The sequence below is a fragment of the Delftia tsuruhatensis NBRC 16741 genome, from assembly GCF_001571325.1.
GTDB classification, from domain to species: domain Bacteria; phylum Pseudomonadota; class Gammaproteobacteria; order Burkholderiales; family Burkholderiaceae_C; genus Comamonas; species Comamonas tsuruhatensis.
The window spans coordinates 56,421-171,338 of sequence record NZ_BCTO01000019.1 but is presented as its reverse complement, the minus strand read 5'-3'; the positions used below and the strand labels follow the sequence as shown (position 1 = coordinate 171,338).

Below are 114,918 nucleotides of genomic sequence, written 5' to 3'. Positions count from 1 at the left end.
CCGTGGCACTGAGCGTGGCCAACCTGTTCGACAAGACCTACTACCAGACCATAGGCGCGCCGGCCTGGGGCAATGTCTACGGCGCACCGCGCAGCGCGACGCTCACCCTGCGCGGCAAGTTCTGAAACACGGCCAGGAGGAACGGACTGCAGCAGCGGGCGGTAGAGCAGGGCCGCAAGAGGGTTGCAGTTGCCTATAATTGAGAATTATTCTCAATCTCGGGTCGCCGCGTGTCCAGCCCATCGCCCTCCTTGTCCGCCCATGTCGAATCCCTGTACCTGGCCCACCACGGCTGGCTGCAGGGCTGGCTGCGCAAGAAGGTGGACAATGCCTTCGACGCGGCCGATCTGGCGCAGAGCACCTTCCTCAAGGTGCTGGGCGCCAAGGGGCTGGACCAGCTCCAGGAGCCGCGCGCCTACCTGACCACCATTGCCCGCAACCTGCTGATCAACCAGGTGCGCCGCCGCGCCATCGAGCAGGCCTATCTCGATGCCCTGGCCGCCATGCCCGAGCCCGTGGCGCCGCCGCCCGAGGTCCGGCTCATGGTGCTGGAGACCCTGGTGGAGATAGACCGCCGCCTGGGCCGCCTGCCCGCGCTGGCCAAGCAGGCCTTCCTGCTGGCCCAGCTCGAAGGGCTCGGCCATGGCGAGATCGCGGCCGAGCTGGGCATCTCCATCTCCACCGTCAAGCGGCATCTGGCCAAGGCGGCCATGCGCTGCTTCTTCCCGGAGTAGGCGGCATGCAGGCGTTCCCTTCCGCTTCTTCCCCCATTTCTGCCGAAGTGGCCCGCCAGGCCGTGCAATGGTGGCTGCAACTGAACTCCGGCCAGGCCCAGGCCCGGCAGCACGATGGCCTGCAGCGCTGGCGTGCGGCCAGCCCCGAGCATGAGGCCGCCTGGCAGCGCATCGAATCCATGGGCAGCCAGATGGCCGGCATCCCCATGCCGCTGGCGCGGGCCGCATTGGCCGCACCCGGCTCGGCCGGCAGGCGCCGTGCGGTGCAGGCGCTGGCCGTGCTGCTGGTCTCGGGCGCAGGCTCCGCAGCCGTCGTGCGCTCGCAGGCCTGGCGCGGCTGGACGGCCGACCAGGTGGCTGCCGTGGGAGAGCAGCGCCGGCTGCCGCTGCCCGATGGCGGCAGCGTGTTGCTCAACACCGGCAGCGCCCTCAACCTGCGCTACGGCGCAGCCGAGCGCGTGCTGGAGCTGGTGCGTGGCGAAATCCTCGTGCAGACCGCGCCGGACAGCCTGCACCGGCCCTTCATCGTGCAGACCGCCATGGGCGCCGTCCAGGCCCTGGGCACGCGCTTCACGGTGCGCGAGCGCGAGCCCGGCATCGAAGTGGGCGTGCTGCAAGGCGCCGTGCAACTGCGGCCCGCGCATGCCCCGCATGCCGCGCAGCGCGTCGATGCGGGAGAGCAGGGCACGTTCACGGCCCAGCAGGCCGTGCACTCCGGCGCGCTGGACACGGCGGCCAGCGCCTGGGCCGAAGGCATGCTGGTGGCCTCGCGCATGCGGCTGGAGGATTTCCTGGCCGAGCTGGGCCGCTACCGGCGCGGGCGCCTGGGCTGCGACCCGGCCGTGGCCGGCCTGCACGTCTCCGGCGCCTATCCGCTGGCCGACACCGACCGCGTGCTGGCCGCGCTGACTTCCTCGCTGCCCGTGGAAATCCATTCCTTCTCGCGCTACTGGGTGATGGTGCGGCCTGCCGGGGCGGGCAAGGCATGAGCGGCACGGCCTGCATGAAGGCCTTCGCCTCTCTTTTGAAAAAAATTTGAGCTGATTTGCCGGCGATGGCTGTCAACAGAGACAGGAGCGCACCGCAGCGTGCGCCAACGCTTCTCTACAACCATTGCAACAAGGCCTTTCCATGCGCCCTCAGACCATGCGCCAGAACTCCATGCGGCAGACTGCCGCCCCCACTGTCCGCCCATCCCAGGCGGCCCCGGCGTTGCGGCCCGTGGCGCTGGCGCTGCAGGTGCTGTGCGCGGGCACGCTGGCGGGGCTGGCTGCCGCAGGCGCCCTGGCTCCGGCACAGGCCTGGGCGCAGCCGGCTGCCGGTGCTTCGCAGCAACGCCAGTACGACATTGCCGCCGGCCCGCTGGAAAGCGTGCTCAACCAGCTCGGGCGCGAGGCCGGCGTGCTGGTCACCTTCGGCTCGGCCGTCACCGAAGGGCTGCGCAGCGGCGGCGTGAGCGGGCGCTTCACCGTGGAGCAGGCACTGGACCGCGCCTTGCTGGGCACGCCGCTGGCGGCCGTGCGCTCGGCCGGCGGCGGCTACACCCTGCGCGAGATGCCCGTGGTGTCGGCCACCTCCGGCGCGGCGGGTGCTGCGGGTGCGGCAGGCGCGCCGTCCTCCCAGACACTCAGGACCGTGCTGGTCACGGCCTCGGCCCAGGCCAGCCCCACTACCGAAGGCTCGGGCTCCTACACCACGCCGGCCACGGCGGCGGCCACGGGCCTGAGCCTGTCGCTGCGCGACACGCCGCAGTCCGTCAGCGTGCTCACGCGCCAGCAGATCGAGGACCAGGGCCTGCTATCGCTCAACGACGCCATGCGCAGCGTCACCGGCATCCATGTCGTCAGCTCGGACAGCGACCGCTCGGACTTCTACTCGCGCGGCTTCTACGTGGACAACCTGCAGTACGACGGCGTGCCCACCTCCATCGGCCTGTCGTTCTACGGCGAATCGGGCAACGACACCACCATCTATGACCGCGTCGAAGTGGTGCGCGGCGCCACGGGCCTGCTCACGGGCGCGGGCAATCCGTCGGCCTCCATCAACATGGTGCGCAAGCATGCCAACAGCAAGGTGTTCACGGGCTCGGCCTCGGCCAGCGTGGGCTCGTGGAACCACCATCGCGGCACGGTGGACCTGTCCATGCCGCTGACGCAGGACGGCCGCATCCGCGCACGCGTCGCCGGCATGGCCGAAGAGCGCGACTCCCATGTGGATCTCTACCACGCGCGCAAGCAGGTCTTCTACGGCGTGATCGATGCCGACCTCACGCCCGACACCACGCTCAGCGTGGGCGCCGACTACCAGGCCAACCGGCCCACCGGCTCGACCTGGGGCGGCCTGCCGCTGGTCTTCACGAACGGCATGCCGGCCGACTGGAGCACCTCCAAGACCACGGCCGCGAACTGGACGCGCTGGAACAGCACCAACAAAAGCATCTTCGCCAACCTGCAGCACCGCTTCGGCAACGACTGGAAGCTCAAGGCCAACTTCGTGCACCGCGACAGCGCCTACGACGCCAAGCTGCTGTACCTCATGCGCCAGCCCGACATCACCACCGGCCTGGGCATGGCGGCCCTGCCCAACTACTCCGAATACAGCTTCCAGCAAAACAGCGCCGACCTGCAGGTGACGGGCGGCTGGGAACTGGGCGGGCGCCGCCATGAGGCCGTGGTGGGCCTGACCAGCAGCCGTGCCCGCGAGCACAAGGCCGGCCATGCGCGCACCAGCCCCCTGCAGGACGTGGGCAACTACTACCAATGGGACGGCTCCTATGCCGAGCCCGCCTGGGGGCCGCTGACCACCAGCAGCCTGGACCACACGCGCCAGGACGCGCTGTACGGCGCGCTGCGCCTGTCGCTGGCCGATCCGGTCAAGCTCATCGTGGGCGGGCGCCAGAGCAGCTGGAAGGTGCGCAGCCTCAGCGAGGTGCGCGACCACAACGTCTTCATCCCCTACGCAGGCCTGGTGCTGGACCTGAGCGAAGGCTTCTCGGCCTATGCCAGCTACACCGACATCTTCCAGCCCCAGAACTACCGCGACCGCGGCGGCAGCTACCTGGACCCCGTGGCGGGCAAGAGCTTCGAGATCGGCATCAAGGGCGAGCACCTCAACGGCAGGCTCAACAGCTCCCTGTCCGTCTTCCGCATCCAGCAGGACAACGTGGCCCAGCTGGACGAAGGCCAGGTCGTGCCCGGCACCACCGACTTCGCCTACTACGGCGCCAAGGGCGTGACCAGCAAGGGCTTCGAGGCCCAGGTCTCGGGCGAGCTGGCCACGGGCTGGAACCTGTCGGCCGGCATTGCCCACACCGTCGCGCGTGACGCCCAGGGCCTGTCCATCAACGCCTGGGCGCCCAAGACCCAGGCCCAGCTGTTCACTTCCTACCGCCTGCCCGGTGGATGGAATCAGCTCACCGTGGGCGGCGGCCTGCAATGGCAAAGCCGCACCCGCGCCAGCGTCTTCGTGGCGGGCAATGACCTGGTCTTCGAGCAGAAATCCTTCGCCACCGCCAGCCTCATGGCGCGCTATGCCTTCAGCCCCAGGCTCTCGCTGCAGCTGAACCTGAACAACCTCTTCAACAAGAAGTACTACGTCAACATCGACGGCCAGGGCCAGTTCGGCACGCCGCGCCAGGCCATGGCGGTGCTGAACTACAAGTGGTGAAGCTTTCCCTGTGAGGATGGGGTGGAGTTGGCGCGGCAGCAGCCGAGGACGGCGGTGCAGGCCGCTGGCGCCCATTGCGGAGCCAGCAGCCCTTGCAGAGCCATTGCGGGGTAGGCGGCGGATGGGGGCTACACCACGCGCCGGGCCTCCACCTTCACATGGCCGGCCAGCAGGTCGGCGCTGTCGCGGATGGCACGCAGCGCATGGGCCAGTGCCTGCTGGTTGTGGTGCTCCTGCGGTGCATGCACTGCCGCCAGGGCCAGTTGCGCCAGGGCCGAGATCTCGGTGCAGTTTTCCTGCACGCTGCTGTGGATCTCGGTAATGGCGCTGGTCAACTGGTGCAGGCTGGGGGGCTGTGTCCTGGTGGTGCCCTTGTCCTTCTCCTTGTCCATGGCCATGCCTCAGCCCTGCGGGCGCACCGGCTCATGGGTGCGGCAGTCGAGCAGTTGCGCCATGGCCTTGGCGGCTGCCTCGGCCGCTTCGGCGCGGCGCATCTCGGCCGCGTCTTCGAACCCGCAGCCCATGGCCTGGGCCTCGGTGCCGGCGTAGTCGGCCAGCGTCTCGGCGCTGTCGCGGATGCTTTGCAGGGCGCGGGCCACCACGTCCAGGTGGCGATGGCCCTTGGGCGTCTCCAGCCATGCCAGGGCGAGCTGGGCGATGGAGGAAATCTCTGCACAGCCTTGCTGCACGAGATGGTCCACCTGGGTGAGGGCATTGGACAGCTGCCGGGTGCTGTGGCTGTCCGTGGCGGATTTGGGCTGGGCGGGGGTCATGCCTGGGCCCTCCGTGTGGAAAGGGCGGCGCCAAAAGAGGGCGTGCAGGCGAGTGCGAGAGAAACGGCGTTCATGGTTCCGTACTCCTGTGTGAGATTTGAAACCGCCAATTCCGCGTTTTGAAGCACGGAAAAGGTGGACGGGATGTTCAAAACACGCACACAGACGTGCGGGCAGCCTTGCGGACAGCCCCATCCCGCCCGTAACCGTTGGGACGAGCGGGCGGGAGCCCACTTGCCAGGTGTTCAGACGTGACGAGGCCTTCTTTCGGGAAGGCTCAGCCGCTGTGTGGTGAAGGTGTTTTGAAGCACCGGCCCCGTGACAGGGGGCCGGTGCGGATGATAGCGCGTGCGGCGTGCGCAAAGTCGCTTGGCGGCCCGTTGCACCTTGCGATCGCGCCCTTTCAGGGATGGCCCAGGAACCGCTGAAAGAGCCCGGCATGCATTGCTTTTATTGAGAATGATTCTTCTTTGCGCGGTTATGATCCAGCCCCATGGATTTGTCCGCCTCCTTCACCGCACTCCGCGTGCAGGGTGAGCGCCAGCCCCATGCCGGCCTGCGGGCGGGCACAGCAACACCGGGCGTAGGCCGGCAACCACCCAGGCCGCTGTCCATTGCGGCTGGCCCTTTTTTCAATCTCGTTTGTCATGTATCAGGAGGGCCGTCACGGCCATTGCTTTCGGCATTTGCATTGCCGCTTTTCTGAACAACCCACTACATGTCCCTTTCGCATTCCGGCCAATCCGGCCAATCCGGCCATTCCGCCAAACCCACCCATCCGGGCCTGCTTGTGCTGTCCCGCCTGCTGGCCGCCGTCTTCGGCGGCTATGCGCTGGCCAGTGCGCTGGCGGCCTTCCTGGCCGCTGCGTTGCCCGGCGCGCGTGTCGATGCCGTGATCGCCGGCATGCAGTGGAGCTTTGCGCTGCACGCGCTGGCGGTGATCTGGGCGTTCTCGCCGGTTTCGGCGGGCCGGGTCTGGCTGGGGTTGCTGGTGCCTGCGTCCCTGATGGGCGGCGCCGCGCTGCTGCTGGCGCGCAATGGCGGGGGAGGCTGAGATGGCAAAGGAGCAGATCAGCAAGGTCCCCGGCAGCGGCGCTGCCACGGGCGGTTTCCGCCAGGCCCAGGCCTGGCTGCATACCTGGTGCGGGCTGTGGTTTTCGTGGCTGCTGTTCGCGGTGTTCCTCACGGGTTCGCTGGCCGTGTTCCAGGAAGCCATCACGCACTGGATGACGCCCGAGCACCATGCCGAGGAGGCGGCCGAGGCGGCAGCGCGCGCCGCCGCGCCGGCCGGGCAGGGTGCGGACCTGGGCCAGCGCCTGGCCTGGGGCGCGGCCTACATGCAAAAGCACCACCAGGGCGCGCAGATGTGGGAGATCTGGCCGTCCGACGACAAGGGCGGCGGCGACCTGCGTGTCTACTGGTTCGACGCCAACCGCCAGTACGCCGATGCCGAGCTGGACACCGCCACGGGCGAGGAAATGGGGGCCGGCCACGGCCACGGTGCCGCGCGCGCCACCATGGGCGGCAACCATTTCGTGGACTTCCACTATGAACTGCATGCAGGGCAGGTGGGGCTGTGGGTGATAGGCATTGCCGCCATGGCCATGCTGGTGGCCCTGGTCAGCGGCGTGATCACGCACAAGCGCATCTTCAAGGACTTCTTCACCTTTCGCGCACGCAAGGGCCAGCGCAGCTGGCTGGACGCGCACAACGCCGTGGCGGTGCTGACGCTGCCCTTCCAGTTCATGATTGCCTATACCGGCATCGCCATCTCCAGCCTGAGCTTCATGCCCGTTGGCGTCTGGACGGTCTATGGCACGGACCAGGCCGCCCGCACGGCCTTCATCGCCGACATGAACGAGGCCGGGCCGCCCGCGCTGTCCGGCAAGCCCCTGGCGGTGCCCGATCTGGAGCCCTTTGCACGGCGCGGCCAGGAGCTGATGGGCCAGGCGGTGCGCGCGGTGGTCATCGACCATCCCGGCGATGCCTCGGCACGCATCGGCGTCTACGGCTGGAACAGCGATGACCGTGCACATCAGCGCCTGAGCCCCAATTCGGGCATGGCCATGTTCTCGGCCGCCACGGGCGAGGTGCTGCAGGTACGCCTGCCCGGCGGTGCCGACGGCGGCGCCCCCTCGCTGGCCCAGGCGGTCATGGGCGGGCTGCACATGGTCAAGTTCGGCGGGCTGGCCATGAAGTGGCTGTACTTCCTGTGCGGCCTGGCGGGCGCGGCCATGATGGCCACGGGCGCCATCCTCTTCATGGTCAAGCGCCGCAGCCGCCACCAGGGCGAGTTCGGCAGCGCCACGGCGCGCGTGTACCGGCTGATCGAGGGCCTGAACGTGGCGGCCATCGCCGGGCTGGGCCTGGGCTGCATCGGCTACCTGTGGGCCAACCGCCTGGTGCCCGTCGGCCTGGCGCACCGCGATGACTGGGAGCTGGCCGTGTTCTTCGGGCTGTGGGGCCTGGCGCTGGTCCATGCGCTGGCCTGCGCGCCAGCCACGGCCTGGCGCCAGCAGATGGGCCTGCTGGCCATGCTGTGCCTGCTGCTGCCGCTGCTCAACTGGATCACCGTGGGCGAGCCGCTGTCGGCCCACATGCTGGAGGGCGACTGGGAAAGCGCCGGGGTGGAGCTGTTGTGCCTGGCCACGGGGCTGGCGGCCGCCTGGGCCTGGCGCTGGCTGGTGCGGCGTGGCGCGGGTGCCGCCGCCAAGGCAAGGACGGCCAAGGGGCAGGCCGCCGTGGCCGGCCCCTCGGAGGTGCAGGCATGAGCACGTTGCACGCATCCCTGGCCGCACTGGCCCTGGCCTTTGCAGGCATGGCGGCCCTGGCCTTTGCCATGGACCGCCACTACGAACAATTGACCGGCGCGCGCGAGCTGCCGGCCCGCCGTGGCCCGCAGTTGCGCGGCCTGGGCACGGCGCTGCTGGCGCTGGCCCTTGTGCCCGTTGTCTCGGGCTGGGGCGGCACGGTGGGCACGGTGGCCTGGCTGGGCTTTGTGTCCGCCGGCGCGCTGATGGCCGTGGCCCTGATCAGCGCCCATGCGCGCTGGGCGGCGCGGCTGGCCTGGTTGGCTGGCGTGCTTGCCGTGGCGGATTTGGCGTGGATTGTTTTCAGTTTCGGCATTACGGGGTTTTTCAGATGAGTTTCCTGCTTTCGTTCCAGTTCGGGGTGTGTGTGGTCGGGAGGCAAGCATGACGCGCACGCAGCAACGCTGGAAAGCCATCGCCGTGGCGGTGGTCCTGTTGGCGGCGGCCGGGGGCGCGGCCGCCTGGTGGTCCAGCCGGCCTGCCGTGGCCTATCAGACCGAGACCGTGGCACGCACCGATATCGAGTCCACCGTCACGGCCATCGGCACGCTGCAGCCACGCCGCTATGTGGACGTGGGCGCCCAGGTGTCGGGCCAGGTCACCCGGCTGCGCGTGGAGCCCGGCGCCCAGGTGGAAAAGGGCGCACTGCTGGTGGAGATCGACCCCAGCGTGCAGCGCGCCACGGTGGATGCGGGGCGTGCCTCGCTGGCCGGCCTGCGCGCCCAGCTGGCCGAGCAGCAGGCGCTGCGCAAGCTGGCCGAGCAGCAGCTCACGCGCCAGCGCCAGCTGGCCCGCGACGGGGCCACGCGCGAGGAAGACCTGCAGACCGCAGAAGCCAACCTGGCCGCCGCCGGTGCCCGCATGGAGCACCTGAAGGCCCAGATCGACCAGACCCAGGCCACGCTCAAGGCCGACGAGGCGCGCCTGGGCTATACGCGCATCTACGCGCCCATGGCGGGCACCGTGGTGTCGGTGGAGGCGCGCGAGGGCCAGACGCTGAACGCCACCTACCAGACGCCCAACATCCTGCGCATTGCCGACCTGTCGGCCATGACGGTGTGGACCGAAGTGTCCGAGGCCGACGTGCGCCGCGTGCGCGACGACATGCCGGTGTACTTCACCACGCTGGGCGGCGCCGACCAGGCCAGGCCCCGGCGCTGGTCCAGCAAGGTGCGCCAGGTGCTGCCTTCGCCCTCTACCAGCCAGGCGCCGGCCGGCGGCAATGCGGGCCAGGCGCCTGCGCCCGCCACCAAGGCCGTGGCCTATACCGTGCTGTTCGATGTGGACAACGAGGACGCCGAGCTGATGCCCCAGATGACGGCCCAGGTGGTCTTCGTCACCGGCCAGGCCGCGCAGGCACTCACCGTGCCGCTGATGGCCGTGGCCGACAAGGCGGGAACGACTGGCAAGGCGGAAAAGGCAGAGAAGGCAGAGACGGCCGAGAAGGCAGGCAGCACGCAGACCGTGCGCGTGCTGGACGCCAAGGGTCAGCCCGAGCAGCGCACCGTGCGCCTGGGCGTGCGCAGCCGCCACCAGGCCGAGGTGCTGGAGGGCCTGAAGGAAGGCGAGCGCGTCATCGTCGGCGAGACGCCTCTGGACCGTGGCCCGCGGTGGCTGCAATGGTGATGGCGCAGGGCATGCAGGCCGGCGCGCCGCTGACCGCACCGCTGATAGAGCTGCGCGGCATCACCAAGCACTACGGCGGCGGCGACAGCGGCCAGCCCGCCGTCACCGTGCTGCACGGCATCGACCTGGAGATACGCGCGGGCGAGTTCGTGGCCGTGGTGGGCAGCTCGGGCTCGGGCAAGTCCACGCTGATGAACATCCTGGGCTGCCTGGACCGGCCCAGCGAGGGCAGCTACCACTTCCAGGGCCAGGACGTGGCCACGCTGGACTCGGACGCGCTGGCCTGGCTGCGGCGCGAGGCCTTCGGCTTCGTCTTCCAGGGCTACCACCTGATCGCCAGCGAAAGCGCCAGCGAGAACGTGGAAATGCCCGCCATCTACGCCGGCCTGCCCAAGGAAGAGCGCGTGCGGCGCGCCCGTGCGCTGCTGGAGCGCCTGGGCCTGGGCTCGCGCCTGGGCAACCGGCCCAACCAGCTGTCGGGCGGGCAGCAGCAGCGCGTGTCGATTGCGCGTGCGCTGATGAACGGCGGCCAGATCATCCTGGCCGACGAACCCACGGGCGCGCTGGACTCGCACAGCGGCGCCGAGGTCATGGCCCTGCTGCGAGAGCTGGCCGACGCGGGCCACACCATCATCCTCATCACCCACGACCGCACTGTGGCCGCCCAGGCGCGCCGCGTGATCGAGATCAGCGACGGCCGCATCACCAGCGACAGCCGGCGCGACGATGCCGCCAACGCGGTGAATGCGGCGAATGCGGCGAATGCGGGCGCCGCTGCCCTGCCGCTCACGCCGCAGCGCTGCAGCGCCGGCGCGCCCTGGCTGGCCGAACTGTTCGAGGCCGCGCGCAGCGCCTGGCGCGGCATGCGCATGAACCGCGTGCGCACCAGCCTGACCTTGCTGGGCATCGTCATCGGCGTGGCCTCGGTGATTGTGATGCTGGCCATTGGCGAGGGCGCGCGGCGCAAGGTGGTCGAGCAGATGGGGACCATGGGCACGGCCATCCTCTACATGGGCAGCAAGCCGCCGGCCACGGGCGGGCCGGCCGGGCAGATGACCGAGGAAGACCTGGCCGCCGTGCGCGAACTGCCCGAGATACGGCGCGTCATGCCCGTGATCGGCGACCCCATCACCGTGCGCTACGGCAAGGCCGACAAGCAGATCTACGTGTTCGCCGCCAGCGAGGAGATGCCCCTGGTGCACCACTGGAAGGTGGCCCAGGGCCGCTACTACACCGAGGCCGAGGACCGCGACCTGGCGCCCCTGGTGGTCCTGGGCCACAAGGCGCACCAGCATTTCTTCCCCGACACGCCCAACCCGCTGGGGCGCCAGCTGATCATCGGAACATCGGCCTTCGAGGTCATCGGCGTGATGAGCGAGCGCGGCGCGGACTCGGGCGCGCAGAACTATGACGACATGGTCTTCATTCCCTACCGCTCGGGCCGGGCGCGCGTCTACCAGTCGCAGACCCAGCCCGACTATGTGGTGATCGAGGCCATGTCCTCCGACGTGGTGCACGAGGCGGAGGAGGCCATGCGCAAGCTGCTGCTGGCGCGCCACGGCGGGCGCGAGGACTTCGGCATCGGCAACGCGGCCGCGCGCATCCAGGCCGAGGCGGCCACGCGCCAGAGCATGGCGGTGATGCTGGGCCTGATTGCCGCCGTTTCCCTGGTGGTGGGCGGCATCGGCGTGATGAACGTGATGCTGATGACGGTGCGCGAGCGCACGCGCGAGATCGGCATCCGCATGGCCACGGGCGCGCGCCAGCGCGACATCCTGCGCCAGTTCCTGACCGAGGCCAGCCTGGTCACCTTCGTGGGCGGCACGGTGGGCCTGCTGGCCGGCCTGGCCGTGGGCGTGGTGCTCATCATGGCGGGCGTGCCCGTGGTGTTTTCGGTGCGCGCCATGCTGGGCGCCTTTGCCTGCGCCGTGGTGACGGGCCTGGTGTTCGGCTACATGCCGGCCAAGACGGCGGCGCGGCTGGACCCGGTGCGTGCGCTGGCGGGAGAGTGAGATGAAAGACATGAACGACAAGACGCTGGGAAATGCGAGCCTGGGCTGCATCGCTCTCGCGCTGCTTGCCCTGGGCGGCTGCGCCGCGCAGCAGACGGTGCCGGACAGGACAGCGCCTGCGCTGGCCGCTTCGTGGAAGCAGCAGGGCGAAGCCGTCCCTGCCTCTGTTTCACCGCAGTGGTGGCAGGCCTTTGGCAGCGCGGAGCTGGGCGGCATGGTGCAGGCCGCCCAGGACCAGAGCCTGGACATGGCTGCCGCCATGGCCCGCGTGCGCCAGGCCGAGGCGGCCACGCGCCAGGCGGGCGCGGCGCTGCTGCCCTCGCTCAATGGCGAGCTGCGCGCCCAGCGCATGAACCATGCACAGGTGGCGGGCGGGCAGGCCAGCGTCTACGGCGCCGCGCTGACGGCCTCGTATGAGGTGGACTTCTGGGGCCGCAACCGCGCCACGCGCGATGCGGCGGCGGCGGCCTGGCAGGCCAGCCGGTTTGACCAGGACACGGTGCGCCTCACGGTCACCGCCCAGGTGGCCCATGGCTGGCTGCAGGCCGTGGCGCTGCGCGAGCGCCAGGCCATTGCGGCGCGCAACGTGGCCAATGCCGAGCGGCTGCTGGGCCTGGTGGAGTCCCGTGCGCGCGCAGGCGCCGCCACCCAGCTGGAGTTGGCCCAGCAGCGCGGCCTGGTGGCCAGCCAGCGCCAGGCCCTGGCCACGCTGCGCCGCCAGGGCGAGGATGCCGATGCCACGCTGGCCGTGCTGCTGGGCCAGGCCCGGCGCCCCGCGCTGGCCACGGATTCGCTGCAAGCCCTGCAGCTGCCCGAGATCGGCCCAGGCCTGCCCACGCAGCTGCTGCAGCGCCGCCCTGACATTGCCAGTGCTGAGGCGCAACTGACCGCCGCCAGCGCCAACCTGCAGGCCGCCCGTGCGGCGCTGTGGCCCCGGCTGACCCTCACGGGCAGCGCGGGCACCAGCGCGGGCCGCGCCAGCGACTGGCTGCGCGAGCCGGTCTATTCGCTGCTGGCCGGCCTCGCCGGCCCCATCTTCGATGGCGGTCGGCTGGCGGCCGAGCGCGATGGCGCCCAGGCCCGGCGCGAGGAGCTGCTGGCCGGCTATTACAAGTCCATCGTCGCGGCCTATGGCGATGTGGACCTGGCGCTCAACGCCGTCCACGGCCTCAAGGCCCAGGCCGAGGCCCAGGCCGAGGTGCTGGCCCAGGCCCGCCAGGCCGTGTCGCTGGCCGAGCTGCGCTACAAGGCCGGGGCGGAAAGCCTGCTGTCCCTGCTGCAGGCCCAGACCACGCTGTACGCGGCCCAGGACGATGCCGTGCTGCAGCGCCTGCTGCAGCTGCAGGCGCGCGTGGCGCTGTACCGGGCGCTGGGCGGGGGGTGGGAGGCGCCTGCCATGGGCGCTGAAATGCCGGAAAGACAGGCACAAAAAAGCCAGGGGGCATTGCCACCTGGCTGAGAGGGAAGGGCCAGGGCCGCCACCCGGTCCTGCCGGGTGTGCGGCCTGAGGCCTCAGGCTTGAAGCCTGCTCAGCTGCCGCGCGTGATGGGCACGCCGGCATCCTTGCCGTAGGCGCCGTACTTGCCCAGCTCCCACTTGGCGATGGCGTTGCGGTGCACCTCGTCCGGGCCGTCGGCAAAGCGCAGCGTGCGCGCGTGGGCGTAGGCGCTGGCCAGCGGGAAGTCGTCGCTCATGCCGCCGCCGCCGTGCACCTGCATGGCCCAGTCGATGACCTGGCAGGCCATGCTGGGGGCCACGACCTTGATCATGGCGATCTCGCTGCGTGCCACCTTGTTGCCGGCGATGTCCATCAGCCAGGCGGCCTTGAGCGTGAGCAGGCGCGCCATGTCGATGCGGCAGCGTGCCTCGGCGATGCGTTCCTGCGTCACGGTCTGCTGGGCCACGCTCTTGCCGAAGGCGATGCGCGAGCTGGCGCGCTTGCACATCAGCTCCAGCGCGCGCTCGGCCAGGCCGATCAGGCGCATGCAGTGGTGGATGCGGCCGGGGCCAAGGCGGCCCTGGGCGATCTCGAAGCCACGGCCCTCGCCCAGCAGGATGTTGCCCACGGGCACGCGCACGTTCTCGAAGTACATCTCCATGTGGCCGTGCGGCGCGTCGTCATAGCCCATGACGTTGAGCGGGCGCACGATGCGGATGCCGGGCGCGTCGCCGGGCACGATGATCATGCTTTGCTGCGAGTGCTTGGGCGCATCAGGGTCGGTCTTGCCCATGGTGATGAAGACCTGGCAGCGCGGATCGCCGGCACCCGAGATCCACCACTTGTGGCCGTTGATCACGTACTCGTCGCCCTGGCGCTCGATGCGGGTGCAGATGTTGGTGGCGTCGGAGGAGGCCACCTCGGGCTCGGTCATGGCGAAGGCCGAGCGGATCTTGCCGTCCAGCAGCGGCTTGAGCCAGCGCTCCTTGAGTTCGGTGCTGCCGTAGCGCGCAATGGTCTCCATGTTGCCGGTGTCGGGCGCAGAGCAGTTGAACACCTCGCTGGACCATGGCACGCGGCCCATGATCTCGGCCAGCGGCGCGTATTCCTGGTTGGTCAGGCCGCCGCCCTTGTAGCCTGCGGCCTCGGCGCTGTCCACGGGCAGGAACAGGTTCCACAGGCCTTGCTCCCGGGCCTTGACCTTGAGCTTCTCGATGGTCTGCAGCGGCGTCCAGCGCTTGCCTGCGGCGGTGTTGGCTTCCATCTCGGCGGCATAGTCCTTTTCGCCGGGATAGATGTGCTCGTCCATGAACTTCAGCAGGCGTTCCTGCAGGTCCTTGGTCTTGGGCGAATATTCAAAGTCCATGGATGCGCTCCTTCTCTTGGCTTGTCGCTTGTGGTGGAAACGGGGTGATCGGTGAGTGTTGGGGGCTGGTCTGGATGGCTCAGCTGCGCTGGGCGAAGGACCAGGCCAGCTCGGCCATGGGCCGGGCCGTGTCGCCCGAGGCCTTGGCCTGGGCGCTGGAGGCCGTGCCGGCCTCCACGCGCTTGGCAATGCCCTGCAGGATGGCCGCGATGCGGAACATGTTGTAGGCCATGTAGAAGTTCCAGTCGGCGCGCAGCGTGTCCACGTCCTTGAGGCCCGTGCGCTCGCAGTAGCGGCGGATGTATTCCTCTTCGTCCGGAATGCCCAGGGCCGCCAGGTCCTTGCCTGCGATGCCCCGGCCCAGCGTGGCGGGGATGTGCCAGCTCATGCAGTGGTAGCTGAAGTCGGCCAGCGGGTGGCCCAGGGTGGACAGCTCCCAGTCCAGCACGGCGATGACGCGCGGCTCGGTGGGGTGGAACATGAGGTTGTCCAGGCGGAAGTCGCCGTGCACGATGGACACGCGCGAGGCATCCAGCGCGCTGGCCGGCATGTGGGCGGGCAGCCACTGCATGAGCTGGTCCATCTCGGGGATGGGCTGGGTGACCGAGGCCACGTACTGCTTGCTCCAGCGGCCGATCTGGCGCTCGAAGTAGTTGCCGCTCTTGCCGTAGTCGGCCAGGCCCTGGGCCGCGAAGTCCACGGTGTGCAGGGCCGAGATCACGCGGTTCATCTCGTCGTAGATGGCGGCGCGCTGGGCCGGCTCCATGCCGGGCAGGGACTGGTCCCAGAGCACGCGGCCTTCCATGCACTCCATGATGTAGAAGGCGCGGCCGATGATGGACTCGTCCTCGCACAGCGCATACATGTGGGGCACGGGCACGTCGGTGCCGGCCAGGCCCTTCATCACGCGGAACTCGCGCTCGATGGCATGGGCCGAGGGCAGCAGCTTGGCCACGGGGCCGGGCTTGGAGCGCATCACGTAGCTGCGTCCCGGGGTGATCAGCTTGTAGGTGGGGTTGGACTGGCCGCCCTTGAACATCTCCACCTGCAGCGGGCCGGCAAAGCCCTGCACATGGCCCTGCATCCAGGCGGTGAGCGCGGGCACGTCGAATGCGTGCTGGTCGGAGACGGCGCGTGTGCCTACGAAATGGTCGAAAGTGCTCATGGGGCAGTCAGTCCTGTGATCGGTTCGAGAATCGGTTCAACAAACGGGAACAGCCGCGCAGCACGGGCGCGGCAAGGCACCGGCCGGCGCGAACGTCCGGTCGGTGCAAGAAAAGGGGAGGGGGCGCGGCGCGGGCCGCGCAGGTTCAGGCGTCGGGCGCGGCGATGCGCAGCAGTGTGTCGCGGTCGCAGACCACCAGGCCGCCCGGCTCGATGCGGATGGCGTTCTCGCGTTCCATGGCCTTGAGTTCCTGGTTCACGCGCTGGCGCGAGGCGCCCAGCAACTGGGCCAGTTCCTCCTGCGCCAGGTGCAGGCCGATGCGGATCTCGCTGCCATCCGACAGGCTGGTCACGCCATAGCTGCGCACCAGGTGCAGCAGCTGCTTGGCCAGGCGCGCGCGCAGCGGCAGGGTGTTGAGGTCCTCGACCAGGCCGTAGAGCTGGCGGATGCGCCGTGCATGCAGGCGCAGCATGGCTTCCGAGAACTCCACATGCATGGACAGGATTTTCTTGAAGTCGGTCTTGGACACGCACAGCAGCGTGGTCTCGCCATGCGCATAGGCATCGTGCGTGCGCTTGTCCCCGTCCAGGATGGCCACGTCGCCGAACCAGATGCCCGGCTCCACGTAGTCCAGCGTGATCTGCTTGCCCGTGATCGAGGTCGAGCTTACGCGCACCGCACCCCGGGCGCAGGCGATCCATTCCTCGGGCGGTTCTCCGCGTGCGCAGATGAGCGTGCCATCTTTGAACCGTTTGACGTAAGCGCATCGAAGAATGTCGTGCCGAAGCGATGGAGAAAGTGATGAAAACCAGCGACCGGAATTGATCGCTTCACGTTCTTCGATGGTAAGAATCGGGTCGTCCATGGCCTGTCTTTTGCGTGACTGATGACGGTCACATTGTCGCGTGTGGGACCGCCGCGGCGCAGCATGCCGCCGGCGGGCCTGTCACTTCGGTGTCTGGGCCTGCCGAAAACGGGGCAGGGCGGCGAAAAAAAAGGCGACCCGTCGTGCATCGGGTCGCCGGCTTTGCAGGGCTTATGGCTCCTCGTGCGTGAGGCTCAGCCCCAGCGCGCCACGGCGGCGCAGCCAGGGGCTGGGGCGGTAGCGCGGATCGCCGTAGACGGTCTGCAGGTTGAACAGGACCTCCAGCATGTTGGTGGGCCCCCAGCGGTCGCCCATGGCCAGCGGGCCCATGGGATAGCCCAGGCCCAGGGTCACGGCCTTTTCCAGGTCGGCCGGGCTGCCGATGCCCTGCTGGCAGATGTCGCTGGCGATGTTGACGATGGAGCCCACCACGCGCTGCGTGACGAAGCCGCCGCTGTCGCGGATCACGCTCACGGCCTTGCCGTCGCTCGCAAAAAGCGCATGGGCGGCGTCGCACATGTCGGTGCGCGTGGCCGGCGTGGTGGCCAGCACGCGGCGGCGCGTGTCGGCGTCGGCGATCAGCATGTCGATGCCCATGGTGCGCGTGCAGTCCAGCCGCTCCACGGCAGCCACCGTGGTCACGTCCAGGCCCAGCGGCGCCACCAGGATCAAGGCCTGCTCGGTCGGTGCCTGCGCGGTTTCAATGCGCGCGCCCAGGCTCTTGAGCAACTGGTAGATCTCGTTGCGCCGGGCCGCGCGTGCCGACACCCAGACCGGTGGCAGCGTCTGCACCTGCGGCACGGCAGGCTCGGCAGGCTGCTCGGCGCGGCCTTCGGCATAGCGGTAAAAGCCCTGGCCGGTCTTGCGCCCCAGCAGGCCGGCCGCCACGCGCTGCGCGGCAATGGGGCTGGGGCGGTAGCGCGGCTCCTGGTAGTACTGGTGGTAGATGTGCTCCATCACGGCATGGGTGACATCCAGGCCGGTGAGATCCATCAGCTCGAACGGGCCGAGCTTGAATCCCACCTGCTCGCGCAGGATGCGGTCGATGGTGGCGAAGTCGGCAATGCCTTCCTGCACGATGCGCAGCGCCTCGGTCACATAGCCGCGGCCCAGGTGGTTGACCAGGAAGCCCGGCGTGTCCTGCGCACGCACGGGCGTGTGGCCGAAGCTGCGCGCGAACTGCGCCAGCGTGGCGCAGGTGGCCTCGTCCGTGGCCAGGCCGCGCACGATCTCCACCACCTTCATCAGCGGCGCCGGGTTGAAGAAGTGAAAGCCGGCAAAGCGCTGCGGGTGCTCGAGCGCCGTGGCCAGCGTGGTGATGGACAGGGCCGAGGTATTGCTGGCGATGAGGGTCCCGGGCGCAACGATGGCCTCCAGCTCGCGCAGCAGCGCCTGCTTGGCATCCATGCGCTCGACGATGGCCTCGATCACCAGGTCGCAGTTCCTGAACGCATCGAGACCGTCCGCCACCGTCACCCGGGCCTTGCAATCTGCGGCCTGCTCACTTGTTATTTTTTGTTTCTTCTCAAGCAGGTCCCACAGCGCAAACAGCTGTTGCTGCGCTTGCGCGGCAGCGCCCGGGCGAGCGTCCTGCAGCAGCACGCCGGCGCCTGCCTGGGCGGCCAGCTGGGCAATGCCTTGCCCCATGATGCCTGCGCCTATCAATCCGACGTTCCTGATAGGAGAAATGTTGTTTTGGATCATGTACATAGAGGAGGTGTCCTACAGGTGTCTATGCAAAAATGCAAGCGTTCAAAGAAAGGCTGATGTGAGAATTTGTAGCACCATTCTCGGCGTCGCCCTGTCCTCCATGGCCTGGAACGCGTCCGCATTGTCGTTGGGCAGTCCCCGGGGCAACGTGGTGCTGGGCGCTCCGTTCGACCTGGTGGTGGGCTTGCAGCCCGATAGCGGAAATGACGCCGGCAGCTCCTGCGTGCGCGCCGAGCTGCTGGCCGGTGACAGGCCCATCGAATCCTCGCGTGTGCGCGTCAGCCCGACCACATCGGGCAAGGCCGTTCGTGTGCAGGCCAGCTACACGGTGGACGAGCCCGTGGTGACGCTCAAGCTCTGGGCCGGCTGCGAAGGCGGCGGCATCAGCCGCAGCTACACGCTGCTGGCGCAGCTGCCCGAGTCGGTGGATGCCACGGGCAATCAGCCCATCAATGTGCGGGAGCTGGCGGCAGCCCAGCCGGCGCTGGCGGCCGCGGGCTCCGGTGCTGCAGGTGCAGCGGGGGCAGCGGGTGCCGCTTCCGATCCATCTTCGACTTCCTCCCGCCCGGCCGCTGGCCGCAGCGCCCGGGCCGATTCCAGGCCCGCAGCGGTGCCCGTTGCCAAGGAACCGAAACCCCAGTCCAAGCCAAAGGCACAGCCAAGGCCCCAGGCCAAACCCAAGGCGGCGGCCGAGAAATCGAGGCCGCCCGTGGGCGTGACCGCCCAGGCCCAGGCCGGGCAGTTGCAGGCGGGCCTGCGCATAGAACCGCGCCTGCGCATGGAGCCGGTGGAGGAATGGCTGGGCACGGGCGGCACCCCGGGCGCCGCTGGCGCAGCCGGGACACCCGGGACACCCGAGGGCGCCGCCGCATCTGCGGCTCCCATGTTCGATGCGGGCAGCGAGCAGCTGGCCGAGGCCAACAAGCGCGTGCAGGCGCTGGAGGCCGAGATGGCGGCCTTCAAGAAGCGCGACACCGCCGACCGTGGGCAACTGGCCCAGCTACGGGCCGAACTGGAGGCCATGCGCCAGGAGTCGGGCGGCTCGTCGTGGCTGTTCAATGCGCTGCTGCTGGCGCTGATCGCCGCCGTGGCCGTGATCGCATGGATGGCCTGGAAAATGCGCTCGGGCGCCTCGCTGTTCTCGCGCGAGCCGGATGCCTGGCGGGAATCGGTGGAGCGTTCGTCGCAGGACCCCGTGCCGTCGAGCCCGCCGCATTCGCACGATGACGGGATCAACACCCTGCCGCATTCCCTGGACCCCCATCGGCCCACGCGGCCCATGGCACCCAGCCTGCGTGAACACCGGCCTGCGCCGTCGCCGGATGATCGCCGTGGCCCGGATACCCTGGCCTCGCCCTATGTGCAGCGCGGCGCGCAGATGCGCCCTGGCGTGACGTACGAGCTGCATGAGGACGTGGACCCCGGCGATTTCGGCCCGGCCACCATTCCCGTGCCTGTGTCCGTGCAGGCCGAGCTGCCCGAGCCGGAGGGCGAGAAGACCGCAGCGCGCTCGCCTGCGCCCGAGGCCATCAAGGCCCGGCGCATGGTGCAGCCCGGCGAAATGTTCGACGTGCAGCAGCAGGCGGAATTCTTCATCTCGGTGGGCGAGCACCAGCAGGCCATCGAGCTGCTGCGCTCGCACATCGCCACGCATGAGGATTCCTCGCCGCTGGCCTATCTGGAGCTGCTGCACCTGTACTACACGCTGAGCCGCCGAGACGACTTCGACCAGCTGCGCGCCCGCTTTGCCAAGCATTTCAACGCCCGCGTGCCGGCCATGCCGGGCTTCACCGACAAAGGCAGCAGCCTGCTGCAGGGCTATCCCGAGCAGCTGGCACGCATCGAGGCGCTGTGGCCTGTGGACGAAGTCGAGGACTGCCTGGCGCACTACCTGTTCAAGCAGGACGGTGCACCCGACCCCGATGCGCCAGCCCCCTTCGACCTGGCCGCTTTCGATGACCTGCTGCTGTTGCTGTCCATCGCGCGCACCTCGCCCGCCGGAACGCGCGGCGAGCCCGCCCCGCGCGAGCGCACCACGCCGCGCATGGTGGCGGGCACGGCCGCAGCCGGCGCAGCCACGGCCGGCGCAGCCGTCCTCGCATCGGCCGCGGAACCCGCTCCCGCACCGGCCGCCGCTGCCGCCTTCATGGATGTGGATTGGATGGCCGAGCTGCAACCGCCTCCGGTAGAGGCCGCACCGCAGCAGGCTGCCTCTTCCCTGTCGCCGCAGGATCCGGGCCTGGAGTTCACGCCCATGGACACGCAGGCGCTGTCCATGGTCTCCGGTACAGCCGGTGAGAAGGCTGCCGACAGCCGCGCGCCGGACTCCCTGTCCGCGCCGCTGCAGTTCGAAATGCAGCCGCTGGACTTCGACCTGGATCAGGCAGGCCAGCTGCCTGCCGGCCAGGTGCGTGCCGTTCCGCTGAGCGAGACGCCGTCCTTCATCCACGATGCGGCGGCACCGCTGCTGGACATAGACCTCACCGCGCTGGGCGAGGATGAACTGCCCACGGTGGACGTGCCTTCGCGCTTTCCGCCCGTGGTGCTGTCGGCGCCCGGCTCAGGCCCCGTGGGCTTCAGCGAGCACAATCTCAAGGCGCCGCTGAGCATGGATCTGGCGCTGGAGAACTGGGAACTGCAACCGCCCGAAACCCTTCGCGATCACCGCGGCCTGGACGAGCCCTTGAGCCGCTCGGTGGACATGCTGCTGTCGCGCGAGACCGACCCGGCCTTTCGGACCACGCCACAGGCTCCGTCGCCGCAGGGTGACGGCAAGGAGCCGTCCAAGGACTGAGCCAGGTGCACATGCAAAAAAGGGAGCAGATGCTCCCTTTTTTGATGTGTGGTCCCGCAAAGGCTCAGTTCGCAGCCTGCATGCTGGCAAGCAACTGCTGCGCCGCCGCTTCCGGGTCCTCGGCATTGACCAGTGCCCGCACCACGGCCACCGAGCCCACGCCAGTGGCGCGCACGGCCGGGAACTGGTCGGCCGAGATGCCGCCGATGGCCACCAGCGGATAGCGCTGCATCAGGCGCACATAGGCGCCCAGGCGCGCCAGGCCCTGCGGAGCCGTGGCCATTTTCTTGAGCGTGGTGGGAAAGACGGCGCCCAGCGCGATGTAGCTGGGCTGCACGGCATGGGCGCGCACCATTTCGGCGTAGCCATGCGTGCTCACGCCCAGGCGCAGGCCCGAGGCGTGGATGGCCTGCAGGTCGGCGCCGGCCAGCGCGTCCAGGTCCTCCTGGCCCACATGCACGCCATAGGCGCCGGCATCGATGGCCTCGCGCCAGTGGTCGTTGATGAAGAGCAGGGCGCCCGTGCCTTCCACGGCGGCCACGGCGGCGCGCACTTCGCGCGCGATGGCGTCGCGGTCCTCGGACTTGAAGCGCAGCTGCACGGTGGGCACACCGGCGCGGGCCATGCGGCCCACCCATTGCGCATCGGGCAGCACGCCGTAAAGGCCCAGGGACCTTGGGCACTCCGGGAAGGCCAGTGCGGGATCGGCGCCCTCCAGGCCGAAGTCGCGCGGATCGTCGGGCCATAGCGTGGCCTCGAAGCGGCCCCTGCGCAGCGTCTGCGCTTGCCAGGCGCAGGCCAGCGTCTCGGCGTCGATGGCGATGAAACCCAGGGCGCTGCAGGCCTGCAGCGCCGCAAGATAGGCCGGCTCCTGGCGCTGTGCCTGCGGCACGGGCTGCGAGGGCAGGGCGGAGCCTTCAGGGGCAAAGGTGGCGCCGTGCAGGCGCACGATGGCATCTGCCCAGGATTGGATGGAGTCGTTGCTCATGGCCGGTCTCCTCAGCCGTGGTGCCAGAACGGCGTGCCCAGCACGGGCGTGCTGGGCTGGGCGGCCGATTGCTCGGCCATGGCGCCGGCGCGGTGGGCGGCGTGGCCGGCGTTCACGGCGTCGGCAAAGGCGCCGGCCATGGCGACGGGATCTTCGGACAAGGCCACGGCCGTGTTCAGCAGCACGGCGTCATAGCCCCACTCCATGACCTGGCAGGCGTGCGAGGGGCGGCCCAGGCCCGCATCCACGATCAGAGGCACCTTCAGGCGCTCGCGCAGTGTCTGCATGGCATAGGGGTTGACGGGGCCGCGGCCCGTGCCGATGGGCGCCGCCCAGGGCATGACGGCCTGGCAGCCCACATCCACCAGGCGCTGGCACAGCACCAGGTCCTCGGTGGTGTAGGGCAGGACCTGGAAGCCGTCCTTGATGAGGATGGAGGCGGCCTCGACCAGGTTCAGCGTGTCGGGCTGCAGGGTGTAGTCGTCGCCGATCAGCTCCAGCTTGATCCAGGGGGTCTCGAAGACTTCGCGTGCCATCTGGGCCGTGGTCACGGCTTCCTGCACGGTCATGCAGCCGGCCGTGTTGGGCAGCACGGGCACGGCCAGCTTCTTGAGCAATTCCCAGAAGCTGGCACCGGTCTCGGCGGCATTGCTGCCCTGGCGGCGCAGCGAGGCCGTGACCATGGCCGGGCGGGCACGCTGCACGGCAGCTTCCAGCACGGCGGGCGAGGGGTAGCGGGAGGTGCCCAGCAGCAGGCGGCTGTCAAAGCGCTGGCCGTACAGGACCAGGCTGTCGTCGGAGGAAGGGGCGGAAGTCGTCATGGCGTGAGGCAATGGGAGAGTCGGATGGGGCATCAGCCGCCGGTCACCGGCGAGATCACTTCGAGGCGGTCGCCGTCGTTCAGTGCCTGCTCGGCATAGCGGGCCTTGGGCACGAAGACGGTGTTGATGGCCACGGCAAAGGGCGGGCGCGGCGCAAGCTGGGCCAGCGCGTCGGCCACGGTGGCTCCGTCGCTCAGTTCGGTCGCTTGCTGGTTGATGGTGATGTTCATGGCGGCTGAGGGGAAACGAAAGGCGGGTACGGGGGCTTGTTCGATCTTAGGCAGGGCCGGTCTTGTCGGCCCTGCATGCATGTCCGGTCTGTTGTGCGTGAAAGTGCCGTGCGTGCCGTTCAGGCGGCTGCCTTGTGCTGCGATGGCGCATGCTCGACGGCAACATCGAAGCGGCGGGCCAGTTCGGAATCACCGCCGTCGAGCAGCTCCAGCACCACGTCCAGCATGGCCGGCGCGATCATGAAGCCATGGCGGTACAGGCCGTTGACCTCCATCACGCGCGGCGCGCTCCAGCGCACGGCCGGCAGATTGTCGGGCAGGGTGGGGCGGCACTGGGTGGCGATCTCGACGATGCGGCCCTCGGCAAAACCCGGATGCACGGTGTAGGCGGCGCTCAGCAGCTCCAGCGTGGAGCGCACGCTGGCCGGCGACATGTCGTCGGACTCGATCTCGGTGGCGCCGATGACGAAGAGGTGGTCCTCCTTGGGCGCAATGTAGATCGGGTAGCGCGGATGGATCAGGCGCGTGGGCCGCTGCAGCGTGACCTCGGGCGCGTGGATGCGAACCACCTCGCCGCGCACGCCGCGCAGCGCAGGCCACTGGCCGCGTGCGCCCAGGCCCCGGCAGTCCAGCACCCAGTCGGGCTGGCCCGGCGTGCCGGGACGGAAGTCGGCCAGCTCGCGCGGCTGGTTCCAGTGCTGCTCCACGCCCAGGCGGGTCAGCGTGGCGTGGAGCGCGGCCAGCAGCTGGCGGTTGTCGAGCTGGCCTTCGCCCTGCAGGTACATGGCCTGGGCAAATCGCCGCTCAAGCGCGGGCTCGCAGTCGTGCAGGGCCTGGTCGGCCAGCGGCTGCAGCGCGGGAAGGCTGGGGTTGATGCGGCGGTTTTTCTCCAGCAGGCCGAAAAAGCGCTGGGCATCGCCCGCGTCCTGGCGGTGCCAGAGGATGAGGGTGCCGTTTTGCTGGAAGAACACGGGCGCATCGAGCTGGGCCAGCAGTTCGGGCCAGCGCGTCAGGCCGTGCTGGCCCATGCGCACCACGCCGGGCTCGGTGATGGCCGATTCGGCCAGGGGCGCGAGCATGGCGGCGGCCACGCGGGCCGCTGCGCCATCGCCTTCGGGGCCGTGGGCGTCGTATACGGCGATGCCGTGGCCGCGACGGGCCAGCACCAATGCCAGCAGCCGGCCCATGAGGCCGCCGCCCAGAATGGCGATGCGGGAAGAAGCTTGTAGAACGGACATGTGCATCTGGTGGTCAAGTGCGCCCATGCCCGTGGGACTGCCGGCCGGCTGTCCGCGCACAGGGCATGTGCTGGACAAAACGCGGCGTACCACCCCGATTGATTGAAACTCCCCACGCCAGCATGACCTGGATCGGGTGCAGGGGCGCTGCGCGGCAAGGTGCCTGTGGTGCAGGCTTGTGCGGCAGGGGGCTGGTCGCCCCGGGGCCCCAGGGTGTTTCTCAGTCACGCATCGGCGAGGCGGGCCAGGCCCTGTTTCACCGACGGGACACCCCTGTTTCGTCCGTCAGCAGGCATTACAGCACATCCCGCAGCTGCCGGTATTGACCATGCGCATGGGTGATAATTTTCGCCCATGACTGCCGACCACTCCCCTTCGACCGCCGCATCCACCGAACCGGCTCCCGCCGCGCGCAAGCGCTATGCCCGCGTGCTCATCATCGCGGGCTCCGACAGCGGCGGCGGCGCCGGCATACAGGCCGACCTCAAGACCTGCAGCGCCCTGGGCTGCTACGGCATGACGGCCATCACGGCCATCACCGTGCAGAACACGCTGGGCGTCAGCGGCATCCACGGCATTCCCGTGGACATACTGCGCGGCCAGATCGATGCGGTGGTCGAGGACATCGGCGCCGACGCCGTCAAGATCGGCATGCTGGCCACGCCCGAGGTGGTGCAGGTGGTGGCCGATGCCATCCGCCGCCACCAGCTGCGCAACGTGGTGCTCGACCCCGTGATGGTGGCCACCAGCGGCGACCGGCTGATTGCCCCGGAAACCGCCTCCGTGCTGGTGCGCGAACTGTTCCCCCTGGCCACCGTGGTCACGCCCAATCTGGACGAGGCAGCGCTGCTGCTGGGCCACTCCATTGATGGCATAGACGCACTGGACGGCGCCGTGCAGGAACTCCTGGCGCTGGGCGCGCGGGCCGCATTGCTCAAGGGCGGGCATCTGTCCGGCGATCTGGTGGTGGACCTGCTGGGCCATGGCAACGGCCAGCGGCTGCGCCTGCAGTCGCAGCGCATTGCCACGCACAACGGGCACGGCACGGGCTGCACGCTGTCTTCGGCGATTGCCTCGCACCTGGCGCTGGGCCTGCCGCTGGAGACGGCCGTGGCCCAGGCGCGCGAGTACATCCTGGGCGCGATTGCGGCCGGTGCCGATGTGTTCACGGGCGCCGGCCACGGTCCGCTGAACCACGGCTATGCGCCGCGCGCGCAGGTCGTGGTCAACGGCTGAACGTCCAGCCAGACGTCCAGGTAATCAGCCCAGGTCACCAGCCCCAGGTCAGGCTGCGCGCCACCCAGCCCTTTTGGCCGTTGTCGCGCTGGACATGGGCCCAGGAGCCCTGCTTCTTGAGCGTGCGCACCACCTCCAGCTCAGCCAGCTTGCCCACCACGCGGTGTTTCTGGCCCGGGCCTGCGCGCAGATTGGCGGTGCGCCCGGTCACCACCATGTGCGGGGTCTTGCCGGTCAGCGGCGCATGCACCCAGCCCAGCGTGCTCTCGTTGTCCCTGACGCGCAGCCACTGGCCCTTGCGCTGCACCACCTGCAGCGGATAGCCCTTGCCCAGTTCCCACAGCGTGGCCGAGCGCGTGGTGGGCTGCTGCCGCACATTGACGCTGGATCCCTTGACGCTGACGAACTCGCGCGCATGGGCGGCGGCCGGGGCCAGGGTGGTGGTGAGGACGGCGAGGGCGGTGGCGGCTGTGGCCAGCCAGCGGGCGGCACGGCTTTTGTTGCAAGACACGGGAACAGGTCTCCTTTCGTTTGAGAAAGGCTGGCGCGCGAAGACTTTCCGGCGCGAGCCCGGGGAAAGCGCGTGGGATCAGGCGATGTAGCTATAGTTCCTGAATGAAACTGACGTGCGACGCCCCGGCTTCATGCGCAACCGGGCAAGCTTGCCTTACGCTTGCCGCACAACCGTGTTTTCCAGGAGGGCTTGTATGCACCATGCTGTTTCCCGATCCGGCGCCCATGTCCGGCACGCTGCAATCCTGACGGCCTGTCTTGCCGCGGGACTGGCGGATGCGCAGGGACCAGAGACGCAGGCGCAGGAGGCGCAGGCTGTGGCCACAGCCGCCGAGGGCCGCGATGCGGCCAGGGCGCAGGAGGGTGCGGTGAATCGCCCAGAATTCGGTCCCGCGCTGCTGGCGGCCGCCCAGGCCGGCGAAGCGCTGCAGGTACGCGACTGGCTCAAGCGCGGCGCACCTGTCGATGTGCGTGACCGGCAGGGCAATACGCCGCTGCTGCTGGCCGTGCGCGGCAACCATGTCGAGGTCGCGCGCTCGCTGCTGGTCCATGGGGCCAACCCCAATCTCAAGAATGACCTGCAGGACAGTGCCTATCTGCTGGCCGGTGCCCTGGGCCGCCTGGAGATACTGCGCATGACGCTGTCGTACGGCGCCGATCTGCAAAGCACCAACCGCTACGGCGGCACGGCGCTGATCCCGGCCTGCGAGCGCGGCCATGTCGATACCGTGCAGGCCCTGCTGGCCGCCGGTGTACGGGCCGACCATGTGAACCGGCTGGGCTGGACCTGCCTGCTCGAAGCCGTTTTGCTGGGCGACGGAGGCCCGCGCTACCAGGACATCGTCCGCCAGCTGATCGCGGCCAGGGCCGATCTCAATCTGCCCGACAAGGATGGCGTGACCGCCGTCGTCCACGCCCGACAGCGCAGCCAGCATGAGGTGGAGCGCCTGCTGCAGGAGGCTGGAGCGCGCTGATCGGCGCAAGCGAAAACGCCTGAAACCAGGGGTGATGCGCCAGATTCAGACGGGTCTGATTGCTTTGGAAAGGCTGCGTTGCAAATGATTCCCATTTTCAACGTGGATCTTTGCCATGCGCACAGCACATTTGCTATCTCGACCCTTCGTCTCCGGCCCCCAGTCGTGCCTTTTTTCGGTGTTCGCTGCGGCGCTGGTCACGCCCGCTTATGCGCAGGACGCCACTGCCGATGAGCGTCAGGTGCAGTTGGCGCCCTTGACCGTCTCCGGGCAGCGCTCCACCGGCTCGCGCACCGAGGCATCCGAATCGGCCAAATACGCCAAGCCGCTGCTGGATGTGCCGCAGACCATCACCGTGGTGCCCGGGCAGGTGCTGCAGGAGCAAAACGCCCTGAGCCTGCAGCAGGCGCTGTCCAATGTGTCCGGCATTACCTTCAATGCGGGCGAGGGCGGTGCAGGCTCGGGCGACAGCATCAACATCCGCGGCTTCAGCGCCAACGCCAACCTGCAGGTCGACGGGCTGCGCGACAGCGGGCAGAAGAGCCGAAGCGATCTCTTCAACACGCAATCCGTCGAGGTCATCAAGGGACCCAACTCGGTCTTCGGCGGCGCGGGCACCTCGGGCGGCAGCATCAACATGATCAGCAAGCAGCCCAAGGCCCATGACTTCACCGAGGCCGACGCTGGCCTGGGCACGGCCAGCTACCGGCGCGTCACGCTCGACGCCAACAGGGTGCTGGCTGGCGGCAAGGCTGCCATGCGCCTGAACCTCATGGGCCATGACAGCGACGTGGCGGGGCGCAATGCCATCTTCAAGCGGCGCTGGGGCGTGGCGCCCTCGCTGGCCCTGGGGCTGAGTTCGCCCACGCGCCTGACCCTCGGCTTCTTCCATCAGAGCGATGACAATCTTCCCGACTATGGCGTGCCGGCCTTTCGCGGCAAGATGCTCGATGGCGTCTCGCGCAATGCCTATTTCGGCTGGCGCAACCTTGATCGGGAAAAGATCGGCCAGGATGCCCTGACCGCGAAGATCGAGCATGACTTCGCCTCGGGCGCCAAGCTGCAGAACCTCTCGCGCTACTCGCGGCTGAGCCGCGATACCGTGATCTCGGCCTCGCATGTCGATCTCCGGGGCATGCAGCCTGGCTACTACCGGCCCGCAGGTCCGCAGGCCTATGGCCGCGATGCGGCCACCACCCTGTGGATCAACCAGACCAACCTGACCCAGCGCTTCGACACAGGCGTGCTGGAGCATACGCTGGTCACAGGCTTCGAGATCGCGCGCGAGACCTATGACCGCACCACCTCTTCCTACAACATCAACCGGCAGTTCCCGGCCGGCGGCTATCCGCTGGCCCGCCCGCCCGGATACTGGACGGGCACCACGGACTTGCAAAACAGCGGAAGGAACGAAACCCGCCTGGACACCCGCGCGCTGTATGCCACCGACTCCATTGCGCTGGGTCCGCGCTGGGATCTGAACCTGGGCCTGCGCTATGACTGGATCGACGGGCGCTCCAACGCCACAACGGCCGCTGGCGTGCGCACCTCGGTGGACAGTTCCGACGGCCAGCTCAGCGGCCGCACGGCCCTGAGCTTCAAGCCCGCCGACAACGGCCGCATCTACCTGGCCTATGGCACGGCCTTCAACCCCTCCGCGGAATTCCTGGTCTCCAATGGTTCCGGCCTGGATGCGGCCACGGCCTCGCTGGCGCCCGAGAAGAACACCAGCCTGGAGCTGGGAACCAAGTGGGATGTGCGGGACCGCCAGCTGGCGCTGACAGCCGCGCTGTTCCAGGTGGACAAGACCAATGCCCGAGAGCAGATGGCCGATGGCAGCTATCTGCTGGCCGGTGAGCAGCGCGTGCGCGGGCTGGAACTCGGGGCTGCAGGCAAGGTGACTCCGCAATGGGACCTCTTCGCCAACTACACCTTCATGGCCAGCAAGACCCTCAAGTCATTGAACGAGCCTGCGCGTGTGGGCCAGGCGCTGGGCAATACGCCGCGCCATTCGCTGAACCTGTGGACCACCTATGCGCTGCCGCAGGGCTGGACGGTGGGCTATGGCGCGCGCTTCGTGGGCACGCGCAATGTTACCTCGGCCGGCGACGGCAAGCTGTCCGCTTACTGGGTGCACAGCGCCATGGTCGGCTATGAACTCAACCGGCAATGGAAGCTCAGGCTCAATCTCGACAACATCGGCAACAAGGCCTATGTGGCCGGCGTGCGCCAGCGCCTGGGCGAGCAGTCGCGTTCTTCGGCCGTGGAGTACGGAGAGGGTCGCACGGTCAGATTGACCGCGCTCTACCAGTTCTGAGAAGCACGATGGCCTGGTCTCCGGTGCCGTGGGCGCCTGGACGCCGGGACAGGATGAATCAGGCTTGAATCGGGCTGCCCCCAGGGGCAGCTTTTTTCTTTGGCGGCCACCTTGCCTGGGGCAAAAAAAGAGCCCGCACAAGGCGGGCTGGTGATGGTCAGGCCGACGGCAAAAACCGCCGACACGCAAGCATCTTACTGGATCTTGGCCTTTTCGCGCAGCGATTCCTGGAATTGCGCCAGCTTTTGCTGTTGCAGCTGCTGCACGATCTGGGGCTTGACTTCCTCGAACTTGGGCAGTTCTGCCTGGCGCACGTCGTCCTGGCGGATGATGTGGTAGCCGAACTGGCTCTTGACCGGCTCCTGGGTCATGCCGCCCTTTTCGAGCTTGATCAGGGCTTCGGAGAACTCGGGCACGTAGTTGCCGGGGTTGGCCCAGTCGAGGTCACCGCCACGGGCGCCGGATCCGGGGTCCTTGGACTCCTTCTTGGCGATGTCTTCGAACTTCTTGCCGGCCTTGATCTCGGCAATGATGGCCTTGGCGCGGTCTTCCGACTCGACCAGGATGTGGCTGGCCTTGTATTCCTTGCCGCTGTTGGCAGCGACGGCCTTGTCGTACTCGGCCTTGGCTTCGGCGTCGGTCACGGGGTTCTTCTTCTGGAAGTCTTCGAACAGCGAGCGGATCAGGATGGTCTGGCGGGCCAGTTCCATCTGCTGCTTGTAGGCTTCGCTGTTGGCCAGGCCGCGCTTGTTGGCTTCCTGCATGAAGATCTCGCGGGCGATGACTTCTTCCTTGATCTGCCCTTCCATCTCGGGCGTGACGGGGCGGCCGCTTTGCTCGATCTGCTGCTTGAGCACTTCGGCGCGTGCCTTGGGCACAGCCTTGCCGTTGACGACGGCGATGTTCTGGGCCGAGGCGGACAGGGCTGCGGTGCTCAGCACGGCGGCAGTCACCAGGCTGGTCAGAAGCTGTTTTTTCATGCGAATTCCAGAGATGAAGGAAAAATTGATTCTATAGCGTGGATACGCAACAGGCTCCGAATCTTCGGAGCCTGTAAAAGTTCAAAGAACCTCGATGGCGATGGCGTGAGCGCCCTGGTCAATGAATTCTTGCAGCGCATCATACACAAGGCGGTGGCGTGCCACGCGCGGCTTGCCTTGAAACAAAGGTGACGCAATGCGCACGCGGAAATGCGTGCCGAAGCCGGTGCCGTTGGCTCCCACATGGCCGGCGTGCTGGTGGCTTTCGTCGATCACTTCCAGGTGATCGGGGGCGAGGCGCTCGCGCAGCACGGCCTGCATGGCTTCGGCGGTGATGGGCAGTGGATGGGCGGGTGCGCTCATGGCTGCTTGTCCTGTTGCACGCCGGACGGGGGCAGGGCGTCGGGCGTGGCGGCGGCTGCCTCGCCCTTGTCTTCCTGCATGAAGCGGCTCATGTAGATGGCCTGTCCGATCAAGAAGACCAGCATCAGCCCCATGCCGCCGAACAGCTTGAAGTTGACCCAGGTGTCGGTGTCGAAGCGGTAGGCGATGACCAGGTTGAGCGCGCCCATCACCGCGAAGAAGGCTGCCCAGCTCCAGTTCATGGTGCGCCAGGCGTTGTCCGGCAGTTGCAGTTGCGCGCCCATGACGGAGCGCAGCAGGTTCTTGCGAAATACCAGCTGGCCAATCACCAGGGCGCCGCCCATGAGCCAGTACAGCACCGTGGGTTTCCACTTGATGAAGGTGTCGTTGTGGGCGAGCAAGGTGGCGCCGCCGAACAGCACGATCACGCCCAGGCTGACCCATTGCATGGGCTCGACCTTGCCATGGCGCACGCGCAGATAGGCAATCTGCGCGATGGTGGCGACGATGGCCACGGCCGTGGCCGTGTAGATGCCCCAGACCTTGAAGGCGACGAAGAACAGGATGATGGGGAAAAAGTCGATCAGTAACTTCATTGGAAGATTTCGATGGGCTTGGAGTCAGGCATGGTGCCTGAGCGCTTGGCAGGCGCATTGTGGCGCAGCCGGCGCGGCCCGGCATCGGTGCAGGGCCGCGCCGGCTGGGGTTTTTGCGGGCCTGGGGCCTAGGCCTTGGGCGGCTCGAATTCCAGCGACGCGGAATTCATGCAGTAGCGCAGCCCTGTGTCGGAGGGACCATCGGGGAACACATGGCCGAGGTGGGCGCCGCACTGGCTGCAGACAGTCTCGGTGCGCACCATGCCATGGCTGCGGTCCACGATTTCGGTGATAGCGCCTGGGATGGCGCGGTCGAAGCTGGGCCAGCCGCAGCCGGCGTCGAACTTGCTATCGGAGTCGAACAGCTTGGCGCCGCAGCAGATGCAGTGGTAGCTGCCATCGGCCCAGAACTGCTCATAGCGGCCTGTGAAGGGGCGCTCGGTGGCCGCGTGGCGCGTCACCTGGAAGGCGGCGGGCTCGGCGCCCTTGGCCTGCAGCTCGGCCTGCCATTCCTGCTCGGTCTTGTGGATGGGAAAGCTCATGATGAACAGCTGATCTCGATGGAGGAAGCCCAGTCGGGCGGGAAGCCTGCCCATTCGGCATGCTCGGCGTGGGGTGCGAACGGGGTCTGCAGCACGGCCAGCAGCTGGCGCACCGCGGTGAAGTCGCCCGCCTTGGCTGCGCGGATGGTGATTTCTCCCAGGTGGTTGCGCAGCACGAAGCGCGGATTCGATTCTTGCATCAGCGCGGCCGCTGCCGTGCCATCCACGGTCGCAAGCTGCCGTACGTAGCCTGCCGCCCAGGCGTCGAAGGCGGGCCGGTCCAGCACCAGGTCGCGCACGGGCGCCAGGTCGGGCTCGGTGCCGCCGGCAGTGGCCACGGCATCGGTCAGGCGGCTGAAGAAGATGGTGTAGTCCACGGCGTTGTCGGCCATGAGCTGCAGCAGCGGGTTCACCAGGGCGGCAAAGCGCGCCTCGGCAGGCGGCGTGCCGGGAGCATCTTCGGGCAGGCCCAGCTTGCGCAGCATGAGAGAGCCATAGGCCTGCGGAAACACCTGCTTGTACGACTCCAGCGCCGCAATGGTCAGCTCCTCTTCGCCGATCAGCGGCAGCAGGGCTTGGCCCAGGCAGTACAGGTTCCAGTACGCGACCTGGGGCTGGCGGTTGAAGGCGTAGCGGCCCTGGGTGTCGCTGTGGTTGCAGATATGGCCGGGGTCGAAGGCGTCGAGGAACTGGAAGGGACCGTAGTCGATGGTCAGGCCCAGGATGCTCATGTTGTCCGTGTTCATCACGCCATGGCAAAAGCCCACCGCCTGCCAGTGCGCCAGCAGCCGCGCCGTGCGCTCACTCACGGCCTGCAGGAAGTTGGCGTAGGCGTTGCCGGCCAGTGCCTCGGCCGTGCGGCATTCGGGGTAGTAGCGGTCGATCACGTAGTCGGCCAGCTGGCGCAGCGGCGCCATCTGGTCGCGCGCCGCAAAGTGCTCGAAGTGGCCAAAGCGTATGAAGCTGGGCGCCACGCGCGCCACCACGGCGGCGGTCTCGATCTCTTCGCGGCGAATGGGGGCGGGCGATCCGGTCACGCTCAGCGCGCGCGTGGTGGGAATGCCCAGGGCGTGCATGGCTTCGCTGCACAGGAATTCACGGATGGACGAACGCAGCACGGCGCGTCCGTCGCCCATGCGCGAGTAGGGCGTGCGGCCCGCGCCCTTGAGCTGGATTTCCTGGCCCGAGGCGGTCTCGCCCAGCAAGATGGCACGGCCGTCGCCGAGCTGGCCGGCCCAGACACCGAACTGGTGGCCGCTGTAGACGCTGGCCAGCGGATGGCTGCCGGGCAGCACGGTATTGCCGGTGAGCGCCTGCAGGGCCTCATCGGAGGCCAGCCATTGCGGGTCCAGGCCCAGCAGCTCGGCAGTGCCGGTGCTGGTGGCGATCCAGTGCGGCTCGGGCAGCGGCGTGGGGCGCAGATGGGTGAAGAAGTCGGGGCCCAGGGCGGCAAAGCCATCCTGCCAGGAGATGGGAAGGCGCGGGGAGGTCGCCGGAGCCCGGCCTTCGGCGGCAGCGTGCAGGTTCATGCGGGAATTGTCCCCCAGCGCCTATGCCCCGTGGGGCGCAAGGTTCATGCGCGCATTCACCGCATGCATTCACGCACGCAGTTGCTGCCGGTACTGGCCCGGCGGCATGCCGAACCATCGGCGGCAGGCGCGAAAGAGGTTGCTCTGGTCCACGAAGCCCAGCAGGTCGGCCACCTCGGCCAGGCTGTGGCGCGGCTCGCCCAGGTACTGCCGGGCCAGCTCGCGGCGGGTGTCATCCAGCAATTGCTGGTAGCTGGTGCTCTCGGCCTGCAGGCGGCGCTGCAAGGTACGGTCGGTCAGGCCCAGCACTGCGGCCACTTCCTCGCGGCGCGGCTCGCCCTGGGGCAGCAGGCGCGCAATCTCATGGCGCACGCGGGCGCCCACGCCGGCCTGGCCCAGCTGGTCCAGCTCGGACTCGACCAGTTTTTCGTGCAGGGCCAGCAGTTCGGGGTTGTGCGTCGGGATGGGCGCGAGCAGGTCGTCTTGCGACAGCAGGAAGCGGTTGGCGCGCTCGCCAAAGCGCGGCAGCAGGCCGAAGGCCTGTCGGTAGCGGGCCTCGTGCAGGGGCGAGGGCGCCTGGGCCATGAATTCCACGGCCAGCGGCTGGACTTCGCGCCGCGTCAGCCAGCTGCACAGCACCAGCAGCGTGAGCACGGCGAACTCCACGCGCTGGCGCGGCACGGCGCGCGTGGCGCCGATGTGGTGTATGGACAGCCAGTGGCCGCGCGCATCGCGCTCCAGCGTGAAGGCGGTGGCGTCCGAGATCACGGCCATGTGGCGCTCCAGGTCACGAAAGCCCGCCAGCAGGTGCGGGCTCGAAGCCAGCGAGTAGCCCACCAGGTCGATGTTGCCGTGGCGCGCGGCCAGCTGCCGGTCCAGGCCCAGCGTGGGATTGGCCGACTGCGCCACGGCCAGCTCCCACAGCCGGCTCACGCGGTCCACATCGATGCGGGTCTGCGAATGCTGCAGTGCAGCAAGGTCGATGTTGGCCTCCTCACTCAGCCTTTCCACGGCCAGCCCCTCGGCGGCCATCATGTCCAGGATGCCCCGCACCCATGCGGCGGAGCTGCTGCGCTGCGTTGTCATGGCCGGGTTTTCCTGGGCCGTCCGGGGCGCCTTTTGCGTTCTGAAGTCACTTTTTTGGCTTGGTTGCGATAGCGGCGTGCGGGCGCGCTGTTCCTAGAATTTTTGCAGCGCGGCGAACGACTGCGCAGTGTGGCCCAAGGGCCGGGCACGGCCCATACGGGAAACCCCAAAATCATAGGAGACAAGCATGCGCACAGGACAGCGGTGGATGGCTGGCGGCATACGCCTGGCCGTGGCTTCAATGGCTTTGTGGCTCGCGGCCTGCGGCGGCTCGGGCGGCGGCGGCCCCGAGTTGCGCGAGACGGCCTACGGCCCCTTGCGCGGCGTGGACGACGGCGCCGCCACGGGCACCTATTACTGGAAGGGCGTGCCCTTTGCCCAGGCGCCCGTGGGCGCGCTGCGCTGGCAGCCGCCGGCCGAGCCCAAGGCCTGGGAGGGCGTGCGCGAGGCGCGCCAGTTCGGCAATGCCTGCCTGCAGATCGGGCGCATGTACGGCCCGGGCGCCAACAACCGCTTCGATGACACCATCGCCTCCACCCTGGGCCAGCCCGTGGGCAGCGAGGACTGCCTGACGCTCAACATCTGGCGCCCGGCCAGCGGTGCCGAGAAGCTGCCGGTGCTGGTGTTCATCCACGGCGGCAGCGCCATCTCGGGCTATACGGCCGATCCGCTGTATGACGGCGCGGCCCTGGCACGCGCTGCCAATGCCGTGGTGGTGACGGCCAACTACCGGCTGGACATCCTGGGCTACATGCACATGCCGCAGATGCAGGCCGGCGCGCCGGCCACGGGCAACTTCGCGCTGCTGGACAACCTGCAGGCGTTGCGTTTTGTGCAGCGCAATATCGCGGGCTTTGGCGGCGATCCGGGCAATGTCACGCTCATGGGCCAGTCGGCGGGGGCCACCAATGTGCTGGCGCTGCTGGCGGCCGAGTCGGCGCGCGGCCTGTTCCACAGGCTGGTGCCCATCAGCGGCGGGCTGTCGCTGCCGTCCAACCTGCCGGCCGGCGTGCTGGCCACGCTCAAGCCGGCTTCGGCCTACGCCACCCAGTCCGCGCTGCTGCTGGCCCATCTGATGGTGGCCGATGGGATGGCTGCCGATGTGGCGGCTGCGGCCACGGTGGCTGCCGGCTGGACACCGGCGCAGATCGCGGCCTACCTGCGCGGCAAGGATGCGCGCGTGCTGCTGCAGACCCTGGTGGCCAAGGGCCTGACGGGCGCGGGGCCGATTCCCGACGGCCTGCTGCTGCCCACCGACCCCATGGCCGCGCTGGCTGCGGGCCGATACAACCGCATGCCCGTGATGGCCGGCTACACGGCCGAGGAGGGCAAGCTGTTCGCGCCCCTGCTGGCTGCGCTGGGCGGCAAGCCGGGCTTCAGGATCGATGATGCGGCGCGCTTTCGCATGATGCAGTCCTTCGACGCGCAGTCGCCCAATGCGCCGGGCCTGGCCGACATCATCGATGCTGCCTACCTGCCCGTCGACACGCCGGTCACCGGCTACAACGCCCGCATGGCGCAATTGACCCATCTGTTCGCCGATCCCAGCCGCGACCAGTTGCTCAATACGCTGCGCACCCGGCAGGCCGAGGTCTGGAGCTACCGCTTCGACTGGGCGCGCCAGCCCGCGCCCTGGAACACGGTCTACGGTGCGGCCCATGCGTTCGATCTGCCGTTTCTCTTCGGCAACTTCGGGCCATCCGTGTTCTCCCGCGTGACCAACAGCACGGCCAATGCACCGGGGCGGCTGGCGCTGTCGAACGCCATGATGGCCAGCCTCAAGGCCTTCATGCAGACGGGCGACCCGCAGAACGCGGCCCTGGGCCAGACATGGAAGCCCTGGCCGTCCAGCCTGGTCTTCGACGCCGAACTGGGCGCGACCAGCATCCGGCTGCAGTGAGCGATCAGGTGAGCGAGTAGATGAGCGAGCAGGGGCTTGCCGCGGCAAGCCCCGAGAGATAGCCAACAACAACGAAGGAGACAGGTACCCATGACAGCCAAGACCGTTTTCACACAGGCCTGGCGCTGGCCGCTGGCGGGGGCCATTGCGGCCGCCGCCGTGGGCCTGGCCGCCTGCGGAGGGGGATCGTCCGGCATGCCCGCGCCCATGGGGCCGGGCCAGCAATCGGGCTACATCACCCTGCCGGACGGCAGCAGGATGCGCTACTCGCTGCTGCTGCCCGAGGGACAGGGTCCGTTCCCGCTGCTGGTCGAGTACGACGGCTATATCTCGGGCTCGTACCCCAACATCAGCAGTCCCTGGACCAAGGAAGGCTATGCGGTCATGGGGCTGAACGTGCCGGGCACGGGCTGCTCCACGGGGGATGACAAGGTGTTTGACGCCAGCGTAGGTGCGGCCGGAGCCTTCGCCATCGAGTGGGCCGGGCGGCAGGCCTGGTCCAACGGCCGCATCGGCATGATCGGCTACTCGTACTCGGGCTACAACCAGCTGTGGGTGGCGGCGCACCGGCCCAAGGGGCTGATGGCCATCACGCCCAGCAAGAATGTGGGCGATCCCTACCGCGACGTGGGCTATCCGGGCGGCATTGCCAACATCGGTTTTCCGGCGCAGTGGTGGAACGGCTTCCCGCGCATTTGGCGCACGGCCGCCGACCTGGCGGCGAAGAACGGCGGCGACACGGAATGCGCCAAGACCGTGGCCGACAACATCGAGAAGATCAAGCGGCCCGAGCTGGATCTGATCAAGTGGCTGGACAACCCCTATGCCGATGGCCTGTACCTGGAGCGCAGCGCCATGCTGCAAAGCGGCAAGATCAATATCCCCACGCTGGGCACGCAGTCCTGGCAGGACGAGCAGATCGGCCCGCGCTCGGGCTACTACGAGGACACCATTGCGCCCGACAGGATGTGGCTGGTCAGCTCCAACGGCGACCACCACACGAACATCACCTCGGACCATATCGACCAGACGCTGAAGCGCTTCCTGGCGCGCTTCGTCAAGGGCGAGGACAACGGCTTCGACAAGGAGCCGCGCGTGCGCCTGCTGCAGGAGATGCAGACCACGGACGCCAAGGCCCCCAATGGCGGCGCCAAGCTCATGCCCACGGGCGAGGCACGGTTTGACCGGCTGCCTGTCCAGGTCAAGCCCCTGCGCCTGTGGATGCAGCCCGGCCAGGCGCTGGGCGACAGTGCACCCACCTCAGGCACGGCTTCGTCCAGCTACCGCTATCCGGCCCTGAGTCCGCAGGTGAACAACCCGGCGGCCGAAGGCTGGCCTGCCGTGCCCGCGTCGGAAAAGGATGGCCAGCTGGTCTTCACCACGGCAGCCCTGCCGCAGGACCTGAGCTTCTATGGCGAAGGCTCGGCCGACCTGTGGCTCAGCGCCACGGCCGCCAACACCGACATCCAGGTCACCGTGTCCGAGGTGCGGCCGGACGGGCAGGAGATGTTCGTGCAGCGTGGTTGGCTGCGTGCGTCCAAGCGTGCCCTGGACACGGCGCGCTCCACGACGCTGAGGCCGTGGGGCGCGTTCACGCGGGACAAGGACGTGCCCATGGTGTCGGGCAAGCCCGAACTGCTGCGCGTAGAGATCCAGAAATTCGCGCATGTGTTTCGCGCCGGCTCAAGCATTCGCGTGACAGTGGATTCGCCATCGCAGACCGGATACTGGATCTTCGGTAACGACAAGACGCCGTCCACGAACACGCTGTGGCATGACGCGGCGCATGCCTCCAGCATCGTCCTAGGGTATATCCCATACGAGCATGCGAAGACGCTGCCGAGTTGCGACAAGACAATGCGTCAACCATGCCGGAAAAACGATGCGCCTGTCCCTGCGGGGATCGGACCCAGGGCGCCGGCCTGAGCCACCCTCCATGCGGGCAGCGGCATCGCGCACCAGGGCCTTGGCCTTGCGCGAATCCGCGGTCCGCAGTTCACGACGTTCACGAAGTTCAATCACCTTAGGAGCCTATAGATGCTGGGTCTGATGCAAAGCCAACCACTGTTGATCTCGTCGCTGATCGATTTCGCCGACCGCCACCATGGCGATGCGCAGATCGTCTCGCGCAGGGTGGAGGGCGATATCCATCGCTACACGTACCGCGACCTGGCACGGCGCTCGCGCCAGCTGGCGAACACGCTGGACGGCCTGGGCCTGCAGCCTGGCGACCGCGTGGCGTCGCTGGCCTGGAACGGCTACCGCCACATGGAGATGTACTTCGGCGTCAGCGGCTCGGGCCGCGTGCTGCACACGGTCAATCCTCGCCTGCACCCCGATCAGGTGGCGTGGATCATCAACCACGCGGAAGACCGCGTCATGTGCTTTGACCTGACCTTCCTGCCCATCATCCAGGCCGTGCATGCCAAGTGCCCCACGGTGCGCCAGTGGGTGGCGCTGTGCGATGCGGACCGCCTGCCTGCCGACAGCGGCGTTCCGGGCCTGGTCAGCTACGAGGCCTGGATTGCCGGCCAGTCCGACCAGTACCAGTGGCCCGAATTCGACGAGAACACGGCCTCCAGCATGTGCTACACCAGCGGCACCACGGGTAACCCGAAGGCGGTGCTCTACAGCCACCGCTCCACCACGCTACACGCCTACGCGGCCGCGCTGCCCGATGTGATGTGCATATCGGCGCGCGACTCGGTGCTGCCCGTCGTGCCCATGTTCCACGTCAACGCCTGGGGCATTCCCTACTCGGCCGCGCTCACGGGCTGCAAGCTGGTGTTCCCCGGCCCGGCGCTGGACGGCAAGTCGCTGTACGAGCTGATCGAGGCCGAGGGCGTCACCTACGCGGCCGGCGTGCCCACGGTCTGGCAGATGCTGCTGGGCCACATCAGGCCGGGCGGCCTGCGGTTTTCCACGCTCAAGCGCACGGTCATCGGCGGCTCGGCCTGCCCGCCGGCCATGATCACGGCCTTCCAGGACGAGTTTGGCGTGGAGGTGCTGCATGCCTGGGGCATGACCGAGATGAGCCCGCTGGGCACGCTGTGCACGCTCAAGAACAAGCAGCTGCAGCTGCCCAAGGACGAGCAGATGAAGATCCTGCAAAAGCAGGGCCGCGCCATCTACGGCGTGGACATGCGCATCGTGGGCAGCGATGGAACGGACCAGCCCTGGGACGGCAAGAGCTACGGCGACCTGCTGGTGCGCGGCCCCTGGATCGTGGACAGCTACTTCAAGGGCGAAAGCCCGCTCATCAAGGACGCGCAGGGCCGCGGCTGGTTCCCCACGGGTGACGTGGCCACCATCGACCCGGACGGCTTCATGCAGATCACCGACCGCAGCAAGGACGTGATCAAGTCCGGCGGCGAATGGATCAGCTCCATCGACATTGAGAACATCGCCATGGCCCATCCGGCCGTGGCCATGGCCGCCTGCATCGGCATGCCGCATCCCAAGTGGGACGAGCGCCCCATCGTCGCCGTGGCGAAGAGGCCCGGTGCCGAGGTCACGCGCGAGGAACTGCTCAAGTTCTACGAGGGCAAGACCGCCAAGTGGCAGATCCCCGACGACGTGGTCTTCGTCGATGCCATTCCGCTGGGCGCCACCGGAAAAATGCTCAAGACCCGGCTGCGCGAGCAACTGGCCGGCTACCGGCTGCCGGGGCTGTGAGCCGCTGCGGGCCAGCCGCCATGCCAGGGCATGCGGGGGCATGTGCTGATAGGGGCGGCCGGTCCGAGTCTCGTCGGCGATAGCCGCTAGGGGCAATCACCGATCGGTGCGGGGCAAGGGGACCATTACCCTGAGCCTCGCCCAGAAACCACCATAAGAGGAGACGCTTCATGAAGTTTGCGATCAAGGCATTGACGGCATCCCTGGCCCTGGCTTGCGCCACGGGCGCCATGGCCCAGAAGGGCGAGACGGTGAAGGTTGCGTGGATCGACCCGCTGTCCGGCCTCATGGCCGCGCTGGGTTCCAACCAGCTCAAGAGCCTGCAGTACATCGCCGAGGAGCTCAACAAGGGCACGGCCTCGGGCGTGAAGTTCGAGATCATCGGCATCGACAACAAGCTCAGCCCGCAGGAAACCACGGCGGCCCTGCGCTCGGCCATGGACCAGGGCGTGCGCTACGTCTTCCAGGGCAATGGCTCGGGCCCGGCCCTGGCCATCATGGACGCACTGGAAAAGCACAACGCGCGCAACAAGGGCAAGGAAGTCGTCTACCTGAACTATGCGGCGGTGGACCCGGACCTGACCAACAGCAAGTGCAGCTACTGGCACTTCCGCCTGGATGCGGACACCTCCATGAAGATGGAGGCCCTGACCACGTACATGAAGGACGTGCCCGAGGTCAAGAAGGTCTACCTGATCAACCAGAACTACTCGCATGGCCAGCAGGTCTCCAAGTACGCCAAGGAGATGCTCAAGCGCAAGCGCCCCGATGTGGAGATCGTGGGCGACGACTTCTCGCCGCTGGCCCAGGTGCGCGACTTCGCGCCCTACATCGCCAAGATCAAGCAATCGGGCGCCGACTCGGTGATCACGGGCAACTGGGGCTCGGACCTGGCGCTGCTGATCAAGGCCGCCAGCGACGCTGGCCTGAACAACGTCAAGTTCTATACCTACTACGCCATTGCCACGGGCGCGCCCACGGCCATGGGCGCGGCCGCCGCCGACAAGGTCTACATGGTGGGCTACGGCCACCTGAACCTGCCCGGCCCGCTGGACCGCATCACCAAGGGCTACAAGGCCAAGTTCAACGACGACATGTACACGGGCTCGCTGTACTCGGGCCTGACCATGCTGGACCAGGCCTTCCTGCGCGCCAAGACCACGGACCCGGCCAAGGTGGCGGCCACCATGGAGGGCATGAAGTTCAACAGCCTCAACGGCGAAGTCGAGATGCGCAAGACCGACCACCAGCTGCAGCAGGGCCTGTTCATCTCGCGCTGGGAAAAGGCCGGCGGCAAGTACCCGATGGACTCGGAGAACACCGGCTACACCTTTGTGCCCGTGAAATATTACGAGCCCTATGTGGCCAGTACCCCCACCTCATGCCAGATGAAGCGTCCTTCATGACGCCCAGGCAGGCAGGCTGACTTCGCAAGGGGCGCGAGGCGCCCCTTTCTTTTGCCTGAAATCGGTCAAAACACGGGTTCATGGGCTGATCGATGGCGATCTGTCGCCAATGTGTCCCGGACTGCGGCGAAGTCGCATGCGCGATAGTTTCTAAGGCATTCCCCGAAGGGAAATTGTCATTCAGGCGTTAGTCTGGCGCCAATACAGATATCCGAATCAACCGGAAAAAGGAGACAGAAAAATGAAGTGGATCGTGCATTCGGTGGCCGCCTCGGCCATGCTGGCCTGTGCCTCGGGCGCCTGGGCGCAAAAGGGCGAGACGGTGAAGATCGGCTGGATCGACCCGCTGTCGGGCCTGATGGCCGCCGTGGGCACGAACCAGCTCAAGACCTTCCAGCTGATGGCCGAGGAGTTCAACAAGAAAAATGCCTCGGGCGTGAAGTTCGAGATCATCCCGCTGGACAACAAGCTCAGCCCGCAGGAGACCACGGCCGTGCTGCGCTCGGCCATGGACCAGGGCGCACGCTACGTGGTGCAGGGCAACGGCTCGGGCCCGGCCCTGGCCATCATGGACGCACTGGAAAAGCACAACGCGCGCAACAAGGGCAAGGAAGTCGTCTACCTGAACTATGCGGCGGTGGACCCGGACCTGACCAACAGCAAGTGCAGCTACTGGCACTTCCGCCTGGATGCGGACACCTCCATGAAGATGGAAGCGCTGACGACCTATATGAAGGACGTGCCCGAGGTCAAGAAGGTCTACCTGATCAACCAGAACTACTCGCACGGCCAGCAGGTCTCCAAGTACGCCAAGGAAATGCTCAAGGCCAAGCGGCCCGACGTGCAGGTGGTGGGCGATGACTTCGCGCCGCTGGCCCAGGTGCGCGACTTCGCGCCCTACATCGCCAAGATCAAGCAATCGGGCGCCGATACGGTGATCACGGGCAACTGGGGCTCTGACCTGTCGCTGCTGCTCAAGGCGGCCAATGACGCGGGCCTGAACAACGTCAAGTTCTACACCTACTACGCCTTCGGCTCGGGCTCGCCCACGGCCATGGGCGCGGCGTCCGACGGCAAGGTCTACACCGTGGGCTACGGCCACTACAACATGGGGGGGGCCATCCAGCCGCTGATGGCCGAGTTCAAGAAGAAGATGAACGACGACCTCACGCAAAGCTCGATCTACCACGTGTTCGCGCTGCTGGATGCGGCCTTTGCCAAGACCGGCGGCACCGACCCCGTCAAGGTGGCCGCCGCGCTGGAGGGCATGAAGCTCAAGAGCTTCAACGGCGAAGTGGAGATGCGCAAGACCGACCACCAGCTGCAGCAGGGCCTGTACATCACGCGCTGGGAAAAGGCCGGCGGCAAGAACCCCTATGACGCAGAGAACACGGGCTACACCTTCGCCCCGGTGAAGTACTACGAGCCCTACGTGGCCAGCACGCCCACGTCCTGCCAGATGAAGCGCCCGTCCTGAGACCGGCACGCACCGCCTCCTGTCCCCAACGCACCGAAACCAAGGCCTTTCGATGACGCTTGAGTTCTTCACCATATCGCTGCTCAACGGCGTGAGCTATGGACTGCTGCTGTTCATGCTCAGCTCGGGGCTGACGCTGATCTTCAGCATGATGGGCGTGCTCAACTTCGCCCACACCAGCTTCTACATGCTGGGCGCGTACTTCGGATACACGCTCAGCGGCATCATCGGCTTCTGGGGCGCGCTGTTCGTCGCGCCCCTGCTGGTGGGCGCGCTGGGCGCCATGTTCGAGCGCTACAGCCTGCGCCGCGTGCACAAGTACGGCCATGTGCCAGAACTGCTCGTGACCTTCGGCCTGTCCTACCTCATCCTCGAGGTGGTGCAGCTGGTCTGGGGCCGGGGCACCGTGCCCTACGGCCTGCCGCCCGCGCTGCAGGGCCCGCTGTTCACGCTGTACGGCACGCAGTTCCCGCGCTCGCGCTCCTTCGTGATGCTGGTGGCAATGCTGATGCTGGTGGCCGTCTGGCTGCTGCTGACGCGCACGCGCATCGGCCTGGTCATCCAGGCCGCGCTCAAGAACCCCGAGATGGTGGAGGCGCTGGGCCACAACGTGCCGCGCGTGTTCATGATGGTGTTCGGCGGCGGCTGCGCGCTGGCGGGGCTGGCCGGCGTCATCGGCGGCAACACCTATGTGACCGAGCCGGCCATGGCCATGTCGGTCGGCTCCATCATCTTCGTGGTGGTGGTGGTCGGCGGCATGGGCTCGCTGGCGGGGGCCTTCGTGGCCTCGCTGCTGATCGGCGTCGTGCAGACCTTTGCCGTGGCCATCGACTGGTCGCTGGCCAGCCTGCTGACCTCGCTGGGCAGCCCGGTCGGCGAGCAGACCTTCGGCTGGCCGCTGCTCAAGCTCACCATTTCCCAGGTCGCGCCCATCCTGCCCTACCTGTTCCTGGTGCTGATCCTCATCTTCCGGCCCAAGGGCCTCCTGGGCACGCGGGGAGATTGACACCATGTCCTCGATCACCAAAACGGCCATGACATCCACTGCCGCAAAAGGCGCTTCGGGCGCTTCAGGGGCTGCGGGCGCGGGGCGCCACTACAGCTTCCAGCCGCTCAACATCGGCCGCATCCTGATCTGGGGCGCCTTCGCCCTGGCGCTGATCGTCGCGCCGCTGGTGTTCACCAGCAGCCTGGCGCTGACCATGCTCAGCCAGATCGGCTATCTCATCATCATCTGCCTGTCCTACAACATCCTGCTGGGGCAGGGCGGCATGCTGAGCTTCGGCCATGCGGTCTACACGGGGCTGGGCTCGTTCATCGCCATCCATGCGATGAACCGGGCCAGCTCCGGCGACTGGGGCATTCCGCTGGTGCTGATTCCCGTCATCGGCGGCCTGGGCGGCATGTTCTTCGCGGCCCTGCTGGGCTATGTGACCACCAAGAAGTCGGGCACCACCTTCGCCATGATCACCATGGGCATCGGCGAGCTGGTGGCGTCCATGGCGCTGATGTTCCCCGAGTTCTTCGGGGGCGAGGGCGGCATCACCACCGACCGCGTCTACGGCAAGCCCTTCTTCGGGCTGACCTTCGGCTCGGGCATGGAGGTGTACTACCTGATCGCCGCCTACTGCTTCGTCTGCACGGCCGCCATGTTCGCCTTCACGGGCACGCCGCTGGGGCGCATGCTCAACGCCGTGCGCGACAACCCCGAGCGCGTGGAGTTCGTGGGCTACAACACGCAGCGCGTGCGCTACTTCGCCTTCATCATCGCGGGCTTCTTCGCGGGCGTGGGCGGGGGGCTTGCGGCCATCAACTTCGAGATCATCACGGCCATGGACAGCGTGAGCGTCATGCGCTCGGGCTCGTACCTGCTGTTCACCTTCCTGGGCGGCGCCACCTTCTTCTTCGGGCCCATCATCGGCGCCGTGCTGCTGGTGCTGGCCTCGGTGCTGCTGTCGGAGCTGACCAAGGCCTGGCTGCTGTACCTGGGCCTGGTGTTCCTGCTGATGGTCATGTATGCGCCCGGTGGCGTTGCCAGCCTGATCATGATGAACCTGCGCGTGGCGCGCTTCGGCAAGTGGCGCCGGCTGGCCCAGCCCTACCTGGCCATCGCCGCCAGCGCCCTGGTCATGATCGTGGGCGGCGCCGCCATCGTCGAGATGATCTACCACCTGCAGCTCAATGCGGCCCTGGGTTCCCAGGTCTCGTTCATGGGCGTGCAGCTCGATACCAGCTCGGCCTCCACCTGGACTCTGGCCGTTGCCGTCTTCGTCGTGGGCCTGGGCCTGCTGGAAGTGGCCCGGCGCTGGTGCCTGCGGCGCTGGGAGCGTATCCAGGAAGAGATCGAAGAAGCCATCAAGCGCGGGGAGGGCTGAACCATGTCCAGCATTGCAATCGAACGACCAGGCACTGCCGCCCCTGCCGCGACCGGCGAGGCCACCTACGCGCTGGAGCTGCGCGACCTGTACAAGCGCTTCGGCAAGGCCGAGATCATCCGCGGCGCCCAACTGGCCGTGAAGCCGGGCGAGCGCGTGGCCATCATCGGCCCCAACGGCGCGGGCAAGAGCACCCTGTTCAACCTGATCAGCGGCCGCTTCGAGCCCACCAGCGGCCAGGTGCTGCTCAACGGCCAGCGCATCGACGGCAAGAAGCCCTATGAAATCAACCGCATGGGGCTGTCGCGCAGTTTCCAGATCACCAACATCTTTCCCAAGCTCAGCGTGTTCGAGAACCTGCGCTGCAGCGTGCTGTGGAGCCTGGGCTACCGCTACAGCTGCTGGCGCTTCCTGTCCAAGCTGCGCGATGCCAACGCCCGCGCCGATGAGCTGATGGAGATGATCGGCCTGCACAGAAAGCGCGACACGCTGGCGGTGAACCTGACCTATGCCGAGCAGCGCGCGCTGGAGATCGGCATCACCATCGGCGGCGGCGCCGGCGTCATCCTGCTGGACGAACCCACGGCCGGCATGAGCAACAGCGAAACGGCCCATTTCATCCAGCTGATCAAGAAGGTCACCGAAGGCAAGACCCTGCTGACCGTGGAGCACGACATGGGCGTGGTCTTCGGCCTGGCCGACAAGATCGCCGTCGTGGTCTACGGCGAAGTCATCGCCTACGACACGCCCGAGGCCGTGCGTGCCAATCCGCGCGTGCAGGAGGCCTACCTGGGCTCGTCCGTGGCGGATCAACAAGCTGGTGCACATTGAGGAAGCGCGGATGCTGAACATCAACAACCTGCATGCCTACTACGGCAAAAGCCATGTGCTGCATGGCGTGGATTTCTCGGTGCAGCCCGGCGAGATCGTCGCGCTGCTGGGGCGCAACGGCTCGGGCCGCTCCACCACGGCCAAGGCCATCATGGGCCTGGTGCACTGGGAGGGCTCGCTGGACTGGAAGGGCCAGAGCCTGACCGGCCGCAAGGCCTACGAGATCGCTCACCTGGGCCTGGGCTACGTGCCCGAGAGCCGCGACGTGTTCCCCAATCTCACCGTGCACCAGAACCTGCTGCTGGGACAGAAGGGAAAGGGCCGGGACAGCCGCTGGGGCTTCGACGACATGTACGCCATGTTCCCGCGCCTGAAGGAGCGCCAGCACACCGAGGCCGGCGTGATGTCGGGCGGCGAGCAGCAGATGCTGACCCTGTGTCGCACGCTGATGGGCGACCCGGACCTGATCATCATCGACGAGCCCACCGAGGGCCTGGCGCCCAAGATCGTCGAGCTGGTGGGCGAGTACCTGCAAAAGATCAAGCAGCGCGGCGTGTCCGTGCTGCTGATCGAGCAAAAGCTCACCATTGCCATGAGCATCTCGGACCGGGCCCTGGTCATGGGTCATGGGCGCATCGTCTTCGACGGCACGCCCGACGGGCTGCGCGCCGATCAGAAGGTGCGCAAGGAGTGGCTGGAGGTCTGATGCCGTACAAGGCTGGGCATGCTGCCCGGCAGGCGGCCCGGACCACGGCGCTTGTCCCGCTTGGGACAAACCGCAGTGGCGCCGGCCCGCGTTTTTTTTACAATCAAAATCGCACGATCGTTCTTTTTCTATCGCATAGGGGACAACAGCATGACTGCTGAATACAAAGTGGACGGTGCCATCGCCGTCCTCACCTTGAACAATCCGCCGGTCAACGGCCTGGGACTATCCACGCGGCGGGGCATCGTCGAGGGGCTGGACAAGGCCTATTCCGACCCGGCCGTCAAGGCCATCGTCATCACGGGTGCCGGCAAGGCTTTTTCGGGCGGTGCCGATATCAACGAGTTCGGCAAGGAAGAGGCGTATCGCGAGCCGCACCTGGTCTCGCTGATCAACTCCCTGGACCAGGGCAGCAAGCCCGTGGTGGCCGCCATCCATACCGTCTGCATGGGCGGCGGGCTGGAGCTGGCGCTGGGCTGCAACTACCGCGTGGCCGCTCCCGGCACCCTGGTGGCCCTGCCTGAAGTCAAGCTGGGCCTGCTGCCCGGTGCAGGCGGCACGCAGCGCCTGCCGCGCGTGCTGGGCGTGGAGACCGCGCTGAACATGATCGTCAGCGGCGAACCCGTCAAGAGCGAGCTGCTGGCCTCCATCCCCGGCCAGAAGCTGTTCGACAAGATGGCCGCCTCGCCCGAGTCCCTGCTGGACGAGGCCAAGGCCTTTGCGCTGGAAGTGGCCGACAAGCACGCGGCGGGTGGTCCGCTGCCGCGCGTGCGCGACCTGCCTTGCAAGCATCCTCAGGGCGACGCCTACTTCCAGTTCGCACGCAACATGGTCAAGGGCATGGCCAAGAACTACCCGGCCCCGGCCCGCTGCGTGGACACGGTGGAGAACGCCGCGCGCAAGAAGTTCGACGAAGGCATGGCCCTGGAGCGCGAAGCCTTCATGCAACTGATGTGGTCGCCCGAGTCGCGCGCGCTGCGCCACCTGTTCATGGCCGAGCGCGCGGCCTCCAAGATCGCCGACGTGCCCTCGGACACGCCAGTGCGCGAGATCAAGACCGTGGGCGTCATCGGTGCCGGCACCATGGGCGGCGGCATCTCCATGAACTTCCTGAACGCGGGCATCCCCGTGACCATCCTGGAGACCAAGCAGGAAGCGCTGGACCGTGGCGTGGCCACCATCCGCAAGAACTACGAAGCCCAGGTCAAGAAGGGCAAGCTCACCCAGGAAAAGTACGACCAGCGCATGGCCCTGCTGAGCACCACGCTGTCGTATGACGCGCTCAAGAATGCCGACCTCATCATCGAGGCCGTGTTCGAGGAACTGGGCGTCAAGGAAACCGTGTTCAAGCAGCTGGACGAAGTGGCCAAGCCCGGCGCCATCCTGGCCTCCAACACCTCCACGCTGGACGTGGACAAGATCGCCGCCTTCACCAAGCGCCCGCAGGACGTGGTGGGCATGCACTTCTTCAGCCCCGCCAACGTGATGAAGCTGCTGGAAGTGGTGCGCGGCAAGCACACCGCCAAGGACGTGCTGGCCACCGTGATGAAGCTGGCCAAGAAGATCAAGAAGACCGCCGTGGTCTCGGGCGTGTGCGACGGCTTCATCGGCAACCGCATGATCGAGCAGTACTCGCGCCAGGCCGGATTCCTGCTGGACGAAGGCGCCACGCCCGCCCAGGTGGACAAGGCGATCGAGAAGTTCGGCTTCGCCATGGGCCCGTTCCGCATGGGCGATCTGGCCGGCAACGACATCGGCTGGGCCATCCGCAAGCGCCGCGCCGTCGAGCGCGCCGACATGAAGTACAGCCGCACGGCCGACAAGCTGTGCGAGCTGGGCCGCTTCGGCCAGAAGACCGGTGCGGGCTGGTACGACTACCAGGCGGGCAAGCGCGACGCCATCCCGTCCGAGCTGGTCAACCAGATGATCGAGTCGCATCGCAAGGAGCTGGGCATCACCCCGCGCAAGATCTCCGATGAGGAAATCGTCCAGCGCCTGGTCTTCGCCCTGGTCAACGAAGGCGCCCACATCCTGGAAGACGGCATCGCCGGCAAGTCGGGCGATATCGACATGGTCTACCTGACCGGCTACGGCTTTCCCATCTGGCGCGGCGGCCCCATGCACTACGCGGGCGAGGTCGGGCTGTTCAACGTGGTCCAGGCCATGAACCGCTTTGCCAAGAACCCCAACGACGATGCCCAGTTCTGGCAGCCCGCGCCGCTGCTGGCGAAGCTGGCGGCCGAAGGCAAGCAATTCAGCTGAGACGTGCGGCGCACGAACTTTTTGCGAACCACCGCAAACCCGCCATACAAGGAATATCCATGACATCCGCCGTGATCGTTTCCACCGCCCGCACCCCCCTGGCCAAGAGCTGGAAGGGTGCCTTCAACATGACCCATGGCGCCACGCTGGGCGGCCATGCCGTGCAGCACGCCGTGCAGCGCGCAGGCGTTGACCCCGCCGCCGTCGATGACGTGATCATGGGCTGCGCCAACCCCGAAGGCGCCACCGGCATGAACATCGCGCGCCAGATCGCGCTCAAGGCCGGCCTGCCCATCACTGCGTCGGGCATGACCATCAACCGCTTCTGCTCCTCGGGCCTGCAGACCATTGCCACCGCATCGCAGCGCATCATCGCGGGCGAGGGCGATGTCTACGTGGCCGGCGGCGTGGAATCCATCTCCTGCGTGCAGCAGGAAATGAACCTGCACATGATCCAGGACCTGGCCCTGGCCAAGCAAAAGCCCGAGATCTACTGGAGCATGCTGCAGACCGCCGAACAGGTCGCCAAGCGCTACGGCATCGGCCGTGACGCCATGGACGAATACGGCGCCGCCAGCCAGCAAAAGGCCTGCGCGGCCCAGGCGGCCGGCCTGCTGGATGCCGAGATCGCCCCCATCACCGTGACCATGGGCGTGGCCGACAAGGTGCGCGGCCTGATCACCAAGGAAGTGACCTGCAGCAAGGACGAGGGCGTGCGCGAGGGCACGACCAAGGAAGGCATCTCGGGCATCCGCCCCGCGCTGCCCGGCGGTGTGATCTCGGCCGGCAATGCCAGCCAGTTCTCCGACGGCGCAGGCGCCTGCGTGGTGGTGAGCGAGGACTATGCATCGCGCAACAACCTCAAGCCCATCGGCCGCTTCCTGGGCTTTGCCGTCGCCGGCTGCGAGCCTGACGAAATGGGCATCGGCCCCGTCTTCGCCGTGCCCAAGGTGCTCAAGAAGCTGGGCCTGACGGTGCAGGACATCGACCTGTGGGAGCTCAATGAAGCCTTTGCCGTGCAGGTGCTGTACTGCCGGGACAAGCTGGGCATCCCCAACGACCGCCTCAATGTCAACGGCGGCGCCATCGCCCTGGGCCATCCCTACGGCGTCTCGGGCCAGCGCCTGACCGGCCACGCCCTGATCGAAGGCAAGCGCCGCGGTGCCAAGCGTGTCTGCGTGACCATGTGCATCGGCGGCGGCATGGGTGCCGCCGGCGTGTTCGAAGTGCTGTAAGTACAGGTGGCGGCTGCGGCCGCCACCGCCTGTTCCCGTTACTCCTGTTGGCCGCACGCGCTCCCTCTGGCGGCGCCTGCGGCTTCTTTTTTGATTCCGGACCCCACCATGCGCCTGCGTTCCACCATCGATTTCCTGCTCTATGAATGGCTGCGCGCCGATGCGCTGGGCGAGCGCGAGCGCTTTGCCGACCATTCGCGCGACACCTTCGATGCCGTGCTCGACACCTGCGAGCGCATCGCCCGCGAGAAATACGCCCCCTTCAACCGCACCGTGGACACGCAGGAGCCGCAGTTCGATGGCGAGAAAGTCATCCTGCCCCGGTGCACCCACGATGCGCGCCAGGCCTATGCCGACTCGGGCATGCTCAGCGCCTCCCAGGACTACGACATCGGCGGCATGCAGCTGCCCTATACGGTGGAGGCGGCCGCCAACAGCTTCTTCGCGGCGGCCTCCATCAGCATCGGCTCCAACATGCTGACCTCGGGCAATGCCAACGCCATCATGGCCCACGGCACGGACATGCAAAAACAGGTCTTCGCCGCCAACGAATTCAACGGCCGCTGGGCCGGCACCATGTGCCTGTCCGAGCCCCAGGCCGGTTCCTCGCTGAGCGATATCGCCACCCGCGCCGAGCCCGATGGCGCCGACTTCGAGAGCGATGCGCTGGGCCCGCGCTACCGCCTCAAGGGCAACAAGATGTGGATCAGCGCGGGCGACCATGAGCTGACCGAGAACATCGTTCACCTCGTGCTGGCCAAGATCCCGGGGCCGGACGGCAAGCCCGTGCCCGGCGTCAAGGGCATCTCGCTGTTCATCGTGCCCAAGAAGCTCGTGGACACCGAAGGCCAACTCACCGGCGAGCGCAACGACGTGGCCCTGGCCGGCCTCAACCACAAGCTGGGTTGGCGCGGCACCACCAACACGCTGCTGAACTTCGGGGAAGGGCGCTTTCCCGTGCGCGGCGGCGCCGGGGCCGTGGGCTACCTGGTCGGCAAGCCCGGCGAGGGCCTCAAATGCATGTTCCACATGATGAACGAGGCCCGCATCTCCATCGGCATGGCCGCCACCATGCTGGGCATTGCGGGCTACCACGCCAGCCTGGACTACGCGCAGAACCGCCCGCAGGGCCGGCCGATCAAGGGGGCGCCGGGTGCAGCCGGCAAGGATGCCACGCGCCCCCAGTCGCGCATCATCGAGCACGCCGACGTCAAGCGCATGCTGCTGGCGCAAAAGTCCTATTGCGAAGGCGCGCTGGCGCTGAACCTGTTTTGCGCGCGCCTGGTCGATGAGCAGCACACCGGCACGCCCGAATCCGTGGCCGAGGCCCGGCTGCTGCTGGAAGTGCTGACCCCCATCTCCAAGAGCTGGCCCAGCGAGTTCTGCCTGGAGGCCAACTCCCTGGCCATCCAGATCCACGGCGGCTACGGCTATACGCGCGACTTCCCCGTGGAGCAATACTGGCGCGACAACCGCCTGAACATGATCCACGAAGGCACGCACGGCATCCAGGCCATGGACCTGCTGGGCCGCAAGGTGCTCATGGAAGGCGGCAAGGGCCTGCAGCTGCTGGCCACGCGCATCAACGACACCATCCAGCGCGCCATGGCCCGGCCCGAACTGGCCGGCCATGCCAATGAACTGGCCAAGGCGCTGCAGGAAGTCGGCGCCACCACCAAGGCCGCATGGGCCACCGACGATCCTCAGCAGGCCCTGGCCAATGCCGTGCCCTACATGCAGGCCTTTGGCCACACGGTGCTGGCCTGGACCTGGCTGGACGTGTCCCTGGCCGTACTCGCCAAGGACGCCACCCTGGCCGAACCCGCCAACGCTGGCCGCATGGCCGCCATGCGCTACTTCTTCGGCTACGAACTGCCGAAGATCGGCGCCTGGCTCAAAGTCGTGCGTGAGCGCGACATGACTTGCGCGCAGATGAGTGAAGAGGCGTTCTGAGGGAATTGGCAGCACGGCTGCCGGAGGATGCAAAAAAGCGCGGACCATGTGGTCTGCGTTTTTTTATTTCAGGGATTTTCAGGACCGCTGGCGAGCCTGGCTTGCTCCATGACCCACTCCCTGGATTTTCCGCGAACGCACCATTCGGGCTTTTTGACCCAGTCTGTGAAATATATGGTGGGATGCCCTTCCAGAATATTGCAACGTGTATAGCCCAGCTTAGGCATCGCATAGTACTGCAGCGGAGTAATAAATATCAAAGAAACCAGTGCTGAAGAAATTGCAAGGGTGAAAATTATTGATAGTGCTTTATCGAATTTTCGTAGAATACTGTCGTTGCAGGGGATGGAATTCAGCACCGATACCAGTGCTAACGTAATAAAAACGAAAGGAGTCATGAAGATTGTTGGTGCGCCCGGCATGATTCTTATGGTTGGCGCGAGAGCATTTATGTCTTTCAGCATCGGGATTGTTTCCGCAAAGGAAAACCATAAACATCCGACGGATAGTAGAATGCTGATGGGTATTCCAAATATTGCAGATTTCCGAATATTTTTTACATCTCTCATATTTATTTTAATGAACTGATTTTCTTTTGATTTGTCGCGAAGTATCTTGTGAAGTTGATTTTTTGGTTGAATCGTGATCCTTGGGTGATGCTTGCGTGCTGATAGATGGTAGCTGACTTTATTGAATTGGGTTTTGATCTAACTTATATATGCCTGGTGCTTTTTCATTGTTTACAGACTTTAGGGCTGTAATAACGTTTTGTTTTATTTTCCATCGCTGATCTGTGTAGTTGAGAAGTGCTCCAGTGGCAAATATGGCTAACGCCATCGCTCCTAGCGGAAAAATGACCAAAGTAGTAACGCTTGCAGTTAAGGCTCCCGCGCTTATTGCAATCATCGTCGCCAATCCCGCCTTGACCGCCTCCACTCCAATCCCGCCCACAAGATCATGCATTGTCTTCTCGTCATTGAAGATGAAGTCCAGTGTCTCTATCCCGGCGCCCACCACCAGGCTCAGAAGGAACCCACCCTTGGCCACATTCTGCAGACCGCGAATACCCAGGCCCATCTGGACCATGCGTGGATTGGCGGCAAGGAATCGCGTGCCTTGCAGCAGTTGGCGGCGAAGTCCCGCGTAGCCCGTGATGATGATATAGGTGCCTGTGGCGGTTGTCTTGATATAGGAGCGGGCACCGGCCAGGCCCAATGCAATCAGCGTTTTGGTGATCAGGTACGCGTCGCTGACCATCAGGGAGGCGGGAGCGACCCAGGGTTTGCCTGCATTGGGGCTGGCGGTGTGTGTCCAGTATCGCCCAAGCGCACTGTGGGCCAGCATCGCATGCAGCGTGGCCGCCAGGCGAGGATTGTTGCGCGCCTTGTCGCTCAGTATGTCTGCGTATTCCTGTGGCGTGAGCACAATGGCATCGATCTGTTTTTGCTCCATTTGGCGAGCAAGCATGTCGGCATAGCCGATCTGATAGAAGGTGGCGGCAATGGAGGCTGGCATGGTGTATGGAGACGCTGGATCGGAAGCGGAATCGATGATTCCAGCCAATGCGCCTTGATCAATAAAGGCAATTTGACGGAAATGAGTGGTTGCAAGCAGGCGAATAATCCGCTGTCAGTGTCCAAGCGGGTTTCTGATGTTTGCTGTGCCAAGAGTCCTCATTTGATTTCATGGCCTGCACGAGGTCAATCAAAGAAGTCGCCCGCAGATCATTTTCAGAATTATCCTTAGGACAATTCCTAAAATCAGGTTTGAAATGCCAGGTGAATAGATATGCTGCCAATGAGCGTTTGGTCCCAGGCAGCGCCATTCGCCATGGGCGGTATTCACGGGGCACAAGCACAGGCTGCCCGGCTCGGCCACGGGCATTTGCGGATGAAGGATGCGGGGAGAGGGTGGTCCGTACCGCCGCTGCGCTTGCGGGCAGGCTGTTGGACCGGGGTATGGGCTACGGTCTCACCGTGCTGAATGCTTGCAGACGAGGACTCAGGGACCGGGTGTCAGCGCATCGGAAGCCGTGCAGGCGCTGAAGGCCGCCTGCCGGAGGGTGCATGCCTCAAAGATCCAGTCCGAGATAACGCGTGCCCGGCACGGGATTGAAGCTCACCGGTTCCGCATCCACAAAACCCAGGTTTTCATACAGCCGCTGCGCAGCCTGGAACTCGGGCAGCACGTCCAGGCAGATGCGGCTGTAGCCTGCGTGGCGCGCAGCGTCCAGGATGCCTTCCACCAGTCGCCGCCCCAGGTTCTCGCCGCGTACCGTGGGGCGCACGTAGACACGCTTCATTTCGCCTGTCTGCGCATCCACCTGGCGCAGGGCGGCGCAGCCCACGGGCTGGCCGTCTTTCCAGGCCAGCAGCACGCAGCCTTCGGGTGCGGCGTACTTGCCGGGCAGGGCGGCGAACTCGGTCTCGAAGTCCTGGAAGTCCAGGCTCACGGTGGGGCTGGCCACGTATTCCCGGAAGATGCGGACCACGGCGTCGAGGTCTTCGGGAAAGTGGGCGGGGCGGATATCGGTCATGTAAAGGCGTGTGCATGGCCCTGATGAAGGGCCCTGTCGTGCAAACAAAAAAGGGGCCAAGAGTAGGCCAGTATTTCAGGGATTTGGTTCGATCAGGCTTTGAGCGGCAGCTCCTTCTCTCTATCGTTGCTCGCACTTGCGCTTTTCCTGGGAAGCCTGCATGCCCGCATCCAAGCACTTGCTTCTCTCCACATGGTTCAGGACCAGCGGACCCAGCCAAACCGCCAATGCTGTCAGCGCCAAGGGCAGCACCACCAGCACCCACAGCATCCACTTCGCCTCACGCCGGAAATGCCCGGAGATTCCTGCGTTGGGCGATGCGGGATCTTTCATGGCGATGGCACCGCCTCAACTGCACAAGCGCAGATTGGTGCGCGCAGCCTTGAGCATGGGCAGCACCACATCGGCATCGGTGGGTGGATAGGCCTCGCGCAGTTCCTGATCCGTCTTGCCGGCTTCCTCGGCCAGCGGGGCCAGGGTCTGGCGGCAGGCGGCTGCATCGCCCGAGCGAAGCTGCGCCAGCGCCAGGTCGTTGCGCAGCCAGCCCTTGGTAACGCCGGTCAGCACCTCATCGCAGTCCTGCAGCACCGGCGCCAGCGTGGTCAGCGCCAGGCGGTAGTCCTTGGCGTCGTACGCGCGCTTGAAGTTTCTGCGCGATGCGGCAATGGCCTTGTCCGTGCAGCCGGGTGTGGGCCGAAGGTAATCGCCGCCAAACCAGGCCCGCATGCCGCAGAAGTCCCGGCATGCCTCGACGGTGGCCGTGTCGACCCCGACGCGCTGACCGGCAGGCGTGAAGTCCACGGCGCAGGCCGAATTCGCCATCCTGGCCCGGCCGTTGGTGATGGTGCCTTCCAGCTCACAGGTATGGCCGTTGGCACCGACGGTCTGGATATGGAACTTGCCATTGGCCCGCACCACCAGATCGCCACCCCCGCCCTTGCGCACATAGGTGCCTGCTGAGGGCGTGGTGATCTGTGCGCAGGCCAGGCCTATGTGGCAGGTGAGGACCAAGGGCGACAGGCGGAGCAGGCAGTTGGTGAGTTGCATGGGCAGGGCTTTGGATTTGCGGCGTGTACGAGGGCGCAGGAATTGCAGCGAGTGTATCGATCAAGGCCGTTTTGCATGGCGGGTTCGTTTGTCTGCGGACGGTACGGCGCAGTGCCCAGCTACAGTGATCCAGAATCTTGCAGCTCACCATGGACACTACAAAGCACATCAATCCAGACCACTATCTGGAAACAGAACAAGGTCGCCTGTTCACCACGGAACGCAGTGCTGCCGCATGGGAGTTGGCGTACCGGGACTTGGACAAAGCACTGTCTGTCAGCTCGCCCGCGACCAAGCTCTATGTGGTGGTGGGGGTGCAAGCTGCAGGCAAGAGCAGCTGGATTCAACAGAACGCCGCAGCTTTGGGTGGTGATGCGGTGTTCTTTGATGCCGCCCTTCCGAAGACGGTGCATCGTGAGCGTGCCATCCAGATTGCCAGATCACATGGCGTGCCCGTAGTCTGTATTTGGCTCAAAGCCGATTTGCAGACGTCCTTGCAGAGAAACGCGCAGCGGCGGGCCGATCACCAAGTGCCGGAGCAGGCCATTCGCAGCGTGTTTGCCATGTTCGAGCCGCCGAGTGAGCAGGAAGGGTTCGCGGTAGTCCATATCGACGACACCGAGCCGGCCCCCGGGAGCTCCATCCAGCCCATGGGGCCGCGCCAGTTCCCGTCCCTTCAGGATCTCGACCAGCAGGTGATTGTGGGCTGGCGAGCTTGCGAGATGGCGTTGGCCGTAGGCGGCCGCTGGGATATGGATGAATCAGGTCGGCAGCACTGGGTACCTGGCGAAGCAGTCTGGAGCCATCCGCAGGTGCCCTATCTCCAGTTCATCGAGATTTGGCTCCAACTGATGGAAGGACGTGTCTGGTCAATGCTTTCCCGTATCGACGATGGCAGCGGGTTTCACGGCCTGTACCTTGTGACTCCAGAGGCCTCTGAGTCGGGTCCCGGCGTGCCTGCATCCATTGGTTACCGTGACCGACTGCTGGCTGAGTTGCCCTTGGGTCTTGTGCGGATAAAAGACATGCGCCGGGATGCAGATGGCTTTGTCGTGGAGATGTGCATGCACATCGGCCAGAAAGTGGTTCGGTTCCTGTCAGGGGAGGTCTATGAGCGGGGTCAGGGCCTGTTTGAAGTCATAGAGCTTGATGAATCGATACTCGTCCAGATAGAAAGCTAGATGCAGCGAGGCATTGGGCAGCAATCGCTGATGTGCCTTTTGCCGTCGGTATGTCCTGATGTGGAAAGCGCGCAGAGACAGGCTCTTCACAACCCCAGATGCAAAGCCTCCCCCGTCCCCTGCGCAGGCACGGCGCAGCAGATCAGGGCCTCGCCTGCTGGCACGGCGAAGGAGGGTGGCGAGGCATAGGTCACCCCGCCCTGCAGCACACGCGTGCGGCAGTCGCCGCAGCTGCCGCCCCGGCAGCCGAAGGCGGGCTCCAGCCCCCGGGCCTCGGCCACTTCGAGCAGGCTGCCGTCGCCGGGCTTCCAGCGCGCTTCCTTGGCCGAGTCGGCAAAGATGATGCGGACAGGCTGTGTGGCGGGTGCCGGCAGTTCGGCGGCGGGGGGGGCACCGGCCATGGAGCGCTTCAGGGCCGAGGGACCGAAGGCTTCTGCGTGGATGCGCTCGTCGGGCACGTTGCGTTCGCGCAGGCCGTCATAGGTGGCCTGCATGAAGGCGTCCGGGCCGCAGAGGTAGAAGTCGTAGTCGTCCCAGGGCAGGGTGGCTTTCAGCAGGGCCATGTCGATGTGGCCCTCATGGTCGTAGTCGCGGCCGGCCTTTGCCGTGCCGGGCTGGCTGAGCGTTCGCACCCAGTGCACCTCGGCATTGCCGGCCTTCACCAATTCGGCAATCTCCGTGTCAAAGGCCCGTTCGCTGCGCGTGCGAGCCGCCTGGAACAGCCAGGTGGGCCGCAGGCTGCGGGTGCGCCGGCCTTCGTGGACGATGTGGCGCAGCATGGCCAGCAAGGGCGTGATGCCTATGCCCGCGGCCAGCAGCACGGCGGGGCGGCGCAGGGCCGCATCGGCGGTGAAGCTTCCAGCGGGCGGGCGGGCCTCGACCAGATCGCCGGGCTTCAGGCCATGCAGATGGCTGGATGCGCGGCCTTGCCTCTTGACGCTGATGCGCAAGCGCCCGTCCGAAGGCGCCAGCGACAGCGTATAGGTGCGCTGCAGATGGCTGCCGTCCGCCGGCGTGAGGCGCAGCGGCAGGTGCTGGCCGGCCAGGGGGGCCACCGTGGCCATGCCATCGGCCGGCTCCAGGTAGAGCGAGCGGATGGTGGAACTCTCATCCACGGCCTGCGCCACCCGGAACGGTCGCCACTGCCGCCCCAGCCGGGCGGCGGCCAGGCGCTGGCTGGCATCGGCCCAGCTTCCGGTCATCTGCAGGTGGGGCGACCAGCCGTCGGCGGCCATGCTCCAGCGCAGCGGCAGGGCGTCGGGCCGGCGCACGATGCGGCGGGGCTTGAAGGTCCACAGGCGCTCGGCGCCCTCGAAGGCGGCGATTTCCGGGGAATCGAGGATGACGCTGGCCTCGCCCGTCATCTGCAGCATTTCCCCGGTTTCGGAGTCGATGAACAGCAGGCCCGCCTTGGGATTGACCAGGAAGTTGCCCAACGTCATGAAGAACAGGTTGCCCGAGAAGTCGGGGATGGTCAGCGTTCCATCGGCGTCGATCCGCACAAAGCCCGGCTTGCCGCCACGGTGGGAGACATCGACCTGGCGCAGGCCATCATCCCCATCAACGTAGGACGCCACGTAGAACGTATCCGCCTGCGTAATCAGGGCCTGTGCGCGCGGGTCCAGCGATGCCAGTTCGACCGCCGGCACCTGCGTAGGCTCCCCGGCAGGCCGGACAAACCGGACGCTGCGGTTCTGGATATAGCGCGGGCAGTTGCCGAAGCTCTGGACCACGCCGATGTCGAAGGCGCCCGCCCCATCAACGCCCGCCTTGCGCCGCACCGTGCCGTTGAGTCGGTTGCGCCGGCGCGTCATGGGGTCCATGCCCAGCAGGCCCACGGCATGGCCGTCGCCCAGGCCCGGCTCGGCCGGGTCGGCCGCATCGCGGCCCGCCGCCACATGCAGGGTCGATGGATCGGGAGAGTGCAGGAAGCCCGGCTCGCCGGCCCGTACCGTGGCCCAGGCGTCGCCTTGCGCATCCACGCTGCCCAGCACCACGAAATGCAGCAGCGGATAGAACTCGCGGTGCTGGTCCAGCAGGAAGGGGCGCAGGAACTTGCGGCCCGGCATGTCCATGCGGCCCACGACGCCAACGCTTTGCTGGATCGCCAGTTCGCCCGCATGCCAGGGCGAGGCGGGGTTTTGCAGGGGTTGCGGGTGCATGGTGCGCTCCTTTGCCGGGGGTTCAGGGGAGGTGTGGCTCAGGCACTCAGGCCCGCAGGCCGGCCGGTGTCTGGGCGAATGCCACGAAGCCCGGCAGCGCCTCGATGCGGCCCAGCCAGGCGCGCACTTCGCGGTAGGGCTGCAGGTCCACATTGCCCTCGGGCGCGCTGGCGATGTAGCTGTACAGGGCCACGTCGGCAATCGTGGGCGCGCTGCCGGTGAGGAAGGGGCGGATGGTCAATTGCGCCTCGATCTTGCCGAGGATGGCGTGGGCGCGGGCTATCACTTCCTCGGCCTGGAAGGGGGCCTTGAACACCGTGACCAGCCGGGCCGCCGCCGGGCCGAAGGCAATGGGGCCGGCGGCGATGCTCAGCCATTTCTGGATCTCGGCCTCGGCCCGGGCGCCCAGGGGCATCCAGTCCTGGCGGTCCAGCTTGCGCGCCAGGTAGACCAGGATGGCGTTGGAGTCGGCAATCACCGTGCCGTTGTCATCCAGCACCGGCACCTGGCCCAGCGGGTTCAGCGCCAGGAATTCGGGTTTCTTCTGCGCGCCGTTGGCCAGGTCCACATGGACCAGCTCATGCTCCACGCCCAGCAGGCCGAGGAAGAGGCGGACGCGGTGGGCGTGGCCGGACAGGGGGAAGTGGTAGAGCTTCATTGCGGTTCCTTGGGGCTGGTGAAGGCGCCGGTTGTCGGCGCCACGGGACGTATCCTCCTTCTCCGCCCGCATCTTTAGAATCCCTGGCGGCGGCAAGTCACTCTTGCGGGAACGCGAACAAAGCGCCGGCGCAAACCTGGGCAAACCTGGGCAGTCCTGCGCGGGCCGCTCGCAGCCGGGCAGATACACGACACAGACAAGGCAGGCACAGATGGATCGCTTCCAGTCCATGACGGCATTTCTCGCAGTGGTGGACACGGGCGGCTTCGCCTCGGCTGCACGTCGGCTCAAGGTCTCGCCTTCGGTGGTGACGCGCGCGGTTTCCGACCTGGAGGAGCGCCTGGGCGTGCGCTTGCTCACGCGCACCACACGCTTCGTGCGCGTGACCGAGGCCGGCACGGCCTACGCCGACAGCTGCCGCCGCATCCTGGCCGAGCTGGAAGAGGCCGACGAGCATGCCGCCAGCGCCCATGCCGCACCGCGCGGCCGGCTCACGCTCACGGCGCCGGTCAACTTCGGGCGCATGCACGTGCTGCCCGTGGTGCACGACTACCTGGGCCGGTTTCCCGAGGTGGACGTCAACTGCTGGTTTGTGGACCGCGTGGTCAGCCTGGTGGACGAGGGCGTGGACGTGGCCGTGCGCATCGGCGATCTGCCCGACTCCTCGCTGCAGGCCATCCGCGTGGGCAGCGTGCGGCAGGTGCTGTGCGCTTCGCCCGCATACCTGGCCAGCCACGGCGTGCCCCAGCGGCCCGAGGAGCTTGCGCAGCACACCACCATCACCGCATCCGGCCTCACCTCCACGCCCGAATGGCGGTTTCTCGAAGGCGACAAGGCCCTGGCCGTGCGCCTGCAGCCGCGCCTCATGTCCATGACCAACGAGGCTGCGGCAGACTGCGCCCTGGCCGGGCAAGGCATCACGCGCCTGCCGCTCTACCAGATCGCCAAGCCCGTGCAGGACGGCGCACTGCGCCTGGTGCTGGAGCCCTTCGAGCGGCCGCCGCTACCGATTCATGTGGTGCACCGGGAAGGGCGCCATGCCGCGCACCGCGTGAGGGCGTTCATCGACATGGCGGTGGATGCGCTGAGGGTGGCGGCGTTGAAGTGGTAGCGAGGCCAGGCTGGGTTGTCCTCGGCACACTGCCGGCAAGTCTGCCTATTGAAGTCACTGCATAATCCGGACGGCTAGTCATCTTTCTACAGGCAGGCACTTTCATTCAATGAGCATTGATGAGTGGGCGGTAAGAGCCGGTGCAATTTTTTGATAGATCCATGAAATCCCTTGTTGCTTTTGTTTTAGTGGCGGGCAGCGCATGCCTTGTTCGTGCTGAACCGGTTTTGGACTGGAATGTTCTCGGATTCGATGCCCAGGGCAATCCCACCAAGAGTTCTCGTCACTCATCTCACAGTAATGCTCAGAGAAAACTGAACCTGCTATGCGGCGCTGAAGCGGCAAACGGGTCTCCTCTGCCTGAAACCGTAAGCGTGCGCATTGAAGTGAGGCCCTTCTCCAGCGGTGGTCCGCAGGGAAAGCGCATCTTCCGCAGCGCTGAAATCACTTGCAATGAAGTCCGGCGCGAAAAAGATGCCTTGTCTAAATATATTCCGGTTCCCAGGGCGCGAAAGGCCGAGACCCTGCACGTTCCCAGTGTCTGGGACTGATTAATACTCGTGCCCGTAGCTTTCTCCACCTGATGCGGTGAAATCGCTCGGTCTTCTATGCCGGTACCCTCAAAACTGCGCCGTCACCCCCAAATACAAGCGCCGTCCATCCAGCGTCTTGCCGTAGTCGGCGAGGTTCACCGTCTTGTCCAGCAGGTTGTACAGGCCTGTGAACAGCTGGATGTTGGGCGTTGCCTGGTAGCTGGCGCCGATGTCCACCAGGGTGTAGGCGGGTAGCTGGGCCGTGCCACCGTCGATGCTCCTGCTTTTGTAGCGGGCCTTGCCCCAGAGCTTGATCTGGCCTGTGATGTTCCAGTCCGCGCCCAGATTGAGCATGTGGCGGGGCAGGTTGTTGAGAGGCCTGCCGGCATCCGGTCCGCTGGCCACGTCGCTGGAGGTGAAGGTGTACGAGGTGTTGAACCGACCTCGGCCCAGCGGCAGGGCGATGGGCATGCCGTAGGCCAGCTCCAGTCCCTTGATGGTGGCCGAGCTGACATTGACGTACTGGTTGATGCGCGAGCGCACTTCGCCGTTGTATTCGCAGGCTGGGGCGGAGGTGGGGCTGGTGCAGATGGTCTGCGTGCTGATCTTGTCCTTGAAGTCGGTTTGGTAGGCGGTGATGCTGGCGTTCACGTCCTGCGCGGGCGTCCAGTTCAGGCCGATTTCGTAGTTGGTGCTTTTCTCGGGCTTGAGGTTTTTGTTGCCCATGTCCCAGGCCGCGCCACGCGCAGCGATTTCCACGATGTTGTCGTCGGCCTGCTTGAGGGTGGGTGCCTTGTAGCCGCCGCTGATGCCGCCCTTGAGGGTCAGTGCATTGCTCAGTCGGTAGATGCCGTACAGGCGCGGAATCCATTCGCTGCCGTAGTGCTGGTTGCGGTCGTAGCGTATGCCGCCCACGACGGAGAAGCGGTCGGTCAGGAAGTATTCGTCCTCGGCAAACAGGGCCATCTGCCAGCGTTCGAGGTTGATGTTGCGCGATCCCGGAAAGCGGCTGCCGTCATGCGCAGTCTCTTCGTTCTTGTACTCGGCACCGAACGAGACCATGTGCCGGTCCAGCGGCACGACGGTCTTGGACTGCAGGTAGGTGGCCCGGTATTCGGACTGGTAGGCGCCATTGGTGATCTGCACGTTCTCCCGCGTGATGAAGGAGCTGGTGCGGATGCGCGAGCCCCATTCGATGTCATGCGTCAGCGCGTAGTAGTTGCGTTCGTTCTGCACCGAGCCTGCGGCGCCCGTGCGGGCCGTGCGCTCGTTGTCCCCGGTGCCGCGCGTGGCCTGCAGGCCCAGGGTCTGGTTGCCGGTGAGTTTCCAGGCCAGCTTGGCGGTGATGTCGCGGTTCTCGCGGGCGGCGTAGCCGCCGGTGAACCGGTCCTCATGGCGCTTGAAGCGCGAGCCGTACAGCGTCAGGCCCAGCCGGTCCTGTACCAGCGGGCCGCTGAGGTAGAAGCGCTGCTGGCCCTCGCTGCCGGCCTGTGGGTTTTCCTGCATCGTTCCGTCCACGGTGACGCTGCCGGTCCATTGCGTGGACACCTTCTTGGTGATGATGTTGATCACCCCGCCCAGCGCGCTGGATCCGTACAGCGACGACATGGGGCCGCGAATGACCTCGATGCGTTCGATGGCCGACATGGGTGGCAGCCAACTTGTCTGCTGCGCGCCGCCAAAGCCGTTGTAGTAGGCCTGGGAGGAGCTGCCCAGGGGCTTGCCGTCCACCAGGAACAGGGTGTAGTCCTCGCCCAGGCCGCGGATATAGATCTGCGTGGATTCGATCTTGCCGCCCGCACCGCCCTCGATGGTGACGCCTGGAATGTCGAGCAGGGCATCGGTCACGTCGCGGTAGCGCTTGCCTTCCAGCTCCTTGGCTGTCACCACGGTGATGGATGCAGGCGCGTCGGCCAGCGATTGCTCGAAGCCTGTGGCGGTCACCACCACTTCGGACAGCTTGCCTTCGCCGGCCGCCTGCTGTGCATGGGCCAGCAGCACGGTGCTGCCGGTCAGCAGACAGGCTAGGCCTTTGCCGATGAGGGTGAGCGGGTGGGCAGGGGTGCAGGCCCTGGCCGGCTGCAGGAAAGAGTCGATCACTGGTTGGCTCCGGTCGCTATTGAAAATGGGGTTGTCCGTACACGACGGCACGCGCCGCCGGGCAGGCGGTGCGGGTGATGGGTTGGGGTGGGGCGCCCTCGCCAAGGCAACGGCGAGGCGGGGGCTGCGCTGCAGGCGGCTGCCTAAGCCGGCTCAGGGCTTGCGGGGGGCGCAGGTTCTGGATCTTGCGGCGTCATGGCGCTGGCCTTGCAGCTTTCAAATTTAAAATACGTCTGATTCGTATTTGTATCTGACATTCCTGATCAACGTCTGACCGATGAAGCTGCTCGTTGTTGAAGACCACCAAGATTTGCGAGCGCTGTTGCAGGCCCATCTGGAGCGCATGGGATTCGCGGTGGATGTGGCCGCCACCGGACGGCAGGCGCTGGACGCGCTTGCCGTCACCAACTATGAGGCCCTGATCCTGGACCTGGGGCTGCCTGATATGGATGGCATGCAGGTGCTGGCCCGCTGTGATGACCGCCGCCGCAGAACCCCCTGCATCATCCTCACGGCACGCGACGCGCTGGAAAGCCGTCTGGCCGGGCTCAATTGCGGCGCCGATGACTATGTGCTCAAGCCCTTTGACATCTCCGAGCTGCAAGCGCGCGTACGCGCCGTGCTGCGCCGTGCCCAGAGCGGCCGCGAGCCTCGGCTGAGCCTGGGCAATCTGGCCTTTGAAACCGATTCCCGCCATGCGACCGTGGATGGCAGGCACATCGATCTGCTCCGGCGCGAGGCCATGCTGCTGGAGGAGATGCTGCGCGTGTGGCCCCGCATCGTGGTCAAGGAACGCATGGAAGAGCACCTGTACGCCTCGCGCGAGAGCGTGACCCTGAATGCCGTGGAGGCGCTGATCTCGCGCCTGCGCCGCAAGCTGCGCGACGGCGGCGCCAATGTGCTGATAGATACCGTGCGTGGCGTGGGCTATCGCATGGTCTTGCCCGCGGTCGCGCATGAAGAGCACCAGTCTTGAGCGGCGCGTGCTGTTGGGGCTGGCGCTGGCCTTTGCGGCTGGCGCCGGAGCACTGTCGCTGTCGCTGTACGACACGCGCGACCAGCTGCGCCGCGTGGCGATGGTGATCCAGGCGCGGGAGATCGCCGAAGGCTTCACCATGCAAAGCGATCCGGGCCGCCTGCCCAAAAGCCATGCGGGCGGCGAGCTGTCGTACACGCTGTATTCGCCCGAGGGGAGGGTGCTCTGGTTCTCCGACAACCTCCAATCCCCGCGCCGCCTGCGCCTGCCGCCCGACGGTGCGCGGGCGCCGCTGTTGCGGCTGCCCATCTACAGCGGCCAGATTGTCAACGTGGCCGCACCGCTGGCCGATGGAGCCACCCTGATGGTGGCCAAGCGCGATGTGCTGGAGCGCCAGGCCATTGGTGATCTGCTGCACGCCAAGCTGCTGCAAAGCCTGGTCATGCTGGTGCCTGTAGGCCTGCTGGCGCTGCTGCTCATCTACTGGATGATGCGCTGGACGCTCAGGCCCGTGCAGCAGGCCGCACGTTTTGTGCAGGGCATGAAGCCAGGTCAGGTCCAGCCCATTCCGACCGCCCGGCTGCCGCGCGAACTGCTGCCGCTGGCCGAAGCCGTCAACCGCGCACTGGAGAATCTGGCGCAGTCGCTGGCCAACGAAAAGCGCCTGGTCGCCGACGCGGCGCATGAACTGCGCACGCCCCTGACCGTGCTGGACCTTCGCCTGCAAAAGGCGCGCACGGACCCCAGCCCCGATTGGCAGGCCGTGGACGGCGACGTGCGCTACCTGCGCCGGGTGGCCGAGCAGCTGTTGCTGCTGGCGCGCCAGGAGCAGGACCTGGGCGCAGGCGAGGCTGCCCCCGCAGCAGCGTCCACGCATCTCACGCGGCTGGTGAGGGAGGTCATCGCCGCAATGCTGCCGTTGTTCGAGGCCGGCTCGCGCAGCATGCAGGTGGACCTCATCGATGGCGTGCACTGCCAGGGCGACGCAAGCCTGCTGCACACCGCCATCTACAACGTGCTCGAGAACGCCTTTCACCATGGCCAGGGAGATGTCTTGGTGGCCATGACGGCGGTTGAAGGTGACGTGATCCGCCTGACGGTGGCCGACCAGGGGCCTGGCGTTCCGCCCGACCGGCAGGAAGCCATGTTCACCCGCTTCAGCAAGGCGCGGCCTGGCAGCAGGGGCGCCGGCCTGGGACTGGCCATCACCCGCAAGATATTGCGCAATGCAGGCGGGGAGATCCGCTTTCTGGGCAGTCCCCATTGCGAGCTGGAACTGTGCTTCAGGAGTGCATCGCATGGGGCTGTGGCGCCAGGGGCCATTGGCAAACAAAACTAGAATGATAGTCATTCTCGTTGTCGATTTCTCACATCCCCCCCGGCCATGCCCACCCCTTCCGCCTCCTGGACCGCTGCGCGCTGGCACCAGCTTTTCTGTGCCTGCCAGCAGCAACTGGTGGCCTATCTGGCCGGCAAGACCGGCAGCCGTGATGAGGCGCAGGAACTGGCCCAGGAAACCTGGCTGCGCCTGGCCGATGCGCCGCCGCAGCTGCCCGATGGCAGCTCGCCCACGCTCGAAGCCGCGCGGGCCTACCTGTTTGCCACGGCCAAGCACCTGGCGATAGACAGGCTGCGCCAGCGCGGTGCGCAGCAGCGCTGCATGGACGACTGGGCGCAATTGCAGCCCGAGGCCGAAGGCGATGTGGCCGACCGCGCCATGTACCGGCAGGCACTGGCCGTGGTGGAGCGCACGATTGCAGACCTGCCCGAGCGCATGCAGGCCGCCTTGCTGGCCCACCGCCTGCATGGCGAGCGGCAGGCCGACATCGCCCGGCGTCTGCAGGTCTCCCTGAACACCGTGGAGCGTGACCTGATGCAGGCCGATGCCTGCCTGGAAGCCGCCTTGCTGCGCTGGCGCGGCGGGGTGGAGGCGGGCTTGCAGGCCTCTTCCAGAAAGCGGCGGCGGCGTGCCCTTGGCGCACTGCTGGGCGTGGCTGGCATGGCCTGCGCGGCCTGGCCTGCCTGGCAGATGTGGAGCCGCCGCGTGCTGTGGCAAGGTGAACTGGCCAGCGCCACGGGCGTGCAGCGCAGCCTGGAACTGCCCGATGGCAGCGTGCTGCGCGTGGACGCCGCCAGCCGCGTGGCGCTGACCTACCGTGCCGACCTGCGACAGGCACGGCTGCAGGAAGGCGCCGCCTTCTTTGCCGTGGCCCGCGATGCGGCACGGCCCTTTGTGGTGGAGGCCGGCCCCTTGCGCGTGACCGTGCTGGGAACGCGCTTTGGTGTGGAACTGGAGCCCGATGCGGTGCGCGTGCAGGTGGAGTCGGGCCAGGTGCGGGTGGAGCACGCGGCCACCGGGCGCAGCCAGTTGCTGCAGGACAGCCAGTCGCTGCGCATTCCCCTGGACGGCGGGGCAGGAGATACCGACGGCGCTGCCTGGCAGCCGCAGCTCCAGCAACGGCCCGCGGCCTGGCGCGAGGGCGAGCTGGACTTCGAGCAGGAACCGCTGGGCCGCGTCGTGCACCGTCTGGGCCGCTACACGCGGCGCCGCCTGGTGGTGGAGGAGGGCGCGGCGCAACTGGCCATCAGCGGCCATGTGCGCATTGCCCAGACCGAGCGCTGGCTGCGCGGGCTGCCGCAGTTCGCCCCGGTGCAGGTCAGCGTGCTGGACGACGGCGGCCTGCGGATTGCGCGGCGCGGCGGGCGCGCGGAGTCGTGAAGTTTTTTTCAGGGTTTTTGGGAGTGACTCGTATTTGCATATGAAAGGCCGGGCGCCCTGCCTGTGCCGGCGATTCGCAATGAGCCTGTCTTCCAGAAAGTCCTTATGTCCGCTCCCAAGTCCTCCCGATTCCGATTCCGCCTCCGCCTCCGCCGCACAGCGGTTTTTCATGCATGTGCAGGCCTGGTGCTGGGCCTGCAACTGCAGTTGGCCGCCGCGCAATCGGTGTCCTTCGACGTGCCGGCCCAGCCGCTGGCCCAGGCGCTGAGCCAGTTTGCGCGCCAGGCGGGGCTGCAGCTCACCTACTCCTCCGAACTGGTGCAGGGCCGGCAGGCCCCGGCGCTCAACGGCAGCCACGATGTGCGCCAGGGCCTGGCGGCATTGCTGCAGGGCAGCGGCCTGCAGGGCCGCATCGAGGGCGGCACGCTGACGCTGCTTCCCGCTGCGGCCAACGCGCCTGAGAATGCACACCGCCTGTCCGAGATCACCGTGACGGCCGGTGACCAGTATGTGAGCCTGCTGCCCGCACCCTACGCCGGCGGGCAGGTGGCCAAGGGCGTGCGCCTGGGCGTGCTGGGCAATACCGGCAACATGCAGGCGCCGTTCAGCACCACCAGCTACACGTCCGAGGCCGTGCGCAACCAGCAGGCCGGCACCATTGCCGAGGCGGTGAACCGCGACCCTTCCGTGCGCTACACCGTGCTGCCGGGCGGCAACGTGGACAACCTCTATATCCGGGGCTTTCCGATCTGGGAGGGCAACTCGGGCGAGATCGCCTTTGACGGCATCTACGGCATTGCCCCCAACTACCGCGTGCGCACCGAGTACGTGGACCGTATCGAGGTGGTCAAGGGGCCGGGCGCGCTGCTGTTCGGCATGTCGCCCAACGGCTCGGCGGGCGGCGTGATCAACATCGCTCCCAAGCGCGCCAATGAAGATGTGGCGCGGCTGACCACGGGCTGGACTTCGGACAGCCTCTGGCGTGCCCATGCCGACGTGGGCCGGCGCTTTGGCGACGAGGCCCAGTACGGCATCCGTGTGAACGCCAGCAAGTACGGCGGCGATACGTCCATGGACCATCAAAGCACCGACGGCCATGTGCTGGCCGTGGCGCTGGACTACGAGGTGGAGCGCTTCCGCGCCACATTGGACCTGCTCTCGCAGGACGAGCGCATCGACGGCGTGGGCCGGCCCATCATGCCCACGGGGCTCTCCTCCATGCCTGCTGCGCCCGACGGCACACTCAACGTGACCCAGCCCTGGGAATGGTCCAGGAACCGCGAGCGCGCCGTGCTGCTGCGCACCGAGCTGGACCTCACGCAGCAGCTCACGCTGTTCGCCAACATCGGCCAGTCGCGCGCCAATGTGGACCGCATCTATGACTCCGCCCCGCGCCTGACCAGTGCTGCGGGTGCCACCAGCATCACGCCCACCTATGCGGTGTTCGACGTGGACCGCAGCACCATCGACGCTGGCCTGCGCTCGCGCTTTGCGCTGGCCGGTGTCAAGCATTCGGTCACGCTGCAGCTGGCCAGCTACCGCGAGGATTTCCACCGTGCGCTGCAGGCGGGCTCGGCGGTGGCGTCCAACATCTATGCGCCTGTTGCCCATGCGCCGCAAAGCATTGCGCGGCCTTCGGCCATTCCGCGCATTCATGACAACCGCAACACCAGCCTGGCCCTGGTGGACACGCTCTCGCTGCTGCAGGACAGGCTGCAACTGTCGCTGGGCCTGCGCCACCAGGCCATCAAGTCCACCAACTACAACGTGCTCACGGGCGGCGCCGCCAATGTCTACGACGAGAGCGTGACCACGCCCGCCGTGGGCGTGGTCTGGCGCCAGGCGCCCAACTGGAGCCTCTACGCCAACTACATCGAAGGCCTGAGCAAGGGCGACATTGCGCCGCCCGCAGCCAGCAACTACGGCGAGGTGTTGCGCCCCTACAAGAGCCGCCAGTACGAAGTGGGCAGCAAGTACGACTTCGGCAGCTTCATGGCCACGGCCGCCCTGTTCAGCATTGAAAAACCCAGCGGTGGCCTGGACCAGGGCGTCTACAAGACCAACGGCGAGCAGCGCAACCTGGGCATGGAGCTGTATGCCTACGGCGAGGCCGCGCGCGGCCTGCGCCTGCTCGGTGGCGTGACCTGGCTCAAGCCCGAGATCACGCGCTCGGCCACGCCTGCGCTGGTGGGCAACCGGCCCATTGGTACCTCGCGCCTGCTGGCCAACCTGGGCGTGGAATGGGATGTGCCCGCCCTTGAGGGCCTGACCCTGGTCGGCGACCTGGCCTACACCGGCGCCCAGTTCGTGGACCAGGCCAACCGCCTGCGCATCCCGGGTTGGACACGCACCGACCTGGGCCTGCGCTATGCCACCCGCATCGCGGGCCGCAAGACCACGCTGCGCGCCACAGTGCAGAACGTGGCCGACCGCAAGGCCTGGGCCGGTGTCACGTCCTGGGGTGCCGTCTCGCCGATGATTCCGCGCACCTTCGTGGTGTCGGCATCGATGGATTTCTGAGGTCGCCGCGGTGGCTGGGCGGGCCGCGCTCTATGCTTGAGGCATGAACGCAAGCAAGACCCTGCTGATCGTCTACCACTCCATGACCGGCGGCACCCGCCAGATGGCCGAGGCCGCGCGCGACGGCGCAGCGGCCGAAGGCCAGGGCGTGCAGGTGCGCCTGCTGCACGCCTGCGAGGCCGACCCCGACGATGTGCTGTCCGCCGACGGCTACCTCTTCGCCACCCCGGAAAACCTGGCCGCCATCAGCGGCCAGCTCAAGGACTTCTTCGACCGCAGCTACTACGCGGCGCTGGACCGCATCAACGGCCGGCCCTATGCCAGCCTCATCTGCGCCGGCAGCGACGGCCAGAATGCGGCCCGCCAGATCGCCCGCATCGCCACCGGCTGGCGCCTCAAGCCCGTGGCCGAGCCCCTGATCATCTGCACCCACGCCCAGACCACCGAAGCCATCCTGGCACCCAAGCGGATTGCCGCAGCTGAGCTGGAGCAGTGCCGGGCGCTGGGGGAGGCGATGGGGGCGGGGCTGGCGTTGGGGGTGTTCTAGAGTGAAAGCAGTCCAGGTGGCGCTGGACGGGCAAGATTTCGAACAAGGCGAGCGTGCGCTGGCGCGCCTCACTACGCTCAATGCCGGGCACGTAGACCAGCCAACTGGCGGCGAGCGGCGTAAAGGGCTTACGCCAGCTGGCCAGGATGCTGGGCGCGAACGAGCATGTGTTGCGCGTGTCTGCGGGACGAGCAGGTTGTGGACCGTCTGGACACCGCGCTACGTCAATCCACTACGGAAATCTTGAGCGCGTACGCCGATGACTTGCCCTGGCGGGCGGCTGCGCGGTTGAGGAAGACACGCACACGGTAGTCACCGCTGGCGGGCAATGCACCGGTCCATGTGGGGCCGTCTGCCACCTCGCCCCGGTACAGCGCTTCCTCGCTGCCGGGCGGCAGCACGTTGAAGTAGGTGGAGGTGGATTTCGTCTCCATGTGCACGGTCATCTTCTGCCCGGCAACCGCACGCACTATGTAGTCGTGCGCCTGCTCCTTGTTGCCTTGGAGCTTGCCTTGGACAGTCGCGCCCGACGTGCCTTTCTTGAAGGTCACCGCAGTGGACGGAACGTCCGCCTGGGCGATCGCCGGCATTTGTACAAGCGTGATGGCAGCGAAAAATGCAGCTGCGCAAATTCTGGAAAGCATGCTGATCCTTTCTAAGAGGCACTGATCGCCTCGCTTGCATGCAGGCTACCAGATGATTTTCCGCTTGGGCGCACCCGACGGGCGTGGTTTGCAGGAAGAACTCCGATCGGTGCCGAGGCCTGCATTGACAGGTCCTCCCGTCGCGCCGCCCCCGCCGATGACGGTAACGGTCATGGTTGTGATGCCTGCAGGCACCGTGCAAAGTTGGGGGCCGCCAGCGGCCGTTGTTGATTTGGTGTTTCTGGTCGCATTTTTCCTCTTCCCTAGATGCCTAGAAATTGAAACGGTAATGATTCCTGAAACTGCCGCGTGGCATCGCCCGAGAAGGTGTGGTTCTGGTCTGGGCCCAGATCCAGCTTGAGAACCTTGCCGGTTTTCTGGCTGAAGTCGAGTGCCTTGAGGTCTATCCAGAAGGTATTTGGCGTCAACGCTGATTCGAAGAAGTAGAGCTTGCGCTGGTGGTCGAAAACGGTTCTCCAGCGGGTTGACGAGATATTGGGCTCCTCCGGCGTATTCAGGCCGTAGGGCACCGAGGCGTTGCGGATCACGCTGAAGACGCTGGCCAGCGCCTTGTTGGGGTCCTGACTTTTGGGGATGGCGTTGACGTAGAAGGATGCGCGGGCAAATCGATCGGCGGCGCGATTGGTGCCGGGCAGCATGGTGGTGCCGCCCACTTGCTGCCAATAGGTGTTGAGAGCCAACTGCTGATCAAACGTCGGTGAATTGGTCATGACCTGGTATTGCCGGCCGTGATGTATCACCTGCCGGCCATTGATGTACTCGACGATGGCGCTGTCGCCGCTGGCGTCGGACATCGAGAGATGCAGCGTCGTCAGCCGGTTCTCTCCGGGAACGTTGTCGGAGACGATGGTGAAAGGTTCTTTCTCCAGCGCCGCAACGGCTTCCTGGACGGTGGCGAAGTTGTCCAGCACGTATTGCGCCCAGGCTGCAATGGTCAGGCCAGGCTTGCTGCCCGCACCGAAGGCCGGGTATTGGGACTCCACCAGCCAGAGCAGGTTGGCGTTGAGGCCGGCTTCATTGACTCCATCGGTGGTGGAGACGTCATAGCCCGAGGTGATGACGCTTCCGTATTTGGACGTCCAGCGCAACGAGTTGGGGCCTGCCTTGCCTGAGCGCTCCATTCCACGCGGGAGCACCCAGAGATTGCTGACGATGTCGCTTTTCCAATCCATGGAGCGCGCGGTGACGACCTGGCCATTCGCACCAAGAAAGACAAGGCGGGTGCAGGCCCAGGTGCTGGGCAGGGCCGTAAGGCCGGCAATTCCCATCAGCAATGCGCCCACTACGGGGTGAATCTGCAGTCTGCGTTTCTTCATAGCAACTCCTTTGCAGGCAAATGGACTGGCGCAGTGTAGTGCGTCATTCGTACCCAGGTCAGAAATGGCCGCCTTGTGAAAAGGCGGGCCGGCAAACTGGCGGTCATTGGAGATGCCGCGCATGGGCCTGCGCGCATGCGGGTGCAGAGGGCACCGCTGTCAGATGGAGTGGCTGAACATGGGGCTGGCCAGCATCGCCACCGCAAAGGAGATGGCGCAGATTGCAGACCACAGGAAGACGAGGAAGAGGTGGCGCATCGTGCAGCTCTCGGGAGTGTTTGGTGGTTCTTGCCAGTTCAATTGCGGATGCGGTTCAGAATGCGCAGCCCGAGCATTGAAAGGCGTTCCAGCAGAGGCCGTGGCTCCATGCGCAGCAGCAACAGCTGCTGGCCGCCGCGCACGGGAAAGGCTTCCAGCAGGCTGCGGTGGTAGCGGGCATCCGGGTCCGGGTTGAAGCTTTCTGTGGGAACGACTCGATGCATCTTGTATCTCCGTCATGTGATTTCGGAAGCCTTTGGGGAGCGCGGCCTCTGACGGGATCTATTTCAATTGGTTTCGCGGCGTTTCCGTGCGGGTCAAGTTTGTGGCCGCATGTAGGCCGGGTCTGTACGCTGCGTATGTGTTTTGCGCACGCGCTGTGCAGCCTGTCCGCAGGTCTTCACAGGTGTGAGCAGCGCGTCGGCAACGGCTTTGCGGCGGCTGGCAGTCCCTAGAATTCGGGATTCCCATCTCATTTGCCAGGAGTTCCATGTCCTCCGTTCCCACGCTTCAGATCCGGCCCGTTGCACAGGCGGACCATCAGCAATGGCTTCCTCTTTGGCAGGGCTACAACGCCTTTTACGGGCGCGCTGGCGAGACGGCGCTGCCCGATGACATCACGCAGGCGACCTGGGAGCGCTTTCTCAATCCGCTGGAGCCGGTGTTTGCGCTGGTGGCAGAGAGCGAGGGTGAGCTGGTGGGCCTGGCGCACTACCTGTTCCACCGCAGCACGACGCGGCTGGAGCCCGTGTGCTATTTGCAGGATCTGTTTGCCGATGCACGCCGGCGCAAGCAAGGCATAGGCAAGTCGCTCATCCGCGCGGTCTACGAGCAGGCATCCCTGGCGGGAGCGCGCCGTGTCTACTGGCAGACGCAGTCTTCCAACGAAGCGGGCCGTGCGCTGTATGACCAGGTGGCCGAGCATCGTGGCTTCATCGTCTACGGGCACGAACTCCAGGGCAGAGCCTGACGCTTTGTTGTCGGGTTGGCGATCCAGAGAAGAAACCTGTTGAAACAGCGGGTGCGCGCAGCCGATGCAGGTCCGCCGGGGGGCTTGGCAACCCTAGAATCACGCGTTGTCCTTTCGCTGCTTGCGCTGCACCCCCATGTCCAATCTCATCGTCCACGGCGGCACGCCCTTGCGCGGCCGCGTCGTTCCTTCCGCCAACAAGAATGCCGTGTTGCCGATCCTGTGCGCCACGCTATTGACCGATCAGCCGCTGCGGCTGCATGGCGTGCCGGACATCACCGATGTGCGCAAGATCCTGGACATCTTCCGCACGCTGGGCAGCGAGGTGGAACTGGACGAAACCACACGCACGCTGCAGTTGCATCATCGCGATACGCGCTTTGATGCATCGTCGCATCGTCTGCCGGAGGAGATGCGCTCTTCCATCATGCTGGTGCCGCCGCTGCTGGCGCGCTTTGGCGTGGCGCGGCTGGAGGACAACGTCAAGGGCTGCACGCTGGGCGTGCGCGAGATCGATCCGCACGTGGACATCTTCCGCTCCTTCGGAGGTGAGGTGGAGCGCGCCAGCGGCTCGCTGCTGATCCACAGCGCACAGCCGCTCAAGGCCGTGCGCCACTGGCTGGACTACGCCTCCGTCACGGCGACAGAGAATTTCGTGCTGTGCGCCGTGGCCGCGCAGGGCGAGTCCATGCTGACCAATGCGGCCTGCGAGCCGCATGTGCAGGAGTTCTGCCGCTTCATGGTGATGATGGGCGCCGACATCGACGGCATCGGCACCTCGCGGCTGACGGTGCGTGGCGGCGCGCCGCTGAGCGGCGGCGAGTTCACCTTCGAGGAAGACTTCCACGAGATCACCACCTTTCTCGCGCTGGGCGCGATCACGGGCGGCGATGTGGAGGTGCGCAACAGCACGCCGGACAACTTTCCGCTGATCGACCGCACCTTCGCCAAGTTTGGCGTGCAGGTGGAGCACAAGAACGGCTGGTCACGCGCGCTGCGCTCGGGGCCGCTGAAGGTGCAGACGCCGTTCACCAGCAATGTGCTTACCAAGGTGGAAGCCGCTCCCTGGCCGTACTTTCCGGTGGATCTGCTGCCCATCTTCATTGCGCTGGGCGTGCATGCGCAGGGCAATGCGCTGTTCTGGAACAAGATCTACGACGGCGCGCTGGGCTGGACGGGCGAGCTGTCCAAGTTCGGCGCCCATGTGTTTTCTTCGGACCCGCATCGTGTGGTCACCTTCGGCGGCAATCCGCTGACGCCGGCCGTGGTGGAGAGCCCCTACATCATCCGCGTGGCGATTGCGCTGTTCATGGTTGCCAGCAGCATCGAGGGCCGCTCGGAGATCCGCAACGCCACGCCGATCCGCCGGGCGCATCCGCACTTCGTGGAGAACCTGCGCAGTCTGGGCGCTCGGGTGGAGTGGACCAACGAGGAGTGATGGAAAGCGGCGATGCGCAGGCTGCTAGGCCTGCGCCGCCGCATCCGAGAATCTCTTGGCCGCCCTGAGCAGGTAGCTCACGGCATAGAGGATGGGGTCGTCCGTCTCGTCGTCGTTCACGCGGTCAATGATTTCCAGCAGGCCCTGAAGGTCGGCGGACATTTGTGGCAGCACGCTGCTGGCCAGGGCCTCCACCGGCTGCTCGGCAGCGGCGCGGTCCGCCTTGAGGTGATAGCCGCGCAGCAGGTCGCGGACACCGATCACCATGGCGCGGCTGGATCTTTCCACATGCATTTCCAGCACGCTCAGCGCTGCGCTGATGTGGCATAGCGCGTCTGTTGCCAGGGTCTCCGGGTCGGGCGGGCTGGCGACGGCCTGCGCAGGATGCACGGAGGCTGGCATGTCTGTGTCCGGCATGGTTCTGTCCTTGCGCAATGTGTCCTGGATTCAGGGCTGGTGGTTCGAGGGCGTGGATGTGGGCTTGCACAGCCCCCGGGCGGGTCGTTTCGAGTTTTATGCCAACTTGGAATCATGTCAACTAGGCATGAATCTGAATTTGCATCCGGCAGGTACCATCGCGCAATGCAACGCAAACCCTTTCCCAGCGAAACCCAGGAGCGCTTCATCGTCCGTTTTCCGGATGGCATGCGTGATCGCATCTCGGAAGCGGCAAAGGCCGGCCACCGTTCCATGAATGCAGAAATCGTTGCGCGCATACGGCGCAGCTTCGAATTGGACGAAGCCGGCGATGCCGACCAGGCCGAGATCGAGCAGGGTGCGGCGGGATTGAGAGAGGAAATTTCGCGCCTGTGCCAGTTGCTGCAAGAGCACAAGGACGCTGCGGCAGGCCTGTTCGAGGCGCACAAGGAAGCGGTGGTGGACGAGGCACTGAAACGCCTGCGCTCCGAAACAGGCATGGCGGCAGGCCGCGCTCCGGGGAAGAGATGAGGCTGTAGGCCTGAGACCACGCTCATCGTTGCCGAGCGCTGGCGCTTGTCCTTGCGGGGCGCGCTTATCGTTGCGTCGGGTCTGCAAGGATCCATCCCTTTTTTAGAAGCTCTTGCAGCAAAGGACGCAGCTATGAACACGGATCAGATCAAGGGCACGCTCAAGGATGCCGCAGGCAAGGTGCAGCAAAAGGCTGGCGAGTTGATCGACAGCCCCGAACAGCAGGCCAAGGGCATTGCCAAGCAGGTCGAAGGCACGGCTCAGAAAAAGCTGGGCGATGTGAAGGAAGCCCTGAAGGATGCGAAAAAGTAAGGCGCCCACGCTGCCTTGATGACGAACAAGCCCGCCACTCCCTGGCGGGCTTTTCTTTTCTTTTCAGCGAGTTTTGACGGGCGGAAGCGCGAGCAAGGCGTTCCTTGCTTCCTGTCTCAGGTGGTCTGGGGCAGCTTGCGGCCGGGGTCCGCGGCCACGTGCACACGGTCACGGCCTGCCTGCTTGGCGGAGTAGAGCAGGGCGTCGGCGCGCGTCAGCGCATCGGTCAGGGCGGTGTTGGCGGCCACGGGGGCGATGCCGAAGCTGATGGTGATCCGCTGGCCGGCTGCCAGCACATAGCCGTCCGCGCTGAGCTGAGCGCGTATGCGCTCGGCCACGCGCTCGGCCTCCTCGGGCGTGGTGCGCATCAGCAGCAGCACGAATTCCTCGCCGCCAAAGCGTGAGACCAGATCGTCGCTGCGCACATGCTGCTGCAAGGTCCTGGCCACGGCCTGCAGAACGCGGTCGCCACAGTCATGGCCCCAGCTGTCGTTGATGCGCTTGAAGTGGTCTATGTCGCCGATCAGCACGGAAACCGGCGCCATGTGCGAATCGGCCAGGCGCAGCTCGGCGGCCTCCTGGAAGGCGCGACGGTTGAGCAGGTTGGTCAGCGAGTCGTGGTTGCGCTCCTGGCGCAGCGCGGTGAAGACATCGCGCACCGTGCAGGCCAGCAGCATCAGGGTGAACAGCAGAGCAAACGACAGCGTGCTGACCAGAGTCACCAGCCAGTAGGTGGAGCGAGCAATCTCATTGAGGTCGGTGCTGCCCAGGGCCAGCACCAGCAGCGGCCGGGCGGCGGTGTAGCCGGCAAACACCACGTAGGACCAGTAGAGCATTCTCTCCAGCCAATCCTGCGGTGGCCGGCGCCGCAGCATGGCGGGCGCCGGCAGCAACTGCAGCAGGCCCAGGCCTGTGTTGAGCCAATGCACGCGTACCCACAGATCGACCTGGATCCGGCTGTAGTAGTACAGCGCGGCCAGAACCACCGCACCTATGAGCAAACCCAGCACGGGATGGGCCGAGACCCCGTAACGCCCCGCCATGCAGCGCGCAAAGCACCAGGTGCCAAACAGGTACATGGCGCCTGTGTACACGGCCCAATGGTGGAGTTGTTCGCGGGGGGCAATGCTCTGCCATGCAAGCGCCAGGGAAACCAGGGCATAGCCGCCGGCAATCCACAGCAGATAGCGCTGGCGACGCTGCACCAGCCAGCACACGGCCAGCGTGCAGCTGAGCAGCAAAATGCTCAGTGGCGCAATCAGTACATAGAGGCGATCGGTATCGAGTGACACATCCACAGCGTGTTATGCACTTGCAGGTGCGAAAGACGGCGGCTGGCAGCTTCCAAGCCCAGGCATTCAATGGCGCGGCAGCCGCAAGCGTCATTGCATTTTGCATCCGATGTCACCGGCGCTTGCCACTGCATATGCACTGTTCCGCGTTGTGCACAGCGGGTGATATCGGGTCTGCCCGCGCGCAGCCTCAAGTTCCCGGTATTTCTGACGAAAAAGCAAGTCATCTTTTCCGGATTGATGGGCCATGTCGATATGGCGGGGCTTTTCACCGGAAGACGGCCGGCGCTAGTGCGCGTGGCCTGTTGTTTCACCTTTCCTCTGTTCAGTTTTTCCGACGAGAGTTCTACGAATGAAATTTGATCAATGGAGCGTGTCCGCCAAGCTTTGGGGCACGCTGGGCGGCTTGTTGGCGATGATGCTTGCGGTATCGCTGTGGGCACAGTTTGCGGCGGCCCGCGCCATGGACCAGGGCATGCAGACGCTGTCCGAATATGAGAACCGCATCGGTCTGGCCATTCAATGGAAGGGCGCAACGGAAACCACGGGCGAGCGGGTGCTGGCCAGCAATGCCTCCACCGATGAGGAATTGACGCGCCTGCTCGACGGCCGGGTCAAGGAGGGCTCTGGCCTGATCACCAAGCTGCAGGCCGAGATCGTCAAGGGTGCCAGCGAGGCCGACAAGGCTGCGCTGGAGCGCATCGCCAGCATCCGTGCCGAGGTGCTGGCGCTGAACAAGCGGGCCCGCGAGATCAAGTTGACGGGCGATGCCGCGGCGTTCCGCGAGTTCGTCCAGCAACAGTACCTGGGTGCCATCGGCCGCTATGTGGACTCGCTGGAAGTCTTCGTGCAGCTGCAGCGCAGCCAGCGCGATGCGGCCATGGAGCAGGCCCAGGCCGCGCGCCAACAGGCCAGTGTGCTGGCCTGGATTGTCCAGGGCGTGGTGCTCCTGGCTGGACTGGCGCTGGCCTTCGTGCTGACGCGTGCCATCACGCGTCCGCTGGAGCGAGCCGTGCAACTGACCGATGCCATTGCGCAGGGCGACCTTACCGTGTCGGCCGAGGACAGCCGCAAGGACGAATTCGGTCATCTGCTGCGCTCGGTCTCGGGCATGGCGGCACGGCTGCGTGGCCTGGTGACGGAGGTGCGTGACAGCGTGCACTCGATCTCCACTGCATCCACCGAGATTGCCGCCGGGAATCACAACCTGTCTTCGCGCACCGAGCAGACGGCGTCGAACCTGGAGGAAACGGCCGCCAGCATGGAGCAACTGACCGCGACCGTGGGCCAGGCCGCCGACACCGCGCGCCAGGCCAATCACCTGGCCGGCAGCGCCGCCCAGGCGGCCGAGCGCGGGGGCGCCGTGGTGGGCCATGTGGTGGCCAGCATGGACCGCATCAGCGACAGCGCACGCCGCATCTCCGACATCATCGGCGTGATCGACTCCATTGCTTTCCAGACCAACATCCTCGCGCTCAATGCCGCCGTGGAAGCGGCCCGCGCGGGTGAGCAGGGCCGTGGCTTCGCTGTCGTGGCTGGCGAAGTGCGGGCCCTGGCCCATCGCAGCGCAGAGGCCGCCAAGGAGATCAAGGGGCTGATCAGCACCTCGGTCGATGCCGCGCAGGAAGGCTCTGCCCAGGTCGCCCAGGCCGGCCAGGTGATGGATGACATCGTGGGCAGCGTGCGCAAGGTCTCGGACATGATTGGCGAGATCACGGCGTCTTCCACCGAGCAGCGCGACGGCATTGGCCAGGTCAACCAGGCCGTCAGCCATCTGGACCAGATGACGCAGCAAAACGCTGCCCTGGTGGAGGAGTCCGCAGCGGCAGCGGCCGCACTGAGCGACCAGGCGCAGCGCCTGTCGGGCATGGTGGCCGTATTCAAGGTTGGCAACGCTGTGCCAGCCCTGCGATAGCGCGTGCAGAAAAAAAGGACCGCCGGGGGCGGTCCTGTTGCAGAGAAAAGCCGTGGCCCTTGCGGGCCTGCCAGGGTAAGTCAGTGAGAGGGGAGGGAGGAGATAGTCTCCCTGGCTCGGCTGGAAAATGGTTCGTGGTGGTGGCGGATTGCTCCAGTGGCCGTTGGGGCCTTGCCGTTGCGTGACGGGATGCCCATGGCTTGCGGGTGCTGCAATGACATGGGCATCATGATTTTGGAGAGTGCAGGTGTAGGACAGTTCCCTGTGCGATACCTGCTGTTTCCCTTGTTGTGATTGCTTGGGTACCGAAACATGCAGGCACCTTTCGGCTCACGCATCGGCACTACATTGAAGAATTTGTAACTTCTGGGCAATAGGGTTAACCCCTTGCTTCTGGCAACAAAAAGCCCGCACTTGGCGGGCTCTGTCGCAGCTTAGTGGCTGCCGGAGGGCGTGGCAGGCCGCATCTCATATGGCGAAGGGAGTGCGGTCCTTGCCTTCAATCCAGCGGGGCTGCTTGCCGCGGCCGGTCCAGGTCGCACCGGTGGCGGGATCGCGGTACTTGGGAACGCCGACCACGCGGAAACCAGCGCCAGTCTTGGCTTTGGACGAGGGAAAGACATCGGCCTCGGTCAATCCGTATTGGTCGATGATGGTGCGCACCTGGGCAATGGCTCCGGACTTTTCGGTCTTGAGCACTTCGGCGATCTGGGCTTCGAGCTGGGCTTTCTGCTGCAGCAGTGTCTTGTAGTCTGTGGTCATGTATATCAATGAATGTTGATCTGCCAATATAAAGGAATCCGGGAGAGCTTTTGGCAAAGTGAGCCTACACTGCCGCGCAACACCCGGATGACGACAGGCGTATTGTCAGAGAGCCTGTTTGAGAACAGGTTCCCATGTTGCCTGAGTCTAGGCGAGTCTGACGCTGATTTTTGTGGCGTATGGAAACCGGGTCATCGCATCTGCCACCGCTGCGCAGGTGCTGGGAAACAGGGCCGTGTAGCAGGCGCCGGCCACTTTGATGATGCATCGCTTCATGTTTCTCTCCCCTTGAATGACAGGTCTGCCTGCTTATCGGCATCTTTGCATCAAGATGAAACATTTTGTATCCTGCTCCCTGCCGATCCTGGTCAGGGGCCTTCATGGATCCATGGCAGTCCAGGAAGGGCAAGAAAAGGCCGCATGGTGCACCCCAAAAATATGAGGGAGGGAAAAACACAGGGTGCGCGGCGCAAACGGCAGGACCCTGGTGCAAGGCACTGGCGTTTGCGACAAAAAGATCCCGCCTGCAGGGCGGGAAATGTCTGTGTTACAAATTGACACTATAGCATGCATCCGTCCAGGATGTGACGATAACTTGCAAAAACCTGACGACTCAGGCCCCGATGGCGTTGCGAGCAAAGCGCTGCTTGCTCGAAGGGGGCAGCGGATCACCTGCAGCCAGGAAGCGTGCAATTGCAAGGGCAAGTACGCACTCTTTGAGCTCTGGCGGCCGGTGTGTCTCGGATAGGCTCGGTGGGCATCCACAGCCCTCGTTTTTGCCTTTACTACGCATCATGTTTCAAACACTTCGTGCCCGCCTGATCCTCATCTGCGTGGCAATCACAGTGGCCGCGCTGTTCGCGCTGTCCATGGCCACCTTCTGGACGGCGCGCGGCAGCACGCTGTCCGGCATCGACGAAAACATCGGCCAGCTCACGCAGGCCCATGCAGCCGCATTGACCGACTGGGTCCAGGACAAGCAGCGCATCACCGGCTCGCTGAAAACGGCGGTGCAACAGCCGGACCCGATTCCTTTCCTGCTGGCAGGCCAGCAGGCCGGCGGCTTCGATGACGCCTACTTCGTGCATGCGGACAAGCGTGCCGTGTTCACCCATCCCATGCCGGAGAACTACGACGGCACCCAGCGCGACTGGTTCAAGCAGGCCGTGCGGGAAGGCCGTCCGGGCGTCACGCCAGCCTACGTGGACGCCAGCACGGGTGAGCTGACGATCAGCTTTGTCGATCCGGTCGGGGCCTCGGGCGCGATCACGGCCGTCGTCGGCACCGATGTGCGGCTGGCGGCCATGTCCAGGAAAGTGGCGGCCATACGCCCCCAGGAAAAGAGCTTCGCCTTTCTGATGGACGGCGAAGGCCGTCTGCTGGCCTACGCCAGGCCCGAGCTGGCGCTCAAGCCCGCTTCGGCGATTGCACCGGAGCTCGATGCGGCCCTGATCAAGCGCCTGGCCGAGCAGGGCGGACGTGCCGACCTGGTGCTCGATGGAGAGCCGCAGATGGTCTATGCCGCCAAGGTGGAGGGCACGCCCTGGACGCTGGCCGTGGTGATCGACCGCGCACAGGCCACGCATTCCGTAAGCGCGCTGCTGCAGGTGGCCGCCTTCATCACCGCGCTTTCCGTGCTGGGTACGGCCGTGCTGTTGACCGTGGTGCTGCGCCGGATGCTCATGCGCCTGGCCGTGGCACGCGATGCATTGCAGGACATTGCTTCCGGCGAGGGCGATCTGACCCGCCGCCTCACGGCGGCAGGCCGGGACGAACTGGCGCAGATCGGCCAGTCCTTCAATCAGTTCGTGGACAAGATCGCCACGGTGCTGCTGCGCATTCGCGAATCGTCGGAATCGGTGCGCATGGCGTCGGCCGAGATCGCGGGCGGCAACCAGGACCTGTCGTCACGCACCGAGCAGCAGGCCAGCTCGCTGGAGCAGACGGCAGCCGCCATGGAGCAGATCACGGCAACCGTGCAGCAAAACGCGGCCAATGCCCGCCAGGCCAGCGAGCTGGCCACCAGCGCCTCGCAGATCGCCACGCAGGGCGGTGAGGCCGTGGGCCAGGTGGTGCAGACCATGGGTGGCATCGAGGCGTCGGCACGCAAGATCGAAAGCATCATCGGCGTGATCGACTCCATCGCCTTCCAGACCAACATCCTCGCGCTCAATGCTGCCGTCGAAGCGGCCCGTGCCGGCGAGCAGGGCCGTGGCTTTGCGGTGGTCGCCAGCGAGGTGCGCACGCTGGCCCAGCGCAGCGCCACGGCGGCGCGGGAGATCAAGGCGCTGATCGACGATTCCGTGGGCCAGATCGACACGGGCAGCCGGCTGGTGCGCAATGCGGGCACCACCATCGACCAGGCCGTGGACGGCGTGCGCAAGCTCAGTACGCTGGTGGCCGAGATCAGCAATGCCAGCCAGGAGCAAAGCCGTGGCATTGCCGAGGTGGGTAGCGCCATTGGACAGATGGACCAGGTCACGCAGCAGAACGCCGCCCTGGTGGAAGAGGTCACGGCGGCTGCGCAATCGCTGCAGCAACAGGCCTTGCAGCTGGCCCAGGCCGTGGCGGGCTTCAAGCTCGACGAAGGAAACGGCGCCCGCCGCCTGCGCTGAGCGCGGGCAAAACGCCGAGGCGGCGCCTGGTGTCAGGCCGCCTTGGCGCCCCCGGAATGCTCGCAGGCAAAGGCCGGTGTACCGGCCTCGCCCGGCCGCTCGCCCGCCACGAAATACCGGTCCCGGCCGCTGGCCTTGGCCTGGTACAGCGCCGTGTCGGCCGTGCGCAGCAAGGCGCTCAAACCCAGCGGAGGCTGGGCCATGTTCGTGCAGGCGATGCCAATGCTCAGCGTGGGGCAGATGGTTGCGCCATCGCTTGTCTCGATGCGGATTTCGCGCGTGGCTTCGCACAGCCGCTGGGCCACGGCGCTGGCCGTGGTGCAGTCGGCGCCAGGCAGCAGCACGGCAAATTCCTCGCCGCCCAGGCGGCCTATGAGTTCATGCGGGCGCAGCGCCTGCGACAGGCGGGCCGAGACTTCCTGCAGCACCCGGTCGCCAGCGGCATGGCCGTGGCGGTCGTTGGTGTGCTTGAAGTGATCCAGGTCCAGCATCAGCATGGCGCCCGACTGGTGCTCGCGCTGCAGGCGCTCCAGCGTGCGCTGAGCGCGCTCCAGAAAGCTGGTGCGTGCCAGCAGGCCAGTCAGCGCATCGTGGTTCACTGCATGGCGCAGTTTGCTGAGCATGTCCTTGAAGGCCATGAGCGTGCAGGCCACGGCCAGCGGGCCTATGGACAGCATGGCCAGGCCCAGGCGGAACGAGAACGTGGTCTCCAGTTCGGAACTGGGCGAGGTGAGCAGTACATCTGAAAACGTGGCCAGCTTGATGGCACAGCTGGCGAGGTTGAGCAGGGCGACCACGAACAGCCGGTAGCGCATGGCACACAGCAGCATGGCCGGCATGCTCAGGGACAGCGCGCCCGGCCCGCCCAGGTAGATGGCAATGGCCTCGGAGATCACCAGGGCCAACAGCGGCAGCAGGGCCTGCACGATCTGCCTGAACGGCTGGCCACGCCAGGACAGCGGCTCCAGGCTTGCGGGAAAGCTCAACAGAACGGGCAGCAACAGGGTCATGTGCATCAGCTCGCTGCTGAACCACATGGCCATCATGGGCTGCCAGGGCCAATGCATCAGCTGGTGCATGCCCACCGAGCCCAGCACGGCGCCGACCACGCTCACAAGCAGGCTGCACATCACCAGGTGCAGCACCGATGAGGGGGAGCGCATCTGCCGCACCCGCAGCGGCAGGCGCCGCATCATCACCCAGCCGCAGGCCACGGCTGCCAGATCGGCGAAAGTCAGCCACAGGGTCTGGTCAAGCGGGCTGCCCGACAACCATTCGGCCAACGCCATGGCCACGGCGGCCGCCGTCCAGCAGTGTCTATGGCTGTAGGCGGGGCTGCGCAGCATCCAGCCCAGGAGCAGGGCGTTGGACAGCCACAGAGATGACAGATGCCCCGGAGAGCGCAGGCCCAGCGCCACGGCCGAGCACAGAAACAGCACCCCGCCCAGCACAAAGCTGTCCCGCCAGGGCGTTGCAGCTTGTGAAATCCACGGATCTCCAGATACGGCGCGATATGACATATGTCTCCCCTGTGGAGACTGAATGGAGGCACCGGACACTGCGCGCGTTCGTCGGGCATGCCGGGCATGCCCTTGTCATGGGGAACGAGCGGTCCGGCGGGCAGCGGAAAATCGGAAAACCCTCCTTTGGCGTGCTGCGGCAAGCCGCGTAACTGCGGGCAGGCCATGCGTCGGAAGCCGACGGATGCGGGGTAACTTGAGTTCACAAAATTTACGCCTGCGGGGCCAATCTAGCGGAAATGCATGTATTTGCAAGTACTGATCCATCATGCGTGCTGCGCCTTCCCAAGCGGTTTGCCGTGTTCCATCGAGCCCGGCCAATACGGCCGCAGGCGGCAGCCCTGCCCGCGGAGCAGCGTCGCCAAAGGAAGGATGGGATGCATGCTAAGTATTTATGCGAGATCCCAGCCGGGTGACATGCAGCGGCGGAGCATCGGGGTGTGTCGGGGGATTTGTAATTTGTTACTTTTGTTTCTGATAGCCATTACTCTTGCCTGGTGGTGCCCATGTGCCGTCGCTGCTGGGCGATGCGGGATGGGGAAGCACTCCAGATGCGGCGGTTTCGGATGAAACGAGGATCTTGTTGATGAAAGCGACGATTTGCAGCGCATAGAATTGCCGGATTGGTGGATATATCTGCCGAAATGTTGAACACGTCCGAGCCGCAGCCATTGGCTCTTGCCGTTGACGTCCAGGGAGCTGCATGGAATACCGTCTTGATGAAACCGACCGCCAACTGCTGCGCCTGCTGCAGACCAATGCGCGGGCTTCCACCGCGCATCTGGCCCGGCAGATGAATCTGGCGCGCACGACGGTGGTGGCCCGCATTGCCCGGCTGGAGCAGGAAGGCGTGATCGCCGGATACGGCGTTCGCCTGGGTGCGCGCGTGGAGCAGTCTGCGGTGCGTGCGTACTGCGGCATTCGCGTGCAGCCCAAGACGGCCACTTCGGTGATGCAGGCGCTCAACCGTTTCACCGAAGTCGAGGAGGTCTCCGCCGTCAGCGGCCAGTACGACTACATGGTGTTCGTGCGCTGCGAGAGCAACGAAAAGCTCGACGCGCTGCTGGACCGCATAGGCCTGATCGACGGCATACAGCAGACCTATACCTCGGTGGTGCTCAGCCGCAAGATCGACCGGCGCATGACGGCGGCGCTGAGCCAGCTGGCTGAATCTGCCGCCTGAGTCTTCTGCCCGTGCCGGCCGATGGAGAGCCGGGTGGCTGTCCGCATCGACTGTCGGGCATCAGACATTTCCTAGTGAAACTGCCGGGTAGGCAGTGCATTGCCTCGCTCCTATGCTGATGCGGGCCCCGTGGCAGACCGGGGCCTTTGTGTACGCATAACACCAGGAGACAAAGCATGCACCCAGCGCTTCGCAGTGGATGGAAACCCTTGTCATTGATAGCCCTGGCCGCCTTGGCGGCCTGCGGCGGTTCGGGAGACGGCTCCGGCAGCAAGTACAGCGCGGAGATCCGCCGCACGGAGATGGGCATTCCGCACATCAAGGCCAAGGACTGGACGGGCCTGGGCTATGGTGCGGGCTATGCCCAGGCGCAGGACAACCTGTGCACCATGGCCGACTCCTTCCTGACCTACCGCGGGGAGCGTTCGCGCCACTTCGGCGGCGATGCCCAGGCCGTCTATGACAGCACCATCGACCGGCCGCGCAACATCGATTCGGACTTCTTCTTCCGCCATGTCGTCTCCGATGACGCCGTGGCCGCCATGATCCAGGCCCAGCCCGACAAGCTCAAGCAACTGGTCGATGGCTTCGTGGCAGGCTACAACCGCGTGGTGCGCGAGACCCCGGCCGGGGCCAAGACCAATGCGGCCTGCGCGGGCCAGCCTTGGGTGCAGGCCATCACGGCCCAGGACATCTGGCGGCGCATGTATACGGCCAATCTTGCCGGCGGCTACAGCAATTTCGTGGCCCAGATCGCCAATGCCGTGCCACCTGCAGCGGCTGCGGCGGCAACGGCCTCGGCCAAGCCGGCGAAGGGCCGGTCGGCCGCGACGCAGCTGGCCGCGCTCAAGCCGGGCCAGGTGGTGGCGCCATCATTGCAGGTGGGCGGCACCACGGGCATAGGCAGCAACATGTACGGCTTCGGCCAGCAGGCCACGGGCGGCAGCAGCGTGCTGTTCGGCAATCCGCACTGGTACTGGAAGGGGCCGGACCGCTTCTACCAATCGCAGCTCACGATTCCGGGCGAGATCGACGTCAGTGGCGCCAGCTTCCTGGGTATCCCGATGGTGCTGATCGGCTTCAACAACGACGTGGCCTGGAGCCACACCGTGTCCACGGCGCGGCGCTTCGGCCTGTTCATGTACCAGCTGGCCCCCAATGATCCGACCCGCTATGTGCGCGACGGCAAGACCGAGGCCATGCAGGCCAGCAGGATCACCGTGAGCGTGCGCAATGCCTCCGGCGGGCAGGACCAGGTCACGCGCACGCTGTACAAGACCGTGCACGGCCCCGTGGTCAACCTGGGCGCCATGGACCCGGCGCTGGGCTGGACCACGCAGAGCGTGTTCGCCATCCGCGACATCAACGCCTACAACTACCGCACCTTCCGCAACTGGCTGCGCTGGAACCAGGCCAAGTCGCTGGACGAGTTCATCCGCATCCAGAAGGAGGAGTCGGCCATTCCCTGGGTCAACACCGTCGCTGCGGGACGCGGCAACGCCCAGGTCTGGTATGCCGACATAGGCGCCGTGCCCAACGTGCCGCCCGCGCAGCTGCAGGCCTGCGCCACGCCGGCCTCGGCGGCCATCAACGCGGCGCTGCCCCAGGTGCCGGTGCTGGCCGGCGGCAGCAGCCAGTGCGACTGGGGCTCGGATGCGGATTCGGTGCAGGCCGGCGCCATCGGCCCGGCACGCATGCCCAGCCTGCTGCGTGGCGACTACGTGGGCAACATGAACGACAGCTACTGGCTGTCCAATGCCTCGGCACCGCTGACCGGCTATCCGGCCATCTTCGGCTCCACCTCTTCTGCCCAGAGCCTGCGCACGCGCCTGGGCCACACCATGGCGCTGCAGCGGCTGGCGGGCACGGACGGCTATCCGGGCAAGCTGGCCACCAGCGACATCGTTCGCCAGATGGTGCTGGACAGCCGTGTGTACAGCGCGCGTTTCAAGGACGAGGCATTGGCCCAGGTCTGTCCAGGCCCCGTGTCCTCGGCGGGTGAAACGGTGGACGTATCGGCTGCCTGCACGGCGCTGCAGGCCTGGGACGGCACGGGCACGGCGGCATCCAGGGGCTCCCATGTCTGGGACGAGTTCTGGAAGCGCGTGGCCAGCCAGATCAAATCGGCCGACCTGTATGCCGTGCCCTTCGATGCGGCCGACCCCGTCAACACGCCGCGCGGCATCAAGCCCACGGCCAAGGCGGCGCTGCAAAAGGCGTTCGCCGAAGCAGTGAAGGCCGTGCAGGCCAGCGGCTTTGCCATGGATGCGGCGCGTGGCACCGTGCTGTTCTCGCAGCGTGGCGGAGAGAAGACGGCGCTGTATGGCGGATGCGGCGAGGTGGGCTACTTCACCATCACCTGCTCGGAAAACAAGATAGAGCAGGGCGGCTACAGCATGGACGGGCAGCCGCACGGCAACAGCTACATGCAGGTGGTGAGCTTCCCGGCGGCCGGAGTGGAGGCCCATACCTTCCTGACCTTCTCGCTGTCGGACGATCCTGCCTCGGCCCACTATGCGGACTACACCAAGGCCTACGGTGCGCGCCAGTGGCTCAAGCTGCCGTTCACCGACAGCGCCATCCAGGCCAGCCCGGCCTACAAGACGCAGACCGTGAGCGAGTGACATCCGCTGTCCGGCGTGATGCAGTGCCCGCCTGAAGGGGCTGCATCAGGCATGCAATGCAAACGGGGGCCCAGGTCCCCGTTTCGCTTGACTGGTTGCCTGGCTCAGTCCACCACGACGCGGGCCTGGCCCGCTTCCATGCGGCCGACGATGGCTGCATCGCCAAAGCCCTGTTCGGCAAACAGCGCAAGCACCTGGTCCGCCACATCGGGCGTGCACGATACGAGCAGGCCGCCCGAGGTCTGCGGATCGGTCAGCAGCGCGCGCTGGGCATCGGTGATGCCGGCGCCCAGCACCACCTGCGTGCCATATGAGGCCCAGTTGCGGCCCGAGGCGCCCGTAATGACGCCCTGCTCGGCAAAGCCCTGCACCGTGGGCAGCACGGGCAGGCTGCGGCTGTCGATGCGCGCCGTCAGGCCCGCGCCGCGTGCCAGTTCCAGGCCGTGGCCCAGCAGGCCGAAGCCCGTCACATCGGTCAGCGCGTGCACGCCGTCCATCTTGCCCAGCGCCGTGCCGGGGCGGTTGAGCAAGGTGGTTGCCTCCACCATGGCGCGGTAGCCGGCTTCGTCCAGCAGGTTCTTCTTGAGCGCGGCCGACAGAATGCCCACGCCCAGCGGCTTGCCCAGGATCAGCACGTCGCCGGCCCGGGCGTCGGCATTGCGCTTCATCTGGCGGGGGTTGACGATGCCGATGCCGACCAGGCCGTAGATGGGCTCGACCGAGTCGATGGAGTGGCCGCCGGCCAGCGGAATGCCGGCATCGCGGCAGACCGATTCGCCGCCTTCCAAGATCTTGGCAATGGTGTCGTGCGGCAGCACATTGATGGGCATGCCCACGATGGCCAGGGCCATCAGCGGCTGGCCGCCCATGGCGTAGATGTCGGACAGCGCATTCGTTGCGGCGATGCGGCCGAAGTCATACGGATCGTCCACGATGGGCATGAAGAAATCCGTGGTCGCCACGATGGCCTGCTCGTCGTTGATGCGGTAGACGGCGGCGTCGTCGGCGGTCTCCGTGCCCACCAGCAGGTCCGGGAAGAACTGCTTGGGCAGCGCGCTCTTGCCGATCAGCTCCGCCAGCAGGCCCGGCGCGATCTTGCAGCCGCAGCCGCCGCCATGGGACAGCGAGGTGAGTCGGGGAGCTTGGGAGGTGTCTGTGGTCATGGAGCAATCCGGCGAACGGGGGCGATCGCAGTAGTGGAAAAAGTGTGCCTGCCGCCAGCGAGGCGGCGCGCCATATTATGGGCGGGCACGGCGGGCGGCCATGGTACAAGCGGGCATGTCCAAGTCTTTCGCTCATGACCGCGCATCCGTGGACTGCGATCCCGAGACGGTGGTCGGCGTGGAGCAGCGCGGCTTCAACGCCTGGCCGGCCCAGCGCACCGTGCTCTGCGGAGACTGGCTGCTGCGCGCCGCGCAGGGCCATACCAAGCGGGCCAACTCGGCCAATGCCCATCAGCCCGGCGCCCGCCTTGGCGCCTTGCTGGCGCAGATCGAAGCCTTCTACCAACGCCAGGGCCTGCCGCCCGTCTTCCGCCTCTCGCCCCTGGCCAGCCCCGAGGCCGATGCCCAGCTGGCGCAGGCCGGCTACCTGCTGGCCGATCCTTCGCTCGTGATGCGCGCAGCCTTGGCGGACATGGCGCAGCCGGCGGACGGAAAAGGCTGGACCCTCGCCATGGATGCCCGGCCCGGTGCGGCCTGGCTGCAAGGCTTTGCCGAGGCCAGCGCCGTGCCGCCCCGGCACAGGCAGGCGCATCACCACATGCTGCAGTCCATTGCCTGGCCCGCCGCCTTTGCCACGCTGCGCGTCGGGGGCGAGGTGGCCGGGTTCGGCCTGGCCGTGCTGGAGCGCGGCTGCGTGGGCCTGTATGACATCGTCATCGCACCTGCAATGCGCGGGCGGGGGCTGGGCCGTGCGCTGGTGTGCGGCCTGCTGCACTGGGGACGGACGCAGGGGGCGCAATGGGCCGAGCTGCAGGTGAGGGCTCCCAACCGGGTGGCGCGCGGGCTGTATGAAAGCCTGGGCTTTCATCCGCTCTACGCCTATCACTACCGCCTGCCTGCCGCGGCGCCTTGATGTGCCGCAGCGACTAAGAAAGGATGATGACCCAGCGCGACACTCCGGGTGCTCCGAGGCGGGCGATATGTGAAAAAATGCTTCGATGCGCCGTCGTGGTGCAATGCATGGATTTCCCGTTCAAGGAGCCTTGGTTGGCTGTTCGCATAAATCGCTCACAGCGCTCGCAGCGCTCACTTCTCCCATCCCGCAGGTGGTGCATGGGTGGCAGGATCAAGGGCCTGCCGCCAGCCTGGGCCTGGGTGGCCGTGTGCCTGCTGGCGCTGCAAACGGGTTGGGTGGGGCTGGTGGGGCAGGCGCACGCCGAACCATCGGCCGACGAGCATGAGCTGGGCGTGACACGCACAGTCTTAGGCATCCTGGGCTACACGCGCTGGCCCACGGAAAGCGCGGTGCTGCGGCTGTGCGTGGTGGGCTCCACCGAATATGCCGATGACCTGCTCAATGGTGCCCCGCAGACCGTGGGCAGCCAGCGGCTGGAAGTCCGGCGCGTCGTGCTTTCCGATGCGCGCATCCTGGCCGAATGCGAAGGCATCTATGCCGGCCAGCTCGATGAAGCGGCCTGGCGCAAGCTCATGGAGCAACTGGCCGGACGGCCGCTGCTGACCATCAGCGAGCGGGGCGAGCTGTGCCGCATCGGCGCCATGTTCTGCCTGCGCCGCCGTGGCGAGGGCGCGGGCTTCGAGGTCAGCCTCGACTCCGTGGCACGCAGCGGCCTGCGCGTCAATCCCAAGGTGCTGCAGCTTGCGCGCCACAGGACGTTGCCATGAAGTTGTTCCTGTCCGGCAGCGCCTCCCTGCGCAACGTGATCCGCCGCGCGCACATGCGCATGGCGGCGGTGGCCATTGCGCTGGCGGGCGCGCTGCTGCTCATCGTCGGCGTGGCCACCCTGCGTCTTTACCTGTCCAACAACCTGCATCTGGTGGCACGTTCGCTGGCCTATACGGTCGAGGCATCGCTGGTCTTCGGTGACCGTGACGAGGCTGCCCGCGTGCTGGACCAATTGCTGCGCGGCGAAGGCGTGGCCCATGCCGAGGTTTTCGATGCCGAGCAGCGCCCGTTCGTGCAGTGGTCGGGCCATGGCGGCTCGGCGCTGTCCAGCGTGGGTGAACTGCTGGCCATAGGCATAGGCCTGCCGCGCGCCGAGGCCGATGTGCGCCAGGATGGCCGCCTGGTCGGGAGCGTGCAGCTGTCCAGCGATGGCGTGGGCCTGGTCCGCTTTCTGGGCGCAGGCTTCATCGTGCTGGTGCTGTGCGTGGGCGTGAGCGGCTATGTGGGGCTGCGCCAATCGCGCCGCATGCTGCGCGACATTGCCGAACCGCTGCAGCAGTTGGCGCGCGTGGCGCACGCCGTGCGCCATGACCGGTCCATGGACCAGCGCGTGCCGCTGGCGCGCATTGCCGAACTGCGCGAGTTGGGAGACAACTTCAATGCCCTGCTGGCCGAGCTGCAGACACGCCACGAGCGGCTGCAGCAGCAAAATTCGGCCCTGGAGCGCCAGGCTTCGCGAGACAGCCTCACGGGGCTGGCCAACCGCCTGCATTTCGAGCAGCGCCTGCAGCAGGCGCTGGACAACGCGGCCGAAACCGGGCAGAAGCTGGCCGTGCTGTTTCTGGACAACGACCGCTTCAAGCAGGTCAACGACGCGTACGGCCATGCCGTGGGCGATGTGCTGCTCAAGGCCGTAGGCGCAAGACTGCGCTCGCAGGTGCGCGAGAGCGATCTGGTCGCGCGGCTGGGCGGCGATGAGTTCGCCATCCTGCTCTATCCCGTGGGCGGGGGCGGCGATGCGCAGATGGTGCGGGACAAGATAGAGGCCGCCATGCATGAGCCTTTGGTGGTCAGCGAAGGCGTGGTGCTGCAGCCTTCGGTCAGTGCGGGCGTGGCCCTTTTTCCCAAGCATGGCCAGAGCATGGAGACGCTGATGCGCCATGCCGACCAGGCCATGTACCAGGCCAAGGCCATGCGCCAGGCCGAACGAGTCACAGGAGGATGACATGTTGAAACGACGGAGCTGGACCCGGATGTGCGGCGCAGGTGCGGCCGCTGTGCTGGCCCTTGCGCTGGCGGGCTGCAAGGCGGCGCCCGAGGCGCCGCCTACGCCGCAGGGCCTGACCGAGCAGCAGCAGCAAGTGCTGCGCAGCCAGGGCTTTGCACAGGCGGAGCAGGGCTGGGAGCTGCAGATGTCGGGCAAGCTGCTGTTCGGCTTTGACTCGGCCGAAGTCGGCGCCCAGGCGCGCACCAAGGTGCTGGAACTGGGGCGGGCGCTCAAGGGCGTGGGCATAGAGCGGCTGCGCGTGGAAGGCCATACGGACGATCGCGGCAGCGATGCCTACAACATGCGCCTGTCGCTGCGCCGCGCCGAAGCCGTGGCCGATGTGCTTGCCGAAGCCGGCCTGGCGCGCCAGGATATCGAGGTCAAGGGCCTGGGCCGCGCCATGCCCGTGGTGCCCAGCGATGCGGCGGAGAACCGCCGCGTGGCCATCGTCGTGCCCTTGCAATAGCCGGAACCTGGCTGGGATCAGAGTCGGGGGGATTGGCGGAAAGCAGCAGGAGTCGAACCTACCCAGGAGCGGCTGACGCCCCTGACCGGGTTTGAAGCCCGGGCGCACCACCGGGTGCGTATGCTTTCCAGGATGTTAGGCACCCCCTGAGCGGCTGGCGCCGCTTCCCCCTCTCTACTCGCTGCGCGAGGGAGGGGGACGACGCCATCGGCTAGGCGCCCCCGCCGCGAGGCGGCTCTTGCTCGGCGTCCCTGGGTTGGGCCGCGCCATTGCAGGTGCTATGCCCAAAACCGGCTATTGTAGCGGTCCCATGGGAGCGTTATGGCTCAGCTTTTGGGTGGGGTGAGCGAATTTCCGCCAGTGGTCCACTGCACATCGGGGCGCAGCAGGTGGGCGTCGCGCAGGCGGCGGGTGTAGCCGATGCGGTCGAAGAATTCGAGGATCTGGATGGCGCGCTTGCGGCCCAGGCCTGTGGCATCGCGAAAGGCGTGGGCCTGGATTTCGCCGTTGGGGGTGGCGGCGGCCAGTTCGCGCACCAGGGCGGCGAGTTCGTCCGTGCGGGCGGCGGAGTAGAACAGGTCCTTGGTCACCTGAAACAGCAGTCCCTGGCGCGCGAGCTTGCGCAGCAGCTGGCGCACGGTTTCCTCGCCGATGGCGTTGTCGCGTGCCAGGTCGCGCACCCAGGGCGGGTCGTAGCGGCCGGCTTCGATGGCCGGCAGCAGTTTCTGGGCGATCTGTGTTTCGCTGTCCGACAGTTGCACGCTGTGGCCGGGCAGGTGCAGCCAGGCGCCGCTGGCGGCCAGGCTGCCATCCTGCAGCAGCGTTTGCAGCAGGCCTTTCCACAGCGCGTCATGTCCTGCATGGACCAGGCCGGACAGTGCCATGCGGCGCAGGCGTGCCGCGTTCACACCGGGCTCGTCGGGGTTTTTTTCGTGAAAGCGCGCCATGCTGTCCAGCACCTGGCCGCGCAGCTGCGTCCAGCGTGCGTCACCCAGCAACAGCGTGTCGCCCTCGGCCAGTGGAAGTCGGTGCAGCCGGTGCCCCACGTTGTCCGTGGCCACGGATGCGCGGCCTGTCAGGCGCATGAGCTGCGACGTGGCAATGCCGTGCGCCGCGCCTTGCACCAGCGCGCTGGCGTCCCCGGTGGCAATCAGCGATTCCAGCGCCTGCAGATAGGCCGTGCGCTCGGGGCTGCGGCGCTTGCGTGCGGGAGCAAAGGGGTCGATGACGCTGCCGCCCGCAATCGTACGGTTGGCCTGGGCATTGCGCACGATGAGCCGGTCGCCGGGTTGGGCATGTACGGGCATGTCCAGCACCAGTTGGACGATGGCCTGCTCGCCGGGACCCAGCGGCTGGTCCTGCAGCAGGGCCACGTGGGCCGTGCAGCGCGCCGTACCGATGTGCACATGCACAGGCGTCCATTGGGCCAGTGATGGCGCATCGGCCAGCAGTTGCAGGCGCACGTCGATCCGGTCGCTGGCCTGCAGCAGCCGTGCGTCGGCGATCCAGTCGCCGCGCGTGATGGCTTCCTTGGCAATGCCCGGCAGGTTGAGCGCGCAGCGCTGTCCGGCCAGGCCCCGCTCGCTGGCCTGGTTCTGGGCATGCAGGCTGCGCACGCGCACCTCGGTGCCCGAGGCCGAGTGCACCAGCGTGTCGCCGACTTTCACCTGCCCGCCGAACACGGTGCCCGTGACCACGGTGCCCTGGCCCGGCAGCGTGAAGCTGCGGTCCACGGCCAGGCGGAACAGTCCGTCGCTGGCCCGCGCGGGAATGGACTGGGCGCGCGCCATGAGGTGCTCGCGCAGCTGCGCCACGCCCGCGTCACCGGGCTGGGCGGCGGCGGTGGGAAAGACCGGGGCGCCGGCCAGCGCCGTGGGCGCCAGCAGGGACTCGATCTCGGCACGCACCTGCTGCAGGCGCTCGGGCGTGGCGCGGTCGGCCTTGGTCAGGGCCACGGTGGCTTCGCGCACGCCCAGCAGCTGCAGGATGTCCAGGTGCTCGCGCGTCTGCGGCATGACGCCGTCGTCGGCCGCCACCACCAGCAGGGCGTGGTCTATGCCCACGGCGCCTGCGGCCATGGTGTGCACGAATTTTTCGTGGCCGGGCACGTCGATGATGCCCAGTACCTCGCCATTGGGCAGCGGCGTGTAGGCATAGCCCAGCTCGATGGAGATGCCGCGCGCCTTCTCTTCCTTGAGGCGGTCGGTGTCCACGCCCGTGAGCGCGCGCACCAGGGTGGTCTTGCCGTGGTCGATGTGGCCGGCGGTGCCAATGATCATGCGTTCGTCCTCAGGCGATGTGCAGCAGCGGCAGCTGTTCGGTGAAGGCCGGCTCGTCGGCTGCCTCCAGGCAGCGCAGGTCCAGCCACAGCGCGTCGTCATGCAGCCGGCCGATGACGGGGCGGGGCAGGCCGCGCAGGCCCGCTTCAAGCCGGGTGAGCTGGCGGCCGGCCTGGCGACCGTCGGCCGGATGCAGTCGCAGGCCCCAGCTGGGCAGGTTCTCCACGGGCAGGGCGCCGCTGCCGATCTGGCTGTTCATCTCGGCGGTTTCCACCACATAGCGGCTGCCCAGCGCCTGCTGCACCAGCGGCTGCAGCGCCTGCGCGCGGGCCTGCATGTCGGCCTGGGGGCGCGTGAACAGGCGCAGCGTGGTCAGGCGCTCGGCCAGCTTTTCTGGGTGCAGGTACAGGCGCAGCGTGGGCTCCAGCGCGGCCAGGGTGAGCTTGCTCACGCGCAGCGCGCGCTTGAGCGGGTGTTTCTTGATGCGGGCGATCAGGTCCTTGCGGCCCACGATCAGGCCGGCCTGCGGACCGCCCAGCAGCTTGTCGCCACTGAAGGTGACGATGTCGGCGCCCGACTCGATGGTCTCGCGCACCGTGACCTCGTAGGGCAGGCCCCATTCGCGCAGATCGAGCAGGGTGCCGCTGCCCAGGTCCACCACCATCTGCAGGCCGTGCGCATGGGCAATGGCTGCCACCTCGGCGTCGCTCACGGCCTTGGTGAAGCCGGTGATGGCGTAGTTGCTGCAATGCACCTTCATGAGCAGGCCGGTGTGTTCGCCGACAGCGCCTTCGTAGTCGCGCGCATGGGTGCGGTTGGTGGTGCCCACCTCGACCAGGGTGGCGCCCGCGCGCGTCATCACGTCGGGGATGCGGAAGGCCCCGCCGATCTCCACCAGCTCGCCGCGCGAGACGATGACCTCGCGCCCGCCCGCCAGCGTGGCCAGGGTCAGCAGCACGGCGGCGGCGTTGTTGTTGACCACGGTGCAGGCCTCGGCGCCCGTGAGTTCGCAGACCAGGGATTCGATCAGGTCGTCGCGGTCGCCACGGCCGCCGTCCTCCAGGTCGTACTCCAGGTTGGCCGGCGCCGTCATGGCGGCCACCACGGCGTCCACGGCCTCCTGCGGCAGCAGGGCGCGGCCCAGGTTGGTGTGCAGCACCGTGCCCGTGAGGTTGAAGACCGTGCGCAGACGGGGTGCAAAGCGCCGCGCCAGGCGCAGGCCGGCCGCCTGGATCACCTCAGTGATGCCGGGCGCGCCTGCATCGGGCTCGCCGGACCGCAGCCGCTGCTGCGCATCGGCCCGCATCTGTGCCAGTGTCTCGCGCACGGCCTGGGTGCAGGCATCAAGGCCGTGGCGCTCGCGCAGCGCGAGCATGTCGGCGCTCAGCAGCACCTTGTCCACGGCAGGCAGGCGCAGCGCGGACGGGGTGGAGGAAGCGGCAGAGGTGGCGGCGGTATCGGTCATGGTGTGCGAAAGGGTCAGGCAGCAGGCGTGGCGGGGTCGATCAGCGCGTCGCCGGCCTCGTCCTGCTCCTCGGCAAAGGCCACGTAGAGCAGGGGATTGGCGCTGGCGCGCTGAAAGCGCGTCTCCTCGCCCATCAGCAGGTCCAGCATCAGCGAGGCCAGGTCGTCGGCCAGGGGCTCGGCCATCGGGTCCTTTTCCTGGTTGACCACCTTGCGGTAGCTGCCGCATTCCTCGCAGGTCTCGGCCAGCACGGTATCGCCTGCGCCATCGATGCCCTGGTACTCGACGCCCTTGGTCGACTCGCAGTGGGAGCACTTGACGCGCACCATGTGCCACTCCGTGCAGCAGGTGCCGCAGTGCAGGTAGCGATGGCCTGCGGCCTTGCCGCCAATGCGCAACACGCTGGCCACGGGCTCGCTGGCGCAGACGGGACAGATCGAGGCGGGATCGGTATAGGGCACGTCGCGTGCGTTCAGGCCGCTGGCGCGCGTGGCAAACACCACCTGCAGCGCAGCCATCACAAAGGGCGCCATGCCCACGTGGCGGGCCGCCACTTCCTTTTGCAGCAGCCGCTGCGCGATCTCGTCACGCCCGGCCGTGTCCAGCGCGCGCAGCTCCTGCAGCAGCGGCTGCAGCGGCGCTGGCAAGCCGTCGGCGCCCGACAGGGCATCGAGCATGCGGTCCAGCACGCCATGCCAGGCGGCATCGATATGGTCGGCGGCAGGCAGCAGCGGCATGGAATGCTCCTGCGCCCGCGCGATCAGCGCCGCATCGGGCTCGGCCAGCGTCAGCTGCCCGGCCGCCTTGGCCTGCGCGTCCACGATCTGCGCCACAAACCGCAGGTAGTCGGCAATCGGATTGCCCTCGGCCAGCTGCCGCAGCCGCGCCGCCCGCTCGACGAACAGCGCCGGCAACTGCGGCAGCAGCACGCGCGGAAAACTGGTGTGGTCCAGCGACTCGATATCGCCGGGTTGAAGAATGCGTTGCATTGGAATGAATCCCAAAAAAACAGCCGCCCGGATCGCTGGGCGGCTGGGTGCTCAGGCTGATGCCTAGTATGACGCCATGTCTGTGAAAACTGGCGCGGCCCAAGGCGAGGGGCACCGAGGAAGGGCCGTCCCGCACCGAGGGTGCCGTCCCCCTCCCTCGCGCGGCGAGTAGAGAGGGGGAAGCGGCGTAAGCCGCTCAGGGGGTGTCAGTCATTATCACCGGTCATCTTGCGATACCACCCCCGGTGGTGCTGCTTGGCCCAGGCCCGTGTCACCGTGCCGTACAGCATGGCGCGGATGGTGCCCCGGGTCCAGATGGCCGCGTACACGTGCATGATGATCAGGCCGATCATCCACACGCCCGCGATGGCGTGCACCACCGAGGCGGCGCGCACCACGTTGACGGGCAGCGTCCACCAGGCGCGCCACATGAGCGCGCCGGTCACGGTGATCGCCAGCATGCCGATGACCAGGCCCCAGAACAGCAGCTTCTGGCCGCCGTTGTACTTGCCCTGCTCGGGCATGTCGTGGTCGTCGCCGTCGATCATCTTGTTGACGTTCTTGAGCCACTCGATGTCGCGCGGCTCGACCACGTTCAGGCGCCAGAAGCGCAGCGCCATGATGATGAAGAACAGCGCCATCACCACCCCGATGTAGGGGTGCAGGATGCGTGTCCACGGCCCGCCGCCGAACAGTTGCGTGAGCGGGAAGAAGGCCGGGTGGAAGAACGCCAGGCCCGACAGTGCCAGCAGGATGAAGCAGATGCCGACCACCCAGTGGTTGGCACGCTCCGATGCGTTGTAGCGCACCAGGTCACGTGGGTTGCGTTTCATCGGCGGGCCTCCTTTTCAGCGGCTTCCTGGTCCTTGCGGTCCATTTCGTCTTCCAGTTCCTTGGACACGTCGTTCGGGCCCTTGGTGATGTAGTGGAACAGGCTGCCGACGGCAGCTGCGCCCAGCGCGGCCATGGCCAATGGCTTGGCCACGCCCTTCCACAGGGACACCATGGGGCTGATCTTCGGGTCGTCGGGCAGGCCCTTGTACAGCGAAGGCTTGTCCGCGTGATGCAGCACGTACATCACATGGGTGCCGCCCACGCCCTGCGGGTCATACAGGCCCGCCTCGGCATAGCCGCGCCGCTTGAGGTCGCCGATGCGGTGCTCGGCCTGGTCCTTCATCGCCTCCTTGGTGCCGAACATGATGGCGCCGGTGGGGCAGGTCTTGACACAGGCAGGCTCCCGGCCGACGGCCACGCGGTCCGAGCACAGCGTGCACTTGTAGGCCTTGTGGTCCTTCTTGGAGATGCGCGGGATGTTGAACGGGCAGCCCGTGACGCAGTAGCCGCAGCCCACGCATTGGTCCTGCTGGAAGTCCACGATGCCGTTGCTGTACTGCACGATGGCGCCCGGCGAGGGGCAGGCCTTCAGGCAGCCCGGGTCCTCGCAGTGCATGCAGCCGTCCTTGCGGATCAGCCACTCCAGGTTGCCGGTCGCTTCGTTCTCGTACTCGGTAAAGCGCATGACGGTCCACGACTGATCCGTCAGATCGGTCGGGTTGTCATAGACGCCGGCCGCGCAGGTGCCGATTTCGTCGCGCAGGTCGTTCCACTCCATGCAGGCGGTCTGGCAGGCCTTGCACCCGATGCACTTGGAGACATCGATGAGCTTGGCCACCTCGCCGCTGTGCGTTTCGCGCGCACTGGGGGCAGGCGTCGTCGTGGCCGAGCGACGCTTGATATCGAGAGACATGGTTGATGACATCAGCTGCTCCTTAAACCTTTTCCACCTTCACGAGGAAGGTCTTGGATTCCGGGGTAAGGCTGTTGCCATCGCCCACCGATGCCGTCAGGTTGTTGGCCATGTAGCCCTTGCGGCCCGTCGACGAGAAGCCCCAGTGAATGGGCACGCCCACGTGGTGGATGGTCTTGCCATCGATCTTCATGGGCTTGATGCGCTTGGTCACCACGGCGGCCGCCTTGACGAAGCCGCGCTTGGAGCTGACCTTCACATGCTGGCCCGTCTCGATGCCCAGTTCCTTGGCCAGCGCCTCGCCGATTTCCACGAACTGCTCGGGCTGAACGATGTTGTTCAACTGAACGTGCTTGGTCCAATAGTGGAAGTGCTCGGTCAGGCGGTACGTCGTGCCCACATGCGGGAACTCGCTGGGCGAGCCTGCCGAATCCTTGGCGGAGTCGAAGATGCGGGCGGCCGGGTTGATGACAGCCAGCTTGTTGTCGGGATACATGGGGTTGTATCCCAGCGGGTTGTCGAAGGCCTCGTAGTGGGTGGGGAACGGTCCCTCGTTCATGCCCTTGCGGGCGAAGAAGCGCGCTACGCCCTCGGGGTTCATGATGAACGGATCGGTGGTCTCCGGCGGCATGGTCGGACCCATGTCGGGCACGTCGGCGCCGCCCCAGGCCTTGCCGTTCCAGCGGATCAGCGTGCGCTGGGGATTGAACGGCTGGCCGTTGCGGTCGCACGAGGCACGGTTGTAGAGCACGCGGCGGTTGGCCGGCCAGGCCCAGGCCCAGTTCAGCGTATTGCCTATACCCGTAGGGTCGCTGTTGTCGCGTCGGGCCATCTGGTTGCCGGACGAGGTCCAGCAGCCAGCCCAGATCCAGCAGCCGCCCATCGTCGTGCCGTCGTCGCGCATCTCGCCGAAGCCGGCGAGCTGCTCGCCTGCCTTGCGGATGAGCTTGGTCGGGTCCTTGGGGTCGAACAGGTCCACCAGCGCGCGGCCGTTGTACTCCTTGGCGATCTCTTCCGAAGTCGGATGATCGGCATGGGCATACGGCCACCACAGCTTGGTGATCGGCTCGGGGAACTTGCCGCCGTCCTTCTCGTAGGCCTGCTTCAGGCGCAGGTGCAGGGCCGACATGATGGCGATGTCGGTCTTGGCTTCGCCCGGGGGCTCGGCCGCCTTCCAGTGCCACTGCAGCACACGCGAGGAACTGACGACGGCGCCGTCCTCCTCGGCAAAGCAGGTCGTGGGCAGGCGGAACACCTCGGTCTGGATGGATGCCGAATCCACGTCGTTGAACTCGCCGTGGTTCTTCCAGAACTCCGACGTTTCGGTGACCAGCGGGTCCATGATCACCAGGAACTTCAGCTTCTTGAGGCCTTCGCGCACATTGTTGCTGTTCGCAAGAGCCGCCAGCGGGTTGAAGCCCTGGGCGATGTAGCCGTTGATCTTGCCCTGCGCCATCATGTCGAACACCTGCAGCATGTCGTACTGCTTGTCCAGCTTGGGCAGGTAGTTGAAGGCCCAGTTGTTCTCGGCCGTGGCCGCCGGTCCCCACCAGGCCTTCATGAGGCTCACGTGGAACTTGGGCGTGTTCGACCAGTAGTTCATCTGGCCCGGGCGCATGGCCTTGGGCGTGCGCGCGTCGATGTACTTCTGGTAGTCCTGCTCGCCTTCGTTGGGCAGCGTCAGATAGCCTGGCAGCGAAGCCGACAGAATCCCCAGGTCCGTCAGGCCCTGGATGTTGGAGTGCCCGCGCAGCGCATTCATGCCGCCGCCGGCCACGCCGATGTTGCCCAGCAGAAGCTGCACCATGGCGCCCGTGCGCAGGATCTGCGCACCCGTGGTGTGCTGTGTCCAGCCCAGTGCGTACAGGATGGTTGCGGCGCGGCCCGGCACTGCCGTCGAGGCCAGCTTCTCGCACACATGCAGGAATTTTTCCTTGGGCGTGCCGCAGGCGCTCTCCACCTTCTCGGGCGTATAGCTGGCGTAGTGGCGCTTGAGCCATTGGTACACGCAGCGCGGATGCTGCAGGCTGGCGTCCACCTTCACGTAGCCGTCGGCGTCGAGTTCATAGTCCCAGCTGGACTTGTCGTACTTGCGGGTCTGTGGGTCGTAGCCCGAGAAGATGCCCTCGTCGAACGCAAACTCCTCCTTCACGATGTACGAGAAGTCGGTGTAGTTCCTCACGTACTCGTGATGGATCTTGTCGTTCGTCAGCAGATAGTTGATCACGCCACCCAGGAACACGATGTCCGAGCCCGACCGGATGGGGGCGTAGAAATCGGCCACGGAGGCGGAGCGGTTGAAGCGCGGATCGACCACCATGAAGTGCGCACCGTTGTGCTCCTTCGCTTCGGTCACCCACTTGAAACCGCAGGGATGTGCTTCAGCGGCATTGCCGCCCATGATCAGGATAACGTCCGCGTTCTTGATGTCGACCCAATGGTTCGTCATCGCTCCACGGCCAAACGTCGGGGCAAGACCTGCCACCGTCGGGCCGTGTCAGACACGTGCTTGGTTATCGAGTGCGAGCAGGCCCCAGGAGCGGGCCACCTTGTGTGTGACGTAGCCGGCTTCGTTGCTGGAGGCCGAGGCGGCCAGCATGCCGGTGGTCAGCCAGCGGTTCACCGTCTGGCCCTTGTCGTTTTGCTCGACGAAGTTCGCGTCGCGGTCGTCCTTGAGCAGCTTGGTGATGCGGGTCAGCGCCTCATCCCAGGACATGCGCTTCCACTCGGTGGAGCCGGGCGCGCGGTACTCGGGATACTTCAGGCGGTGCGGGCTGTGGACGAAGTCCAGCAGCGATGCGCCCTTTGGGCACAGCGTTCCGCGGTTGACGGGGTGGTCGGGATCTCCCTCGACGTGGATCACCGACAGCTTGGCGTTCTTGACGCCATCGCTCAGCGAATACATCAGGATGCCGCAGCCTACCGAACAGTAGGTGCAGGTCTGGCGGGTGACCGTGGTGGCGGCCAGCTTGAACTGGCGCACTTCAGCCAGGGCGGCCGTGGGCGAGAAACCCATCAACGCCAGGCTGGATCCGGCCAGAGTCGAACCAGTCACTTTCATGAACTGGCGTCTGGAGAATTGGACCATGTGGGGTACCTTCTAATAGAAATTGACGCTTGTAAGCAAATTCTACGAGTGCACCCCGAAAACAATCCGGGAAATAACCCTTAATCCCGAGTCGGCCTGTGCGGCATTCATGCGCGGCCTCCCCGCTGCACCTTGCTGCGCGGGGCTTGCCGGCCCGGTGTCCGGCTGATTCATCAGTTGAATTGATTATCTGGTTTGAAGGCTTCGGATATTTTGTTTTATATCAATCCGGCATTCATTGGCTGGCTGAATGGCGTCGATCAATCCAGTCTATTGGGTGAATGCGAACCATTTGCGCCGATTGAATTGCCGAATGGGGTTTTTGGCCTCCCCCGGGAGCGGAGGCCGGGGTGGATCAGCGTGCCGGCGGGCCTGGATCGCGCGGGGCATGCTTGAGGCCCAGATCATCCGACGTCTGATATTCAGCATGCGCCAAACCCGTCTTGTTCACCGATGGGTTCACCGTTTGGGCCATTTGGCGGCGCCTTTCCTCATCCTGCAGCTGCATGCGCGTGAACATGTCCCAGATTGCCATGAACAGCGCCGCGATCACGGGTCCTATCACAAAACCCGTCAGTCCGAAGAGAGCCATGCCGCCCAGTGTCGAGATCAGCACGATGTAGTCGGGCATCTTGGTGTCCTTGCCCACCAGCAGCGGGCGCAGCACGTTGTCCACCAGTCCGATCACCAGCACGCCGTAGGCGATCAGGATCAGGCCCTTGCCCATGTCACCGGTGGCCAGGAAGTAGATGGCCACCGGTGCCCAGATCAGGCCGGCGCCCACGGCGGGCAGCAGCGACAGGAACGCCATCACCACGCCCCACAGCACGGGCCCCTGGATGCCCAGAATCCAGAAGATCAGCCCGCCCAGCGCGCCCTGGGCGGCCGCCACGGCCAGGTTGCCCTTGACGGTGGCGCGGATCACGGTGGTGAACTTGCTCGACAGCTCGGCCTTGTGATCGGACTGCAGCGGGATGGCCATGCGGATGCGCTGTGTCAGGTCGCGGCCGTCACGCAGCAGGAAGAACAGCAGGTACAGCATCACGCAGAAGCCGACCAGAAACCCGAAGGTGTTCTGGCCTATGCCCAGCGCCTTGGTGGCGGCCAGCTTGGAGGCCTGCATGGCGATGCTGGACAGCTTGTCCTGCAGCTCGGCCAGCGAACCCAGGTGCAACCGCTCCAGCCAGGGTGTGACCCAGGAGGGCAGGGCGTCCATGATCTGTTGCACATAGGTGCCTGCATCCAGGTTGCCGCTGTTGACGCGCTCATAGATCAACGAGGCCTCGCGCACCAGCGAGGCGCCGATCAGCGCCAGCGGCAGGATGGCCACCACCAGGCACAGCAGCAGGGTGGACAGGGCGGCGAGATTGGTGCGCCGTGGCATGCGCGCCAGCAGGCGCCGGTGCAGCGGCGAAAACAGGATGGCCAGGGCGACGCCCCAGAAGATGGCCCCCATGAACTCCCAGAGCACGGCACCGAAGCCTATGGTTGCCGCAATCAGCAGCAGCATGAAAGTGCGTTTGTGTAGGGGCAGCAGGTTCATCTGGCGGTCCGTTCGGAAGATGCGCCAATGTACGCGACTGCGGGAACTCCCGGAGAGTTCAGGTAATCACTTGGTAACTGCCCTGCTGCGATGTTTGAACGGTGGCACAATGGCGGTCGCAACCAGGCCCTTCCCCAGCCACAGTCGCATCCGCCAATCGGTACAGCCGTGTCGCGGAAGGTTCCACAAACCAGCTAATGCCTCCCTCAGGGAGGCTGAGGTCAGCGCAATATGAGCGATCAGACGTCGGTCTACCAAGCCTACCAAGGCAATACCTACCTCTTCGGCGGCAATGCCCCCTACGTCGAAGAAATGTACGAAAACTACCTGGCCAATCCCGGTAGCGTGCCGGATTCCTGGCGCGAGTACTTTGATGCACTGCAACATGTGCCCGCAGTCGATGGCACCGACGCCAAGGACGTTCCGCACCAGCCCGTCATCAACGCTTTCGCCGAGCGCGCCAAGCAAGGCGGCACCAAGGTGGTCGTGGCCTCCGGCGCCGACTCCGAGCTGGGCCGCAAGCGCACCGCCGTCCAGCAACTGATCGCCGCCTACCGCAATGTCGGCGCACGCTGGGCCGATCTGGACCCCCTCAAGCGCACCGAGCGCCCTGAAATTCCCGAGCTGGAGCCGTCGTTCTACGGCTTCACCGATGCCGACCAGGAAACGGTGTTCAACACGAGCAACACCTTCTTCGGCAAGGAAAGCATGTCCCTGCGCGAGCTGATGAACGCTCTGCGCGAAACCTACTGCGGCACCATCGGCTCCGAGTACATGTATGCCACGGACCAGACGCAAAAGCGCTGGTGGCAGCAAAAGCTGGAAACCAGCCGTACCAAGCCCAGCTTTGATGCCAGCCGGAAAAAGCGCATCCTCGACCGCCTGACGGCTGCCGAAGGCCTGGAACGCTACCTGCACACCAAGTACGTCGGCCAAAAGCGCTTCTCGCTGGAAGGTGGCGAGAGCTTCATCGTCGCCATGGACGAGCTGATCAACGCTGCCGGCCAGAAGGGCGTGCAGGAAGTCGTGATCGGCATGGCCCACCGCGGCCGCCTGAACGTGCTGGTCAACACCCTGGGCAAGATGCCCAAGGACCTGTTCGCCGAGTTCGACCACACCGCCCCCGAGGACCTGCCCGCCGGTGACGTGAAGTACCACCAGGGCTTCAGCTCCGACGTGTCCACCGCAGGCGGCCCCGTCCACCTGTCGCTGGCCTTCAACCCCTCGCACCTGGAAATCGTCAACCCCGTGGTCGAAGGTTCGGTGCGCTCGCGCATGGACCGCCGCGACGACCCGCACGGCAAGCAGGTGCTGCCCGTGCTGGTGCACGGCGATGCAGCCTTCGCCGGCCAGGGCGTGAACCAGGAAACCCTGGCGCTGGCCCAGACCCGTGGCTACACCACGGGCGGCACGGTGCACATCATCATCAACAACCAGATCGGCTTCACCACCTCCGATCCGCGCGACACCCGCTCCACGCTGTACTGCACCGACATCGTCAAGATGATCGAGTCGCCCGTGCTGCACGTCAACGGCGATGATCCGGAAGCCGTGGCGCTGGCCGTGCAGCTGGCCCTGGAGTTCCGCATGGAATTCTCCAAGGACGTGGTCGTGGACATCGTCTGCTTCCGCAAGCTGGGCCACAACGAGCAGGACACCCCCGCGCTGACCCAGCCGCTGATGTACAAGAAGATCGGCGCCCACCCCGGCACCCGCAAGCTGTACGCCGACAAGCTGGCCGCACAGGGCCTGGGCGAATCGCTGGGCGACGACATGGCCAAGGCCTACCGCGCCGCCATGGACGAAGGCCGCCACACCGTGGACCCGGTGCTGACCAACTTCAAGAGCAAGTACGCCGTGGACTGGAGCCCGTTCCTGGGCAAGACCTGGACGGACGCCGGCGACACCGCCATCCCGCTGACGGAATGGAAGCGCCTGGCCGAACGCATCACCACCATCCCCGAGACCGTGACGCCGCACGCGCTGGTCAAGAAGGTCTATGACGACCGCGCAGCGATGGGCCGCGGCGAAGTCAACGTGGACTGGGGCATGGGCGAGCACATGGCCTTCGCATCGCTGGTCGCATCGGGCTATCCCGTGCGCCTGTCGGGCGAGGACTGCGGCCGCGGCACCTTCACGCACCGCCACTCGGTCATCCATGACCAAAAGCGCGAGAAGTGGAGCGAAGGCACCTACATCCCGCTGCAGAACGTGGCCGACAGCCAGGCTCCGTTCACCGTCATCGACTCCATCCTGTCCGAAGAAGCCGTGCTGGGCTTCGAGTACGGCTATGCGTCGAACGACCCCAACACCCTGGTGATCTGGGAAGCCCAGTTCGGCGACTTCGCCAACGGCGCCCAGGTCGTGATCGACCAGTTCATCGCCTCCGGTGAAGTCAAGTGGGGCCGCATCAACGGCCTGACGCTGATGCTGCCGCACGGCTACGAAGGCCAGGGCCCCGAGCACAGCTCGGCCCGCCTGGAGCGCTTCATGCAGCTGGCCGCCGACGCCAACATGCAGATCGTGCAGCCGACCACGGCCAGCCAGATCTTCCACGTGCTGCGCCGCCAGATGGTGCGCCCGCTGCGCAAGCCGCTGGTCATCATGACCCCCAAGTCGCTGCTGCGCAACAAGGACGCCACCTCGCCGCTGTCCGAGTTCACCAGCGGCGGTTTCCAGACCGTGATCCCCGAGCAGGACGAAGCCGTCGTGAAGAACGCGGCCAAGGTCAAGCGCGTGATCGCATGCTCCGGCAAGGTGTACTACGACCTGGTCAAGAAGCGCACCGAGAAGGAAAGCAAGGACGTCGCCATCATCCGCGTCGAGCAGCTGTACCCCTTCCCGCACAAGGCTTTCGCCGCTGAACTGAAGAAGTTCGGCAACGCCACCGACATCGTCTGGTGCCAGGACGAGCCGCAGAACCAGGGCGCCTGGTTCTTCGTGCAGCACTACATCCACGAGAACATGCTCGATGGCCAGAAGCTGGGCTACTCCGGCCGCGCTGCCTCGGCATCGCCCGCCGTGGGTTACGCCCACCTGCACCAGGAGCAGCAAAAGGCCCTGGTGGAAGGCGCGTTCTCCAAGCTCAAGGGTTTTGTCCTGAACAAGTAAGGCAGCCCCCACCCGCTACGTATCAGTACAGAACACTTTTGGAAAGAATCACAAATGGCTATCGTTGAAGTCAAAGTTCCCCAGCTGTCCGAGTCCATCGCTGAGGCCACCATGCTGACCTGGAAGAAGAAGGCCGGCGAAGCGGTTGCAGTCGATGAGATCCTCATCGAGATCGAAACCGACAAGGTCGTGCTCGAAGTGCCCGCGCCCGCCGCTGGCGTGCTGGCCGAGATCGTGCAAGGTGACGGCGCCACCGTGGTGGCCGAGCAGCTGATCGCCAAGATCGACACCGAAGGCGTGGCCGGCGTGGCCGCTGCCGCTCCTGCCGCAGCTCCCGCTGCCGCAGCGCCTGCTGCTGCTCCCGCCGCTGCTGCTGCCACTGGCGGCAGCAAGGGCGATGTCGCCATGCCCGCCGCTGCCAAGCTGCTGGCCGAGAACAACCTGTCGGCCGCCAACGTGGCTGGCTCCGGCAAGGATGGCCGCGTGACCAAGGGCGACGCCCTGGCCGCCATCAAGGGCGGCGTGCAGTCCACCGCTGCCGTCATTCCCACCGGCGTGCCCACCAAGGCGCTGCCCCAGGTGTCGGCTCCGTCCGCCAAGGAAGACCTCAGCGGCCGTCCCGAGCAGCGCGTGCCCATGAGCCGCCTGCGTGCCCGCGTGGCCGAGCGTCTGCTGCAGTCGCAGTCCACCAACGCCATCCTGACCACGTTCAATGAAGTGAACATGGCCCCGGTGATGGATCTGCGCAAGAAGTTCCAGGACGCCTTCACCAAGGAACACGGCACCAAGCTGGGCTTCATGTCCTTCTTCGTCAAGGCGGCCGTGCACGCCCTGAAGAAGTACCCGGTGCTCAACGCATCCGTGGACGGCAACGACATCGTCTACCACGGCTACTTCGACATCGGTATCGCCGTGGGTTCGCCCCGTGGCCTGGTGGTGCCCATCCTGCGCAATGCAGACCAGATGAGCTTCGCCGACATCGAAAAGAAGATTGCCGAATTCGGCAAGAAGGCTGCCGAAGGCAAGCTGGGCATTGAAGAAATGACCGGCGGCACCTTCTCCATCTCCAATGGCGGCACCTTCGGCTCGATGATGTCCACCCCCATCATCAACCCGCCCCAGTCGGCCATCCTGGGCGTGCACGCCACCAAGGACCGTGCCATGGTCGAGAACGGCCAGGTCGTGGTGCGCCCGATGAACTATCTGGCCATGTCCTATGACCACCGCATCATCGACGGCCGCGAAGCCGTGCTGGGCCTGGTGGCCATGAAGGACGCGCTGGAAGATCCTTCGCGCCTGCTGTTCGACCTGTAATTCCACAGGGTTCGACACGACGAAAACCCACCCTTGGCCGCGCGCCCTGCGGTGGGTTTTTTCATGCATCACAGACAAGAGATTCCTGAAATGAGCAAGCAATTCGACGTCATCGTCATCGGCGCGGGCCCTGGCGGCTACATCGCCGCCATCCGTGCCGCGCAACTGGGCTTCAACGTGGCCTGTATCGACGAGTGGAAGAACGCCGCCGGCGGCGCCGCTCCGGGCGGCACCTGCACCAACGTGGGCTGCATTCCCTCCAAGGCCCTGCTGCAGTCGTCCGAGCACTTCGAGCACGCCAACCTGCACTTTGCCGACCATGGCATCTCCACCGGCAAGGTCGAGATGGACGTGGCCAAGATGATCGCCCGCAAGGATGCGGTCGTGAAGCAGAACAACGACGGCATCCTGTACCTGTTCAAGAAGAACAAGGTCACGTTCTTCCACGGCCGTGGCTCCTTCGTCAAGGCCGTCGAAGGCGGCTACGAGATCAAGGTCGCCGGCAAGGAAGAGGAAGTGCTGACGGGCAAGCAGATCGTGGTGGCCACCGGCTCCAACGCCCGCGCTCTGCCCGGCGTGCCCTTTGACGAGGAAAACATCCTCTCCAACGATGGCGCCCTGCGCCTGGGCAAGGCCCCCAAGAAGCTGGCGCTGATCGGCGCCGGCGTGATCGGCCTGGAAATGGGCTCGGTCTGGCGCCGTCTTGGCACCGAAGTCATCGTGCTCGAAGGCATGGACAAGTTCCTGCCCGCCGTGGATGAGCAAATCGCCAAGGAAGCCAAGAAGGCATTCGACAAGCAGGGCCTGAAGATCGAGCTGGGCGTGAAGATCGGCGAAGTCAAGTCCGGCAAGAAGGGCGTGTCCATCGCCTACACCAACGCCAAGGGTGAAGCCCAGGCGCTGGAGGCTGACAAGCTCATCATCTCCATTGGCCGCACGGCCAACACCGCCGGCCTCAATGCCGAGGCGGTGGGCCTGGCCCTGGACGAGCGCGGCTGCATCGTGGTCGATGACGACTGCAAGACCAGCCTGCCCGGCGTCTGGGCCGTGGGCGACGTGGTGCGCGGCCCGATGCTGGCGCACAAGGCCGAGGAAGAGGCCGTGGCCGTGGCCGAGCGCATCGCCGGCCAGCATGGCCATGTGAACTTCGGCACCATCCCCTGGGTGATCTACACCAGCCCCGAAATCGCCTGGGTGGGCCGCACCGAGCAGCAACTGAAGGAGCAGGGCGTCAAGTACAAGGCCGGCAGCTTCCCCTTCCTGGCCAACGGCCGTGCGCGCGCCCTGGGCGACACCACCGGCATGGTCAAGTTCCTGGCCGATGCCGAAACCGACGAGATCCTGGGCGTGCACATGGTCGGCCCCATGGTCTCGGAGCTGATCTCCGAAGCCGTGGTTGCCATGGAGTTCAAGGCATCGAGCGAAGACATCGCCCGCATCTGCCATGCCCACCCCTCGCTGTCCGAAGCCACCAAGGAGGCTGCCCTGGCAGTCGACAAGCGTACTCTGAACTTCTGAGTGCCAGGCTAGCCATCTAGCCAATCCGAGACCTGAAAGCGCTTGCTCTGCAAGCGCTTTCAGCTTCTGAATACATAGCAAATGGTTGATGCTGCATGAGCGTTTCAGTGCGAGAGGCCTACGAGGCCGAACTGGTAGCCAAGGGCTTTCACAGTGATCCTGCGCAACTGCGCGCCGTCGAGGCGCTGCAGCGCTGTGCCGACGACTGGACGGTCTACCGCCAGCGCCGCTCCAACGCCTTCAAGAAGCTCATCAACCATCCCGAGATTCCCCGTGGCGTCTACATGTACGGCGGGGTGGGGCGCGGCAAGAGCTTTCTCATGGATTGCTTCTTCAACGCCGTGCCGCTCAGGCGCAAGGTGCGCCTGCATTTCCATGAATTCATGCGCGAGGTCCACCGTGAACTCGCCGTGCTGCAGGGCACCCAGAACCCGCTGGACGTGCTGGGTGCGCGCATCTCCAAGAAGTACAAGCTGATCTGCTTCGATGAATTCCACGTGGCCGACATCACGGACGCGATGATCCTGCACCGGCTGCTGGTGTCGCTGTTCGCCAACGGCGTGGGCTTTGTCACCACCTCCAACTTCAAGCCCGACGAGCTGTACCCGGGCGGCCTGCACCGCGACCGCATCCTGCCGGCCATCGACCTGCTCAACGAGCGCATGGAAGTCGTCAACGTGGACAACGGCACGGACTACCGCCGCCGCACGCTGGAAAACGCCAGGCTCTACCACACGCCGCTGGGCGCCGAGGCCGATGCGGCCATGACCGAGACCTTCGACAAGCTGGCCGAGGTCAAGGACGAGGACCCGGTGCTGCACATCGAGGCGCGCGAGATCCGTGCGCGCCGCCGCGCCGGTGGCGTGGTCTGGTTCGACTTCCGCGAGCTGTGCGGCGGCCCGCGCTCGCAGAACGACTACCTGGAGATCGCAAGCCAGTTCCACACCGTGCTGCTGTCCGACGTGCCCTATATGCCGGTCAACATGGCGTCGCCCGCGCGGCGCTTCACCTGGTTGGTGGACGTGCTGTACGACCGCAGGGTCAAGCTGGTCATCTCGGCCGCCGTGCCGCCCGAGCAGCTTTACACTGAGGGCCCGCTGGCCCATGAGTTCCCCCGCACCGTCTCGCGCCTGAACGAGATGCAGTCCAAGGAGTTCCTGGCGCTGGAGCGCCGCGTGGTGGATACCAGCCTGACCTGAGGCAGGTGGCCGCGCCTGGCGTCGTTTGCCGGACCTGTACATGCTGAAACTGCCCACCTCTGCTTTTGTCCTTGTGAAGAAACTGCCCGTTCCTTTGGGCGCCGCGCTGGCCTGCCTGGCCTTGGCGGGCCCGGCCGTGGCGGCCGATGCCGCGCGGGAGCCTGGCCAGGCGGCCAGGCAGGCCCAGGCCGAACGCAAGGCCGCGCGTGCCGACATCGCAGCCCAGCGCGCCGTCATCGAGCGCCGGCGCACGGCCCTGGAGTCCGAGTGCTACCAGCGCTTTGCCGTGGAAGACTGCCTCAAGCAGGCGCGCGAAGAGGCCCGTGAGCAGGATCGTCCGCTGCGCGAACGCGAGCTTCAGATCAACGACGAGGAGCGCAAGGAGCGCGCCGTCCAGCGCCTGGAAGACATCGAGGCCAAGAAGGCGCAGAAGGCAGCCTCCACCATGGAGGCCAAGGAACGGCCGCCGGCCGTGCAGCGCGATACCCAGGCCCTGCGCGCGCAGCGCGCCCAGGAGGCGCAGCAGCGCGCCGCCCAGCAGGCCAGCCACCAGCGCGAACGGCAGGCCCAGATGGAGCAGCGCCAGTCCGCCCAGGAGCAGGAGCGGCGCGCGGCATCGCGTGCGCAGTTCGAAGCCAAGCAGAAGGAAGCGGCCGAGCGCAAGGCCCGTGCCGCCGAAGCGGCCCGCGAGCGCGGTCCCCAGGCTGCGCCGCTGCCGGTGCCGCCTGCTCCCTGATCCTTTTTTTCTCTGCCACGCGCCAACAGGCCAACCGGGTGGGGGCTGGCGTGAGGGCCTGGATGCTCCAACCCCGGTTCAAGCCGTCTGGGCCGACTCCAGCGCCTCGAGCTTGAGCACCACCAAGGACAGGTTGTCGCCCCCGCCCTGGGCGCGCACGCGGGCCTTGTCGATGAGGAACTCCGTGGCCTCGCGCGGAGTGAGCGCGTTGAGCACGGTGCCCAGTTCCTCGGCCGTGTAGTAGTGCCAGACGCCATCGCTGCAGGCCATGAGGGTGGTGCCCGGATACACGCGCTCGATCACATGGTGGCTCATGGGCGGTTCGGCCTCGGTGCCCAGGCAGCCCAGCAGGATGTTGGACTTGGGGTGCACGTGGGCCTCGAATTCGGTGAGCTCTCCCCGGTCCACCAGCGACTGCACATAGGAATGGTCCTTGGTGCGGTGGACCATGGTCGCGTCCTGGTAGTGGTAGATGCGCGAATCGCCCGAATGCACCCAGTGGCAGCGGCCCTGGGGCAGCAGGACGAAGGCGGCGATGGTGCTGTGCGGCTCCTGCTCGGCCGAAATGGCGGTCAGACGGATCACCGTGTGCGACTCGCGCACGATGCTCTCCAGCAGCGCTGTGCAGTCCTCCTTGCCCGGCTCGAAGCGCTCGAACAGCTGGCGCGCCGTGAGCATGACCTGGTCGGAGGCCTTGCGCCCGCCGCTGCGCCCGCCCATGCCGTCGGCCAGAACGCCCAGCAGGCAGCCGTGGACATACGGGTGGGCCATGAGCATCACCTGGTCTTGCTGGTATTGCCTGTCACCGCGATGGATGCCTGTGGCGGCTTGGAGTCGGTACGCTGGCTGCATGGTCTCTGGTTTGGTGGGCTCTTGGGGCGGCGGATGGGCACACCAGTGGCATGGCGCATATTATCGGAGCGCTGCCCCCGGTGCCGGCTCGCCCGGCTCCCGTGGCGCTGTCTTTTTCAACAACCGGACCTGTCCTGTGCATTCCCTGACCGCCGCCGTGCAGGCGGCCTTCGCCCCGCAAGGCCTGCTGTCGCGCGCCGAGGCGCAGTTCCTGCCGCGTGAAGGCCAGACCCGCATGGCCATGGCCGTGGCCCAGGCCATCGAAGAGCGCCAGACCCTGGTCGTGGAGGCCGGCACGGGCGTGGGCAAGACCTATGCCTATCTGGTGCCGGCCCTGCTCAGCGGCCAGCGCGTGCTGGTGTCCACGGCCACGCGTGCGCTGCAGGACCAATTGTTCGCACGGGATCTGCCGCGTCTGGTGGCTGCCCTGGGCATGCCGCTGCGCATGGCGCGCCTCAAGGGTCGCAGCGCCTACCTGTGCCTGGAGCGGCTGGAGCGCGTGCGCCAGGGCCGCACGGCGCCGCAGGACCCGCAGGTGCTGCGCAGCGTGGCCCTGGTCGAGCGCTGGGCGCGCACCACGCGCACAGGTGACCTGGGCGAGCTGCCCGCGCTGGACGAGCGCTCGCCCGCGCTGCCCCTGGTCACTTCCACTCGCGACAACTGCCTGGGCTCGGACTGCCCGCATTGGCAGGACTGCCATGTCAACGTGGCCCGCCGCACCGCGCTGGACGCCGACGTGGTGGTCATCAACCACCATCTGATGTTTGCCGACCTCGACGTGCGCGATTCGGGTGTGGCCCAACTGCTGCCCAGCGCGGGTGTGGTGGTGGTGGACGAGGCCCACCAGCTCAACGACACCGGCGTGCAGTTCGCTGGCCTGAGCCTGTCGGGCCAGCAATTGACGGGCTATGCCCGCGATGTGCTGCGCGCCGGCCAGGAACTGGCACGCGGCATGGCCGACTGGATGATGCTCTCGGCGCGTGTGGAGCAGGCACTGCGCGAGCTGCGCCTGGCCGCAGGCAAGCCCCCTGTGGGCGGACGTCTGTCCTGGCAGGGCGTGACGCCGCAGGGACTGGACGCCCAGAGCTGGCGCACGGCCCTGGTCACGCTGGGGCGCAGCCTGCGGGCGCTGGTGGAGCCGCTGGTGCAATTGCAGGTCAGCGATCCCGAACTGCGCAGGCTGCTCGAGCGCGGCAGCGAACTGCTGCGGCGCCTGGCCACCTTCGCGGCGGCGGCCGTGCAAGACACGGTGCGCTGGCTGGAACTGGGCAGCCAGCAGATGCGCATGCTGGAGTCTCCGCTGACCATTGCACACATCATGCGCACGCGGCTGCTGGGTCCGACGCAAGCGCAAGCGCAAGAGCAAGACCAAGAGCATCAGGAAGGAAGCGGGCAAGACGCCGAGCCGCAGGAAAACGCACCCACCGCCCCGTACGAGTCGCCAGCGGGCACCGCCTGGATCTTCACCTCTGCCACGCTGGGCGACGACGAGCGGCTGAGCTGGTTCACCGAGCCCTGCGGACTGCGAGAGGCCCAGGTGCTGCGCGTGGACAGCCCCTTCGACTATGCGCGGCAGGCGGCGCTTTATGTGCCGCGGCCTTTTGCCGAGGCAGGAAGCCCGGCCCACAGCGCCGAGGTGGCACGCCTGGCGCTGGATGCGGCCCAGCGCCTGGGCGGCCGCACTCTGGTGCTGACCACCACGCTGCGTGCCCTGCACGCCATAGGCGACACGCTGCAGCAGTCGCTGGGGCTGTTCGGTGAACTTGATGTGCTGGTCCAGGGGCAGGCGCCCAAGCTGACCTTGATCGAGCGCTTTGTTGCGGCAGGCGAAGGCAAGGGCGCCAGCGCGGGGCGCGGCTGCATTCTCGTGGCATCGGCCACTTTCTGGGAAGGGGTGGATTTGCCTGGCGATGCGCTGCAGCTGGTGGTCATCGACAAGCTGCCGTTTCCGCCGCCCGACGATCCGCTGGTCGAGGCGCGTTCGCGCAGTCTGGAATCCGTGGGCCGGCAGGCCTTTGCCGACTACATGCTGCCCGAGGCCGCGATGGCGCTCAAGCAGGGCGCCGGGCGCCTGATCCGGCGCGAGACGGATCGCGGCGTGCTTGTGGTCTGCGATCCCAGATTGACCGCCAAGGGTTATGGGCGGCGGCTGCGCGCTGCGCTGCCGCCCATGCGGACTCTGGAGGACGAGGCGGCCTTTGTTCAGGCCCTGCAGGCGCTGGCGCAGCCTGCGCCGCAGGTCACCACAGTTTCCACCACGACTTCTGCTTTGCCGTGACGTCCTTGTCGGAGTCCTGGCCGTACGAGGCGGTCAGCACGCGCTGCGCATCGTCACGCAGCTGGGTCATGCCCAGTGCATCGTATGAGTTCACCAGGATCTGCATGGCTTCGCGCACG

The 114,918-nt window shown here is 66.4% G+C and carries 94 protein-coding genes and 1 tRNA gene (2 of these 95 running past the window's edge); 52 read left to right on the top strand and 43 right to left on the bottom strand.

The genetic code is table 11. The features are described from left to right. From DTS01S_RS08720 to fhuE, 4 genes are all read left to right on the top strand, one after another. Nucleotides 1–125, top strand: partial view of a TonB-dependent siderophore receptor gene (locus DTS01S_RS08720; protein WP_017406810.1) — the 3' portion only. It extends 2,362 nt beyond the left edge of the window; only the last 125 of its 2,487 coding nucleotides appear in the window; its start codon lies beyond the left edge, outside the window; it ends in the stop codon at nt 123–125. A 126-nt stretch (nt 126–251) separates the two neighbouring features. Then, nucleotides 252–734 (top strand): sigma-70 family RNA polymerase sigma factor, encoded by a 483-nt coding sequence (locus tag DTS01S_RS08715; RefSeq protein ID WP_061287589.1) that lies wholly within the window; start codon nt 252–254, stop codon nt 732–734. Between the two features lie 5 nt (nt 735–739). Continuing rightward, the gene (locus tag DTS01S_RS08710) at nt 740–1,723 is read left to right on the top strand and encodes a FecR domain-containing protein (RefSeq protein WP_017406808.1); all 984 of its coding nucleotides are present in this window, start codon (nt 740–742) and stop codon (nt 1,721–1,723) included. 142 nt (nt 1,724–1,865) lie between these two features. Then, a complete protein-coding gene (fhuE, locus tag DTS01S_RS08705; RefSeq protein WP_061287588.1) occupies nt 1,866–4,400 on the top strand; it encodes a ferric-rhodotorulic acid/ferric-coprogen receptor FhuE in 2,535 nt (844 codons plus the stop codon). A 128-nt stretch (nt 4,401–4,528) separates the two neighbouring features. Here the strand turns inward: fhuE and DTS01S_RS08700 are convergent, their stop codons facing one another. Further along, nucleotides 4,529–4,798 carry a hypothetical protein gene (locus DTS01S_RS08700; protein ID WP_017406806.1) on the bottom strand — a complete coding sequence of 90 codons (270 nt, stop codon included), beginning with the start codon at nt 4,796–4,798 and terminating at the stop codon, nt 4,529–4,531. A gap of 3 nt (nt 4,799–4,801) precedes the next feature. Continuing rightward, the gene (locus DTS01S_RS08695) at nt 4,802–5,173 is read right to left on the bottom strand and encodes a hypothetical protein (protein ID WP_061287587.1); all 372 of its coding nucleotides are present in this window, start codon (nt 5,171–5,173) and stop codon (nt 4,802–4,804) included. A 718-nt stretch (nt 5,174–5,891) separates the two neighbouring features. Here DTS01S_RS08695 and DTS01S_RS08690 point away from each other — a divergent pair. The 6 genes from DTS01S_RS08690 to DTS01S_RS08665 are packed head-to-tail and all read left to right on the top strand — an operon-like array spanning nt 5,892 to nt 13,080. After that, nucleotides 5,892–6,227 carry a DUF3649 domain-containing protein gene (locus tag DTS01S_RS08690; protein ID WP_017405380.1) on the top strand — a complete coding sequence of 112 codons (336 nt, stop codon included), beginning with the start codon at nt 5,892–5,894 and terminating at the stop codon, nt 6,225–6,227. Between the two features lies 1 nt (nt 6,228). Continuing rightward, nucleotides 6,229–7,944 (top strand): PepSY-associated TM helix domain-containing protein, encoded by a 1,716-nt coding sequence (locus tag DTS01S_RS08685; protein ID WP_017405379.1) that lies wholly within the window; start codon nt 6,229–6,231, stop codon nt 7,942–7,944. Next, nucleotides 7,941–8,318, top strand: coding sequence for a DUF3325 domain-containing protein (locus DTS01S_RS08680; protein WP_016450743.1), 378 nt, complete (start codon nt 7,941–7,943; stop codon nt 8,316–8,318). Before DTS01S_RS08685 ends, DTS01S_RS08680 begins: the two co-directional genes overlap by 4 nt. A 49-nt stretch (nt 8,319–8,367) precedes the next feature. Then, nucleotides 8,368–9,609: an efflux RND transporter periplasmic adaptor subunit gene (locus DTS01S_RS08675; protein WP_017405378.1), complete on the top strand. Its 1,242-nt coding sequence runs from the start codon at nt 8,368–8,370 to the stop codon at nt 9,607–9,609. Then, nucleotides 9,609–11,621 carry an ABC transporter permease gene (locus tag DTS01S_RS08670; protein ID WP_061287586.1) on the top strand — a complete coding sequence of 671 codons (2,013 nt, stop codon included), beginning with the start codon at nt 9,609–9,611 and terminating at the stop codon, nt 11,619–11,621. The genes DTS01S_RS08675 and DTS01S_RS08670 overlap by 1 nt, the downstream gene beginning before the upstream one ends. A 1-nt stretch (nt 11,622) precedes the next feature. Continuing rightward, the gene (locus DTS01S_RS08665) at nt 11,623–13,080 is read left to right on the top strand and encodes an efflux transporter outer membrane subunit (RefSeq protein ID WP_061287585.1); all 1,458 of its coding nucleotides are present in this window, start codon (nt 11,623–11,625) and stop codon (nt 13,078–13,080) included. A gap of 70 nt (nt 13,081–13,150) precedes the next feature. Here DTS01S_RS08665 and DTS01S_RS08660 read toward each other — a convergent pair whose 3' ends face one another. The 4 genes from DTS01S_RS08660 to DTS01S_RS08645 form a co-directional block, all read right to left on the bottom strand. Further along, nucleotides 13,151–14,425 carry an acyl-CoA dehydrogenase family protein gene (locus DTS01S_RS08660; RefSeq protein ID WP_016446718.1) on the bottom strand — a complete coding sequence of 425 codons (1,275 nt, stop codon included), beginning with the start codon at nt 14,423–14,425 and terminating at the stop codon, nt 13,151–13,153. Between the two features lie 79 nt (nt 14,426–14,504). Then, nucleotides 14,505–15,590, bottom strand: coding sequence for a phosphotransferase (locus DTS01S_RS08655; protein WP_061287584.1), 1,086 nt, complete (start codon nt 15,588–15,590; stop codon nt 14,505–14,507). 145 nt (nt 15,591–15,735) lie between these two features. Next, complete coding sequence (locus DTS01S_RS08650; protein WP_012205125.1) at nt 15,736–16,455, bottom strand: Crp/Fnr family transcriptional regulator; 720 nt, start codon at nt 16,453–16,455, stop codon at nt 15,736–15,738. A gap of 171 nt (nt 16,456–16,626) precedes the next feature. Then, the gene (locus DTS01S_RS08645; RefSeq protein ID WP_061287583.1) at nt 16,627–18,165 is read right to left on the bottom strand and encodes a 3-hydroxyacyl-CoA dehydrogenase; all 1,539 of its coding nucleotides are present in this window, start codon (nt 18,163–18,165) and stop codon (nt 16,627–16,629) included. Nucleotides 18,166–18,286: 121 nt separating this feature from the next. Here DTS01S_RS08645 and DTS01S_RS08640 point away from each other — a divergent pair, with 121 nt between their 5' ends. Beyond that, on the top strand, nt 18,287–20,959 hold the full coding sequence (locus DTS01S_RS08640; protein ID WP_254787918.1) for a type IV pilus assembly protein FimV: 2,673 nt from the start codon (nt 18,287–18,289) through the stop codon (nt 20,957–20,959). 64 nt (nt 20,960–21,023) lie between these two features. Here DTS01S_RS08640 and thiE read toward each other — a convergent pair whose 3' ends face one another. The 4 genes from thiE to DTS01S_RS08620 form a co-directional block, all read right to left on the bottom strand. Next, nucleotides 21,024–21,947, bottom strand: a complete 924-nt coding sequence (gene thiE / locus DTS01S_RS08635; protein ID WP_043791457.1) for a thiamine phosphate synthase — start codon at nt 21,945–21,947, stop codon at nt 21,024–21,026. An 11-nt stretch (nt 21,948–21,958) separates the two neighbouring features. Then, nucleotides 21,959–22,768 carry a thiazole synthase gene (locus tag DTS01S_RS08630; protein WP_016452920.1) on the bottom strand — a complete coding sequence of 270 codons (810 nt, stop codon included), beginning with the start codon at nt 22,766–22,768 and terminating at the stop codon, nt 21,959–21,961. A gap of 32 nt (nt 22,769–22,800) precedes the next feature. Beyond that, entirely contained in the window at nt 22,801–22,998 is a 198-nt protein-coding gene (gene thiS / locus DTS01S_RS08625; protein WP_012205130.1) for a sulfur carrier protein ThiS, read from the bottom strand. Between the two features lie 119 nt (nt 22,999–23,117). Next, nucleotides 23,118–24,236: an FAD-dependent oxidoreductase gene (locus tag DTS01S_RS08620; protein ID WP_074931706.1), complete on the bottom strand. Its 1,119-nt coding sequence runs from the start codon at nt 24,234–24,236 to the stop codon at nt 23,118–23,120. 354 nt (nt 24,237–24,590) lie between these two features. Between DTS01S_RS08620 and thiD the strand changes: the two genes are divergently transcribed. After that, the gene (gene thiD / locus DTS01S_RS08615; RefSeq protein ID WP_061287581.1) at nt 24,591–25,472 is read left to right on the top strand and encodes a bifunctional hydroxymethylpyrimidine kinase/phosphomethylpyrimidine kinase; all 882 of its coding nucleotides are present in this window, start codon (nt 24,591–24,593) and stop codon (nt 25,470–25,472) included. Between the two features lie 34 nt (nt 25,473–25,506). Here thiD and DTS01S_RS08610 read toward each other — a convergent pair whose 3' ends face one another. Then, complete coding sequence (locus DTS01S_RS08610) at nt 25,507–25,983, bottom strand: SH3 domain-containing protein (RefSeq protein ID WP_061287580.1); 477 nt, start codon at nt 25,981–25,983, stop codon at nt 25,507–25,509. A 196-nt stretch (nt 25,984–26,179) separates the two neighbouring features. Here DTS01S_RS08610 and DTS01S_RS08605 point away from each other — a divergent pair, with 196 nt between their 5' ends. Continuing rightward, entirely contained in the window at nt 26,180–26,959 is a 780-nt protein-coding gene (locus tag DTS01S_RS08605) for an ankyrin repeat domain-containing protein (protein WP_047327611.1), read from the top strand. A gap of 115 nt (nt 26,960–27,074) precedes the next feature. Then, the gene (locus tag DTS01S_RS08600) at nt 27,075–29,276 is read left to right on the top strand and encodes a TonB-dependent receptor (protein WP_061287579.1); all 2,202 of its coding nucleotides are present in this window, start codon (nt 27,075–27,077) and stop codon (nt 29,274–29,276) included. 194 nt (nt 29,277–29,470) lie between these two features. Here the strand turns inward: DTS01S_RS08600 and DTS01S_RS08595 are convergent, their stop codons facing one another. The 6 genes from DTS01S_RS08595 to DTS01S_RS08570 all read right to left on the bottom strand — a co-directional run bounded on the left by DTS01S_RS08595 (nt 29,471) and on the right by DTS01S_RS08570 (nt 34,372). After that, a complete protein-coding gene (locus DTS01S_RS08595) occupies nt 29,471–30,256 on the bottom strand; it encodes a foldase protein PrsA (RefSeq protein WP_016446742.1) in 786 nt (261 codons plus the stop codon). An 81-nt stretch (nt 30,257–30,337) separates the two neighbouring features. Beyond that, nucleotides 30,338–30,619, bottom strand: a complete 282-nt coding sequence (locus tag DTS01S_RS08590) for a BolA family protein (protein WP_013802780.1) — start codon at nt 30,617–30,619, stop codon at nt 30,338–30,340. Continuing rightward, on the bottom strand, nt 30,616–31,215 hold the full coding sequence (locus tag DTS01S_RS08585; RefSeq protein WP_061287578.1) for a septation protein A: 600 nt from the start codon (nt 31,213–31,215) through the stop codon (nt 30,616–30,618). Before DTS01S_RS08585 ends, DTS01S_RS08590 begins: the two co-directional genes overlap by 4 nt. A 128-nt stretch (nt 31,216–31,343) precedes the next feature. Then, nucleotides 31,344–31,757, bottom strand: a complete 414-nt coding sequence (gene msrB / locus DTS01S_RS08580; protein ID WP_034363982.1) for a peptide-methionine (R)-S-oxide reductase MsrB — start codon at nt 31,755–31,757, stop codon at nt 31,344–31,346. Beyond that, a complete protein-coding gene (locus DTS01S_RS08575) occupies nt 31,754–33,286 on the bottom strand; it encodes a protein adenylyltransferase SelO (RefSeq protein ID WP_061287577.1) in 1,533 nt (510 codons plus the stop codon). Before DTS01S_RS08575 ends, msrB begins: the two co-directional genes overlap by 4 nt. Nucleotides 33,287–33,355: 69 nt before the next feature. Next, nucleotides 33,356–34,372, bottom strand: a complete 1,017-nt coding sequence (locus tag DTS01S_RS08570) for an AraC family transcriptional regulator (RefSeq protein ID WP_047327614.1) — start codon at nt 34,370–34,372, stop codon at nt 33,356–33,358. A 187-nt stretch (nt 34,373–34,559) separates the two neighbouring features. On the opposite strand from DTS01S_RS08570, the gene DTS01S_RS08565 reads away from it, so the two are divergent. The 12 genes from DTS01S_RS08565 to DTS01S_RS08510 all read left to right on the top strand — a co-directional run bounded on the left by DTS01S_RS08565 (nt 34,560) and on the right by DTS01S_RS08510 (nt 52,192). Then, nucleotides 34,560–36,272, top strand: a complete 1,713-nt coding sequence (locus tag DTS01S_RS08565) for a carboxylesterase/lipase family protein (protein WP_061287576.1) — start codon at nt 34,560–34,562, stop codon at nt 36,270–36,272. Between the two features lie 90 nt (nt 36,273–36,362). Further along, nucleotides 36,363–38,198 (top strand): CocE/NonD family hydrolase, encoded by a 1,836-nt coding sequence (locus DTS01S_RS08560; RefSeq protein WP_016446748.1) that lies wholly within the window; start codon nt 36,363–36,365, stop codon nt 38,196–38,198. A gap of 111 nt (nt 38,199–38,309) precedes the next feature. Next, the gene (locus DTS01S_RS08555; RefSeq protein ID WP_016446749.1) at nt 38,310–39,947 is read left to right on the top strand and encodes a 3-(methylthio)propionyl-CoA ligase; all 1,638 of its coding nucleotides are present in this window, start codon (nt 38,310–38,312) and stop codon (nt 39,945–39,947) included. A gap of 170 nt (nt 39,948–40,117) precedes the next feature. Beyond that, on the top strand, nt 40,118–41,353 hold the full coding sequence (locus DTS01S_RS08550) for a branched-chain amino acid ABC transporter substrate-binding protein (RefSeq protein ID WP_016452910.1): 1,236 nt from the start codon (nt 40,118–40,120) through the stop codon (nt 41,351–41,353). Nucleotides 41,354–41,594: 241 nt separating this feature from the next. Further along, complete coding sequence (locus DTS01S_RS08545; RefSeq protein WP_043790376.1) at nt 41,595–42,830, top strand: branched-chain amino acid ABC transporter substrate-binding protein; 1,236 nt, start codon at nt 41,595–41,597, stop codon at nt 42,828–42,830. 52 nt (nt 42,831–42,882) lie between these two features. Beyond that, nucleotides 42,883–43,836, top strand: coding sequence for a branched-chain amino acid ABC transporter permease (locus tag DTS01S_RS08540; protein WP_017405244.1), 954 nt, complete (start codon nt 42,883–42,885; stop codon nt 43,834–43,836). A gap of 4 nt (nt 43,837–43,840) precedes the next feature. Further along, the gene (locus tag DTS01S_RS08535; protein ID WP_061287575.1) at nt 43,841–45,205 is read left to right on the top strand and encodes a branched-chain amino acid ABC transporter permease; all 1,365 of its coding nucleotides are present in this window, start codon (nt 43,841–43,843) and stop codon (nt 45,203–45,205) included. A 3-nt stretch (nt 45,206–45,208) separates the two neighbouring features. Further along, nucleotides 45,209–46,036, top strand: coding sequence for an ABC transporter ATP-binding protein (locus tag DTS01S_RS08530; protein ID WP_047470244.1), 828 nt, complete (start codon nt 45,209–45,211; stop codon nt 46,034–46,036). A 10-nt stretch (nt 46,037–46,046) separates the two neighbouring features. Then, on the top strand, nt 46,047–46,742 hold the full coding sequence (locus DTS01S_RS08525) for an ABC transporter ATP-binding protein (protein ID WP_061287574.1): 696 nt from the start codon (nt 46,047–46,049) through the stop codon (nt 46,740–46,742). Between the two features lie 150 nt (nt 46,743–46,892). After that, nucleotides 46,893–49,004, top strand: a complete 2,112-nt coding sequence (locus DTS01S_RS08520) for a 3-hydroxyacyl-CoA dehydrogenase NAD-binding domain-containing protein (RefSeq protein ID WP_061287573.1) — start codon at nt 46,893–46,895, stop codon at nt 49,002–49,004. A gap of 59 nt (nt 49,005–49,063) precedes the next feature. Then, entirely contained in the window at nt 49,064–50,239 is a 1,176-nt protein-coding gene (locus DTS01S_RS08515) for an acetyl-CoA C-acyltransferase (protein WP_016446755.1), read from the top strand. Nucleotides 50,240–50,347: 108 nt separating this feature from the next. Then, nucleotides 50,348–52,192: an acyl-CoA dehydrogenase gene (locus DTS01S_RS08510; protein ID WP_047218295.1), complete on the top strand. Its 1,845-nt coding sequence runs from the start codon at nt 50,348–50,350 to the stop codon at nt 52,190–52,192. Nucleotides 52,193–52,260: 68 nt separating this feature from the next. On the opposite strand, the gene DTS01S_RS29460 is transcribed toward DTS01S_RS08510, so the two are convergent. From DTS01S_RS29460 to DTS01S_RS08490, 5 genes are all read right to left on the bottom strand, one after another. Beyond that, nucleotides 52,261–52,656 carry a hypothetical protein gene (locus DTS01S_RS29460; RefSeq protein WP_255247309.1) on the bottom strand — a complete coding sequence of 132 codons (396 nt, stop codon included), beginning with the start codon at nt 52,654–52,656 and terminating at the stop codon, nt 52,261–52,263. A 223-nt stretch (nt 52,657–52,879) separates the two neighbouring features. Further along, nucleotides 52,880–53,707 carry a hypothetical protein gene (locus tag DTS01S_RS08505; protein WP_061287572.1) on the bottom strand — a complete coding sequence of 276 codons (828 nt, stop codon included), beginning with the start codon at nt 53,705–53,707 and terminating at the stop codon, nt 52,880–52,882. Between the two features lie 556 nt (nt 53,708–54,263). Further along, a complete protein-coding gene (locus DTS01S_RS08500) occupies nt 54,264–54,728 on the bottom strand; it encodes a GNAT family N-acetyltransferase (protein WP_013802764.1) in 465 nt (154 codons plus the stop codon). Nucleotides 54,729–54,848: 120 nt separating this feature from the next. Then, nucleotides 54,849–55,061 carry a hypothetical protein gene (locus tag DTS01S_RS08495; RefSeq protein ID WP_026062350.1) on the bottom strand — a complete coding sequence of 71 codons (213 nt, stop codon included), beginning with the start codon at nt 55,059–55,061 and terminating at the stop codon, nt 54,849–54,851. A 15-nt stretch (nt 55,062–55,076) separates the two neighbouring features. Beyond that, nucleotides 55,077–55,775, bottom strand: coding sequence for a hypothetical protein (locus DTS01S_RS08490; protein ID WP_046238377.1), 699 nt, complete (start codon nt 55,773–55,775; stop codon nt 55,077–55,079). A gap of 149 nt (nt 55,776–55,924) precedes the next feature. Here DTS01S_RS08490 and DTS01S_RS08485 point away from each other — a divergent pair, with 149 nt between their 5' ends. After that, nucleotides 55,925–56,956 (top strand): AAA family ATPase, encoded by a 1,032-nt coding sequence (locus tag DTS01S_RS08485; protein WP_174538874.1) that lies wholly within the window; start codon nt 55,925–55,927, stop codon nt 56,954–56,956. 86 nt (nt 56,957–57,042) lie between these two features. Here DTS01S_RS08485 and DTS01S_RS08480 read toward each other — a convergent pair whose 3' ends face one another. Next, entirely contained in the window at nt 57,043–59,118 is a 2,076-nt protein-coding gene (locus DTS01S_RS08480) for an FAD-binding oxidoreductase (protein ID WP_061287571.1), read from the bottom strand. Nucleotides 59,119–59,164: 46 nt separating this feature from the next. Further along, nucleotides 59,165–59,776 carry a glutathione S-transferase family protein gene (locus DTS01S_RS08475; RefSeq protein ID WP_061287570.1) on the bottom strand — a complete coding sequence of 204 codons (612 nt, stop codon included), beginning with the start codon at nt 59,774–59,776 and terminating at the stop codon, nt 59,165–59,167. Nucleotides 59,777–59,987: 211 nt separating this feature from the next. On the opposite strand from DTS01S_RS08475, the gene DTS01S_RS08470 reads away from it, so the two are divergent. Together DTS01S_RS08470 and DTS01S_RS30315 are read left to right on the top strand one after the other, a co-directional pair. Then, entirely contained in the window at nt 59,988–60,887 is a 900-nt protein-coding gene (locus tag DTS01S_RS08470) for a LysR family transcriptional regulator (protein ID WP_046987936.1), read from the top strand. Between the two features lie 161 nt (nt 60,888–61,048). Continuing rightward, a complete protein-coding gene (locus tag DTS01S_RS30315) occupies nt 61,049–61,438 on the top strand; it encodes a hypothetical protein (RefSeq protein WP_139223800.1) in 390 nt (129 codons plus the stop codon). 69 nt (nt 61,439–61,507) lie between these two features. Here DTS01S_RS30315 and DTS01S_RS08465 read toward each other — a convergent pair whose 3' ends face one another. Continuing rightward, nucleotides 61,508–63,520 carry a TonB-dependent receptor domain-containing protein gene (locus DTS01S_RS08465; protein ID WP_017405232.1) on the bottom strand — a complete coding sequence of 671 codons (2,013 nt, stop codon included), beginning with the start codon at nt 63,518–63,520 and terminating at the stop codon, nt 61,508–61,510. A 277-nt stretch (nt 63,521–63,797) separates the two neighbouring features. Between DTS01S_RS08465 and DTS01S_RS08460 the strand changes: the two genes are divergently transcribed. The 5 genes from DTS01S_RS08460 (at nt 63,798) to DTS01S_RS08440 (ending at nt 70,282) form a co-directional block, all read left to right on the top strand. Then, nucleotides 63,798–64,496, top strand: coding sequence for a response regulator transcription factor (locus tag DTS01S_RS08460; protein ID WP_061287569.1), 699 nt, complete (start codon nt 63,798–63,800; stop codon nt 64,494–64,496). Beyond that, the gene (locus DTS01S_RS08455) at nt 64,477–65,835 is read left to right on the top strand and encodes a sensor histidine kinase (RefSeq protein ID WP_082774887.1); all 1,359 of its coding nucleotides are present in this window, start codon (nt 64,477–64,479) and stop codon (nt 65,833–65,835) included. The genes DTS01S_RS08460 and DTS01S_RS08455 overlap by 20 nt, the downstream gene beginning before the upstream one ends. A 45-nt stretch (nt 65,836–65,880) precedes the next feature. Then, the gene (locus DTS01S_RS08450; protein ID WP_061287568.1) at nt 65,881–67,215 is read left to right on the top strand and encodes a sigma-70 family RNA polymerase sigma factor; all 1,335 of its coding nucleotides are present in this window, start codon (nt 65,881–65,883) and stop codon (nt 67,213–67,215) included. A 186-nt stretch (nt 67,216–67,401) separates the two neighbouring features. Next, complete coding sequence (locus DTS01S_RS08445) at nt 67,402–69,735, top strand: TonB-dependent receptor (protein ID WP_254787912.1); 2,334 nt, start codon at nt 67,402–67,404, stop codon at nt 69,733–69,735. A 43-nt stretch (nt 69,736–69,778) separates the two neighbouring features. Beyond that, complete coding sequence (locus DTS01S_RS08440; protein ID WP_061287566.1) at nt 69,779–70,282, top strand: flavodoxin family protein; 504 nt, start codon at nt 69,779–69,781, stop codon at nt 70,280–70,282. Between the two features lie 224 nt (nt 70,283–70,506). Here DTS01S_RS08440 and DTS01S_RS08435 read toward each other — a convergent pair whose 3' ends face one another. The 3 genes from DTS01S_RS08435 to DTS01S_RS08425 form a co-directional block, all read right to left on the bottom strand. Further along, nucleotides 70,507–70,926 carry a hypothetical protein gene (locus tag DTS01S_RS08435; RefSeq protein ID WP_026062346.1) on the bottom strand — a complete coding sequence of 140 codons (420 nt, stop codon included), beginning with the start codon at nt 70,924–70,926 and terminating at the stop codon, nt 70,507–70,509. A 263-nt stretch (nt 70,927–71,189) separates the two neighbouring features. Further along, entirely contained in the window at nt 71,190–72,263 is a 1,074-nt protein-coding gene (locus tag DTS01S_RS08430; protein WP_016446829.1) for a linear amide C-N hydrolase, read from the bottom strand. Between the two features lie 296 nt (nt 72,264–72,559). Next, entirely contained in the window at nt 72,560–72,745 is a 186-nt protein-coding gene (locus DTS01S_RS08425) for a hypothetical protein (RefSeq protein ID WP_017405224.1), read from the bottom strand. 266 nt (nt 72,746–73,011) lie between these two features. Between DTS01S_RS08425 and DTS01S_RS08420 the strand changes: the two genes are divergently transcribed. After that, nucleotides 73,012–73,491 carry a GNAT family N-acetyltransferase gene (locus DTS01S_RS08420; RefSeq protein ID WP_016454858.1) on the top strand — a complete coding sequence of 160 codons (480 nt, stop codon included), beginning with the start codon at nt 73,012–73,014 and terminating at the stop codon, nt 73,489–73,491. 136 nt (nt 73,492–73,627) lie between these two features. Further along, nucleotides 73,628–74,929 (top strand): UDP-N-acetylglucosamine 1-carboxyvinyltransferase, encoded by a 1,302-nt coding sequence (locus DTS01S_RS08415; protein WP_047474173.1) that lies wholly within the window; start codon nt 73,628–73,630, stop codon nt 74,927–74,929. Between the two features lie 24 nt (nt 74,930–74,953). On the opposite strand, the gene DTS01S_RS08410 is transcribed toward DTS01S_RS08415, so the two are convergent. Beyond that, on the bottom strand, nt 74,954–75,346 hold the full coding sequence (locus DTS01S_RS08410) for a hypothetical protein (protein WP_061287565.1): 393 nt from the start codon (nt 75,344–75,346) through the stop codon (nt 74,954–74,956). A 114-nt stretch (nt 75,347–75,460) separates the two neighbouring features. Between DTS01S_RS08410 and DTS01S_RS08405 the strand changes: the two genes are divergently transcribed. Together DTS01S_RS08405 and DTS01S_RS08400 are read left to right on the top strand one after the other, a co-directional pair. Beyond that, nucleotides 75,461–75,877 (top strand): Arc family DNA-binding protein, encoded by a 417-nt coding sequence (locus DTS01S_RS08405; protein ID WP_237426644.1) that lies wholly within the window; start codon nt 75,461–75,463, stop codon nt 75,875–75,877. Nucleotides 75,878–76,009: 132 nt separating this feature from the next. Further along, on the top strand, nt 76,010–76,189 hold the full coding sequence (locus DTS01S_RS08400) for a CsbD family protein (RefSeq protein ID WP_016446836.1): 180 nt from the start codon (nt 76,010–76,012) through the stop codon (nt 76,187–76,189). A gap of 116 nt (nt 76,190–76,305) precedes the next feature. Here the strand turns inward: DTS01S_RS08400 and DTS01S_RS08395 are convergent, their stop codons facing one another. Then, nucleotides 76,306–77,481, bottom strand: coding sequence for a GGDEF domain-containing protein (locus tag DTS01S_RS08395; RefSeq protein ID WP_254787910.1), 1,176 nt, complete (start codon nt 77,479–77,481; stop codon nt 76,306–76,308). 352 nt (nt 77,482–77,833) lie between these two features. On the opposite strand from DTS01S_RS08395, the gene DTS01S_RS08390 reads away from it, so the two are divergent. Next, the gene (locus DTS01S_RS08390; RefSeq protein ID WP_016446838.1) at nt 77,834–79,396 is read left to right on the top strand and encodes a methyl-accepting chemotaxis protein; all 1,563 of its coding nucleotides are present in this window, start codon (nt 77,834–77,836) and stop codon (nt 79,394–79,396) included. A gap of 468 nt (nt 79,397–79,864) precedes the next feature. Here the strand turns inward: DTS01S_RS08390 and DTS01S_RS08385 are convergent, their stop codons facing one another. Next, entirely contained in the window at nt 79,865–80,158 is a 294-nt protein-coding gene (locus tag DTS01S_RS08385; protein WP_016446839.1) for an H-NS histone family protein, read from the bottom strand. Between the two features lie 794 nt (nt 80,159–80,952). Between DTS01S_RS08385 and DTS01S_RS08380 the strand changes: the two genes are divergently transcribed. Further along, entirely contained in the window at nt 80,953–82,773 is a 1,821-nt protein-coding gene (locus tag DTS01S_RS08380; protein WP_017405220.1) for a methyl-accepting chemotaxis protein, read from the top strand. 32 nt (nt 82,774–82,805) lie between these two features. Here DTS01S_RS08380 and DTS01S_RS08375 read toward each other — a convergent pair whose 3' ends face one another. Beyond that, nucleotides 82,806–84,293, bottom strand: a complete 1,488-nt coding sequence (locus tag DTS01S_RS08375) for a GGDEF domain-containing protein (protein ID WP_026062344.1) — start codon at nt 84,291–84,293, stop codon at nt 82,806–82,808. A gap of 703 nt (nt 84,294–84,996) precedes the next feature. On the opposite strand from DTS01S_RS08375, the gene DTS01S_RS08370 reads away from it, so the two are divergent. Beyond that, nucleotides 84,997–85,476 (top strand): Lrp/AsnC family transcriptional regulator, encoded by a 480-nt coding sequence (locus DTS01S_RS08370; protein WP_016446843.1) that lies wholly within the window; start codon nt 84,997–84,999, stop codon nt 85,474–85,476. 176 nt (nt 85,477–85,652) lie between these two features. Beyond that, nucleotides 85,653–88,100 (top strand): penicillin acylase family protein, encoded by a 2,448-nt coding sequence (locus DTS01S_RS08365; protein WP_016446844.1) that lies wholly within the window; start codon nt 85,653–85,655, stop codon nt 88,098–88,100. A gap of 104 nt (nt 88,101–88,204) precedes the next feature. Here DTS01S_RS08365 and selD read toward each other — a convergent pair whose 3' ends face one another. After that, nucleotides 88,205–89,263 carry a selenide, water dikinase SelD gene (gene selD, locus DTS01S_RS08360; protein WP_017405217.1) on the bottom strand — a complete coding sequence of 353 codons (1,059 nt, stop codon included), beginning with the start codon at nt 89,261–89,263 and terminating at the stop codon, nt 88,205–88,207. Nucleotides 89,264–89,363: 100 nt separating this feature from the next. Between selD and DTS01S_RS08355 the strand changes: the two genes are divergently transcribed. The 4 genes from DTS01S_RS08355 to DTS01S_RS08340 all read left to right on the top strand — a co-directional run bounded on the left by DTS01S_RS08355 (nt 89,364) and on the right by DTS01S_RS08340 (nt 92,680). Beyond that, nucleotides 89,364–90,176 carry a GNAT family N-acetyltransferase gene (locus DTS01S_RS08355; RefSeq protein ID WP_026062343.1) on the top strand — a complete coding sequence of 271 codons (813 nt, stop codon included), beginning with the start codon at nt 89,364–89,366 and terminating at the stop codon, nt 90,174–90,176. A gap of 200 nt (nt 90,177–90,376) precedes the next feature. After that, nucleotides 90,377–90,946: a YfiR family protein gene (locus DTS01S_RS08350; protein ID WP_016446847.1), complete on the top strand. Its 570-nt coding sequence runs from the start codon at nt 90,377–90,379 to the stop codon at nt 90,944–90,946. Then, nucleotides 90,943–92,172 (top strand): diguanylate cyclase domain-containing protein, encoded by a 1,230-nt coding sequence (locus DTS01S_RS08345; protein ID WP_016446848.1) that lies wholly within the window; start codon nt 90,943–90,945, stop codon nt 92,170–92,172. Before DTS01S_RS08350 ends, DTS01S_RS08345 begins: the two co-directional genes overlap by 4 nt. 1 nt (nt 92,173) lies before the next feature. Further along, the gene (locus DTS01S_RS08340; protein WP_016446849.1) at nt 92,174–92,680 is read left to right on the top strand and encodes an OmpA family protein; all 507 of its coding nucleotides are present in this window, start codon (nt 92,174–92,176) and stop codon (nt 92,678–92,680) included. A gap of 33 nt (nt 92,681–92,713) precedes the next feature. Here DTS01S_RS08340 and DTS01S_RS08335 read toward each other — a convergent pair. The 8 genes from DTS01S_RS08335 to DTS01S_RS08295 all read right to left on the bottom strand — a co-directional run bounded on the left by DTS01S_RS08335 (nt 92,714) and on the right by DTS01S_RS08295 (nt 103,791). Further along, nucleotides 92,714–92,809, bottom strand: a tRNA-Sec gene (locus DTS01S_RS08335). Between the two features lie 197 nt (nt 92,810–93,006). Further along, nucleotides 93,007–94,959, bottom strand: a complete 1,953-nt coding sequence (gene selB, locus DTS01S_RS08330; protein ID WP_017407789.1) for a selenocysteine-specific translation elongation factor — start codon at nt 94,957–94,959, stop codon at nt 93,007–93,009. 10 nt (nt 94,960–94,969) lie between these two features. Then, a complete protein-coding gene (gene selA, locus DTS01S_RS08325) occupies nt 94,970–96,424 on the bottom strand; it encodes an L-seryl-tRNA(Sec) selenium transferase (RefSeq protein ID WP_017407790.1) in 1,455 nt (484 codons plus the stop codon). Between the two features lie 14 nt (nt 96,425–96,438). Continuing rightward, a complete protein-coding gene (gene fdhE / locus DTS01S_RS08320) occupies nt 96,439–97,413 on the bottom strand; it encodes a formate dehydrogenase accessory protein FdhE (protein WP_017407791.1) in 975 nt (324 codons plus the stop codon). Nucleotides 97,414–97,619: 206 nt separating this feature from the next. Continuing rightward, nucleotides 97,620–98,246: a formate dehydrogenase subunit gamma gene (locus tag DTS01S_RS08315; RefSeq protein ID WP_012205324.1), complete on the bottom strand. Its 627-nt coding sequence runs from the start codon at nt 98,244–98,246 to the stop codon at nt 97,620–97,622. Continuing rightward, a complete protein-coding gene (fdxH, locus tag DTS01S_RS08310) occupies nt 98,243–99,172 on the bottom strand; it encodes a formate dehydrogenase subunit beta (RefSeq protein WP_012205325.1) in 930 nt (309 codons plus the stop codon). Before fdxH ends, DTS01S_RS08315 begins: the two co-directional genes overlap by 4 nt. A 10-nt stretch (nt 99,173–99,182) precedes the next feature. Beyond that, nucleotides 99,183–102,248: a formate dehydrogenase-N subunit alpha gene (fdnG, locus tag DTS01S_RS08305; RefSeq protein ID WP_080650104.1), complete on the bottom strand. Its 3,066-nt coding sequence runs from the start codon at nt 102,246–102,248 to the stop codon at nt 99,183–99,185. A 355-nt stretch (nt 102,249–102,603) separates the two neighbouring features. Continuing rightward, the gene (locus DTS01S_RS08295) at nt 102,604–103,791 is read right to left on the bottom strand and encodes an AI-2E family transporter (RefSeq protein ID WP_016446855.1); all 1,188 of its coding nucleotides are present in this window, start codon (nt 103,789–103,791) and stop codon (nt 102,604–102,606) included. Between the two features lie 231 nt (nt 103,792–104,022). On the opposite strand from DTS01S_RS08295, the gene DTS01S_RS08290 reads away from it, so the two are divergent. The 5 genes from DTS01S_RS08290 to DTS01S_RS08270 all read left to right on the top strand — a co-directional run bounded on the left by DTS01S_RS08290 (nt 104,023) and on the right by DTS01S_RS08270 (nt 111,669). After that, complete coding sequence (locus tag DTS01S_RS08290; protein ID WP_016446856.1) at nt 104,023–106,902, top strand: 2-oxoglutarate dehydrogenase E1 component; 2,880 nt, start codon at nt 104,023–104,025, stop codon at nt 106,900–106,902. 54 nt (nt 106,903–106,956) lie between these two features. Next, nucleotides 106,957–108,216 (top strand): 2-oxoglutarate dehydrogenase complex dihydrolipoyllysine-residue succinyltransferase, encoded by a 1,260-nt coding sequence (odhB, locus tag DTS01S_RS08285; RefSeq protein ID WP_017404782.1) that lies wholly within the window; start codon nt 106,957–106,959, stop codon nt 108,214–108,216. A 90-nt stretch (nt 108,217–108,306) separates the two neighbouring features. Continuing rightward, the gene (gene lpdA / locus DTS01S_RS08280; RefSeq protein WP_017404783.1) at nt 108,307–109,734 is read left to right on the top strand and encodes a dihydrolipoyl dehydrogenase; all 1,428 of its coding nucleotides are present in this window, start codon (nt 108,307–108,309) and stop codon (nt 109,732–109,734) included. A 95-nt stretch (nt 109,735–109,829) separates the two neighbouring features. Beyond that, nucleotides 109,830–110,933: a cell division protein ZapE gene (gene zapE / locus DTS01S_RS08275; RefSeq protein WP_016446859.1), complete on the top strand. Its 1,104-nt coding sequence runs from the start codon at nt 109,830–109,832 to the stop codon at nt 110,931–110,933. Between the two features lie 40 nt (nt 110,934–110,973). Then, nucleotides 110,974–111,669: a hypothetical protein gene (locus DTS01S_RS08270; protein WP_026062213.1), complete on the top strand. Its 696-nt coding sequence runs from the start codon at nt 110,974–110,976 to the stop codon at nt 111,667–111,669. Nucleotides 111,670–111,747: 78 nt separating this feature from the next. On the opposite strand, the gene DTS01S_RS08265 is transcribed toward DTS01S_RS08270, so the two are convergent. Beyond that, nucleotides 111,748–112,521, bottom strand: coding sequence for a PP2C family protein-serine/threonine phosphatase (locus tag DTS01S_RS08265; RefSeq protein ID WP_026062214.1), 774 nt, complete (start codon nt 112,519–112,521; stop codon nt 111,748–111,750). A 136-nt stretch (nt 112,522–112,657) separates the two neighbouring features. Here DTS01S_RS08265 and DTS01S_RS08260 point away from each other — a divergent pair, with 136 nt between their 5' ends. Beyond that, complete coding sequence (locus DTS01S_RS08260) at nt 112,658–114,799, top strand: ATP-dependent DNA helicase (protein WP_061287563.1); 2,142 nt, start codon at nt 112,658–112,660, stop codon at nt 114,797–114,799. Here DTS01S_RS08260 and DTS01S_RS08255 read toward each other — a convergent pair. After that, nucleotides 114,762–114,918: the final stretch of an outer membrane protein assembly factor BamD gene (locus DTS01S_RS08255; RefSeq protein ID WP_016454842.1), read on the bottom strand. The gene runs 635 nt beyond the window's last position; the window shows 157 of its 792 coding nt (coding positions 636–792); the start codon falls outside the window, past its right edge — the gene reads right to left on this strand; it ends in the stop codon at nt 114,762–114,764. The two genes, DTS01S_RS08260 and DTS01S_RS08255, sit on opposite strands and share 38 nt — an antisense overlap.

Coding starts and splice junctions, on each gene's coding strand:
- DTS01S_RS08710 (WP_017406808.1), top strand. CDS start 740: ATGCAGGCGTTCCCTTCCGCTTCTTCCCCCATTTCTGCCGAAGTGGCC.
- fhuE (WP_061287588.1), top strand. CDS start 1,866: ATGCGCCCTCAGACCATGCGCCAGAACTCCATGCGGCAGACTGCCGCC.
- DTS01S_RS08700 (WP_017406806.1), bottom strand. CDS start 4,798: ATGGCCATGGACAAGGAGAAGGACAAGGGCACCACCAGGACACAGCCC.
- DTS01S_RS08695 (WP_061287587.1), bottom strand. CDS start 5,173: ATGACCCCCGCCCAGCCCAAATCCGCCACGGACAGCCACAGCACCCGG.
- DTS01S_RS08690 (WP_017405380.1), top strand. CDS start 5,892: ATGTCCCTTTCGCATTCCGGCCAATCCGGCCAATCCGGCCATTCCGCC.
- DTS01S_RS08685 (WP_017405379.1), top strand. CDS start 6,229: ATGGCAAAGGAGCAGATCAGCAAGGTCCCCGGCAGCGGCGCTGCCACG.
- DTS01S_RS08680 (WP_016450743.1), top strand. CDS start 7,941: ATGAGCACGTTGCACGCATCCCTGGCCGCACTGGCCCTGGCCTTTGCA.
- DTS01S_RS08675 (WP_017405378.1), top strand. CDS start 8,368: ATGACGCGCACGCAGCAACGCTGGAAAGCCATCGCCGTGGCGGTGGTC.
- DTS01S_RS08670 (WP_061287586.1), top strand. CDS start 9,609: ATGGCGCAGGGCATGCAGGCCGGCGCGCCGCTGACCGCACCGCTGATA.
- DTS01S_RS08665 (WP_061287585.1), top strand. CDS start 11,623: ATGAAAGACATGAACGACAAGACGCTGGGAAATGCGAGCCTGGGCTGC.
- DTS01S_RS08660 (WP_016446718.1), bottom strand. CDS start 14,425: ATGGACTTTGAATATTCGCCCAAGACCAAGGACCTGCAGGAACGCCTG.
- DTS01S_RS08655 (WP_061287584.1), bottom strand. CDS start 15,590: ATGAGCACTTTCGACCATTTCGTAGGCACACGCGCCGTCTCCGACCAG.
- DTS01S_RS08650 (WP_012205125.1), bottom strand. CDS start 16,455: ATGGACGACCCGATTCTTACCATCGAAGAACGTGAAGCGATCAATTCC.
- DTS01S_RS08645 (WP_061287583.1), bottom strand. CDS start 18,165: ATGTACATGATCCAAAACAACATTTCTCCTATCAGGAACGTCGGATTG.
- thiE (WP_043791457.1), bottom strand. CDS start 21,947: ATGAGCAACGACTCCATCCAATCCTGGGCAGATGCCATCGTGCGCCTG.
- DTS01S_RS08630 (WP_016452920.1), bottom strand. CDS start 22,768: ATGACGACTTCCGCCCCTTCCTCCGACGACAGCCTGGTCCTGTACGGC.
- thiS (WP_012205130.1), bottom strand. CDS start 22,998: ATGAACATCACCATCAACCAGCAAGCGACCGAACTGAGCGACGGAGCC.
- DTS01S_RS08620 (WP_074931706.1), bottom strand. CDS start 24,236: ATGTCCGTTCTACAAGCTTCTTCCCGCATCGCCATTCTGGGCGGCGGC.
- thiD (WP_061287581.1), top strand. CDS start 24,591: ATGACTGCCGACCACTCCCCTTCGACCGCCGCATCCACCGAACCGGCT.
- DTS01S_RS08605 (WP_047327611.1), top strand. CDS start 26,180: ATGCACCATGCTGTTTCCCGATCCGGCGCCCATGTCCGGCACGCTGCA.
- DTS01S_RS08600 (WP_061287579.1), top strand. CDS start 27,075: ATGCGCACAGCACATTTGCTATCTCGACCCTTCGTCTCCGGCCCCCAG.
- DTS01S_RS08595 (WP_016446742.1), bottom strand. CDS start 30,256: ATGAAAAAACAGCTTCTGACCAGCCTGGTGACTGCCGCCGTGCTGAGC.
- DTS01S_RS08590 (WP_013802780.1), bottom strand. CDS start 30,619: ATGAGCGCACCCGCCCATCCACTGCCCATCACCGCCGAAGCCATGCAG.
- DTS01S_RS08585 (WP_061287578.1), bottom strand. CDS start 31,215: ATGAAGTTACTGATCGACTTTTTCCCCATCATCCTGTTCTTCGTCGCC.
- msrB (WP_034363982.1), bottom strand. CDS start 31,757: ATGAGCTTTCCCATCCACAAGACCGAGCAGGAATGGCAGGCCGAGCTG.
- DTS01S_RS08575 (WP_061287577.1), bottom strand. CDS start 33,286: ATGAACCTGCACGCTGCCGCCGAAGGCCGGGCTCCGGCGACCTCCCCG.
- DTS01S_RS08570 (WP_047327614.1), bottom strand. CDS start 34,372: ATGACAACGCAGCGCAGCAGCTCCGCCGCATGGGTGCGGGGCATCCTG.
- DTS01S_RS08565 (WP_061287576.1), top strand. CDS start 34,560: ATGCGCACAGGACAGCGGTGGATGGCTGGCGGCATACGCCTGGCCGTG.
- DTS01S_RS08560 (WP_016446748.1), top strand. CDS start 36,363: ATGACAGCCAAGACCGTTTTCACACAGGCCTGGCGCTGGCCGCTGGCG.
- DTS01S_RS08555 (WP_016446749.1), top strand. CDS start 38,310: ATGCTGGGTCTGATGCAAAGCCAACCACTGTTGATCTCGTCGCTGATC.
- DTS01S_RS08550 (WP_016452910.1), top strand. CDS start 40,118: ATGAAGTTTGCGATCAAGGCATTGACGGCATCCCTGGCCCTGGCTTGC.
- DTS01S_RS08545 (WP_043790376.1), top strand. CDS start 41,595: ATGAAGTGGATCGTGCATTCGGTGGCCGCCTCGGCCATGCTGGCCTGT.
- DTS01S_RS08540 (WP_017405244.1), top strand. CDS start 42,883: ATGACGCTTGAGTTCTTCACCATATCGCTGCTCAACGGCGTGAGCTAT.
- DTS01S_RS08535 (WP_061287575.1), top strand. CDS start 43,841: ATGTCCTCGATCACCAAAACGGCCATGACATCCACTGCCGCAAAAGGC.
- DTS01S_RS08530 (WP_047470244.1), top strand. CDS start 45,209: ATGTCCAGCATTGCAATCGAACGACCAGGCACTGCCGCCCCTGCCGCG.
- DTS01S_RS08525 (WP_061287574.1), top strand. CDS start 46,047: ATGCTGAACATCAACAACCTGCATGCCTACTACGGCAAAAGCCATGTG.
- DTS01S_RS08520 (WP_061287573.1), top strand. CDS start 46,893: ATGACTGCTGAATACAAAGTGGACGGTGCCATCGCCGTCCTCACCTTG.
- DTS01S_RS08515 (WP_016446755.1), top strand. CDS start 49,064: ATGACATCCGCCGTGATCGTTTCCACCGCCCGCACCCCCCTGGCCAAG.
- DTS01S_RS08510 (WP_047218295.1), top strand. CDS start 50,348: ATGCGCCTGCGTTCCACCATCGATTTCCTGCTCTATGAATGGCTGCGC.
- DTS01S_RS29460 (WP_255247309.1), bottom strand. CDS start 52,656: ATGCTGAAAGACATAAATGCTCTCGCGCCAACCATAAGAATCATGCCG.
- DTS01S_RS08505 (WP_061287572.1), bottom strand. CDS start 53,707: ATGCCAGCCTCCATTGCCGCCACCTTCTATCAGATCGGCTATGCCGAC.
- DTS01S_RS08500 (WP_013802764.1), bottom strand. CDS start 54,728: ATGACCGATATCCGCCCCGCCCACTTTCCCGAAGACCTCGACGCCGTG.
- DTS01S_RS08495 (WP_026062350.1), bottom strand. CDS start 55,061: ATGAAAGATCCCGCATCGCCCAACGCAGGAATCTCCGGGCATTTCCGG.
- DTS01S_RS08490 (WP_046238377.1), bottom strand. CDS start 55,775: ATGCAACTCACCAACTGCCTGCTCCGCCTGTCGCCCTTGGTCCTCACC.
- DTS01S_RS08485 (WP_174538874.1), top strand. CDS start 55,925: ATGGACACTACAAAGCACATCAATCCAGACCACTATCTGGAAACAGAA.
- DTS01S_RS08480 (WP_061287571.1), bottom strand. CDS start 59,118: ATGCACCCGCAACCCCTGCAAAACCCCGCCTCGCCCTGGCATGCGGGC.
- DTS01S_RS08475 (WP_061287570.1), bottom strand. CDS start 59,776: ATGAAGCTCTACCACTTCCCCCTGTCCGGCCACGCCCACCGCGTCCGC.
- DTS01S_RS08470 (WP_046987936.1), top strand. CDS start 59,988: ATGGATCGCTTCCAGTCCATGACGGCATTTCTCGCAGTGGTGGACACG.
- DTS01S_RS30315 (WP_139223800.1), top strand. CDS start 61,049: ATGAAATCCCTTGTTGCTTTTGTTTTAGTGGCGGGCAGCGCATGCCTT.
- DTS01S_RS08460 (WP_061287569.1), top strand. CDS start 63,798: ATGAAGCTGCTCGTTGTTGAAGACCACCAAGATTTGCGAGCGCTGTTG.
- DTS01S_RS08455 (WP_082774887.1), top strand. CDS start 64,477: ATGAAGAGCACCAGTCTTGAGCGGCGCGTGCTGTTGGGGCTGGCGCTG.
- DTS01S_RS08450 (WP_061287568.1), top strand. CDS start 65,881: ATGCCCACCCCTTCCGCCTCCTGGACCGCTGCGCGCTGGCACCAGCTT.
- DTS01S_RS08440 (WP_061287566.1), top strand. CDS start 69,779: ATGAACGCAAGCAAGACCCTGCTGATCGTCTACCACTCCATGACCGGC.
- DTS01S_RS08435 (WP_026062346.1), bottom strand. CDS start 70,926: ATGCTTTCCAGAATTTGCGCAGCTGCATTTTTCGCTGCCATCACGCTT.
- DTS01S_RS08430 (WP_016446829.1), bottom strand. CDS start 72,263: ATGAAGAAACGCAGACTGCAGATTCACCCCGTAGTGGGCGCATTGCTG.
- DTS01S_RS08425 (WP_017405224.1), bottom strand. CDS start 72,745: ATGCATCGAGTCGTTCCCACAGAAAGCTTCAACCCGGACCCGGATGCC.
- DTS01S_RS08420 (WP_016454858.1), top strand. CDS start 73,012: ATGTCCTCCGTTCCCACGCTTCAGATCCGGCCCGTTGCACAGGCGGAC.
- DTS01S_RS08415 (WP_047474173.1), top strand. CDS start 73,628: ATGTCCAATCTCATCGTCCACGGCGGCACGCCCTTGCGCGGCCGCGTC.
- DTS01S_RS08410 (WP_061287565.1), bottom strand. CDS start 75,346: ATGCCGGACACAGACATGCCAGCCTCCGTGCATCCTGCGCAGGCCGTC.
- DTS01S_RS08405 (WP_237426644.1), top strand. CDS start 75,461: ATGTCAACTAGGCATGAATCTGAATTTGCATCCGGCAGGTACCATCGC.
- DTS01S_RS08400 (WP_016446836.1), top strand. CDS start 76,010: ATGAACACGGATCAGATCAAGGGCACGCTCAAGGATGCCGCAGGCAAG.
- DTS01S_RS08390 (WP_016446838.1), top strand. CDS start 77,834: ATGAAATTTGATCAATGGAGCGTGTCCGCCAAGCTTTGGGGCACGCTG.
- DTS01S_RS08385 (WP_016446839.1), bottom strand. CDS start 80,158: ATGACCACAGACTACAAGACACTGCTGCAGCAGAAAGCCCAGCTCGAA.
- DTS01S_RS08380 (WP_017405220.1), top strand. CDS start 80,953: ATGTTTCAAACACTTCGTGCCCGCCTGATCCTCATCTGCGTGGCAATC.
- DTS01S_RS08375 (WP_026062344.1), bottom strand. CDS start 84,293: ATGTCATATCGCGCCGTATCTGGAGATCCGTGGATTTCACAAGCTGCA.
- DTS01S_RS08370 (WP_016446843.1), top strand. CDS start 84,997: ATGGAATACCGTCTTGATGAAACCGACCGCCAACTGCTGCGCCTGCTG.
- DTS01S_RS08365 (WP_016446844.1), top strand. CDS start 85,653: ATGCACCCAGCGCTTCGCAGTGGATGGAAACCCTTGTCATTGATAGCC.
- selD (WP_017405217.1), bottom strand. CDS start 89,263: ATGACCACAGACACCTCCCAAGCTCCCCGACTCACCTCGCTGTCCCAT.
- DTS01S_RS08355 (WP_026062343.1), top strand. CDS start 89,364: ATGGTACAAGCGGGCATGTCCAAGTCTTTCGCTCATGACCGCGCATCC.
- DTS01S_RS08350 (WP_016446847.1), top strand. CDS start 90,377: ATGGGTGGCAGGATCAAGGGCCTGCCGCCAGCCTGGGCCTGGGTGGCC.
- DTS01S_RS08345 (WP_016446848.1), top strand. CDS start 90,943: ATGAAGTTGTTCCTGTCCGGCAGCGCCTCCCTGCGCAACGTGATCCGC.
- DTS01S_RS08340 (WP_016446849.1), top strand. CDS start 92,174: ATGTTGAAACGACGGAGCTGGACCCGGATGTGCGGCGCAGGTGCGGCC.
- selB (WP_017407789.1), bottom strand. CDS start 94,959: ATGATCATTGGCACCGCCGGCCACATCGACCACGGCAAGACCACCCTG.
- selA (WP_017407790.1), bottom strand. CDS start 96,424: ATGACCGATACCGCCGCCACCTCTGCCGCTTCCTCCACCCCGTCCGCG.
- fdhE (WP_017407791.1), bottom strand. CDS start 97,413: ATGCAACGCATTCTTCAACCCGGCGATATCGAGTCGCTGGACCACACC.
- DTS01S_RS08315 (WP_012205324.1), bottom strand. CDS start 98,246: ATGAAACGCAACCCACGTGACCTGGTGCGCTACAACGCATCGGAGCGT.
- fdxH (WP_012205325.1), bottom strand. CDS start 99,172: ATGTCATCAACCATGTCTCTCGATATCAAGCGTCGCTCGGCCACGACG.
- DTS01S_RS08295 (WP_016446855.1), bottom strand. CDS start 103,791: ATGAACCTGCTGCCCCTACACAAACGCACTTTCATGCTGCTGCTGATT.
- DTS01S_RS08290 (WP_016446856.1), top strand. CDS start 104,023: ATGAGCGATCAGACGTCGGTCTACCAAGCCTACCAAGGCAATACCTAC.
- odhB (WP_017404782.1), top strand. CDS start 106,957: ATGGCTATCGTTGAAGTCAAAGTTCCCCAGCTGTCCGAGTCCATCGCT.
- lpdA (WP_017404783.1), top strand. CDS start 108,307: ATGAGCAAGCAATTCGACGTCATCGTCATCGGCGCGGGCCCTGGCGGC.
- zapE (WP_016446859.1), top strand. CDS start 109,830: ATGAGCGTTTCAGTGCGAGAGGCCTACGAGGCCGAACTGGTAGCCAAG.
- DTS01S_RS08270 (WP_026062213.1), top strand. CDS start 110,974: ATGCTGAAACTGCCCACCTCTGCTTTTGTCCTTGTGAAGAAACTGCCC.
- DTS01S_RS08265 (WP_026062214.1), bottom strand. CDS start 112,521: ATGCAGCCAGCGTACCGACTCCAAGCCGCCACAGGCATCCATCGCGGT.